General features: G+C 35.5%; 63 protein-coding genes (1 of these 63 cut by a window edge). 35 read left to right on the top strand and 28 right to left on the bottom strand.

The window, feature by feature from the left end:
• Window positions 1-775 precede the first annotated feature (775 nt).
• Complete coding sequence (locus BLV91_RS09125) at window positions 776-6,859, top strand: PKD domain-containing protein (RefSeq protein WP_091432080.1); 6,084 nt, start codon at window positions 776-778, stop codon at window positions 6,857-6,859.
• A gap of 14 nt (window positions 6,860-6,873) precedes the next feature.
• Window positions 6,874-7,899, top strand: coding sequence for a PorP/SprF family type IX secretion system membrane protein (locus BLV91_RS09120; RefSeq protein WP_091432078.1), 1,026 nt, complete (start codon window positions 6,874-6,876; stop codon window positions 7,897-7,899).
• Between the two features lie 368 nt (window positions 7,900-8,267).
• Here the strand turns inward: BLV91_RS09120 and BLV91_RS09115 are convergent, their stop codons facing one another.
• The 5 genes from BLV91_RS09115 to BLV91_RS09095 form a co-directional block, all read right to left on the bottom strand.
• Complete coding sequence (locus BLV91_RS09115) at window positions 8,268-8,747, bottom strand: hypothetical protein (protein WP_091432076.1); 480 nt, start codon at window positions 8,745-8,747, stop codon at window positions 8,268-8,270.
• Window positions 8,748-9,071: 324 nt separating this feature from the next.
• Window positions 9,072-10,505: a TolC family protein gene (locus BLV91_RS09110; protein WP_091432074.1), complete on the bottom strand. Its 1,434-nt coding sequence runs from the start codon at window positions 10,503-10,505 to the stop codon at window positions 9,072-9,074.
• Entirely contained in the window at window positions 10,498-13,662 is a 3,165-nt protein-coding gene (locus BLV91_RS09105; RefSeq protein WP_091432072.1) for an efflux RND transporter permease subunit, read from the bottom strand. Before BLV91_RS09105 ends, BLV91_RS09110 begins: the two co-directional genes overlap by 8 nt.
• Window positions 13,663-13,690: 28 nt before the next feature.
• Window positions 13,691-14,773 carry an efflux RND transporter periplasmic adaptor subunit gene (locus BLV91_RS09100; protein ID WP_091432070.1) on the bottom strand — a complete coding sequence of 361 codons (1,083 nt, stop codon included), beginning with the start codon at window positions 14,771-14,773 and terminating at the stop codon, window positions 13,691-13,693.
• 160 nt (window positions 14,774-14,933) lie between these two features.
• Window positions 14,934-15,329 (bottom strand): hypothetical protein, encoded by a 396-nt coding sequence (locus tag BLV91_RS09095; RefSeq protein ID WP_091432068.1) that lies wholly within the window; start codon window positions 15,327-15,329, stop codon window positions 14,934-14,936.
• Between the two features lie 415 nt (window positions 15,330-15,744).
• Between BLV91_RS09095 and BLV91_RS09090 the strand changes: the two genes are divergently transcribed.
• On the top strand, window positions 15,745-16,344 hold the full coding sequence (locus tag BLV91_RS09090) for a nitroreductase family protein (protein ID WP_217636963.1): 600 nt from the start codon (window positions 15,745-15,747) through the stop codon (window positions 16,342-16,344).
• A gap of 1 nt (window position 16,345) precedes the next feature.
• On the top strand, window positions 16,346-17,410 hold the full coding sequence (locus tag BLV91_RS09085) for an L-dopachrome tautomerase-related protein (protein ID WP_091432062.1): 1,065 nt from the start codon (window positions 16,346-16,348) through the stop codon (window positions 17,408-17,410).
• A 153-nt stretch (window positions 17,411-17,563) separates the two neighbouring features.
• On the opposite strand, the gene BLV91_RS09080 is transcribed toward BLV91_RS09085, so the two are convergent.
• Complete coding sequence (locus BLV91_RS09080; RefSeq protein ID WP_091432060.1) at window positions 17,564-18,331, bottom strand: XRE family transcriptional regulator; 768 nt, start codon at window positions 18,329-18,331, stop codon at window positions 17,564-17,566.
• Window positions 18,332-18,418: 87 nt separating this feature from the next.
• On the opposite strand from BLV91_RS09080, the gene dinB reads away from it, so the two are divergent.
• The 18 genes from dinB to BLV91_RS08990 all read left to right on the top strand — a co-directional run bounded on the left by dinB (window position 18,419) and on the right by BLV91_RS08990 (window position 36,806).
• Window positions 18,419-19,600, top strand: a complete 1,182-nt coding sequence (dinB, locus tag BLV91_RS09075; RefSeq protein WP_091432058.1) for a DNA polymerase IV — start codon at window positions 18,419-18,421, stop codon at window positions 19,598-19,600.
• A gap of 4 nt (window positions 19,601-19,604) precedes the next feature.
• On the top strand, window positions 19,605-22,664 hold the full coding sequence (locus BLV91_RS09070) for a DNA polymerase III subunit alpha (protein WP_091432056.1): 3,060 nt from the start codon (window positions 19,605-19,607) through the stop codon (window positions 22,662-22,664).
• 140 nt (window positions 22,665-22,804) lie between these two features.
• The gene (locus BLV91_RS09065) at window positions 22,805-23,299 is read left to right on the top strand and encodes a rhodanese-like domain-containing protein (RefSeq protein WP_091432054.1); all 495 of its coding nucleotides are present in this window, start codon (window positions 22,805-22,807) and stop codon (window positions 23,297-23,299) included.
• Window positions 23,289-23,891, top strand: coding sequence for a TIGR04282 family arsenosugar biosynthesis glycosyltransferase (locus BLV91_RS09060; RefSeq protein WP_091432052.1), 603 nt, complete (start codon window positions 23,289-23,291; stop codon window positions 23,889-23,891). Before BLV91_RS09065 ends, BLV91_RS09060 begins: the two co-directional genes overlap by 11 nt.
• Window positions 23,892-23,899: 8 nt before the next feature.
• Complete coding sequence (locus tag BLV91_RS09055; protein WP_091432049.1) at window positions 23,900-24,772, top strand: sterol desaturase family protein; 873 nt, start codon at window positions 23,900-23,902, stop codon at window positions 24,770-24,772.
• A 68-nt stretch (window positions 24,773-24,840) separates the two neighbouring features.
• Entirely contained in the window at window positions 24,841-25,599 is a 759-nt protein-coding gene (locus tag BLV91_RS09050; RefSeq protein WP_091432047.1) for a DUF547 domain-containing protein, read from the top strand.
• The gene (locus BLV91_RS09045) at window positions 25,592-26,284 is read left to right on the top strand and encodes a TIGR04283 family arsenosugar biosynthesis glycosyltransferase (RefSeq protein WP_091432045.1); all 693 of its coding nucleotides are present in this window, start codon (window positions 25,592-25,594) and stop codon (window positions 26,282-26,284) included. The genes BLV91_RS09050 and BLV91_RS09045 overlap by 8 nt, the downstream gene beginning before the upstream one ends.
• Before the next feature lie 73 nt (window positions 26,285-26,357).
• Window positions 26,358-27,113 carry a DUF6503 family protein gene (locus tag BLV91_RS09040; RefSeq protein ID WP_091432042.1) on the top strand — a complete coding sequence of 252 codons (756 nt, stop codon included), beginning with the start codon at window positions 26,358-26,360 and terminating at the stop codon, window positions 27,111-27,113.
• Between the two features lie 83 nt (window positions 27,114-27,196).
• The gene (locus tag BLV91_RS09035) at window positions 27,197-28,492 is read left to right on the top strand and encodes an NAD(P)/FAD-dependent oxidoreductase (protein ID WP_091432040.1); all 1,296 of its coding nucleotides are present in this window, start codon (window positions 27,197-27,199) and stop codon (window positions 28,490-28,492) included.
• A 1-nt stretch (window position 28,493) separates the two neighbouring features.
• Window positions 28,494-30,086, top strand: coding sequence for a 4Fe-4S binding protein (locus BLV91_RS09030; protein ID WP_091432037.1), 1,593 nt, complete (start codon window positions 28,494-28,496; stop codon window positions 30,084-30,086).
• 1 nt (window position 30,087) lies between these two features.
• Entirely contained in the window at window positions 30,088-30,489 is a 402-nt protein-coding gene (locus BLV91_RS09025) for a toxin-antitoxin system YwqK family antitoxin (protein ID WP_091432035.1), read from the top strand.
• Entirely contained in the window at window positions 30,486-31,175 is a 690-nt protein-coding gene (locus tag BLV91_RS09020; RefSeq protein ID WP_091432033.1) for a glycosyltransferase family 2 protein, read from the top strand. The genes BLV91_RS09025 and BLV91_RS09020 overlap by 4 nt, the downstream gene beginning before the upstream one ends.
• A 25-nt stretch (window positions 31,176-31,200) precedes the next feature.
• Window positions 31,201-32,682, top strand: a complete 1,482-nt coding sequence (locus BLV91_RS09015; RefSeq protein WP_091432031.1) for a cellulose synthase family protein — start codon at window positions 31,201-31,203, stop codon at window positions 32,680-32,682.
• Complete coding sequence (locus BLV91_RS09010) at window positions 32,682-34,025, top strand: MptA/MptB family glycosyltransferase (RefSeq protein ID WP_091432029.1); 1,344 nt, start codon at window positions 32,682-32,684, stop codon at window positions 34,023-34,025. Before BLV91_RS09015 ends, BLV91_RS09010 begins: the two co-directional genes overlap by 1 nt.
• 28 nt (window positions 34,026-34,053) lie before the next feature.
• On the top strand, window positions 34,054-34,635 hold the full coding sequence (locus BLV91_RS09005; RefSeq protein ID WP_091432026.1) for a sigma-70 family RNA polymerase sigma factor: 582 nt from the start codon (window positions 34,054-34,056) through the stop codon (window positions 34,633-34,635).
• A 22-nt stretch (window positions 34,636-34,657) separates the two neighbouring features.
• Window positions 34,658-34,927, top strand: a complete 270-nt coding sequence (locus BLV91_RS09000; protein ID WP_139262312.1) for a hypothetical protein — start codon at window positions 34,658-34,660, stop codon at window positions 34,925-34,927.
• 122 nt (window positions 34,928-35,049) lie between these two features.
• Entirely contained in the window at window positions 35,050-36,102 is a 1,053-nt protein-coding gene (locus BLV91_RS08995) for a glycoside hydrolase family 113 (RefSeq protein WP_091432023.1), read from the top strand.
• Window positions 36,103-36,116: 14 nt separating this feature from the next.
• Window positions 36,117-36,806 carry a haloacid dehalogenase type II gene (locus BLV91_RS08990; protein ID WP_091432021.1) on the top strand — a complete coding sequence of 230 codons (690 nt, stop codon included), beginning with the start codon at window positions 36,117-36,119 and terminating at the stop codon, window positions 36,804-36,806.
• Window positions 36,807-36,887: 81 nt separating this feature from the next.
• Here the strand turns inward: BLV91_RS08990 and msrB are convergent, their stop codons facing one another.
• The 6 genes from msrB to BLV91_RS08960 form a co-directional block, all read right to left on the bottom strand.
• Entirely contained in the window at window positions 36,888-37,430 is a 543-nt protein-coding gene (gene msrB / locus BLV91_RS08985; RefSeq protein WP_091432018.1) for a peptide-methionine (R)-S-oxide reductase MsrB, read from the bottom strand.
• A gap of 4 nt (window positions 37,431-37,434) precedes the next feature.
• Entirely contained in the window at window positions 37,435-38,073 is a 639-nt protein-coding gene (gene msrA, locus BLV91_RS08980) for a peptide-methionine (S)-S-oxide reductase MsrA (protein ID WP_091432016.1), read from the bottom strand.
• 155 nt (window positions 38,074-38,228) lie between these two features.
• Window positions 38,229-39,191, bottom strand: a complete 963-nt coding sequence (locus BLV91_RS08975; protein WP_091432014.1) for a nucleoside hydrolase — start codon at window positions 39,189-39,191, stop codon at window positions 38,229-38,231.
• A 10-nt stretch (window positions 39,192-39,201) separates the two neighbouring features.
• Window positions 39,202-40,191 (bottom strand): phosphotransferase, encoded by a 990-nt coding sequence (locus BLV91_RS08970; RefSeq protein WP_091432012.1) that lies wholly within the window; start codon window positions 40,189-40,191, stop codon window positions 39,202-39,204.
• Window positions 40,192-40,358: 167 nt separating this feature from the next.
• Window positions 40,359-43,334, bottom strand: a complete 2,976-nt coding sequence (locus BLV91_RS08965) for a TonB-dependent receptor domain-containing protein (RefSeq protein ID WP_091432010.1) — start codon at window positions 43,332-43,334, stop codon at window positions 40,359-40,361.
• Window positions 43,335-43,380: 46 nt separating this feature from the next.
• Window positions 43,381-44,076, bottom strand: a complete 696-nt coding sequence (locus tag BLV91_RS08960; RefSeq protein WP_091432007.1) for a TIGR04282 family arsenosugar biosynthesis glycosyltransferase — start codon at window positions 44,074-44,076, stop codon at window positions 43,381-43,383.
• 430 nt (window positions 44,077-44,506) lie between these two features.
• On the opposite strand from BLV91_RS08960, the gene BLV91_RS08955 reads away from it, so the two are divergent.
• Window positions 44,507-45,670, top strand: a complete 1,164-nt coding sequence (locus tag BLV91_RS08955; protein ID WP_091432005.1) for a hypothetical protein — start codon at window positions 44,507-44,509, stop codon at window positions 45,668-45,670.
• A gap of 163 nt (window positions 45,671-45,833) precedes the next feature.
• Here BLV91_RS08955 and BLV91_RS08950 read toward each other — a convergent pair whose 3' ends face one another.
• The 11 genes from BLV91_RS08950 to BLV91_RS08900 all read right to left on the bottom strand — a co-directional run bounded on the left by BLV91_RS08950 (window position 45,834) and on the right by BLV91_RS08900 (window position 84,355).
• Window positions 45,834-48,389: a hypothetical protein gene (locus tag BLV91_RS08950; protein WP_245709643.1), complete on the bottom strand. Its 2,556-nt coding sequence runs from the start codon at window positions 48,387-48,389 to the stop codon at window positions 45,834-45,836.
• Window positions 48,390-48,488: 99 nt separating this feature from the next.
• Window positions 48,489-49,004, bottom strand: a complete 516-nt coding sequence (locus tag BLV91_RS08945; protein ID WP_091432003.1) for a DUF4402 domain-containing protein — start codon at window positions 49,002-49,004, stop codon at window positions 48,489-48,491.
• A gap of 50 nt (window positions 49,005-49,054) precedes the next feature.
• Complete coding sequence (locus BLV91_RS08940) at window positions 49,055-49,876, bottom strand: fimbrial biogenesis chaperone (protein ID WP_091432001.1); 822 nt, start codon at window positions 49,874-49,876, stop codon at window positions 49,055-49,057.
• Window positions 49,877-49,988: 112 nt separating this feature from the next.
• Entirely contained in the window at window positions 49,989-50,534 is a 546-nt protein-coding gene (locus tag BLV91_RS08935; RefSeq protein WP_245709641.1) for a DUF4402 domain-containing protein, read from the bottom strand.
• 545 nt (window positions 50,535-51,079) lie between these two features.
• A complete protein-coding gene (locus BLV91_RS08930) occupies window positions 51,080-51,637 on the bottom strand; it encodes a DUF4402 domain-containing protein (protein ID WP_091431999.1) in 558 nt (185 codons plus the stop codon).
• Window positions 51,638-52,340: 703 nt separating this feature from the next.
• Window positions 52,341-71,303, bottom strand: coding sequence for an Ig-like domain-containing protein (locus BLV91_RS08925; protein ID WP_091431997.1), 18,963 nt, complete (start codon window positions 71,301-71,303; stop codon window positions 52,341-52,343).
• A gap of 684 nt (window positions 71,304-71,987) precedes the next feature.
• Window positions 71,988-78,848: an ice-binding family protein gene (locus tag BLV91_RS17180; protein ID WP_245709639.1), complete on the bottom strand. Its 6,861-nt coding sequence runs from the start codon at window positions 78,846-78,848 to the stop codon at window positions 71,988-71,990.
• Window positions 78,849-79,348: 500 nt separating this feature from the next.
• Window positions 79,349-79,780 (bottom strand): acyl-CoA thioesterase, encoded by a 432-nt coding sequence (locus BLV91_RS08915; RefSeq protein WP_091431995.1) that lies wholly within the window; start codon window positions 79,778-79,780, stop codon window positions 79,349-79,351.
• Window positions 79,780-80,952, bottom strand: a complete 1,173-nt coding sequence (locus tag BLV91_RS08910; protein WP_091431993.1) for an acyl-CoA dehydrogenase family protein — start codon at window positions 80,950-80,952, stop codon at window positions 79,780-79,782. The genes BLV91_RS08915 and BLV91_RS08910 overlap by 1 nt, the downstream gene beginning before the upstream one ends.
• A gap of 31 nt (window positions 80,953-80,983) precedes the next feature.
• Window positions 80,984-83,134, bottom strand: a complete 2,151-nt coding sequence (locus BLV91_RS08905; RefSeq protein ID WP_091431991.1) for a 3-hydroxyacyl-CoA dehydrogenase NAD-binding domain-containing protein — start codon at window positions 83,132-83,134, stop codon at window positions 80,984-80,986.
• Between the two features lie 21 nt (window positions 83,135-83,155).
• A complete protein-coding gene (locus BLV91_RS08900; protein ID WP_091431989.1) occupies window positions 83,156-84,355 on the bottom strand; it encodes an acetyl-CoA C-acetyltransferase in 1,200 nt (399 codons plus the stop codon).
• Window positions 84,356-84,498: 143 nt separating this feature from the next.
• Between BLV91_RS08900 and BLV91_RS08895 the strand changes: the two genes are divergently transcribed.
• The 6 genes from BLV91_RS08895 to BLV91_RS08870 all read left to right on the top strand — a co-directional run bounded on the left by BLV91_RS08895 (window position 84,499) and on the right by BLV91_RS08870 (window position 90,089).
• Window positions 84,499-85,155: a transglutaminase-like domain-containing protein gene (locus BLV91_RS08895; RefSeq protein ID WP_091431987.1), complete on the top strand. Its 657-nt coding sequence runs from the start codon at window positions 84,499-84,501 to the stop codon at window positions 85,153-85,155.
• Complete coding sequence (locus BLV91_RS08890) at window positions 85,155-85,724, top strand: TetR/AcrR family transcriptional regulator (protein ID WP_091431985.1); 570 nt, start codon at window positions 85,155-85,157, stop codon at window positions 85,722-85,724. The genes BLV91_RS08895 and BLV91_RS08890 overlap by 1 nt, the downstream gene beginning before the upstream one ends.
• A 223-nt stretch (window positions 85,725-85,947) precedes the next feature.
• Window positions 85,948-86,667, top strand: a complete 720-nt coding sequence (locus BLV91_RS08885; protein WP_091431983.1) for a DUF4339 domain-containing protein — start codon at window positions 85,948-85,950, stop codon at window positions 86,665-86,667.
• A gap of 595 nt (window positions 86,668-87,262) precedes the next feature.
• On the top strand, window positions 87,263-88,339 hold the full coding sequence (locus BLV91_RS08880; RefSeq protein WP_091431982.1) for an outer membrane beta-barrel protein: 1,077 nt from the start codon (window positions 87,263-87,265) through the stop codon (window positions 88,337-88,339).
• A gap of 176 nt (window positions 88,340-88,515) precedes the next feature.
• On the top strand, window positions 88,516-88,854 hold the full coding sequence (locus tag BLV91_RS08875; RefSeq protein ID WP_091431980.1) for a P-II family nitrogen regulator: 339 nt from the start codon (window positions 88,516-88,518) through the stop codon (window positions 88,852-88,854).
• A 35-nt stretch (window positions 88,855-88,889) separates the two neighbouring features.
• The gene (locus BLV91_RS08870) at window positions 88,890-90,089 is read left to right on the top strand and encodes an ammonium transporter (protein ID WP_091431978.1); all 1,200 of its coding nucleotides are present in this window, start codon (window positions 88,890-88,892) and stop codon (window positions 90,087-90,089) included.
• Between the two features lie 106 nt (window positions 90,090-90,195).
• On the opposite strand, the gene BLV91_RS08865 is transcribed toward BLV91_RS08870, so the two are convergent.
• Window positions 90,196-90,759 (bottom strand): DNA polymerase ligase N-terminal domain-containing protein, encoded by a 564-nt coding sequence (locus BLV91_RS08865; protein WP_091431974.1) that lies wholly within the window; start codon window positions 90,757-90,759, stop codon window positions 90,196-90,198.
• A 287-nt stretch (window positions 90,760-91,046) separates the two neighbouring features.
• Between BLV91_RS08865 and BLV91_RS08860 the strand changes: the two genes are divergently transcribed.
• The gene (locus BLV91_RS08860; protein ID WP_175513985.1) at window positions 91,047-92,135 is read left to right on the top strand and encodes a DUF3667 domain-containing protein; all 1,089 of its coding nucleotides are present in this window, start codon (window positions 91,047-91,049) and stop codon (window positions 92,133-92,135) included.
• Window positions 92,136-92,227: 92 nt separating this feature from the next.
• Here the strand turns inward: BLV91_RS08860 and BLV91_RS08855 are convergent, their stop codons facing one another.
• On the bottom strand, window positions 92,228-92,584 hold the full coding sequence (locus BLV91_RS08855; protein WP_091431972.1) for a hypothetical protein: 357 nt from the start codon (window positions 92,582-92,584) through the stop codon (window positions 92,228-92,230).
• Between the two features lie 306 nt (window positions 92,585-92,890).
• Here BLV91_RS08855 and BLV91_RS08850 point away from each other — a divergent pair, with 306 nt between their 5' ends.
• The 5 genes from BLV91_RS08850 (at window position 92,891) to arsB (ending at window position 95,861) form a co-directional block, all read left to right on the top strand.
• Window positions 92,891-93,151, top strand: coding sequence for a hypothetical protein (locus BLV91_RS08850; protein ID WP_091431970.1), 261 nt, complete (start codon window positions 92,891-92,893; stop codon window positions 93,149-93,151).
• A 168-nt stretch (window positions 93,152-93,319) separates the two neighbouring features.
• Window positions 93,320-93,652 carry an ArsR/SmtB family transcription factor gene (locus BLV91_RS08845; RefSeq protein WP_091431968.1) on the top strand — a complete coding sequence of 111 codons (333 nt, stop codon included), beginning with the start codon at window positions 93,320-93,322 and terminating at the stop codon, window positions 93,650-93,652.
• An 18-nt stretch (window positions 93,653-93,670) separates the two neighbouring features.
• Window positions 93,671-94,141, top strand: a complete 471-nt coding sequence (locus BLV91_RS08840) for a DUF6428 family protein (RefSeq protein ID WP_091431964.1) — start codon at window positions 93,671-93,673, stop codon at window positions 94,139-94,141.
• 20 nt (window positions 94,142-94,161) lie between these two features.
• Window positions 94,162-94,794: an arsenate-mycothiol transferase ArsC gene (locus tag BLV91_RS08835; RefSeq protein ID WP_091431961.1), complete on the top strand. Its 633-nt coding sequence runs from the start codon at window positions 94,162-94,164 to the stop codon at window positions 94,792-94,794.
• Between the two features lie 2 nt (window positions 94,795-94,796).
• Entirely contained in the window at window positions 94,797-95,861 is a 1,065-nt protein-coding gene (gene arsB, locus BLV91_RS08830) for an ACR3 family arsenite efflux transporter (protein WP_091431959.1), read from the top strand.
• 117 nt (window positions 95,862-95,978) lie between these two features.
• Here arsB and BLV91_RS08825 read toward each other — a convergent pair whose 3' ends face one another.
• From BLV91_RS08825 to BLV91_RS08815, 3 genes are all read right to left on the bottom strand, one after another.
• A complete protein-coding gene (locus tag BLV91_RS08825) occupies window positions 95,979-97,283 on the bottom strand; it encodes a M28 family peptidase (protein ID WP_091431955.1) in 1,305 nt (434 codons plus the stop codon).
• Window positions 97,284-97,740: 457 nt separating this feature from the next.
• Window positions 97,741-98,538: a DUF1853 family protein gene (locus BLV91_RS08820; RefSeq protein ID WP_091431952.1), complete on the bottom strand. Its 798-nt coding sequence runs from the start codon at window positions 98,536-98,538 to the stop codon at window positions 97,741-97,743.
• A 92-nt stretch (window positions 98,539-98,630) separates the two neighbouring features.
• Window positions 98,631-98,931 carry the 3' portion of a helix-turn-helix domain-containing protein gene (locus BLV91_RS08815; RefSeq protein ID WP_091431950.1) on the bottom strand. Its footprint extends 68 nt past the window's final position, so only the last 301 of its 369 coding nucleotides appear in the window; its start codon lies off the right edge, out of view — the gene reads right to left on this strand; its stop codon occupies window positions 98,631-98,633.

Raw genomic sequence — 98,931 nt, 5'->3', positions numbered from 1 at the left:
TGGGAACGATTAAATCATATAACGAAGAGTACGGACTGAATTGAATTTTTTGTTGTTGAACTAACATCTAAAAGCCTTTTGGGTACCATTAAAAATACGAAAAAAGGAGCAAAAAACTATAGTTTTCTACTCCTTTTTATTAACAATTAATTCCTAAAAAGACTTTTTCAGTGCCCTCTGTATTACTATAGATGTTTTTGTTTTAATAATTTATATGCAAAGGCATACAGTTTCGAAGCAATAGAATGGGTGAATTGATAATAGTGTAATTAAGGAAACTCCAATACTCATAATTTTACAAAAAATAATAAAGCGGCATTAAACTTTAATCGTCGAAAGTTCCGTGCAAAACAACAGATTATTAAAGATACACTCCGTTAATACTTTTTTTCATATATTTATAGTCCCTAAATCCTGAAAATTAATACTTTAAACTCATGTAAAACCGAGTAATAGGAATGAATAGCATACGAGAAAAGCAATAAAGACATAATACAATTAACTAAATTGTTCCGCATTGATGCTACCTACAAGTCATTGCCTTTATACCTGCTCTCCAAAGTCATAATACTTAGACGCTCTCTTTTAATACAAACTAGAAGCTATTAATATGTATGCAAGAATATACAAAAATGGGAAGTAGAGTAATTAAGCTATTTTGCGGAAAACCGTAATAAACACCTTCTTTTAAAATGTAAGTTTTGAACATTAATATTTAATATAAAAAAAATACTAGGTAACTTATTTGAATATAATCTAGCAAAAAAAATATTTTATGAAAATCCTTTATAAGATTTTATTTTTATTCATTCTAATAAATAATGGTTTTGCTTTAAGTGCTAAGAACAACAATAGTGAACTTAACATTGAGAAAATAAAAAAGGCAAAAGTCGTCTTTACTACTAACAATCTAGTATTGCCTTCTGCAACAATTTCAGGAACAACAACGGTTTGTCAGAATGCGGCGCAACCACAAATAAAGTTTACAGGTTCAGGGGGAACCGCCCCTTATACTTTTACTTATAATATTAATGGCGGCACTCTATTAACAGTATCCACTGCTGGAACAAACTCATCGGTAACCGTGTCTGCTAATACAACAACAGCTACTACTCTAAATTATAATTTAATTAGTGTTCATGATACCGCAAATCCTACTACTGAACAAGCTAGTTCTGGTAGTGCCATTGTAACTGTGAATTCACCTCTGGTGGTAGATTTTATATTTACCAATGATAACAGCTGTTCAGGAACCATAATTCAATTTTCAGCTAACGTATCTGCTGGTTCATATACTTATTCCTGGGATTTTGGAGACGGCACAATAACCTCAACGCAACAAAACCCTAGCCATTCCTTTGTCTCACTTGGTTGTACAAGTGCAACATTCAATGTTACATTAACCGTCATAGGTGGTGGATGCACAGTAACTAAAACTAAGACAATAACTGTAATTCAAAAGCCTGATATTAGTTTTACGGATATTGATAATCCATTTGACCCCTTTAATAATTGCGGTAATGCATCTTCAAATTCTGTGTATTCGATTACTGTAGGAAATAGTTCCATTTCAACATGTATTTCATCATTTTCTATTAATTGGGGGGATGGGAATTCGGAAAATAATATAGCGTTCCCTATTTCACATACATATCCATCAAATGGAGCTTATTCAATGACAATTACTGCAAATGGAAATAATGGTTGTACGAATTCTAAAACCTATATTGTCAAAAATGTTTCTAATCCCTTAGGTGGACTAAATAGTCCAGGTTCTACACAAAATTTATGTGCTCCAACTTCAAATTTACAATTTTCAATTTCAAATTGGGGAAGCAATTCTCTTGATACAACTTATAAAATTGATTATAGTGACGGTTCGCCAATTGTAGTTTTTACTCAAACTCAATTGAATAGTTCCATTTACTTTAATGCAGCCAATCCGTCAAACTCATCTAATTACCCAATTCCACATATATACACATCAAGTAGTTGTCCTGCATCTAGTTTTGAAGTAAAATTAGATGTAACTAATGCATGCGGTTCCACACCGTTTACATTAGGTAGCATAATCATTCTAACAAAGTCAGAAGCAAATTTCACAGCTCCATCTAGCAGTTGCATTAACAATGCTGTTTTATTTACAAATACAACTATTTCTGGATATGGGCAAAATTGTACTACGGGCTCCATATATTCATGGGATTTTGGAGATGGCTCAGCTATCGTCACAACTTCAATTATTAACCCTCAAAACATTAATCACACCTATTCCAATTTAGGATCATATACTGTTACATTGACAGCTCAAAATGGATGTGGAACTTCGACAAAAACACAGCAAATCTGCATTGAACCAGCCTTAACACCTCAATTCACCCTCAATACTAATTCTGGTTGCTCACCACTTTTAACAACGGCAACAAATACTACTCTAGCAACAAATTCCTGTTCTCCTCCAACCTATGTTTGGAGCGCAACTTACACACCTTCTTATTGCGGTACCAGCATAACAGCGATTCCAAATCAAACGACAACAAATGCTTCTTTTAATTTCACTGAGCCTGGAACTTATACCATTAAACTTACAGCAACAAATTCCTGTTCTCCTCCTCAAGTTGCCACTCAAGTTGTAACGGTAAAAAAACCACCAACAGTTACAATAGATCCAATTGCCAATTTTTGCGGTCCGACAACTATCAACCCCACTGCAACAATAAATAGTTGCTCTGATAGTTCAAGTGGTTTGACCTATGCTTGGAGCTTTCCTGGAGGAACACCATCAACATCAACGTTGGCAGTTCCGGGAGCTATTAGTTATTCCTCGGCAGCAAATTATACCGTATCCCTAATTGTAACCAATGAATGTGGCCCCTCATCAACCGCTACAAAATCCTTTACCATTAATGATGCTCCCACTCTAACAAACACTCCACTTTCACAAACAGTATGCTCAGGTGCTGCTACTGCATTAGTCAACCTTACTGCTAGTTCGTCAGCAGCTACATTTTCATGGACAGCAACAGCAACTGCTGGAATTTCAGGATTTAGCACTTCTGGTACGAATACAATACCTATACAAACGATCTCAACAACAAATACAAATTCAGGAACAGTCACTTACGCCATTACACCCTCATTGGGCACATGTTCTGGTGCGATAAGCAATTATGTAATTAACGTAAATCCAGCTCCAATCATAACAAGTCAGCCGGCTTCAAGTACCATTTGTCAAGGAGGTGTGCCAACTATTTTGTCAGTTTCAATAAGTGGTGCAGCTGGAACTATTATGTATCAGTGGTATTCAAATACGGCTAATAACACGACTAGTGGTGCTACTATAGCGAGCGCAACCAATTCAACATATAGTCCCCCCTCAACAATTACTGGAACGATATATTACTATTGCGTTATTACTTTATCCTCAGGAGGATGTTCAGCGATTACGTCAAATGCTGCAGCGGTAACTGTACTTGCAAATACTACAATAAATTTACAACCTATAGCAACTCAAAATCTATGCGTTGGAGCAACGATTCCCACTCCCCTTTCAATCAATAGTACAGGAACTTCAGGATTCTTATCCTACCAATGGTTTTCAAATACAACTAACTCTAATATTGGCGGATCCGCAATTTCTGGAGCCACAAACTCTACTTATACGATGCCTGTTTTTACGATATCTGGAAATTATTATTACTATGCTGTAGCTTCTTTAAACGGTAATGGCTGTGTGCCAGCAGCAAGTAATGTAGCCGAAGTTGTTGTTTATTCTGATCCAACAATCACAGTGCAACCCATCTCCTCACAAACTATATGCCTAGGCACATCTCCGTCAAATTTAGAAGTTACCGCAACGGGCGGAAATGGTGCATTTAGCTATCAATGGTATAGCAACTTAACTAATTCGAATTCAGGTGGCACAATAGTTCCTGGAGCTACAAGCAGTAGTTATTCTCCAAATGAGAATGTCATTGGCACAAAATATTATTATTGTATAGTTACTCAAAATAGCACTTTAGGCTGCAGCGTTACAAGTGCCACTGCAGCTGTTATTGTAAATTCGGCAGCAATAATAACAAAGCAACCCGATTCAAGTACTTCCTGTTTAGGAGGAAGTCCAAATATTCTATCTGTAGCATATAGCAATGGGGTGGGAACAGCCACCTATCAATGGTATTCTAATACAACTAACTCTTTGACAGGAGGTACAGCAATTTTTGCTGCCACAACTGCTAATTTTACTCCTCCAAATATGGTGGTTGGAACTGTCTATTATTATTGTGTCATCACACTTTCATCGGGTGGATGTTCTAATCTAACATCTGCAATTGCTGAAGTGATAATTAATCCAAATCCAGTGATATCTCCAAAAACGGCCCTCATTTGTAGTGGAAATTCATTTAGCATAGCACCACAAAATTCTGCTGGGGATATTGTACCAAATAGCACTTTGTACAGTTGGACATCCCCCATTAGTTCTCCAGTCGGTGTAATTACGGGTGCAACTTCACAAACAATACCTCAAACCATTATTAGCCAGACTTTAGTAAATCCCACTTCAACTCCTGCTACGGTTACCTACACCGTGACACCTATTTCAGGACTTTGTAGAGGCTCGAATTTCACTATTGTAGTTACTGTAAACCCTTCTATTTCAAATACTGTTACTTTATCTAATAGTAGTTGCTTTGGAGCAAACAATGGTTCCATTCAAACCACTATCACTGGAGGGATACCTTTCAGTACAGGACCATTTTATATCTTAAATTGGACAGGACCAAACGGGTTTACATCGGCAGCAGCAGGTATTTCTAATTTGGCTCCGGGAATGTACGAGCTTTCTATTACAGATGCTGGAGGTTGTCCTATTGTCAAACCTTACGAAATCACAGGGCCTGATGATATTAGTATTACAACTGATGTAAAAAAAGACATTACTTGTTTTAATGCTGCCGATGGTGCAATTGCAATCACGGTCTCTGGAGGAACATTAAACTATTCATATGCATGGACAAAAAATGGAAACCCTTATGCAACCACAAAAGACATCTCAAACTTAGGTCCTGGACTATACGTTGTTTCGGTTTCAGATGCCAAAAATTGCGGTCCAAAAACAAAGACATTCATTATTACTGAACCGCCAATATTAGCTGTAAGCCTGATAAGTCAGACCAACATATTGTGTTTTGGAGAATCTACAGGAGCTATAAATATTTCGGCAGTAGGAGGAACACCCGCAATTTCCGGTTATAACTTTGCCTGGACAGGACCAAGCGGATTTACAAGTTCCAATAAAAATCTAAGTGCTATTATTGCTGGAACTTATGATTTGGTTGTAACTGATAACTCAAATTGTTCCAAAACATTAACAGTTACTTTAAGCCAACCATCCGAAATGGTTATCAACGCAACCGTAACTCCAGTTATATGCTACGGAAATAATGACGCGTCAATTAAATTAGAAGTTACTGGAGGTGTCGCACCGTACACTATTTTATGGAATAATCTCGCTAGTGGCAGCTTTCAAGATAACCTTACACCGGGAGATTATTTGATAGTGGTTACCGATGCCTTAAATTGTACAAAATCCCTGAATGTAAACATCCCTGAAGTTCCTGTTTTCACCATAAATCCAGTAGTAAAAAACATCAATTGTTTCGGTGAAAAAAACGGAAGTATTAATCTAAATCTATTAGGTGGTATCACACCTATCATATTAACTTGGGATGATAGTTCCGTGGCTGGGACTGTACGAAACAATTTAGGATCAGGATCCTATACGGTTAGTATAGTTGACGGTAAACAATGTACAATCAAAAGAACTTTTATCATATTAGAACCTCAGTCACTAGTTCTTTCGGCAAATGTTACCAATGCTTTTGCTTGTGACAATGTCAATAGCGGGTCAATAAAACTCCTTGTCGCTGGCGGTACGGCTCCTTTTAGCTATCAATGGTCCAACGGTGCAACAACGAAAGATTTGACCAATATTCCCACAGGAAATTATTTGGTTACCGTAAAAGACGTCAATGGCTGTTCTGAACAGGCTCAATTTAGCATTAATAGGCCTCCGCCAATCGTGACCGCAGTAGTCACAGAGACTGATTTTGACTGTGAAACCAAATACATTAAGCAAACCTTTAAAGCCCAAGTTTCTGGTGGAGTTCCTCCATACAACCTGGCCTGGTCGAGCGGAACGGTTAGCGGAGCAAATAATGAAATGATGAATACTAGTCAAAACGGGACAGCAATATTATTTGTAACTGATGCCATTGGATGTAAAGCAGATTACTCCTTCAATGTTAAATTACAGTCCATCGGAACAGCTTCTTATGATGCAAGTTCATCTAGCTATTTGACCTATGGAAACTATTCCGTAAATGATCCCATTCAGTTTACCAGTACCGCTACTGGAGATTATGTCAGCGTGGCCTGGGACTTTGGAGACGGAGCCGTTTCTACAGATCTAAACCCAATCCACTCATTTATTTTACCAAAAGATTATGTAGTAACACAAACGGTAACTTATCCATTCGGGTGTGTTTATGTGCAAAAAATTACATTTACTATTGGTAAGGGATATTTATTGGTTGTACCAAATGCTTTTACTCCAAATGATGATAATCTCAACGATACATTCAGACCCGTGACAAAAGCTTTAAAAAATATTCGTCTGGATATCTATGATACGTGGGGTGCTATGTTATATTCAGAGACAGCAGAGATTTTGCGAGGTTGGGATGGTAAAATAAAGGGACAGAATGCGGAAAACGGTAATTACTACTGTAAAGTTAGCGGAGAAACTTTTTATGGAACTGTAGTCAATGTAAACCAACCTTTTGTATTAATAAAATAAGTCCCAAAACGAAAATGAAACTAAAATTTATTATATACATAGTACTGACTTTTATATCTATCGCAGAAATTAAGGCGCAAGACCCTGTTTTTACGCAGTATTTTTTGGTTCCTGAATCACTTAATCCTGCCTTTACTGGAACATTAATAACGGGATATACTGGCCTTATACATCGCTCCCAATGGCCAAATGAAAATAGAAGAATCGATACCGAATATGCTTTCATTAATGGCCCTGTGGGTCCTGAAAGAAATATGGGCTTAGGTCTGACTATTTTAAATCAACGTGAAGTTTTCACCAATTATAATTATGTTCAGGCCAACGGCGTTTACTCCTATAATGTGAATCTAAATTATGATTGGCGACTCAGATTAGGCCTTGAAGCTGGATATGGAAGTAAAAACTTCAATTTTGGAAGCCTTTTATTCGAAGATCAAATCAATACAAATGACGGTTCAATTAATGGAGGTAGTGTAGACCCAAGTTCTTTAAATGCTATTGATAAAATTAATTTTTTGGATATTTCCTCAGGGATACTATTGTATAGTGACAAAGCTTGGTTTGGTGCTTCATTAAAACATTTGAATAAACCAAATATTGCATTTACTTCTAATGCTAAAGTTCCTTTGGAAATGTTTTTAAGCGTTCATTCCGGATATTCATTTAGTTTAGATGAAACCCATTTAAATTTCTTTCCTGATCAAACAAATTTATTGCTTACTGCCAATTATATGCGACAAGCTGAATACAACAGATTGGATTTTGGGACAGCCCTAGAATTCAAACCGTTAATTGTGGGAGTCATTGCAGCAACTAATCCTGAAGGGAAAAGCAATAATAGTCACTTTTTAACGTCTTTAAATCTTTTTGGCTCCATTCAGTTAAATCGTTTTGTATTTGCTTATTCTTATGATATCAACACTTCAAAACTGGGAAATACCCGTGGTGTACATGAACTTTCACTAACTTGGCAAATTGGTCGTGGCTGCTCGAGTTGTGACAATTATTTGGTAAAACAACCCTGGGGCAGAAATTACTAAGGGAGTTTCTTTTGCAAATCCATCATACCGCAATAACCAACAAAGCATAAGAGAAAGGAAAAACAATCTCGTCGCGCTTGTGAATCGACTCTTCTGACAATCGACTGAACGCTTGCAATATGGCTGTTAATTTCTTAATTTTATTGTTTACTAAAATCAACATCAATTTAAAAAAATAAAAAAGTAGCTAAATAAAAAAGGAATCGCAGAGATGCAATTCCTTTTTTATTTTTTTATTCCTAATCCAATCCTATCCTTTTTCCCCGACAGCGATTTTTTTTGCGGAACTAATACTCATAAAAAAAAGCGAAACCTAATAGCTGCAGTATTACAACATAAAAGATTTCGCTTTTCCTTATACAGTCTATTTAATCAACGCAGTCTACCTTTGTCAATTTATATTTTACACGATCAAAATCTATTGGCTCGCCTTTAATAAAATGAGTCGCTCCTAGAGTAGTCATTAACTTCCCGTTGCCTATAATTAGTTCATCCCCTTTCTTAAGAAAAGCCATTGGGTTTTTATAAGTTTTTTTCTCATATCCACCTTGAATAAATGTATAGCTAGCAAATAATGTATCTCCATGGAATTCTCCAGCGATTTCTCCATGCTTTACTGGCATATCAAGCACCATCATCTGCATTTCGCCCGTTATTTTTCCGTTTTTTAAAGTGTTAATTTTTAAGTTAATAGTATCTTTTTCATACAGCGCTTTATAGCATTCAGTGCTTATCGTTTCTTCTGCCTTGGCTTTGGCAGCTTTAGCAACTTTTTCGCTTTGATCTTTTTTACAACTTTCGAGTCCAATGCAAGCCAACAGCAAACAAAAAAGGGTTATTTTTTTCATAATGGTAAGTTTTAGTTAATAATTGTGGCAATGGCCTTTGCTAATTTACGCATAAATAGCGAAATACACACAGTATTATATTTAGCATTTTATTATGGCATCCAAATTATCTAAATAATCGCTTGTCGACAATCAAATCTATTCCCTTTGGCCAAAGCCAAGTTACAATCGTAATTAAATTTTATCATGAAACAAAAGGAATAAAAGCCTGAACCTCATCGTTCTCTTTAATAAATACTTCAAAATTTAAGTCGTCAAAATTTGATAAAAAAAAAAGAGCCAACACTACTTGCTGGCTCTTTCTGTTTATTACTTGATAGAAATTTATTTCCAACCGCCGCCAAGTGCTTTGTATATTTGTACAAAAGCATTCAGTTGGTCTTTTTTGGTTTCAACTAATTCCAGTTTGGCGTCAAGTGCATCACGTTGTGTCATTAAAACTTCAAAATAATCAGCTCTAGCAGATTTAAATAAATCATTAGCCACACTAATTGAAGTGTTCAATGATTTTACTTGTTGTCCTTTAAGCGCATAGCTTTTCTCTAAATTATTAATGTTAGCCAATTGATTAGAAACCTCTAAATAGGCATTCAAAATCGTACGGTCATAGTTATACAACGCTTGTAGCTGTCGTACATTTGCATTTGCAAACTCAGCTTTAATTGCGTTTCTATTAATTAAAGGTGCTGCCACATCTCCCACTAAATTGTACAACAATGACTCAGGAAACTTTGTTAAATAAGACGTTTTGAAAGCTTGTAAACCAAAAGCTGCTGAAATATCAAGTGAAGGATAAAACTCTGCTCTCGCAACTTTCACATCCAGTTTTGCGGCTGTTAAATCCAACTCGGCTTGTTTTATATCTGGTCTATTAGCCAATAATTGAGAAGGTATTCCTGATTGAATGGAAGCCGGTAATAAATTCAAGAAAGCAGCACTATCTCTCGTAATTTTCTCAGGATAACGTCCTAACAAGAAATTAATCGTGTTTTCGGTTTCAACAATTTTTTGGTTTATTTTAAACTCCATACTTTTTGAAGCTAAAACTTCGGCTTGGAATTTTTGCACTGCCAATTCCGTTGCTCTAGAAGCTTCTTTTTGGATTTTCACAATTTCAAGTGCATTTTGCTGTAATTGGATATTTTGCTTCACAATTTCCAATTGGCTATCTAGTGCTAGTAATTCATAATAAGAATCGGCAACTTCAGAAATAAGATTGGTAATCACAAAATTCTTGCCTTCTACTGTAGCTAAATATCTAGTAACAGCTGCTTTCTTAGAATTGCGCAGCTTTTTCCAAATATCAACTTCCCAATTGGCGTAAGCGCCAACATTGAAATCAGTTAACGGATCGGGGAACTCTTTCCCTGGAGTGATCTCAGTAGTTGCATCACCAGCACCTTGGCTTGTATATCTTCCTACTTTTTCTACACCAGTTCCTGCTCTTAAGCCAACAGATGGTAATATGGCTCCTTTTCTAACACGAATATCGTTTTTAGCCATTTCAATTTCTTGCATCGTAATCAACAATTCTTTATTGTTTTGCAAAGCCACTGTAATCAAACTTTTTAGATTGGGATCTTTAAAATAATCGTTCCAATTTAAATTTGAACTGTTTGTGCTATCTGTTGAAGTCCCAAAAGTTACTGGAACCACTTTACTATCTGGCATTTTCAACGCCATAGGCGCCTTGCAGCTTACAACTGCAAGACCCAGACTTAGCATTATACTATATCTATATAACTTCATCTTATTCATTATCATTTAAATATTCAGTGAATGGATTTTCATCTTCGTCTTTAGAAAGCTTGTGTTTTTCTGATATTTTAGCAAAAATCAAATACAATCCTGGAATTAATATAACACCACAAATGGTACCTATAAACATTCCTCCCGCTGCCGCTGTACCTAAAGTTCTATTTCCAATTTTACCTGGGTCTGACGCCAATGAAAGTGGAATCAAACCAGCTATAAAAGCAAAAGAAGTCATTAAAATTGGTCTGAAACGAACCATAGCACCTTCCATTGCGGCATCAATAACGGCAACGCCCTGACTGTGCTTCTGGGCAGCAAACTCTACGATTAATACGGCATTCTTACCTAGTAGACCAATGAGCATTATTAAAGAAACCTGAGCATAGATATTGTTTTCTAAACCAAATAACTTCAAGAATAAAAACGCTCCAAATATACCCGCAGGAAGGGACAATATAACAATCAACGGCAGCACAAAACTTTCGTACTGTGCAGCAAGAACCAAGTACACAAATCCAAGACAAATCATGAAGATATAAATAGCCTCGTTTCCTCTGGCAACCTCATCAGCAGAGATACCTGCCCAGGCAATACCAAACCCTCTGGGAAGTGTTTTAACAGCTACTTCATTTACAACCTGAATTGCGGTACCACTACTATAACCTATTGCTGGCGCACCACTAATCTCGGCAGCATTGTACATATTATGTCTTGTAATCTCTGATAAACCGTACACTTTTTTCATTTTCATAAATGCAGAAAACGGTACCATTTCATCACGATCATTTTTTACATACAATTTCAAAATGTCTTCCGGTAACGCTCTATATTCAGGTGACGCTTGTACAATTACTTTGTATTGACGGTCGTATTTTATAAAGTTGGTTTCATAATTACTACCTACAAGTGTTGACAAGGTATTCATTGCATTCTCGATACTTACCCCTTTTTGTTGTGCAATATCATTATCGATATCCAACATGTATTGCGGGAAACTGGCACTATAAAAGGTAAAAACTGATGTAAGTTCTGGACGTTTTTTCAACTCAGCCACAAACTCTCTACTTACCGTTTCCATCTTTTTATAATCACCCGAACCTGCCTTGTCCAGTAAACGCAACTCAAATCCACCGGCAGCTCCATATCCAGGTACAGCTGGTGGTTGGAAATACTCAATTGTAGCACCCGAAATGTTTTTAGTTTCTTCCTCTAACTGTTTGATGATTTCCTCCACATTTTCATGACGATCTTCCCAACTTTTTAGGTTGATCAAACAAGTTCCTGTGTTGGCTCCTGTCCCTTCGGTCAAAATTTCGTAACCTGCTAAGGCAGAAACTGACTTTACACCATCAATTTTTCCGGCTACTTTTTGCAATTTCTCCGCAATTTGATTGGTTCTTTCTAATGATGAACCTGGAGGCGTTTGAATAATAGCGTAGAACATTCCTTGATCCTCATTTGGAATAAATCCAGAAGGCAGGCTGTTGTTGATGAAAAATATACCCACACAAAAAGCAAGTAAAACAGCTATCGAAACTGATCTTCTATTGATGAACATCGTAAGTACTTTTCTGTAGCCTTCTGATAAATGATCAAATTTTTTATTAAAACCATCTAAAAACCGATTGATTAAATTTTTAGGACGTAGTTTTCCGTGGTTATTTTTCAACATCAAAGCACACAATGCAGGTGTCAATGTCAACGCTACAATTCCCGAAAGGATAATTGCCGTAGCCATTGTGATTGAAAACTGACGATAGAAAATCCCTACTGGACCAGACATAAATGCAACTGGAATAAATACGGCAGCCATTAAAAAGGTAATCGCTATAATTGCTCCACCTATCTCTGACATCGCTTTTTTAGTCGCTTTCCTGGCCGAGAGATGTTCTTCTTCCATCTTAGCGTGAACGGCTTCAATTACCACAATAGCATCATCTACTACAACACCAATTGCTAATACCAAAGCAAATAGCGTAATTAGGTTTATGGTTATCCCAAAAAGTTGCATGAAAGCAAAAGTACCTATCAACGAAACTGGAACTGCAATGGCAGGAATAACCGTTGATCGCCAGTCACCTAAGAAAAGGAAAACTACTAATCCTACCAAGATAAAAGCTTCTACAAGTGTGTGAATTACTTTTTCTATAGAAGCATCTAAGAATTTAGACACATCATAACTGATTTCATAATCCATCCCTTTAGGAAATGACTTTTTTAACTCTTCCAGTTTTGTTTTTACATCAGTAATAACTTGGCTGGCATTACTACCATACGATTGTTTAATAGTAATCGCTGCTGATGGTTTTCCGTCAATACTTGAATAAATATCATACATCGAGCTACCAAACTCTACTTCGGCCACATCTTTCAATCGCAACAACTCTCCGTTTGAACTAGAACGAACTACAATGTTTTCATAACCTTCTTTTGTAGTATAACGCCCTTTGTATTTTAAAACATATTCGAATGCTTGTGATCTTTTTCCTGAACTTTCACCGGTTTTACCTGGAGATGCCTCCAAACTTTGATTACTTAAAGACTCTAAAACCTCATCAGCAGAAATTTTGTACGCTAGCATTCTATCTGGTTTTAACCAAATACGCATTGCGTAATCACGATTTCCTAAGATATCAGCAACCCCTACTCCGTTTACACGCTTTAAATCTGATAGAATATTAATATCAGCATAGTTGTAAAGGAATTTTTGATTGGTATTAGGGTCTGTACTGAATAGATTGACATACAATAACATGTTAGGTTCTTCACGAGTAATTTTTAACCCCTCACGCACCACTAATGGTGGCAATTTATTAATTACTGATGCTACACGGTTTTGCACGTTGATAGCAGCTTGGTTAGGATCAGTACCTAGATTAAAAACTACTTGTACAGAAGCCTCTCCATCATTTCCTGCATCAGAAGTAATGTATTTCATTCCTGGAACCCCATTTAAAGCACGTTCTAATGGAATTACTACCGCCTTTACCATTAATTCACCATTAGCTCCAGGATAATCTGCAGTAATATTTACTTTTGGAGGCGAAATAGCTGGAAATTGTGTCACTGGCAATCCGGTCATAGCCAATATTCCCAGGAAGACAATTACCAGCGATATAACTATCGATAATACAGGTCTTTGTATAAATTTATCAAACATTTTTATATTTTTTTAAAAGTTAAAACAACTATTCAGCTCTCAATTTCAAGCTTGATAATACTTTGCTTGGATTTAAATAGTCGAATTTAATTTTATCATTATCATTCGCTTTTTGAATTCCGTCAAAAACTATTTTGTCATTTGCAGTTAAACCTGAATCAATAACATATAAATCAGGCATCTCTCCTTTAATGTTAATTTCTCTAGATTTAATCACGTTGTTTTTGTCTACAATAAATACGTATTTCTTATCTTGAATTTCATAAGTAGCTTTTTGCGGAATCACTAATGCGTTATGTAAAGGCACCACCATCATAACTGAACCTGTTTCTCCGTTTCGTAGTAATTTTTCAGGATTTGGAAAACGTGCTCTAAAGGCTATATTTCCGGTTTCATTATCAAATTCTCCTTCTATAAGCTCCACTTTACCTTTGTATTTTAATACATCATTATTAGCAAGAAGTAAGTTTACATGATTATCAGCACGGTTTTTAACATCGGTTTCATAATTCAAATATTCTAGTTCCGAAACATTAAAATAGGCAAACATTTCACTATTGTCAGAAAGGCTTGTTAGCAACTCGCCTTCATCAATAAGGCTTCCTAGCTTTTTAGGAATTCTATCAATTGTTCCTGCAAAAGGAGCTCTGATTTCTGTGAAAGACAAATGCAGCTTAGCCAAAGAAACTTCGGCTCTAGCTTGTTGTAATTTGGCCGTAGCAACCGCCTGTTCATTCTTAGAAACAATATTTTTATCGGCTAGAGTTTTTGCATTTTGCAATTCAATTTCAGCTGCTTTTTCCTCGGCTTGCGCTTTTAGTAATTCAGCTTCATACATCTTTGGCATAATTCGAAACAACAGCTGTCCCGCTTTTACATACTGCCCTTCATCGACATAAATGTTTTGTAGAAATCCTTTTTCCTGAGCCCGAATTTCAATATTTCGAACTGATTTAATTTGAGACACATACTGCTTAGTAAACGATGTATCAATAACCACTGGATTTGTAACGGTAAATTTTACTGATTCTTCTTTTTCTTCCTTTTTTGAGTTACAGCTAACAAGGAACATCGCGGCCATTAAGCCCGTAATCATGACATTTTTTTTCATGTTGTAAAATAAAATTTAAGCAATTGATTGAGTGAGATTTAAGTATCTCGTTTGGTAGTAAAAAATAACTATTGCTTAAAATAATGCTATACAAACAGCTAACGTATAAAACGTTATAAGTGTAAAAAGAACAGAATTTAGCAACAGTTTATTGTATTGCTCAAATCCTTAGCACTCTTTGTCTAATATATATAGGAGATGAATAACCGCAAAAAGGCGGGAAAAGTTTTAAACGCTTGAAGTACGTTTTTTCAACAATAAGTCCTGAAAATTCTTGATACCAGATTTTAGGCAGTAAATAACTATTGACGACAATTTTCCTATCGAAGTTATCTTTAATATCATTCCCAAAGTGATAATCTTCTTCTAAATCAGTATCAGCATCTTCAATTAAGTTACTGTCTTGATCTTTATGGAAAAATTTAATTTGGTGATTTTTAGAAAGTGTAGATGTAGCTGTATAACCTATATGGCTATCATGCGATGTAGCATGTAGACTATTTCCTCCGCAAAGCAGAAGAATACATAAATTAATAAAAAACAAAGCTACTCTCATTAGGTGCTCAAAATTATTGAAATATTGAGATAAAAAATAATATTGCAATTCAAAAAAAACTAAAATTTACGAAAACGTTTTCTTAGGTATCGTTGAAAAACAGTGCGAAATTAGGATGAAATTTTAAATAAATTATGAGTTTTAATACTATTTTAAGAATAATTTTTATTGTAGTATTAAAAGCTCTTCTTCGTAAAGTTTTAGTCTTTAAATAGTCCCTTTTTAGAATTGTTTTTCCTCTTAAAATTATTCAAAAACGAATCATTTACTGATTTCCATAATTTTTATAAATCAAAAAGTATTGTTAAATAACGCTGTTTTGATCTCGTATCACTGGGCAATCATTATAACTGTATCCCGTTATCCGTACCTTTGCAATTATTATTATTATTATTATTATACACTATACATAAAAATGGATTTTATAAACGCGATGCATAACCGTTATACTACTAAAAAGTACGACGCAACAAAAAAAATAGACACTAAGAAATTAGAAGAACTTAAAGAGATCTTGTTATTAAGTCCTTCATCTATAAACAGCCAACCTTGGCAATTCTATTTTGTCTCTGATAAAAAAGTAAAAGAACAATTAGCAGCAGCTTCATTATTTAACGCCGAAAAAGTCATTAATTGTGACACCGTAGTTGTTTTTAGCGCTATTGATAATGTTGCTTTATTTGAGCAACAAGTAAAAGAAAACTTACCTGAATCAGCTGTAAACTATTTTAATACGCACTTAAAGCATCTCGCTGATACTGATCTTAAAATATGGTTTGATAAGCAAGTTTATCTTGCTTTAGGCATTTTTTTAGGTGCTTGCGCCCAAATGCAAATTGATGCAACCCCTATGGAGGGAATTGAATCAGATAAATATGAAGCAATTTTAGGATTAGAGGGATACCGCAGCTTAGTTGCTGTAGCCATAGGATATCGAGATGCTGACGACAGTAATCAACCCAGTCAAAAACCAAAATCTAGGTTAGAGAAATCTGCCATAATTAAAACCATTTAAAATGAAAAAAATAGCCTTATTATTACTTTCTATATTAAGCTTAAGCAGCTGCAAGAAGGAAACCGAAAAACCTCAAAATACAGAAGAAAAAACGGAAATAGTACCATCTATTCAAGAAGTTGCCGCCTTTAAAGGACAACAAGTTACAGGAGTTACTATAACGCAAGAAGGACGTGTTTTTGTAAACTTTCCGCGCTGGAGAGAGTGCGTTATCGCTTCAGTAGCAGAAGTGATTGATGGCAAATCAATTGCATATCCCAATACAAAATGGAATGACTGGAAAATAGGTCAAGAGCTACATGATTCTGTTTTTGTAGCTGTACAATCAGTCGTGGCTTTTGAAAATGACCTATATGTTTTAGACACAAGAAATCCGTTATTTAAAGGGGTAGTTGGTGCTCCAAAATTGTTTGTTTTTGATCTAAAAACAAACTTATTAAAAAGAACCTATACTTTTCCTAAAGAGAGCTTTCACAAAGATTCTTACATCAATGATTTGAGAGTGGATAAAGAAAACGGAAGTATTTACCTAACTGATTCTGGTCACGCGGGATTAATCATTCTAAACATCGAAACTGGAAAAGAAAAACGCGTTTTAGACAATCATTTTTCAACAAAATCAGAGGTTGACCATTTGACAATTAACGGAAAAGAATGGAAAAATACAGTTCACTCTGATGGTATTGCATTAAATCCTGTCAATAAAAAGCTGTATTTTCATGCTTTAACGGGATATACTTTGTACGCTATTGATGTTCAAACTTTACTGAAAGGAACAGAAGCTGAAATTGAAAAAGCGGTAGAAAAGGTCGCTAAAACAGCTGCTCCTGACGGAATGATATTTGATGCCAATGGAAACTTATATTATGCGGATTTAGAGCAAAATGCCATTATGAAAATGGATGCTGCAGGAACAATCACTACGCTAGTTAAAGGAGACAAAGTACGTTGGGCAGATACATTTAGCATTTATAATAACGTATTGTATTATACTAATTCTAGAATTAACGAAATCACCGGTCCCATTGATGATATGACTTTTAACTTGAATACAATCAAACTGTAATGCTTACATAAGCTAATTCTAGCAATAAAATTCAACTAAAAACCCAACAATACTAAAATAGTATTGTTGGGTTTTTAGTTTTTATAGGATTTAAAAAATTAGGAGCACTGTGAATACTTGTAAACTTGGTACTTTTGCAGTAACAAGATTAGTTTAAGCAAGCTTCTCCCTTACTTCCCTAACCTCTCTTCTCAATTCCATCAGCACATCTTTCAAACTTTCTGGACTCAAATCATCTGGTCCAAATTCTTCAGTGGCAAAACTGCAGGCGAATTCCCAAATTTCAAGAATTTCCGAGGCCTTAACTTCATACGATTTATAATAGGTATTATCCGAATGGAGCACCAATGCATTTTTTCCGTTTTTGTTCAATCTCTTATAAACAATCCCTTCGTTTTTGGTCAATAATATATATGTCTTGCCATCCATGACATCTCCTAATTTTTCTACATAACGGCCCACAATAAAGAAACCACTTTTATGCGGCGGCATAGAATCACCATCTACGGGAAAAGCCCTGAATTTTCCATTTCGCAACCACGGCAACGAAATGTGCTGTAGGTTTTCGATAAATTCAGGATCGGAATAACCACTAAGATAACCAGCTCTGGCTTTATGGGGAACGATTTCTATAAAACTGTCGCCTTCCCTATCTACGGTAATGGGGAGCAATATTCTGTTATCCTCCAATTTCATCAGATCATCCATGGGTATTTTCCGCACATCGACCGAAAGCAGTAAGTCAATACTGATGTGGTAATAATGGGATATTTTTTTCAGAATTTCATAAGGCGCTTCCGAAGTTCCATCTTCATACTTGACGTACCTCCCTCTTGTTATTGCCAGCGACTCAGCCAGCTTTTCCTGTGAAATTTTCTGTTTGACCCTAAGGTTCCTGATATTATCGGAAAATAAAGACATATTTATTTTGTTACAATTTGGAACAACAAATATACTTAATTTTGTTACAATCCGTGCTAATTTTGTTCTGTATAAAATGAGAAGATTATGGGAAGGGCGATTGTACATATGGATTTGGATACTTTTTTTGTGTCCTGCGAAAGATTGGGGAATTCAAAATTGCAGGGAATTCCTTTGATTATTGGTGGTGGCGACCGTGGTGTGGTTGCGTCTTGTTCGTATGAGGCACGCACTTTTGGGGTACGTTCTGCAATGCCTATTAAGATGGCGCTCCGTCTTTGCCCGCAGGCAAAAGTAATGAAAGGCGATATGGAACTGTATTCCAAATTATCCCATGAGGTGACCGAGGTAATCCAAGTGAACGCTCCAGTTGTGGAAAAAGCCAGCATCGATGAATTCTACCTCGATATTACCGGAATGGATAAGTTTTATGGCAGCTATAAATGGACTGATGAACTGGCGCACTCTGTTACCAGGGAAACTGGTTTGCCTATAAGCTTTGCCTTATCAGTAAATAAAACAGTTTCTAAAATTGCCACCGGCGAAGGGAAACCGCTGGGAAATTTGGAAATACCTGAAAACAAGGTAAAGCAGTTCTTAAATCCGCTGTCTATTCAAAAAATCCCTATGGTGGGTGACGTGACCTTTCAGCTGCTTTCCCGAATTGGCATCCGCACGATTCAGACGCTTTCAGAAATGCCTGCCGAAGTGTTGCAACGCATGATTGGCAAGAACGGCATCGACATTTGGAAGAAAGCAAACGGTATTGATAATAACCCCGTGGAACCCTATACGGAACGGAAATCAATTTCGACTGAACATACCTTTGGGCAGGATACTATCGACATTCAAAAATTGAAATCGATACTTGTGGGTATGGTCGAAAAATTGGCTTTTCAACTGCGATCAGAAGAATGGCTGACCTCAACAGTGGTGATAAAAATTCGCTACGCCAATTTTGATACAGAAACTAAACAATGCAAAGTAGCATATACCTCAGCTGATCATATCCTGACAAAAAACGTCACGGACTTATTTGATAAATTGTACCAACGCCGCATGCGACTCCGCTTAATTGGGATTCGCTTCAGCGGACTCGTCAGAGGCACCTACCAAATAAATATGTTTGAGGACACCGAAGAAATGTTATCGCTATACCAAGCTATGGACAGAATGAAAAGCAGATATGGCTTTGATGCCGTAATGCGTTGTGCCGGTGCAACATTCAAACCCAATAACAAAGTCGAAATTTTGAAACGCAAACCATAACATTATGTACCTCAACTGTCATTCTTTTCACTCCCTGCGCTACGGAACCATTCCGCTGGTCGAGCTCATACAGCAAGCTGCTGTCTGTAATGTTAAGGCAATGGCATTAACGGATATCAATACAGTCACCGGAATTTATGACTTCATAAAGGGCTGCGAAGAAGTCAACATCAAACCAGTCGTGGGAATAGAGTTTCGTTGCAACCATAAATTTCGCTACATCGGCTTGGCAAAAAATGCAAATGGGCTCGCAGAAATGAACCGTTTTCTAACCAAACATAATTTCGAAAATACCCCTTTACCATTAGCCGCTCCCGAGTTTAAGGATGTATGCATTATTTATCTTTTCGAAAATGGGCCAAAGGTTTTGAAAGACCATGAATATGTGGGAATCTGTGCAGAGCAACTTCCAAAATTATTTCTCCCGGAATGGAGGGCACGGCTTGACAAAATGGTGCTACTGCAATCCGTAACCTTCCGGACAAAAAGGGAATTCAATCTGCATAAAATACTGCGTGCCATTGACACCAACGTAATTTTGTCCAGACTCACCACAGATGATTATTGCAAAACTTCTGAAGTGATGATCCCTTTAGAGGAATTGTTGACAAAGTTTGAAGAGTATCCACAAATTGTCAAAAACACCGAAAAACTCATAGAGCAGTGCAATTTTGAATTCGATTTCAAAACACCCAAAAACAAAAAGTACTATTCCGGAAGCCGGGAAAGCGACATGAAACTTCTGACGGATCTTGCCTGGGAAGGATTATCAAAAAAGTACGGAGATGATAATCTGCAAGCAAAAGCAAGAATTGAAAAGGAATTACAGGTCATTGACCAACTCGAATTCAGCGGTTATTTCCTGATTACTTGGGATATAATTCAATATAGCATCAGTCAAGGATTTCTGCATATCGGTCGCGGTAGCGGTGCCAACAGTATTGTCAGTTATTGTCTTGGTATCACAGCCATCTGCCCTATTGAGCTGGATTTATATTTTGAACGCTTCCTAAATGTGAATCGCAAGAGCCCACCCGATTTTGACATTGACTGGTCCTGGAAAGAACGCGACACCATTCTGAGATACATTTTTGACAAATACGGCGCTGAGCATGTCGCTTTTTGCGGAACTAACGTAGAATTTAAATACCGTTCCATATTCCGGGAAGTGGGTAAGGTTTTTGGTTTGCCCAAAGAAGAATTGGATCTGTTGGCTAAAAACCCAATGCAGCTACATGATAAAAACCAGATTGTAAAGCTAGTCCAAGAATACGGGATGCTACTCGAAAAATATCCCAATCAAAGAAGCATGCATTCCTGTGGCATAATAATTTCGGAAGAACCCATCACCAATTATACCCCTTTGGAGATGCCTCCAAAAGGTTTTCCTATTGTGCTATTCGACATGCACATTGCTGAGGACATTGGCTTTGAAAAATTTGATATCCTGAGCCAGCGTGGTATTGGCCATATCGATGACAGTGTGAAGCTGATAGAGAAAAACCGTGGAATCAAAGTCGATATCCGTGATACTACTTTATCAAAAAATGAAGCTAAGGCCAATACTTTTTTAAGCCACGGAAAAACCATTGGATGTTTCTATATCGAAAGTCCAGCCATGCGAGGACTGTTGCGTCGTCTTAAATGCGATAACTACAAAACTCTTGTAGCAGCTTCGTCGATCATTCGCCCGGGTGTCGCCCAATCTGGTATGATGAAAGAATACATCTTCCGCCACAACCATCCGGACCGCTTCGAGTATTTTCATGATGTTTTTAAGGAACAACTTGGCGAAACCTACGGTGTCATGGTTTATCAGGAAGACGTGATTAAGATCGCTTTACATTACGCAGGACTTCCCGCCGCTGATGGAGATATTTTACGTCGCGCCATGAGTGGCAAAGGCCGTTCGAAAGCCGCTTTGCAAAAAGTAAAAGACAATTACTTTGCTTGTTGTGCGCAAAAAGGCCATTCTGTAAAGTTGAGCGAAGAAATATACCGCCAGATAGAATCCTTTGCGGGTTATTCGTTCTGTAAGGCACATTCCGCTTCCTATGCCGTCGAAAGTTACCAAAGTCTTTATCTCAAGGTATATTACCCTATTGAGTTTATGGTCGCCGTCATCAATAACCATGGCGGTTTTTACCGTACCGAAGTCTATGTGCACGAAGCCAGGATGTCCGGGGCGACCATACACAACCCCTGTGTCAATAAAAGTGAATACGAAACTGCATTATACGGCATTGACGTCTATCTTGGATTTATGCAGCTCGAAGGTTTGGAAACCAAAACAACACATTTCATAGTTAGAGAACGAGAGACAAACGGCGAATTCAAATCATTGGAGGATTTCATCAACCGCATTCCGATAGGGATTGAAGGCATACAGATTCTGATTTTCATCGGGGCCTTCCGCTTTAGCGGCAAAACAAAAAACCAGTTGCTGGTTATTGCCCGACTGATTCTGGTCAACTTCAAACCCGAAAATAGAAATGGGATGCTGCTTCAGGAACCAATAAAGGAATATACGTTGCCGGTACTCGAACGCTCCGCTTTTGAAGATGCATTTGACGAAATCGAACTGCTGAGTTTTCCAGTTTCCTGCACCCCATTCGATTTGCTACAGACAAAATACCGCGGACAGGTATTGGCGAAAGACTTATTAAGCCACCATAAAAAGACCGTAAAAATGCTCGCCTATCTTATTTCTAGGAAACACGTGCCTACTAAAATGGGAGCCATGTATTTTGGAACCTGGATTGATCATGAAGGGGAATATTTCGACACTGCACATTTCACGGACAGCCTTAAAAAATATCCCTTTCAGGGTGGCGGATGTTACCTGCTTCTTGGAACCGTTGGAGTCGATTACCATTTCCCCACAGTCACTGTCATCAAAATGGCCAAAATGCCCTTTGTTCCTGACCCGCGGTATTCTAACACAAACGACAGACAATATAAAGTGCACGAACAGATCAAGGAAGACGTGAGCATGACACATCGGGCGCCCTATCCGCAAGAGCATGAAATTAATCTACCGAGGCATAAAATGGGTCAAAAATAATACTTAATTCCACGTTCAAATGATAAAAGAATAGTTATTTCAAAGCTTCCTCAATTGCACATATATAAAATCCATTTTTTTTTGTCAGTAAATAAGTTTTATTACGTCTAACTATTTAAATACCTTTATAAAAAAATAACATGCGCTTTTATTTATTTACTATTGTTTTCTTTTTCTCCCTTATGGTTTCTGCGCAAAGCAGTATTCCACAAGTGTTGAAAAAAATGAACAACCAAAGTGTTCCTTACATCAAAGTCGAGGACTTAAAAAACAAAAATAACCTTGTTTTTCTTGATGCACGTGAACCCAAAGAATTCAACGTAAGCCACATCAAAAGTGCAATTGCTGTTGGTTTTGATCATTTCAAAATACAAAACGTAACCTCTACCGTAAAAGATAAAAATGCAACCATAGTTGTCTATTGTTCCATTGGTGTTCGCAGTGAAAAAATTGGAGAAAAACTATTAAAATCGGGCTATAAAAATGTTTATAATTTATATGGTGGTATTTTCGAATATAAAAATACTGGTGGCAAGGTCGTTAACAACCAAAATAAGCAAACCGATAGCGTCCATGCTTTCAATAAAGAATGGAGTGTTTATCTAACTAAGGGAGTCAAAGTATATGAAAACTAATGCTTTACTTATTTTTATCCGAAATCCTGAATTAGGAAAGGTAAAAACACGATTGGCAAAAACCATTGGTGACGCTGATGCTTTGCAGGTATATAAAGACCTACTCCAGCACACAATGGAACAATCGCAAAATGTAGACTGTGATAAATTTGTTTTTTACGACAGTGCAGTTGTTGAAGCGGACATTTGGAATAAAGATATATATCAAAAAAGAATTCAATCTAAAGGTGACTTAGGAAATAAGATGCAAGCTGCATTTGAGCTTCTTTTCGAAAAGGGATATAAAAACTGCATTATTGTTGGCAGTGATTTATTCGATCTAAAAACAGAGATCATTGAAACTGCTTTTACCGAATTAGAAAAAAACGATGTGGTGCTAGGTCCTGCAGAAGACGGCGGATATTATTTGTTAGGCCTAAAAGAAATGCACAAACTCCTATTTAGAAATAAAGATTGGGGGACTTCCACCGTTTTAGCAGACACACTAAAAGATTTAAATTCACATAAGGTTCATTTATTAGCAACCTTAAATGACATTGACACTTATGAAGATTTAATGAATAGTGATTATAATTATCTTCAAAAAAATTAAAATAAGAAATGGAAAAATACATTGACATCTTCATCAATTCATATAGCGGTTATTTCAATTATCTAAAAAATGAAATACTATACTGGAACTGGAATAATTATTTCTACGGTTTAATTGCGATTTCACTCGTAGTTTGGTTGCTGGAAATATTGTTTCCTTGGCGAAAAAACCAAGCTATTTTTCGAAAGGATTTTTGGCTGGATTTATTTTACTTGTTTTTCAATTTTTTCTTATTGAATCTCATCCTTCTGATAGCATTGTCTAATGTGTCAGAACAACTGATCAATGATTTCTTGTCTCTTTTTGGAGTCCAACTGGCTTCGATTCAGCTTTTCTCTATTTCTGAATTACCAAAACCTCTTGCGCTATTGTTGTTTTTTCTGATAAGCGATTTTTTGCAATGGAACGTTCATCGATTACTGCATATGGTTCCCTTTCTCTGGAAAATTCATAAAACGCACCATAGCGTAAAAGAAATGGGCTTTGCAGCTCATTTTAGATACAACTGGATGGAACCTATCGTGTATAAATCGATACTTTATATCCCTATAATTTTGGTTGGCGGAGTAAACCTAGAAGACGTATTTATAGTACATTTTATTTCGATTGCGATTGGTCATTTGAACCATGCTAATTTAGGATGGGACTATGGTTTCTTAAAATATATTTTTAATAATCCCAAAATGCACATTTGGCATCACAGTAAAGAGCTTCCTAATAAATATGGAGTCAATTTTGGAATTTCGTTAAGCTTATGGGATTATCTATTCAAAACCAATTACATACCATCTGACGGACGTGACATTGAACTGGGTTTTAATGGTGAAAATAAGTTTCCTAAAGATTTTATAGCACAAGAGTTCTATCCTTTAAAAAAATAATACCTCATTATTTGTCAGGAAAGACTCGTACTACCGTCTGTTCATAATATAACTAAATAATACTACTGATGAGAACATTTTTTATAAGCTTACTTCTATTACCGCTTCTTTCTTGTGGAAGGAATACAAGCACTACTGAAATTCCGGATTTAGCCTATCCAACAACTATTTCTGAAACGGCACAAAGCATAGATCACTCTAAGTGGAATGCCTTGCTACAGAAAAATGTCTCAAAAAACGGAAATGTAGATTATAAAGGATTTCAAAAAGACAGCAAGCAACTGCAATCGTATTTAACGTTGTTGGCATCGAACGTCCCTACTAAATCATGGTCAAAAAATGCAGTCCTTGCCTATTGGATTAATACTTACAATGCCTTCACTGTAAAGTTGATACTTGATAATTATCCAGTAAAAAGCATAAAAGACATAAAAGATCCTTGGGGTCAAAAGTTCTTTACTTTGGGAGATAAAAAATACAGCTTAGAAGAAGTGGAACATGAAATTCTTCGTAAAATGAACGAACCTAGAATCCATTTTGCTATCAATTGCGCTTCTTTTTCTTGTCCCAATTTATTAAATGCTGCTTATACTGAAGCTAATTTAGACAAGCAATTAGGAGCTGTCGCTAAAAGCTTCATCAATGACAAAACTAAAAACACTATTACCACAAATAGAGTAGAAATATCAAAAATATTCGATTGGTTTTCTGGTGATTTTAAGAAAAACGGAACTCTGATTGACTTCCTAAATAAGTACAGTACCACTACAATTAATAGCAAAGCAAAAATTAGTTATAAAGACTACAACTGGAGTTTGAATGAATAAGATCTCGATTATAATCCCCATTTACAATGAGGTTGAGACAATCGACACGCTTTTGTGGCATATTGAAAAAAATGCCTCACAATCAATCACTATCGAAATTATAGTTGTTGATGGAGGAAGTACTGACAATTCACAAAAAAAGGTAGCAGAGCACAAAAATGTCATCCAAATTTCAGCTGAAAAAGGAAGAGCAAAACAGTTAAATGCTGGTGCCAAGATTGCCACTGGCGAAGTACTGTATTTTTTACATTGTGACAGTTTCCCGCCTAAGGATTTTGACTTTCTCATTATGGATCAGATTCAAAAAGGGAATAAAGCTGGTTGTTTCCGAATGAAGTTTGATTATCAACATCCTGTTTTAGCAGTCTCCCAATGGTTTACCAGAATAAATCATCTTTCCTGTCGGGGTGGTGATCAGTCTCTATTTGTCACTAAAGCACTATTTAATGAAATAACTGGCTTTAATGAAAACTATATCATTTACGAGGACAACGAGATTATTTCAAGACTGTACAATATAAAACAGTTTGTCGTGATTCCTAAAAATTTGATTACTTCGGCAAGAAGGTATCGCGAAAATGGTGTTTGGCGTTTGCAATATCACTTTGCTGTTATTCATTTAAAGCGAAGCTTAGGTCATTCAGCAGAAAGTATGTTGGATTACTACAAGAAAACAATAAAATAGAAGGTTAAAGCAATTTAGTCGCTGTTCCGAAAAAAAAGAAAATTCAAATAATAAATATTAAAATCAGACCCAGATGAAGAAAGTTGTTGCCACTATCCTGTTATCCGCACTTGTATTTGTAGGATGTAAATCAAATGAAGAAAAAGAAACTTTTACACAAAAGACAGAAAAAGCACATCAAAAAGAAAAGTTTGCTACAAAGCAAGCGATTCAATTTGACTTTAAATTAGAATTTGGAGGTAAAGAAAGAATGGACGCTAAATTCATAGTTCTTACCAATTCAACACAAGGAATTATTGAGTATAAAAACGGTGCTAAAATAATATTTGATAAAGATAAGGTTTACTATTCTGCTAATATTCCAAGCGAAGAAACAGTACGATTTGATGCTTTTACTTGGGAATATTTTTTCCTTTTCCCTTATAAACTTACTGATCCCGGAACGATATGGAATGCGTATGACAACAAAGAAGCCAATCACGAAGAGTACCTAACTGAAAAATTAACATTTAAGTCAGGCACAGGTGAAGCTCCTGATGATTGGTACGTAGTCTATGCTGACAAAAAGACTAATTTAATCGAAAAAGCGGCTTACATCGTTACTATAAAAGGAAATAAAGAAGAAGCGGAGAAAAACCCACATGCCATTCAATATTTAGAATATAAAGATGTCGATGGAATCCCTATTGCTACTAAATGGGTTTTCTGGGAATGGAAAGAAGGCGAAGGACTTACCAATAACATTGGAAACGCAAGCTTAACGAACATTAAGTTTATTACCGTTACTAAAGATACATTCAAAATAGATCCAAGCTTTAAAACAAAATAAAAACAGTCTCTTTTCATTCTAAAGTCATAACTTTATGAATGAGTTTCTATTTCCTACAAACTATTTAACGAATCCCTTTTTCTATGGAACATATCGTCATCATTGGTAACGGAATTTCAGGAGTAACGCTCGCACGTCACATTCGAAAACAATCCGATTCAAAAATTACCATCATCTCTTCAGAAACAGAATTTTTCTTTTCCCGAACGGCTTTGATGTACGTATTTATGGGCCATATGAAATTTGAACATACACAACCTTATGAAAATGATTTTTGGAAAAAAAATAACATCAATCTAATCCATAAGCGTGTAACCGAAGTATTAGCTAAAGAAAAATCTCTTTTATTGGGAGATAATTCAAGTATTTCATTTGATAAATTGGTGATTGCAACGGGTTCCACACCTAATAAATTTGGTTGGCCAGGTCAAGATTTACAGGGAGTAACTGGTTTGTATGACAAACAAGATTTAGAGGCGCTAGAAAAATGGGCTCCTACGACAAAACGTGCCGTCATTGTAGGCGGTGGTCTTATTGGCATTGAATTAGCCGAAATGCTGCGCTCTCGTAATATTCCCGTTACTTTTTTAGTTCGGGAAAAAAGCTTCTGGAGCGGTGTTTTGCCTTTCGGCGAAAGCCAGATGATTAATCGACATATACTGGAGCACCATATTGATCTGCGTCTGGAAACGAATTTAGTCGAAATCCTGTCTGATGAAAATGGACATGTAAAAGCCATTATAACAGATAAAAACGAAACTATAGAATGTGAACTTGTAGGTCTGACCGCAGGTGTTTCGCCAAATGTAAGTTTTCTAAAAAATTCTGGAATTGAGCTAGGTCGAGGAGTGAAAGTAAACCGTTTTCTGGAGACTAATATCAAGGGTATCTATGCCATTGGTGATTGTGCCGAACAGCATGAAGGTATCGATTTACGCCGACCAATCGAAGCAGTATGGTACACTGGTAGAATGATGGGTGAAGCCCTGGCACAAACATTGACAGGAAAACCAACTCAATACAATCCAGGTCATTGGTTCAATTCAGCTAAATTTTTAGATATCGAATACCAGACTTACGGATGGGTTTGGGCGCAAGCTCAAGAAAACGAAAATCATTTTTATTGGGAACATAAGGACGGTAAAAAAGCCATTCGAATTTCATTTCATCAAGAAAGTCGAGTATTTCTAGGTATAAATACTTTTGGAATACGCATGCGTCATGAATTTTTTGACAAGGTACTTACTGATAAAAAAACGGTTGATTATGTTATGCATCATTTGGCAGAAGCCAACTTTGATCCAGAGTTTTTTACCAATCATGACAAAGAAATACAACAGCAGTTTACAAACGAATTCATTGGATTAAAAACAGAATAAAATGAGCAAATCAGCAAAAAATATATCGCTTGCATCGCATCAGGACAATGAGTTAAATACTATTCAAAAACTAGGACTAACGCTTGGTTTTATTGGGCTTTTCATTATGACATTGGCTTTTTTTAATGTCAATTTTCCAAATAAAACAGTGTGGTTTACTATTTCAATTTCCTCCATTTTAATAGGAATTGTAATGTATGCTAGAAGCACTTATTTATCTAGACCAGAAGGAATTAGTAACAACGGACTTTTCCATAAATCACTTACTAACAGAGGGATTCTTGCCTATATGATTGGTATTTTATTAACTTCCTTTTATGTTGTATTATATTGGTTTCCAACTTATTTAGGATTGGGAGAAAACGGAGCTGCCAATTCTGGAATTGTAGGTTTCTTTGATCCTTTCAGCTATTTTTTAAACGGACATGCTGCTAGTGAATGGTTTGTATATGGAACCTTTTATACAGTTGCGATTTTAGGTTTGGGCTACAAATTTATTTTAAAATACAGACACAATAAATATCAATTAGTTCGTACTATTTCTGTAATGTTTTTCCAATTGGGTTTTGCTTTTTTAATTCCTGAAATTCTTTCTAAATTAAATCCTGAACTACCCTATTTTGCAAAGGATTTAAAGAATATGTGGCCCTTAAATTACTATTTCTTTGAAGATTGGCATTTGACTAATATGATTCAAGGTGGGAATCTGGGAATGTTTATGCTGATTTTTGGTGTTGCCATGATATTTATTATTTCTCCAATTCTTACTTACTTCTACGGTAAAAGATGGTACTGCTCTTGGGTATGTGGCTGCGGTGGTCTTGCAGAAACGGCTGGAGATCCTTTTCGACACTTATCAAATTCTACTGAAAAAGTTTGGAAAGTTGAACGTTGGATGATTCACTCTGTTTTAGTGTTTTCATTTATAACTACTATCGCAGTAATTTTTACTTTTTTATCTAATAACCCTGAGTTGAGTTTTATTACAAGAAACCAATTTATATACGGAATCGTGGCTTTTTTAGTCCTTTTTACTGGAACTTTATTCTATTTTAAACGCCAAGATTTAGACGCAGATGCTAAGTACACTATGTTATCTTTAGTTGCCATAATCATTATTGCGATCGCAATTAATTTCTTTTCTGGCAATCAAAACATTCTTTTTGTAGATAGTTACGCATTAAGAAAATGGTATGGTTTTGCTATAGGTGCTGCTTTTAGTGGTGTTGTTGGCGTAGGTTTTTATCCTCTTTTAGGGAACCGTGTTTGGTGCCGTTTTGGTTGTCCAATGGCTGCTATTTTAGGATTGCAACAACGTTTATTTTCAAAATTTAGAATTACTACAAATGGTGGACAATGCATATCTTGCGGAAATTGTACAACGCATTGCGAAATGGGAATAGACGTAAGAAGCTATGCTCAAAAAGGAGAAAATATTGTTCGTTCCTCTTGCGTAGGTTGCGGGATATGTGCTGCTGTATGTCCAAGAGGTGTTTTAAAATTAGAAAATGGTTCTGAAGAAGGAAGAATAAATTCAAATGAAATCCTATTAGGAAATGATGTGAATTTAATGGATTTGCTTAACAATAAATAAAGTGAAACAAGGGTTTTACATATTGCTTTTATTCACTTTTTTCCAAGTATCTGGCCAAAAATTCTATTCTAAGGAGTATTACGATAACGGCAAATTAAAATCAGAAGGTTGGTTAAACCAAAATCAAAGAGTGGACTACTGGTTTTACTATTTCGAAAACGGAAATAAAAAAGAAGAAGGTCATTTTATAAATAACAAGAAATGCAAATGGTGGATTTTTTATAATTCCAATCAGGAAATCACCAAAAAAAGCGAGTTTAAAAACGATTTAATAAATGGTTTTTCGCTGTTTTATCGAAACAGTCAAATTATTAGAGCCGAAAAATATTTTATGGGTAATAAAACAAATGAATGGAATTCATTAGCTGAGTTCAAGAAAGACAATAATATAAACTTCTTATGAGTATAATAAAAGTAATTATTCCCGCTTATAATGAAGAACAAGCCATTGCCAATGTCATTAATGAAATTCCAAATACAGTCAATGAAGTAATTGTTATTAGCAACAATTCAACTGACAACACCATAAAGGCTGCAGAAGGAGCTGGCGCAACAGTACTTTCAGAAAACAGAAAAGGCTATGGTTATGCTTGCTTAAAAGGAATGGAATACATTTCGAAACAAGAAATAAAACCAGATATTATCGTTTTTCTAGACGGTGATTATTCAGACTATCCTGAGGAATTAAACAAAATAATTGCTCCAATACTCAATGACAATATGGACTTTGTCGTTGGTGCTAGAGTCGAGTCTTTGCGTGAAAATCATTCTATGACACCACAGCAGATTTTCGGAAACTGGCTGGCCACTTTCTTGATGGGGCTATTTTTTAATGCAAAATATACTGATCTGGGTCCATTTCGAGCAATTAAGTATGAAAAACTACTAGCTTTGAACATGCAAGACAAAACCTATGGTTGGACTGTGGAAATGCAGTTAAAAGTCTTGAAACAAAACATGAGCTATGTCGAAATACCTGTTCGTTACAAAAATAGAATCGGGGTTTCTAAGGTCTCTGGAACAGTTAAAGGCTCTATCATGGCCGGAATAAAAATAATTGGCTGGATTTTCAAATATACATTTAAATAACAACCTGAAAAGGTTAAACAATAACATGCTACAGCTTTCTTATATTATCGTAATACTATACGCAATCTCCATTTTACTAGTTTTCTTTTATAGTTTAGCGCAATTTAATTTGCTGCTTAACTACCTTAAAAGTAAAAAAACAAAGGATCAGTCGATACAATTTGACTTTTCGAATAATGAGGAAATTCCTTATGTTACTATACAATTACCTATTTATAATGAGAAATATGTGATCGAACGATTATTGACAACAATAGCAAAACTTGAGTATCCCAAGGATAAATTAGAAATACAAGTATTGGATGACAGTACTGACGAAAGTGTAACTGAAACCGCTGCTTTGATTCAGCAAATTGCTGCTACCGGCATCGATATTAAACAAATAAAAAGAACCAACAGATCCGGTTTTAAAGCTGGCGCGCTAAAGGAAGGTTTAGTTCACGCTAAGGGAGAATTTATAGCGATTTTTGACGCTGACTTTGTTCCTCAAAAAGACTGGCTTTATAAAACTATTCCTTATTTTAAGGATCCAAAAATTGGCGTAGTACAAACACGTTGGGGACATTTAAATCGGGATTATTCACTGCTCACAAAGATTCAAGCCTTTGCTTTAGATGCTCATTTTACACTAGAACAAGTAGGCAGGAATTCTAAATCCCACTTTATCAATTTTAACGGTACAGCTGGTGTTTGGAGAAAAGAATGTATTCTTGACGCTGGGAATTGGGAAAGCGATACCCTAACTGAGGATTTGGATTTGAGCTATCGTGCACAATTAAAAAACTGGAAATTTAAATATTTAGAACAAGTAGAAACACCAGCTGAGTTGCCTGCTATCATTAGTGCGGCGCGTTCGCAACAATTTAGATGGAATAAAGGCGGTGCTGAGAATTTCAGTAAAAATGCAATTCGTTTAGTACAATCTAAATCAACTGGTTTTAAAACAAAAGTGCATGGAATTTTGCACCTACTAAACAGCAGCATGTTCCTAGCTATTTTTGTCATGGCAATATTAAGCGTACCCGTTTTATATATTAAAAACAAATACCTTCAGTTTGATGCTATATTTGATGTATTAGTATTCTTTGTTATTAGCTCATTACTGTTTTTTATCAGTTATTGGGTTACTTTTAAAAGCCTTCATGGCGGAGGATATAAAAACTTCTTGAGGTACACTCGAATGTTTCTTACTTTTTACACTATTGTGATGGGCTTTTCCTTTCATAATACAATAGCGGTGCTTGAAGGATTATGGGGCAAAAAAAGTGACTTTATTAGAACTCCAAAATTGAATATTGAAGGGCTAAAAGACAAGTGGAAACAAAATAGTTACCTGTCTAAAAAAATATCTAAAAACATATTTGTCGAAGGAGGCTTAATCCTTTATTTTCTATTTGGTATTTACAGCGCAGTTATATTAAATGATTATAGTATAATTGCTCTTCACTTCATGCTTTTAACAGGCTTTAGCTTTGTTTTCATAAAATCAATTACAGATAATAACTAATGAATTCTTTAGATTCAAATACTGTAAAATCTTATTTATATCTCCTTATAAGTGCCCTATTATATGGCTACATAGGATATGTATTAAATCGCTCAGAATTTATTAATCTAGTGATTGCGTATAGCTTTTTATTTGTTTTATTGTACCAAATTATAAAATTGCAAAAAGACAATATCCCTTTTCTCATAGGCGCTACGATACTTTTTAGGTTAGTATTAATGGTCGTTTCTCCTAATCTATCACAGGATTATTACCGTTTCATTTGGGATGGTCGTTTATTGCTTCAAGGAATAAATCCATACCTATACTTACCTAATGATTTAATACATCAAGCTAATTTTAACTTGGCTAACGCCAAAGAGCTATTCGACGGAATGGGCAGTTTGAGTGCCAGCCATTTTTCGAACTATCCTCCTATAAACCAATTATTTTTTGCAATTGCTGCCTTTTTTAGTGCCAATTCTGTAATTGGAGCAGTCATAGGAATGCGACTAATTATCATAGCTGCCGATCTGGGAACCTTGTATTTTGGAAGCAAATTATTAGCGAAATTAGGAATCGAAAAATATGGCATTTTCTGGTATTTGTTAAATCCATTAGTGATAATTGAACTTACTTCAAACCTTCATTTTGAAGGCGTGATGTTGTTCTTCTTTGTTTGGAGCATGTATTTACTGCATGAAAACAAATGGAAAACGGCAGCTGTGATTTTAGCCTTATCTATTTCAACAAAGTTGCTTCCGTTATTACTATTGCCTTTATTTTTACAAAAGTTAGGATGGAAAAAGGCAATTTTGTTTTACTGTATTGTAATTGGGACTAACATCATTCTTTTCTTGCCGTTTCTTTCTGCTGAACTTATTCAAAATTACAGCGACACCATAGGTTTGTGGTTTACAAATTTTGAGTTTAATGCCAGTATCTATTATATCATACGTGAAGTAGGTTATTGGATTAAAGGCTACAACGTTATTCACACAACTGGTAAAATTACACCTATTTTAATTGTACTTTTTATCGTTTACAAAGCATTCAAAGGTAAGAACAAAACAACACTAGATCTGTTTCAAAATTTTCTAGTGGTATTAACCGTATATCTTTTTACGTCTACAACAGTACATCCTTGGTACGTTATCAATCTAATTTTAATTGGCATTTTTACAAAATACAACTACCCAATCGTTTGGAGTTTAACAGTAATATTAAGCTACGCTGCCTACTCCAATTCAGAGTTTAAAGAAAACTATTGGTTAATAGCAATCGAGTATCTGCTAGTTTTTTCCTATTTAATTTATGAAAACACTAACTTTCTTCGCAACAAAAAAATAGTACATTTGGCATAATTAAAAATAATGAAGCCTGAATATACTTATGGATGTTATAAACGAAAACCCAAAAACGATATTAGAACAATGGGTCAATCAATTTAGCGATGAACTTTATAGTTGGGCATTTTACAAAACCTCTTCAAAAGAGACTGCCGAAGACTTAGTACAAGAAACCTTTTTGTCGGCATTTAATAAAATAGATACTTTTCAAGGGAAAAGCCAACCTAAAACTTGGTTATTTTCTATCCTTAATAACAAAGTAATTGACTATTACCGCAAGAGTGCTAAAACGACTAAACAAACATTTAGTTTGACTGAAAACAGCGGTTTTGAGTTGTCAGAAGGCATGTTTAACGCCTATGGATGCTGGAAAGACAATGAGATCAAAGCAATTTGGGACCAGGATGAAGAGCTATTAGACAATCCCGAATTCAATGATGTGATGCAGGAATGTATGGACGATTTACCTCAAAAATGGAAACTAGCCGTTACATCCAAATATCTATCTGATAAAGACACGACCGAAATTTGTCAGGAACTAGAAATCACATCGTCTAATTACTGGCAGATCGTACATAGATCAAAACTGCTATTGAGAAAATGTTTAGAATTAAAATGGGTTTAGTAACACTTTAACGATAGAGAAAATGCACATAGTAATGAGAATGTTGTTGAGGACTTGTAAAAAATCAACAGAGCTGATAGACAAACAAATGCTTACTCCTTTGACAATAAAGGAAAAAATGCAATTACAGGCACACAAAGCTATGTGTGAAACTTGTAATGCCTATGAAAATCAGTCTAAACTGATGGACAAAATAATTGGTCAATGGTTTGCTCCAAACAAATCAAATGGAAGTATGAAAATGGCCGAAGCAAAGAAGCTGACCATTATTGAGAAATTAAAGAAAGCATAATTAGCGTTTTTTAATGCGTGAATATTAAAAATACCACCGCAATACAATAACTAAATAACTGCAAACTAATACTTTCATATTAGAAATTCAGTTAGCAGATTTTATAGGTTAAGTTTAGAATTATGAAAAAAAAACTACTTGTCCTTTTACTCCTCTTTATCCTAATCATTAGTGGATACGCTTTTTATAGCAATAAAGACACAGATGATATTGCTAAAATACCTATTAAAACCGCTGTTAGAAATTTAGCAATGGAGTACAAAGGGATGAATCTTGTAGCACCTATAAAAGAATTAAAAAATAGTACACTCGAAAGTTTAAAAGAGAATCAGGTCAATGCGATTTCTTTGATTCCGTATGCCTTTGTAAATATTGATGATGCATCAGTGAATTACAATAATGACCGTCAATGGTGGGGCGAAAAAACAGAAGGGATAATTGCCAGCAACAAAATGGCACATGAGTACAAAATGACTGTGATGTTAAAACCACATCTTTGGGTAAACCATGATTTTTATACTGGAAATTTAGATTTTGCTACCGTAAAAGAATGGGAACATTGGGAAGCCGACTATGAAAAATACATTTTAGAATTTGCAAAATTAGCTGAAGAACAAAAAATAGAACTATTTTGTTTCGGAACAGAATTAGGAAATTCTGTTGCAAAACGACCTGAATATTGGAATCAATTAATCCATAAAATTAAAAAAATCTATACCGGAAAATTGACTTACGCGGCGAACTGGGATGACTTTGATAAAGTCCCTTTTTGGGATCAATTGGATTACATTGGTATTGATGGTTATTTTCCCTTATCAAATGCCGAGGACCCTTCGGTAGAAGATCTTAATGCATCATGGAAAAAGCACATCGATAAAATGGATTTAGTTCAAAAAAAATTCAACAAGAAAATCCTCTTTACCGAGTTTGGATACCGTAATTCCAACCATGCCGCTGAAGAACCTTGGACCGAAACAAAAAATGAAATCAATAATTTGGCTCAAGCCAATGCATACGAGTCCTTATTTCAATCTATGACACAAAAAGACTGGTTTGTAGGAGGTTTTGCTTGGAAATGGTATGCTGATGATTACCATAAAAAGTCTAAAAATAATATTGATTACACTCCGCAGGAAAAACCTGCTCTTGAAACCATTAAAAGATGGTACCAATAATTTAAAATTAAAACATGACCATACAAAAAAGTAAACCTGTAATTGTCTTCGACGTAAATGAAACTTTACTTGACATGACTCCTTTAAAAAAATCAGTGAATGCACTGCTAAATGAAGAACAGGGATTCCGAATTTGGTTTGGAATGCTATTGCATTATTCAACAGTATCTAATAGCATCAATGAATACCATAATTTCACCACTATAGCTGCCGCAACACTTGATATGGCTGCGACATCATTACATAAAAAAGTTACTTCAGAGGAAATAAAAGAGACCTTATCAGTTATTAAATCACTGCAAACCTATCCCGATGTAATCAAAGGATTGCAACTTTTAAAGGAAAATGGTTTTCGATTAATTACCTTGACTAACTCACCTGATAGCGCTTTAAAGGAACAATTAAAAAACTCTAATCTAACCGATTATTTTGAGCAAGCATTGAGTATTGATACCATCGAAAAATATAAACCTGCAGCTGAAACCTATTTGTGGGCAGCGAATAAACTAAATGTAAAACCTGAAGAAATGCTAATGATTGCTGCACATGGTTGGGATTTAGCAGGTGCATCACATGCCGGTTTAGCAACTGGATTTATTGCTCGCGAAGGTCAATCGCAATACAGTTTGTCAAGTAAACCTAATTTTGAAACCAGTGATATATTAGCCATGGCAGAGCAATTAGTTGCTGCTTATAAACAATAGTTAAGCATTACAAAACTTAAAAGGGCGTTTGTTTCAAATGAAACAAACGCCCTTTTTTTGAATAAAATAATTAACCAATATTTATTTAGTCTCTTGAAATAACATTGCTGCTGAATTCATACAATAACGCAAACCTGTTGGTCTAGGTCCGTCATCAAAAAGATGTCCAAGATGACCATCACAACGCGCACAAACAATTTCTCCGCGCACCATTCCCAGACTTTTATCTACAACTTCTTTGACTCTATTATTATTTATCGGAGCATAAAAACTTGGCCATCCAGTCCCCGACTCAAACTTTGTTTCAGAGGAGAACAAAGGCAACTTACAGGCAGCACAAAAATAATGTCCTTTTTTATGATTGTCATTAAACTCATTTTGAAAGGGACGCTCTGTTCCTTTTTCTCTCAAAACATAATACTGATTAGCAGTCAATAGCTTTTTCCATTCAGCGTCCGTTTTAATGACTTTCTTCAACGAGGTATCTGTCAATGACAATACTGGTTGTTGCTGCATCGTTGATTTTGCTTCCGTTATTACTTTTTCGCTTTTATTCGCTTGCATACAGGCAATAAAGCTAAACGCGATTACGGGTAATACTAATAGTTGTTTATATAATTTCATGACTTTAAGATTTAGGTTTTAGTTTTCCTTTATATGTTTTTTTAAACTTGTTGTATCGCGGAATTGAAACCCCTTTTACATAAGGTTGATTTGGATTATTCTTTACATAGTCTTGGTGATAGGCTTCAGCTTCATAAAAGTCAGAAACTGCTTTTACCTCTGTCACAATAGGATTAGCAAATACTTTATTGGCGGTAAGCTCCTTGATCTTGTCCTCAATGATTTTTTTCTCTACTGCATTTTTATAAAAGGCAATAGAACGATAGGAAGATCCTTTGTCAGGACCTTGCTGATTAGGCGTTGTAGGATCTTGCGAGGCAAAAAACACATCTACTAATTCTTTAAAGGAGACTACTTTTGGATCATAAAAAACCGCCACTGCTTCGGCATGACCAGTTCTATTTGACCCCACCAATTCGTAACTAGGATTTTTTACATTCCCTCCAGAATATCCAGAAACCGCTTCTTCTACACCTACAACTGCTTCAAATACGTGCTCACTGCACCAGAAACAACCTGATGCAAAAACAGCTACAGCTTTCCCTTTTTTAGGTTCTAAAGATAACTTTTTTGTCTGTGCGTTCGAATTACAACTCAATATTGTAAACAATACTACTACCAAACTTGCTAATTTAATTTTCATCTGTTGTTATTTTAGTTTTTATCAATACTATTGGGTTCTTATATCCATTTTGGCTAATTTAACCGCCAACATGTTTTAAACACTTCATAGTTGAATGTTATAGTAATATACGGTTGATTTCTAGATTTGGTTTTTAAACAATCCCTAAAGTTTTGTTAGTTTTTCACACTTAATGTCTCCAATATCTTTTCTTCAAAACCTTGTAAGGCTCGAATTGCATAATCTACTTTCTTTTTAGTTTTATACTTATACGAAACTTCTAAGAAATTTTTATAGGGAACATTCGGTTGTACTTGAAGTGCATCATTCTTTTTATAATTAACTTTTATAGGAATGTCCTTGTAGTACGTAAAATAATCAGGATGCGTAATTACGCCTAGTGTAGAACAGTCAAACGGAATAAATCCTCTAACACCAAAATACTTTTCGTTCTTATCCATCCAAGGTTGAACTACGTCAAACAGCCACTTATCGGCTTCCTCATTCATATCTAAACTAGCCATATCAATATTCCCAATAAACGTGTACGAACTTGGCTCATAACCTGCAAAAACTAGCGGTATAGAAGAATTCAGAACCACATCCATTGATTTATAATCTAATTCATAGTTGTAATCAAACACATTCAATTTTCCGTTTCCTGGATTAAATGGCAAGCCTGGAGTTCTTGCTGCACAAATAGAAATCTTCTCTATTTGCGGAATAATATCAGGATGATTCTGAATCAAAGTCGCAATATTAGTCATGGGTCCTAAAGCTAAAATCGTAAGCTTATCTTTCTTTAAAGCTTTATATAACGCTCTAGTACCATCATTTTCAACACCTAAATCATCCGCTTTTGGAGAACCTTTATACACTGGAATTGCCGCTCCTTTATTGTGCCATCCCAAAATTTTATTGATAATTGGGTAGCTATAATCAACATAAGTGATCGAGCTAATCCCTACAATCTCTATTTGAGGTTGCTTCAAAGCCATAATCAACGTAATTCCATCATCTACCTCCCGTGGCGTTTTATCAGGCATCCCAATCATAATATCAGTGTCAAACCATACTTTAGTTTGTGCTTGCAATCCTGCCGACAGCAGCAATGCCAATGCGATTATTTTAATTTTCATAGTATTTCGTTTATTTTAAAATCAAATTTTCAGCAAATTTTAATAAGCTTGCTTTAGTTTTTACATCCATTTTTAAAGGCAATTGTGCCAGCCCTATTAACCTACGCATGATTTCAGTACCTATAAACCCATTAAGAATTGTAGTGTTTAATTCGTCAAAAGAATAGTAGTTTTCCTTTACAAATTTTATATCCGATTCCTCTTGCTGCGTCAAATACATATGCGCTAAAAACACAGCTAAATCAAATTCTCGCAAACCATAAAAACAAAATTCCGGATCTATAACTTTAATTCCATCAGCTGTTTTTAACCAGCTCCCGGGATAAAAATCGCCATGTAATAAATACTTCCCTTTCGACAAATACAGTGAACCTAATCGTTCAATTTTTTGCTTTAATTCCGAGTTCTTTTTGTAAGGCAAAGCCAATGCTTGCAACCCTTCTTGAACCGTATCTAAATTAAAACCGTTCTCTTCTCTAAATGGATATTCAAAAATATGCTCATAGTTCAATGTCCTCATTTCTGTGTTTGACAATTCGTCATCGACAACCGTTTTCTGAAAACTTTGGTGCAAACCATTCAAATACCTCACCAACTGCTGTAACTCTCCTTCTTGTAATTTTTGTTGCAAATCATACAAAACGGTATAATCATTTGTCTTCCCTAAATCTTCTAAAGCAATCAAATTATTCACCGCGTCAATACCTAAAAGCATAGGCATTGCACGCTGCACTTCTTCAGAGCTGGCTATCTTTTTATAAAAAGCCCCTTCGGTAAGAACACGAGCTGCTGGTGCTAAAACCTGTGGGTATTTTTCGACATATCCACGAGATTGCTTCACAATAAAAGAGCGGCTTTCCGTCTCGATCCGCAATACACAATTCATATTCCCCTCGCCCGGTTTAGACACGGATACAATAGCTTCGTTAGCTGCCAACCAGTGTTGTTGCTGTAAATAAGTAGCCAATTCTTCTGGCTCATTTGCGTTTAGTATAAACATATTTTAGTTATATTTTATTTGGGCGTTCCCGCCAAAAAAAGGCGGTCGGGCTATCCGTTATTTCCCAATTAATAAAAACTACGGCTAAAAAAGCCTTGTTTTTCTAAATCGGGAGATGTCACTTCTATCCCTAACGCAAATTAAAAACCTCGTGCAACAAAAGCTATTTAGAATAAGTAACGTACCCCAAATTGAAACTGTCTTGGTGGAGAGGCGTTTCGTTGTGTAAACAATCCGCTAGTACTTGATCCGCCTTGAATCTGGTTACTTTGAGTAGCATTATTGCTGTAACCGCTCAGATTCTCTGCGTTAAGCAAATTAAAAATATCGGCACGCAATTCAATTTTATTATTTCCTAAAATAGTAATTTGGTGTTGCACTCCTAAATCAAAAGTGGTGTTCCATGGCAAACGATCATTGTTTCTACTTTCTCCCGGAAAACGATCGCTATTTCCTTGGTAAGCATCCGAAAAACTGGCGCCATCACCATTCAAATCTGTTGTCCCAAAACCAAGGGGAATACGATTTATAGGTTGCCCACTTTGCAACAAACCAGCCAGCGTAACTGTAGTTCCTTTAAAAGGATAATAGCTGTAAATTCCGTTAATATTGTGAGTTCTATCATTTACTGATGGTCCCCATTCATTCGCATAATTATTCCCATCCGAAGGTCTAAAATTAATTCCGTCTGTATCATTTTTACTCGACGACAAGGTATAATTCAAGCGATACGTATAATTATCAGTTCCTTTGGTTTTTTGGTAATTAAAACTCATTGCATAATACCTTGATTTTCCTTCATTTTCACTCATAATAACACTCCTTGCAATTCCAGTTACGGTTTGCCCATTAATAGTTGCGCTTCCGTTAATAATTGGAATTGGTCTTGAAGCATCGGCTTCAGCCTTAGTTCTTATCACAACATTATTGGAGTCAATAGGATATTCGGCCGCAGCATTTAAGTTACGTAATCTAGATAAGTTCTCGCCTTTATTGTGAACCAAATCAACAAAAAACAATCTTTCATCCGTTAACTGCAATTGGTAACCTAAAGCAAACTCATGTGAATACGAATTCTTATACCCATTCGGATTCAAAATACGGCGCTCATTAGAAAATATATTTTCTCGCTGCCCTTGTAATTCAGTTGCCGATGGTCCTTGCAAATAGTTCACGCCAGATACCGAAGCGGCTAAATTACCGTTGTACGTAATTCGATCAATATTAGTATCCGCTGGTAACAAATCCAATCTTTTTAACTCTTCTAATTGTAATTTATAGCTTGACGAAGTAGTGTTTTGCTGCAAAGCATCACTGTACAAAGCATAATTTACCTTATCGTATGAAATTCCGTATCCACCGCGCAAACTACTAGAATTGTCTAATTTATAATTGAAATTAAATCGAGGAGCTAAGTTGTTATAATCCCCTTTATCGCTTCCTCCTTTTGACAAATTATCATAATCGTAACGCAGCCCTAAAACAAGATTCAATCTATTTGTAACCGACCATAAATCCTCAACATAAGCCGAGTAAATATCTTGATTGGTTCCAAAAGATGTTGGACGTAATTCTACATTATAATTTAAAACTGTTGCGTCAAGCGGGATATCATTTACATTCAATGCTCCTCCCACTCCACTATTTTTAATAACATCAATCTGATTTTGATTTAGCTTTACGCGATAATTCCCTACTGGATTTCCACCTCCAAATAATTGATGATCTCCTCTTATAAAATTTAAACCCGCTTTAAAAGTATGATTCTCCGTATAATATTTTATTTTTTGCTGAATTTGAATTGTATTTTCAATCGCGTCAAAAACATAACCCGGGTTTCCAATTACGCCTAAGATTTCATCATTAACACCTAAAACGGTTACTTGAGAACTATTGGGATTGAACGGTTTTGCATAATTCCATCTAAAACGGCTGTATTGCACATTTGTTTCCCCTGAGAAATCTCCAAATTTATAGCTGTTTTTTAATGCCAATAAAATACTATTGCGTTGCTGTGCATTTCCTGCTGATGCAAATGTTGAGCCACCGTCTAAACCACCACCTTGTCTTTCAATATCAATTACACCCACGTTTGCACGCAATGACGAATTGAAATTAGTATTCCAAATCTGGTCAATTTTAGTAGAAAAATAATTGAATGTATTCGTTCCTCTTACTGTTTCAGTGACTCCAAGTTGAGGAACATTTAATAAATTATCTTTAACATCTGTAGTGTGTTCAAAGTTAAAATAGTAAAACGTTTTATCTTTTACTAAAGCGCCACCTATTCCTACACCTGTCTGATAACGGGCAAAACCATTTTTTACTTGGTTTCCTGATAAATCTCTTTGAGCAAAACTAGATTTCCCATCAATTGACGGACCGGGTCTTGTGATAAAGAAAACTTCGCCCGTAGTTTCATTCGATCCAGAACGAGGCGTAATATTGATTATTCCGCTTCCTGTCAAACCATATTCCGCCGAAAAATTATTAGTTAGAACCGTAATATCTTTTACAAATCCAGACGGAATGGCAAATTTTTGTCCACCTAAAAAGCGTTCGTTATTGTCTAAACCATCAATCAAGTAAGAAGTATATCCTGAACTAGCCCCGTTAATGCTTACATTAGGTGCTTCAGCATAAAAACCTGTAGCTTGTGACACATTAGGTAATCGAAATAAAACTCTTGTTATATCGCGACCTTCAACAGGAATTTCTTGGATCTCCGCTGCTTTCATTTCAAACGACACTTCTGCATCCCGACGATTAATTTTTGCAGTAGCGCCTTTGGTAATAACAACTTCATTCAATTCATTTGAATCTTTTGGAGCTAATATTAAAGTCACATTGGCCGCTTGATTCGAACGTACACTGATTAAATCTGATTTTTGAGCCGCATATACAGCTGTACCTTCAAAAATCACTTGATAACCATCTAAGGCAGGAATGCCTCTAAAGATCACTTTCCCTTGGCTATTAGATGTTTGTTGGATACTACTATTACGAGAACTATTAACTAATAGGACTTCTAAATTAGCAATGGCTTGTTGCGTATTGAAATCTATGATTGAGACAGATAAGTCTTCTTGAGCGACAGCAAATGTACTGACACTCAATAACAAAAACAGGAAAAATTGTTTCATTAAAGTATAATTTTGGAGAATAATTTTAAAATAAAGTGCTGAAAAACTACTCCAAAACGGGAGAACCTTTATTAAAATTAAATCCAACAATATCAAAAGAATAACGCTTCTTTAAAACTCGGTTTATGGGATGTTGATACGATACTATAGAGAGTAAACTGTTTTTAAAAGTACTGTGAAATGAAAAACCACTGAGCACATTTTTAAAATCATTTAGCGTATTTAAATCCGCTAATGGTGAAAGTAGTATTGATTCCTCTACAGAAAGTGCTTTCAGTTGCGCCGCTACTTGAGTCGTTTGCCAACTTATATTTGCAAATTCCCCAGCATTAAAAACCGATTTAGAAACTCCTATTAAATAAGTTCCCCCTTTACAGTCGGGACCAAAAACCCACTCCTTCTGTTGTAAACCTATCCTAGCATTTAATAAATGTTCTTTGGTAAGTCCTGGGCTATCATTTCCTACTACGATAACTTTTTCAAATCCTTTTTCAAAAACAGTTGTTATGGCATGGCTTAATTTATCTCCAAAAGAATCACCTACTTGTGTCTTTTCATCTGAAATAAAATAAGGAAGATTTGTTTTATGAATCGTCTGTAAAACTTTTTGATTCATCTTTTGCCACAATAAATCATTCTGCTTTTTTTGATAAGCAATTGGTTTCAAAGCACTTTCTACCTTATTGCTTTGGGCAAAAAGGAGTATTGCAGTTGAGGAAGAATGTTTACAGTCCAAATTCATATATTATATGACGAATAGAAATGCTATTCCTGACGATAGCTGCCGTTTATTTTTAACTATTATATATTCCTTTTAAGAATCAAGACCATTTTATCTTCCAAAAATACACTTTTGATAATAAAAAAACGCATGTAAATACACCCCAATTCTTTCTAAAAAAAGTGATTCTAATTAACGGAATTTAAGGTCTTGAAACATCAGATTTTAACCAATAAAAAAACATAAAACAAGACTAACCGCTAAAACATAGGCTTTTCCGTTTAATTTTGTACCTTTGCAGCATGCAAATAAAAAACATACTACTACACTTAAAAAGTGAATTCACACACATTTCTTCCTTACTAAGTTTCTTGACTAAGAAGCGAATTTCATCTTAAAGAAACGTTTTTCTCTCGTATTCTATTATTTTTTTAATTACAATAAACACTTTATGTTTTCAAAAATTACTTTGATAATTGGCTTAATGCTATTATCAACCGGAGCTATTTATGCCCAAGACAAACCAAAAGTCGAAATAGGTGGAGCTTTACGTTTCAATTACAATCTATCTTCTTGGAAAGAAGGTCAAAAGAAACGCGGAGGTGACTTTGGCTACGATGTATTCCGTGTTAATGCTAAAGCCAAATACAAAGGAATAAAACTGAATGCTGAATATCGTCTTTATTCAGAAGGTTTTGGTGGAGGAATGTTAAAACAAGGTTGGTTAGCCTATGATTTCGATTCTAAAAACGAAATTCAAGTAGGACTTACACAAGTACCTTTTGGTATCACAACTTATAATTCGAATAACTGGTTTTTTAGTTTAAACTACTATGTTGGTTTGGAAGATGATCATGATATGGGAGTTAAGTTTACCCATACAGACAAAAAATGGAGCTATGCCGTAGCGTTTTTCAAAAATGCTGAAGAATTAAACTTTGGTAATAATTCTGATGTATCAAACAGCAGATATTCCTATGATGTAGCTTCGATAGATTTAGATGGTGATGGAATTTTAGATTTACGTAATAAAGAGGTAAATCAAGTTAATGGTCAACTGAATTATGTAATAGGAAATGATAGCATCAATCATAAAATAGGTGGATCAGCTCAATTTGGTGGACTTTACAATTTAGACACTGAGGAAATGGGATCCCATTATGCCGCAGCACTTCATTACCAATTAAAGTACAAACGCTTTGGTGTTAAAGCACAAGTTACAAAGTATAAAAAATCACCAAAAGGTCCCGCAGCAGACAACAAACAAGTAATTGCAATGACTGCTTACGGAGCGCCTTACCTTACTGCAGCAGCAGGACAGACTTATACTTTAGGGGTTTCATATACTGTACCTGTAAAATGGGGACCAGTATCTTCATTACAGTTCTATAATGATTACGGTTATTTAGAAAAAGTAAATTCTGATTTTGAAGACACTATCATGAACGTCACTGGAGTTCTAGTTTCTGCAGGAAACGTATATACTTACTTTGATGCAGCGGCGGGTAAAAACCAACCTTGGTTAGGTGGGCAATGGACAAATGGCCTTGCAGACGCACCTGCAAATGAAAAATGGGAAGTACGTTTCAATATGAATATTGGATACTATTTTTAAAGCCAGATAAATCACTTTCATGAGAAATAAAGGCTTACTTATGAAAGCTATTTAAAACAAAACAGTCTTTAATCCCAAGTGGATTAAAGGCTGTTTTATTTTATGCCACTAAAGTAAATGGGAACCTGATGAATCTAACAAATATCCTTCAACTTTTTCAGAGCTATTCTTTATTTTTCTTCAGTATAAAATCAATTCCATCAACGATATCACCTTCTTCAGATGTCTTTATCGTGAAGTATCTGCAAGCAGGTTCTGCAATAAAATTAAGATTACTCAACTGTTCTGGATCTACACAGGCCCTATATTCCCCCGGTTTAAGCCCCAGTTTGTATATGTACCCATCATATTCTGAAAGTGTTTCTACTACGACTTTATCACTGTTTTTCTCGTATATTTTTATCAATATCCGGCCTATCCCTTTGAGTTCATTTTCTTTTTCCATATAAGCCATCCCACTTATTTCTCCCATGGCAAGAATAGGCACATCAATACGCATGAACTGGTTTGGGTCTACCAAAACTTTGTAAGTATTATGTTTAAAACGCCAGGCGATATTACTTAAATCACTGTCATTAAACTCTAAAACATAGTCGGTAAATGAATTCAGGTTCGGAATACGTACTATGGAATCTTTTTCACTAATAATGGTTTTTGCCCCATTAGCGCGAGCCACACTTAATTTGACCAAATGTTCCTCTTTATCAAAAATACCGTTATGATTTAAATCCAGAAATGGATATAGTACTATGCCACCTTTACCCACAGAAGAATTATTGTTACTATGAATGTAGCCGTTTCCTGCTCCAAAAGCCAAGCTCCCTTGCGCACTTATTGAAGTACCGCTATTGAATTTGCTTTGTGATCCTGAGACAGCTGTTCTTGCAAACGAAAAATCATATTTGCAGCCCAGATTAATATAATAATCATCTGAAATTATATTTTTTTGAAAAGAAGCTGATAAATAACCTTTTGCTATTCTTTTCTCCAACTCTGTGGTATAAGAAATAAACGAAGAGCTACTAGCATTATATCGTACTGACGATCGTATGACATAATTATTCTTAAGCCTGTAACCCAATACTAAGTCGTTTGTAATAAAAGGATCTTTTTCACTGACCCAATTGATTTGTGTTGATGCATTGGTACTAAATTGTTTATAATAGACCGAAAACATCGCAGTGGCATAGTTATAACTAAATGCACTATAAACCAATTGAGAGTAATCCAATCTAAAAAAACCATTTATCTTTTTATAACGTAATGGAATTGACAACTTGGCTTTCCGTTCCTCGTTAGAATTAAATATGGTCACTTTTTGCCCTTCAACATATTTAGCATAATCAAGCTCCAACAATATTTCCTTAGTAATATAGTAATTCAACACCCCCTTAGACCTTACGCCATGCACATACTCCCCGTTTAAGATCAGCCTACTAAAAGGCTGTAGTGTAGCAGTGGCATAAGGAATAAATCCATCACTAGGCAGCGAAGACAGATACTCTATACCACCACCAACAGTTAAAATCCTATTGACACCATAGTTAAATTCTCCTTTACCAAACCGGCTTCCATCACCATCCTGCACTATACCTGCAGATAATCCATATTCAAATTCATTAGTAGCCATTACAGTATAGGGCACATTCATCTCCCGTTCCTCCGTACGTTCCTCGCCAGTAGGACCATAATACTTTAATTTTAAAGTGGTGAACCCGTAAACAATAGGCACATTAAATCTAAAAGCACCCGAAGCATCGGCCGTCGTGAAATCAACCAGAACATTATTTATATACAACTCCACCGTCCAATTGGGTTCCGCAATTTCGTTGATAATATAGCTCCCTTTTGCTTTTCGAACTGTAGTAGGTGAATTTCGAATGCTGGCACCAACTAACGGTGCATTTATAAAGGAAATCAGTGGAACGCTGATTTTACCCACTTGGGCTTGCTTTATAAGGGTTTTATCATTGTCTACCCAGTTCCAACGGTATTGCAATTGGCGGTCATCAAATTTGTATTGACTGAAATAATTCATCGATATGTTAGCTTCTCCATAGAGCAATTCTGTACCTAAACTTAAGCCAAATGCATTATTTGCTGCAGATTTCCAGTTTTGAAATGAGGAAGCAGACCAATCTAGTGTACCGAACTTAAATAAATGATAGTCCCGACTAATGAGGGTATCTACCACAACTTCACCTTTTATATCTGCAATATTTGATCGGATTTTCTCAAGTCGCATCTGTTTTACTACAGGCAACTCAAAATCAGCTTTTAGTTTTATGGTAAGAGATCTGTAATTGAAATCCAATATAATCCCGAACGCTTTTGCAAAAAGTGAGGATTCCATATATAAAATCCCTGATTCCTTTAGTAATTTATCATCGGTTCTAATTGTTCGATCACCTACTTTTATGATGCCTTTTGCAAAATCAATAGAATATGGCTGGTACGCGTTTCCAATAAATCCTTCAACACTAATTCCCTTCACTCCATCAGTACATGGAACTTTTAGGGCTCTGAATAAATCTTCGATATTAATAAACAATAGGTCATTTTCAGTATATAAAACGTCTAAATCAAAACTCCCCACTCCTTCAATAATTACATTAACAGGAAACAAATCATAGGCGACTGGATCTGGATCAATTGATTTCATTTTTATAACAGTACTCCCAAACTTTTCCTCATAAGTACTAAAAGAGCTTACTAGCATAAAAATAAATAAGATTTTAACCACAAAAAATATCGGAATAATCATAATAAACCTACGAAATGCGGAATAACCAACACTAAATTTATTTTTCATCATTTCCTATTCCTGATTAAAGGTAATATTAAAAGTACCGATATAAGTGCCTGGAATTGAATTGCCTGGAATATCAAGTTTACCGCCAACACTTAAATTAGTTGTAAACGCACGATTATTATCTGTGGGAAAAAAAGTACCCGTATTTCCTTTTTCAGTAGTGTCAATTGTTAGCACAAGAGAGCCTCCATTACTACCTGTTAACGTATAAGTACCTGTAAAATCTATTTTTACATTCCTTCCTTGAAGTAGTTTAACTTCAAAAATAGCAGGCTGAGAGTCATTCCCCAATAGTGCAATACTTCCCGTACTACTTCTAATTCCATTATATCCTAACAAGACACTGCCTCCCGCACTACCAGTAAGAACAAAAGATCCAAAGTTAAGATTTTGGATTGCATTAACCTCTATAAATCGTGGCGGTAACGACGGTTGACCATAAGAATAACCTGCACAAAACAGTAGTGCGCTAACGATTAACCTTAGTTTACAGAATGCTGTTTTTGAGTTTATTATTTTCAATATCAATCAATTTTATAAATACTCATTATAAGAAAATTGTCTTGTTTTCACTATTCAATTACCAAATCACTGGTAGCATAGACTACAGATTTACCATCACCATTACTATTGTAAGTCACTTTCAATGTACCCTTTTTTAACAACTTCATTGTCGCAGCATCTAATTGTACTCTTATGCTCCGTTTATCTATGCTAGTGTAAACTCCCACTCCATTAATAGCAGCAATGTCAAACCGTTTGCCTTTTTCAGGGGAAAATTCTACTTTGATATCACCATACAATGAAATATTGCCCGTTCTATTAATGGTAAAACTAAAATTATGTACCTCTTTATCCTGTACATCAAGTTTCAAATCACTTAGCATTGCTGATACGTCAGTTTGGCCTGTTCGGATAATTACGGGAATACTCATCCCAAAAATAGGAATCAGCTGAACACTTAAACTTTTAGCATCTTTGGCTGCAGTTTTATCTCCAAGTGCTGTATAATCTTTTTCGGATCTAAAGAACAAATGCGAACGGTACTCTCCTGACTGCATATCTGCTTTACGTCTATATTGTACCACAATAGTTTGTGCTTCATTTGGCGCTAATGTTACCTGCCTTGGGAAGATACGCAGATACGGATCTGCAAATTGTTGCCCCGATTCAGCTTCAATAATATCTACAAAACTACCATCTTCTTTCATACTTTTCTGAACGAAAGATACTGAATAGGTGGTCGTTTCGCTTCCCATGTTTACCAGATTAAGTATTTCTTTCTGCTTATTGCCTTCAAATACAACCCGGCTGGGTGTAACTAGTAAGTCACCTTGAGCTTCAGCTTTAATAGTGAAAACTATAATGGCGATAAATAACAGCAGCTTTTTCATTATATTCTTTTTTTAATTTGATCGTACTAGGCAAAAATAAACCATTATGCCAATAAAAAAAGGGAAAAGACTATAAGTTATCTTTCCCCTTTTCCCTATATCAAATTAAATACTAGTTATAATCAACACTTACTTTAAAAGTAGCAGCATAAATCCCAGCATTTTGAGATGCTGCAACTGTCAAAGTCCCACCAACTGTAAAACTATCAGTTCCTGTTGCGCTTAATGTACTAGTAACAGCATCTACACTTTCGCCATTAAATCTTGCTTTTAAAGCAGAAATTGTCATCGTATTCGCAGGTACAAGAGTTTCTGCTACTACTATAGTTGTAGGTAAAGTAAGCGCATAAGTTACATTTTTTGTACCCGTTACAGTATATGCTGCATTGGTAGGTGCAGGAGCAACTATTCCAGATGCGACACCACTACTAAAAGTTCGAGAGTTACTATCTGAATTCATCACTACAGTTCCTCCTGCTCCTGCAAGAACGTTTATAGTTCCAAAATGCAAAGGAGAATCTTGAACAAGAGTCATCGGTTTAATTAATTTTGCCCCAGCAGTTGTTGTTGATACTTCTGCACTAGTTTGTGCCATAGCATTATTTGTAAAAAATCCAATTGTAAGGATAGTTGCTAATGTAAGTAGGTTTTTTTTCATGTTTTTTGTTTTAGTAGATTTGGGTAAATCGGTTTTTAAATCTGGTGCAAACATATGATGCAACTACACATCGCTCCTAAAAAAGTCTGTAACTAACCTAAAAAACCGTTAAAGTGCAACTTCTGCTCAATCATTACATTAATTATGAAAATTCGTACGGTATTTCGATGTAATCAGGTAGAAAAAAATGCCTATAAAAAAAAAGAAAATATGACTATAACAGAGTCTCATAAAAGAGAATAACTCAGTCAGTAATTGTATATTAAGCCTTGGACCTATAGAGGACTTCTTATTTTTAATATTTGGAACCAAATATCACTTTCCAATTGAAGTACATTTATTGATTTAGAAGTGTCATAAAAACAGAAAAAAGTAAGTAGTTTGGCCAAACTGAAATATAATAAGATGATCAAAATAAAAATAAGAATACCTAAAAGAGTAATCTACTCACCCACTATAGATAGACTACTTTTAATTCCTATTAAAAGCAAAAAAGCCATCCCAAAGGACAGCCATTATTTAGTTTTGATTATTTTACTATTCAGTCAATTGTAGTCAACAGTTATCGAATAAGTTCCAGAATATATCCCAGCCAGTTGTTCCGACCCTATGTTTAACTTTCCTCCCAATCTAAAACTATCATTTCCACTAGCATTTAGCATCTTGCTAACACTATTACTACCTTCATTAATTGCAACGTCTTGAGCAGCGCCACTAAATCTAATCTTTAGCTCATTAATAGTCATTGACATAGAGCCTGGCTCCCTAACTATAATTGAGGTAGGTAATGTTATCGCATAGCTACTATCATGAGCTCCTGTTACATTAAAAACAGCGTTGGAAGCAGCGCCGCCAACTGAGGATCCAGAAACACCTCCATTAAAATCACGAGATGCATCTGTTGTAGAAAGCACAACTGATCCAGCAACACCTATTTTTTTGTTTGTGCTTCCAAAATTTAATGAATTTTGCTCTGTTAATGTCATTGGAACTATTATCGTTGCACCTGCTGAAGCATTAACAGTTGATAAAGTTTGGGCTTTACTATTCCCTGTAAAACCTATTGTCACAGTAACCATTATAAGAGTTAATAGATTTTTCATGATTCCCCTCTTTAGGTTGATAATTCAGTGGTTTGAATGTTTTTAAATAAATTTACCGTTGCTGTTAATAGCACGAATTATTTTTGAACTTCCATATTCTAAAATTAAACAAAAAAACCGATTAAATACATATAAATCCGATAAACTACATTTTAAAGAATCATTATCATTACTTCCCTCATAATCAACAACTTGTTTTGTACGATAATTCTTAGGTGAGTAAATAGTTGATTTGCTTACTGATGGAAATTAAATATAAATGATGCCTCTGGCCATTGATCTGACTGGAGTACTTTATATATAAGGTACTAAAAAGAAGGTTTTCTAAATGCATGTTAAGGTAAATGACTTATCTAAGGTAGTAGATAAAATCGACAGCAGCAATTTTATATAACAACCTGCAAAAAAGATAATTATAAATTAAAAAATCATTGAAATCGCTGAAGAAGACATTGTAAAATCCCCAAATAATATGCTTATTCGGACCTGTTTTTAAAACATATTTAACGATTACTCCAAACATAACTTGGCTGATAAATATAAAATTAGGGAATCGCTGCTACCAGCAGAAATAAAAAACACCTGCTTCCGATTAATTCGGACGCAAGTGTCAATTTTATATTTTTAAAAGATTATCTTTTACAGTACTAAATCACTGCTTTAAAAATCAATTTAGAAGACAGCAGCTACTAGATTGTTTTTATTATAAATGATTATAAATTACTTTAGTTTTCAATCCACCTTTTTCATTTTTTAGACGAACCACTAACACTTGTGTCGCTATATTTAAGTCTAACTTATGAACAGCAGCACCCTCCAATTCTTTTTGTAATAGTAGCTTACCAGTAATATCAAAAACACTAACTTCAGTCTGAACATCCACCGCTTTTAAGTCTATCGCCATTTGACCTCCACTCATGTAAACGAATGCTGCTAATTCATTTTCAGTTGAAGTTTCAACTTCGCTAAAATGAAGAACGAAACGATTCGCACTATCTTTTATGGTAGCTGTAAAACTATACGAACTTGTTGGATTTACAGAAGTATACGTTTTCAACAGACGATCTTCTAATTGTACAAAATCGAATTCTTTTGAATCATAACTGAATGCAAGATTATAAAACCCATTTTTTCCCGCTTTAAATTCTACCGGAACTGAGTTGTTGTCGGCTGTATCAGTCATATATCGTACTGAGTAATCTTTACGGTTTGAGCTCATATACAAGCTAGGAGCGGTAACTACATGGCTGAAAAGTTTTGATGCCCCTTGCTTACTGTCAGAATATCCAAACTGGATTAGTGCTTCATCAGCACCACTACCATCCTCTGATTGTACAGCGATACGAATCACTCCTTTTTTGACTCCTGAATTTTTAAACCAGTTTCCAGCCCCTGTATGAACACGGACGGTATTATCAAATCCTAAGTTACCTGCAGTTGCGGCTTTTACAAAATAACCTTGCATAGGCGCTAAATACCTACTAATGGAATTGGTTCCCAGTCCTGATGCGGAATTAATAACTCCATAGTTATTCGCTGTAGGATTCCATACCCACATATCATTACCACCTGCAGCACTCACTTCTAATTTAGATCGATCCCAGCCTGAAGCTGCTTGCCAATCGACTGAAGAAGGATACGGATTACCTACAAGACTAAACCCTTTAAGATTATCTAAAATCGGATCAACTGGTGTAGGAGGTGTGGTTATCGTAATTGGATAATTTATAATGCCATTATTCAAATTTCCTTGAAATTCTTTGGTAGGATTTAATGCTTGGACTGAATAAAGATAGCCACGTCCTACAGAAAAGTTACTTCCTGGATGTACCGAGTTCCACCCTATCGGACTAGCATCTTGTTTGTACTTAAAACTGTACGATGGTTCATCCCATAAATATAAATCATATCCTGTTCCTGTAAGTACATTTCCCGTTCCATAACTACCTACAGGTAACCACGAACCACTAATGGCTTGATTAGATACTGGCGAAGAAAGAAAATGCCAGCCCTCGACAGGACCACTTATATAACGCTGTACTGTCGCTGGAACATCATTCGAATTATGCAATAAAGAAGCCGTTCCGCTTGCATCTGATTTCAATATAAGACCTGCTGTTCCAGCATTGTTGCTAATCGTTCCCATTGCAGTAAGTTGATACAACGAAGATACAGACAACTTTTTTCCATTATTAATTACCAATGAATTGGTTACAGCAAAATTAGTATTAAGTAGAACTCCTGAAGCATTGTCTACAATGAGGTTGTATACTTTTTCTCCTAGAAATTGATTAATTGCTATGGTTTGCACTGCGTTTCCAGCATATGTTATTTGAGGCGAATTGGTGAATGCATCTAACTTTCCAGAAGTCAACGTTAAATTGTTTAACAACCTTAGGTTTCCGTTAAGAACTACATTATTCAAATTATTAATATTCAGATTATAAACTGCATCATTTTTAAATACGGCTGTATTTATTGATTGAACAGCCGAGCCCGAAAACTGCATCGTAGAATTTGGGGCTGAAGCGTCTATTGTACCCCCAGCAGAGAAAAACAACCCTCCCTTTAAAGTTAGTTTTTTACCATTAAGAACAATACCATAAGTTGATTGTGAGTTAGTAATATTCAATACTGACTTATCCTCATCTAGTATTAAATCATTTAATGGTATCTCATCAAAAACAATAGATTCGTCTGTTACAGGTATTAAATTCCTAGTCCAATTACCAACTGTAGCCCAATTTTGACTTATTGATCCTTTCCATACATTTACAAATTTTCCTTCGAACTCATCAGCTCCAATATCAGGTTTATTTCCTGTACCTACATAAGCTGGGTTTCCTTGACGAATACTGCCTTTAAAGTCAATTGTAAATCCACTTATGTTTGCACCTCCACTTTCGGCAAAAGTAGCTTTAAGAGGGTTCATTTGTAAATAAGTATCATCTGACCCGTTAATGCTTAAAAACTTTAAATTGGCTATCATGTCTTCAGTTACTGAAAGCTGATCCTTGTTAATCATTCTTACTTTAAATCCAGCTAAAGTTTCCTCTTGGTTAATACCATCAAAGAAAATTAAGTTGTTTGCTGAGGCTGTTCCTCCAAAAAACAAGTTATTGTTCGAATTAGTTGAATAGTTACTTAAATCTGTTGAAGATCTATAGTAGGCAACTGTTTTACCAGAACCTAGAGCTACTGAATTGTTTAAAATAATATTATTTCTCATGTCAAGATTTGCAATAGATGCTGCTGCACTTGAAGAATGATAAATAGCTGACGATCCAAAATCTGTTCCAGTAGAAGTTCCATTAAGGTAAATAGTATTGTAATATAAATTTATGTTAGAATTAGCTCCAGTAGAAATCAAACTTATTCCCCTCAGAGGATTTGCAATATTTGCATTGGCTGTTCTGATGTCACCAATGATATTATTACTAATTGTTGCATTTAAATTTGCAGATGAGCCCGATACTTGAATTCCCTGAACAGTCCCGGTTGACATCACTGAACTCGTAGAAGAAATATCATAAATTTTATTGCGAAAAACATTGATAGACGAGCCCCCTGAAATCCAAATACCGTTAATGGTACCACTCGTATTTGCGTTAGCTGTAATTTTCGAGAGAGTATTTTGATATACATTTATTAAGGTACCTCCAGAAATCAGAATTCCTCTTACTGAGCCCGAAGTCAAATCGTTTCCAGTAAGATTGGTTATTTTATTACTATAAATATTTTGGGTAGCGCCAGAACTAATATTAATTCCTGAAACTATAGTATTACTGGTACCACCAGAGGAGGTCAAGTTATCAATAGTATTAGAAAAAATATTATCATTCCCTAGGCCCGTTGTAATGGCTGTAATAGTTCCATTGCTACTAATACTTTTGATACTATTATTTTTTGTTGCATTGGTATTACTCGTTGTATTTACGTTTATTGCGGTTATTGCAGACGTACCACCTATCCAGTTTTCAAAAACATTATTTTCTATTGTCAATGTTGGCGAACCTACTCCTGCATCGGTTTGAACCCAACCTGCAATGGCGGTAGCGTCCAAAACATTTAGTCTCGAAAAGTTATTTCCACTATGGGTAATGGTTACTCCCGCTGCGGCCGTTGCTGTAGTGGTGCTGGTAAATAATGTTACAGTTCCTCCACCTGCCGATTTACTGAAAAAAGTACTTGCTGCTGTAGCTGTTGCCAAACGATTGTTTTGAATCAATTGTGTTCCATTCTCAGGTATCAAAACATTATTAGAAATAAAGATGATATTCCCCGTTGAATTAATATTTAAATCTGTAAAAGTATTATTGCTAATAGTTTGTTGGTTAGTAGCAGCAGCATTAATAATATAAGTATTTGCTCCAGAGGAAGTAGTTTGATAATTGATCCCTCGAATGTCATTATTTTTGATTGATAAAGCGGCGATACCAGTTGCACTGCTCACATTAATACCTATAAGATTTCTACTATTTGTACCTGTATAACTTATCAGTCCACCACTATTGTTACCTAATTGATTATCCTCTATTGCTAATGAACCAAAAATAGCACCAGTAGAAGAAATTCCTGTAAATATTCCAGAGTCGGTTCTCTTATGGTTTCTTATAATATTCGATTTAATAGCTGCAAATTCACATGCTGCAGTATTCAATATGGCTGTAAAGACACTAGTCGAAGCCGTCCCAGTACCTGTATTTGTACCAGAAACAATACTGTTACTATTAATACTCAAAGTCCCACTTGCTGCTGTATTTAGAATTCCATAATAAACAGAAGCGGCTGTTCCATTAACGGTTGTGTTTTGAATGGTATTACTGTTGATAGAAATGGTTCCAGTAGCGCTATTATTAATTCCATTGAATGTGCAAATTGCTGTTGTAGAAACACCTCCAATATTAATCGAGTTTGCTGTAGTACTACTTCCAATGGTGTTGGAAATAATACTATAATTTCCTGCTACACCAACTGTATAAATTCCATTGAATGTATATCCAATGCTGTCATCGCCTAAAGTAATGATACCACCAATGTTATTATTTCTAATATCAACATCACTAATTGAAGTCGAATAAATTCCAGTAATAACTCCCGCCGTCGTTGAAGACGATAAAATGATAGACGAATTTCCTATGGTACTTCCAATAGTATTTCCTGCAGTTGTTCCAATATTAACACGACCACCCAATACAGATATCCCCGTGAAAAATCCTGGTAATGAACTTGATGCTGAAGTACTAAAATTGATCCCTCCAATACTATTACCCTGAATATTAGTTACTTCATTTACACCTACATTCAATTCAATTGCTCTAAATGTGGAAGCTACGTCCCCATTATACGTTGTGTTATCTGTCGAAGAGGTATTTGCAAAACCAATACTATTATTGTTAATTGTATAATTAACTCCATATGGAGTAACAATATTTATGGCTCTGATATTACTTGCCACAGTGGATGTTCGTGTAGCTGTTTGATATAATTTATTAGCAGTAATACTCCAATCTGAACTATTAGCTGCTAGGAAAATACCATTTGATGAAGTCTCAGAATTAAAATACCCCCTGATATTATTATTGGATATTGTAACTTCACTATTATTAATAGCAATTGAAGTACCAGATGAATAAATTGCATTTGTTGGTAAATTATTAGAAACTGGTGTTATATTGTTATTTGAAATTATATTAAGGTCATTACCAGTTCCTGCTGATGCTCCTGTAGAGAAATGTATTGTACCTGTATTAATTCCGGTACCCATCCCTTCAATATTACAATTGAGAATTTGGTTGTTAGTGGCATCATTAATAAATAAAAATGTTGAAGTACTTGTAGCTGCACTATTATTTCTAAAGGTCAGACTATTATTATTTGTTCCAAATTTCCCATCAATTTTAACTTTATCGGCACCAGTAAAACGAATTAACCCCGTATCAACATTTCCACTAATAACTTTTTGAGCTACTGAAATGGATTGAATCGTTAATGTATAATTACCTACCCCTTCTTCTTTCCATTGGTTTAAAGAACGACTACCATCCTCTGCTAAATCTGAGGTTATATTGACTATCATATTTCCTTTTAATCCCAAACTATTGATGGTAGCAAATAATCCGCCTGCATTGGTTAGAGAAGTAAATCGCTTACCAAGTCCCACATTGTAAGTTCCAGCCAAAGCAGAGGCAGGAATTCCTTCAAATTCATCAGCACCTATATCTGGTGTTTCTCCATTACGCATCTCACCATCAAAATCAACATCGATACCTTCGATATTAGTCCCACCACTCTCAGCCACAGTTTCTATACCGTCAACAAAATGAAGATATGAAGCTAAAGAAGGATCACTGCTATTGATGAATTTTGAAATACCAATTAAATCTGCATAAACTGAATTGCTTTCTCTTGGACTTGCTAATGATTGATAATCTTCAAAAGTTTGAATTAGATTGGTACCATCAGAATAAATTAAATTTGTTGGTGAAGCTGCTCCTGCATGAAATAAATTATTATTAGATGTGGTTGCAAAATTATTCAATGCTGAACTACTTCTACGCAAACCAACTGTCACACCTGTACCTTTACGTTCGGATTGATTAATAATGATGTTGTTTCTCAAATCCAAGACTCCGGTAGTAGCTGTTGCACTGGCGGTATGATTTACTCCCGAAGAACCAAAGTTAGTTCCACTTGAAGCCGTTGCATTCAAGTAAATAGTATTAAAATACACATTGGTAGTTGCTCTTAATCCAGTATTCATAACATTAATACCGTTTACCAGATTGACTCCACTTCCCGCTGTAGCTTTGATATCACCAATAATATTATTGTGGATAGTAGTGGTTTGATCTACAACGGTACTAGAAACCATAATTCCGTTTACAGTACCGGTAATTGCAGAGTTAGCGGATGATATATTGTATATTTTATTTCTGAAAATAAGATTATTCAAACCTCCAGTTACAGCTATTCCACTGACGCTACCCGTGGTAAATCCTCCATTTGACTGAATGTTATATATAGTATTTTGATACACTTGTTTAGAAGTTCCTGTTGTCGAAATAGCAATTCCATTTACAACGGTTGTTGTTATCGCAGCAGAAGACACTAGTGAATGAATTGTATTTGAAAAAATTCTGTCGTTTCCAGCAGCAGTTAGAATACCATATATATTTCCACCTGCGCTAAAAGTATTGATCTGATTTCCAGAAATTTCATTTCCAGTACCCAGTGTATTCACAGAAATACCAGTCATAGATGCTGCCGAAGTTGCAGTTGTATTTTGCCAAGTACTGAAGGTATTGTTTTTAATATTTTTAGTTCCGTATCCTGCATCCGTATTCACCCATCCAGTAATAGTTGCCGCTCCACTTACTGTAATATTCGAAAAGTTATTATTATTGTTGTTGATAGTGCTACCAGCTGCAGATACAGCTGTTGTACTTGTAAAAAGATTAAGTGCTCCAGAACCTGCCGTACTTGATCTAGTAAATCCGGAAACTATATTATTATTATTAACATTCTGTGCACCTCCATTGGGCAGACTCACATTGTTAGAGATTAATGTAATGGCACCCGTTGTATTGACATTCAAGTTCGTGAATTTATTACCACTTATATTCTGTGACTTGGATGCAGATGCATTGATAATATAGGTATGCGCACTTGTACTTAGCGCAGAATGCACAATTCCTCTAATATCATTATTTTGAATGGATTGGGCAGACAAGATAGAACCCCCTGAAACGCTAATTCCAACTAAGGAACCTGATGATGGAATGTCATAAGTTATAAAACCTCCATCCGTATTTCCTAATTGATTATTGTTAATATTGAGGGCAACACTTAAAACTCCTGCACTTGAAATTCCCGTTACATTTCCAGTTGCTGTAGTTCTACTTATATTTCTTATAATATTACTATTGATGTTCACCGTTGGCACAGCAGAGCCATTCAAAATCCCTATAAATGCTCCTGCGCCCACCAATGAAGATGACCTTACTGTATTGTTGTTGATATTGGCTACAGCTACCGTTGCTAAAGTATTCGAAATACCCGTTACGATTCCAGTTCCTGTATTACTAATGGCAATTACATTATTCCCTGTAATATTTAAAACAGAACCGCTAGCCGCACTATTAAGAATTCCTGTTAAAACAGATGCCCCCGTACCGTTTGTTGTTATATTTTGTACCGTATTATTGGTTATTTCCATGGCTCCTGTAGCAAGATTAATGACACCATACAAAGTAGATACAGCACTCGTTGATCCAGCCCCTATAGAAATGGAATTTACTTCGGTAGTGCTTCCAATACTATTTTCAGAAATAGTATAATTTCCAAAAGTACCCGCTGAATAGATTCCTGAGAAAGTATATCCTATATTCCCACTGCTTACCGCATTGATTGATCCTATTTTATTTTTTGCAATAACAACAGTTCCTATTGTCGATGAAGAAATACCTGTTATCACACCTAGAGAAGTACTAGATGAAATACTAATAGAACCAGTTCCTGTAGAGGCTCCAATAGTATTCCCTGTGATACTTCCTATTTTCACATTACCCCCCAATACTGAAATCCCGGAAAATATCCCTGGAAGTGTAGTTGAACCACTTGTAGTTGAAAAGTTAATCCCTGCTATTGTATTTCCATCAATAACTGATGTGCCACCTAAAATACTGGTAGTTATTTCAATCCCTCGATATAAATTTGCAAAAGAACCATTATAAGTTGTAGTTCCAGTTGAATTAGCATTTGCATAACCAATGCTATTGTTTGATATAGTATAGCTAGAGCCAGAAGCGGTCACAATATTTATTGCCCTATGTATTGCACTAGCAGTAGAGGTTCTTGTGGCTGTTTGGTAAAATTTATTACCAGTTATCGTCCATGTTGAACCGTTACTAGCGATAAAAATACCATTTGAAGCAAATCCTGTATTAAAATAATCTTGAATATTATTATTACTTACGATATTGTCACTATTATCTGCAATTACTGAAGTTCCTGCTGAATAAATAGCATTGGTAGGAAGGTTTGACCCCGCTGCTTTTATTGTGTTGTTACTAATAGTATTATTGTCATTACCACTAGTAATTCCTGTTGATAAAAAGATAGTTCCCAAAGCAGTATTAGTTCCAGATCCCTCTATTATACAATTACTAATGGTATTATAACTTGCATCATTTGTTAATTGAATGGTCGTAGCTAAAGTTGAAGTATTCGTATTACTTATAGTCAACGAACTTCCTCCCGTATTCAATCCATTAATTATAACATTTTTGGCACCGTTTAAATTAATGATTGGTCCAGCTACATCACCACTCATTGTAACAGCTAAACCTGCTTTAGGCGAGATAGTCAGTGAATAGTTACTTCCACAGCCATAGCTGATTGCACTTAGCGCTACAGCCCCAGATGCATTTAGGGTTGGATCAATTATAGTTGCAGTAAGATTTCCTGAAAGACCTTTGGCATTAATATCATCAAAAAGTCCTCCTGCTCCAGTAATGCTCGGATAGGTACCAGCTGCACCAATGGTTACGTTTCCACTTAAACCCTGAAGAACAGTGTATCTATTAGTCGTACCAACGGTTGGTAGGTTTGCGGTAGACAACACCACACTCATAGGCAAGGTAGCAAATGCTCCAGCATTCATACTCACATTTGGCGTACTTGCCAAGTCTTGTGCTACTACAAAATACTGGATGACATCTCCAGTGCTAACAGACTCTCCTATAAGGAGAGCATAATTTATGTTGAAATTAAATGGTGAAGTCGAATTAGTTGCTTCTGTAAATTTCCAACCATTTTCACTAGAAGTGTTACCAGTAATAGCATCGATAGAACCTGCTTTCTTATAATAAATTCTTGGTTTTGCAGTAGTAGTATTAATGCCGCTTGCATCGGTTATTGTAACCGATAAACTAGGAGATAAACCACAACTATTATTGGATAATGCAGTATAAGAAATAGTAGGTCCTACTTTGTCATCACGAACAAAATTCCCCTCATCAGCACCAATATCAGGCAAAGTAGCATGTCGTGTGTCACCATCAAAGTCAACGGTAACACCCGGAATATTAGTAGCACTACTTTCAATTTGTGTAGCTATACTTGGATTGATATGCAAATAGGAAGCATCAGCACCAATTGTACTTAAAAAATTAGTGTTTTCAGTTACAGATGCCTGCTCTCTAGGCGAAATGGTTCCTGCAACATTAGTTCCTGCCTTAAAAGCAACAAGCGTCTGAAAACTTCCAGAACCTGTACCGTCATAATATACTAGATTATTGGCACCAGGTGTTCCTGCATAAAATAAATTATTATTAGATGCAGTACTGTAATTATTTAACACCCCTAAAGTTCCCGCACTTCTTCGGAAGGCTACCGATAATCCTGAGCCTTTAAAGGCCGAATTATTTATGATTATATTATTTCGAAGCTCTAAAGTCCCCGTTGTAGCTGTTGCGCTGGCCGTATGATTTATACCTGAGGAGCCAAAAACAGCACCACTTGATGCAGGAGCATTTAGGTAAACAGTATTATAATATACATTGGTCGTTGATCTTAAACCAGTATTTACAACATTAATACCATTGACCAATGTTCCAGTTGCGGCGGAGACTCTGATATCCCCAATACTATTGTTACGTATGGTTGTAACTTGATCAGCTAAAGTACCTGAAACCATAATTCCATTAACTGTACCTGTAATACTAGTAGAGCTTGAAGAAATATTGTAAATTTTATTTCGAAAAATAAGATTATTTAAACCTCCCGTAACGGCTATCCCACTAATTGTTCCTGTTGTAATTCCTGCCCCACTACTTTGTAAATTGTAGATCGTGTTTTGATACACTTGTTTGTAAGATCCACCTGTAATAGCAATTCCATTTAAAACACTTGAAGTACTACCAGGTGATACTACCAAAGTATGAATAATATTCGAAAAGATTCGGTCATTTCCAGTGGCCGCGATAACTCCTGTTGTTATCCCATAAGTAGTCCCTCCAGTAGAAAAATTATTAATTTGATTCCCTGAAATTTCATTTTCAGTACCTATTGTGGCAACGTTAATACCAGTCATAGTTGCTCCAGAAGTTGCAGTTGCATTTTGCCAATTACTAAAAACATTGTTTTTAATATTTTTAGTTCCATATGCTGCATCCGTATTTACCCAACCTGCTATTGTTGAAGCACCTACAAGAGTGATATTCGAAAATATATTATTATTATTGTTAATAGTACTTCCAATTGCTGAAGTGGTGGTTGAACTTGTAAAAAGAGTCAAAGCCCCTGCTGCAGATCTTGCAAAAGCAGTAACTATACTATTACTATTAACATCTTGTGTTCCGCCAGCGAGCAAACTGACGTTATTAGTAATAAAGGTAATTGTACCAGTAGTATTCACATTCAAGTTTGTGAATGTATTACTGCTGATGTTTTGTGATTTTGAAACTGCGCTATTGCTGATATAATTATGGGTATTGCTAGCTGTAACAGAATGTATAATTCCTCTAATATCATTTCGTTGTACTGAAACATCACATGATGCAATTGCTCCTGAAGTATTTATACCTGTTAAAGTACCTCCACTAGCTGCGTTAAAAGTTACTAAGCCACCATCTGAATTTCCCAGTTGGTTGTCATTAATATTTAAGGCTGATGTCACTGCACCAGTACTGGATATAGCAGTAAAAGCACCAGTAACCGCGTTTTTATTAATATCTCGAATTATATTAGAACTGATGTTCACCGTTGCAACTGCCGCCCCATTTAAAATCCCATTGAATGTTCCAGTCCCGGTATGAGTGGATGTTCTAATAGTATTACCCGTAATACTGACAGAAGATGCAATCGCTGCAGTATTTGAAATTCCTGTTATGATTCCTGTTCCTGTATTGTTAATAGCAACAATAGTATTCCCAGTAATATTCAATTGATCTCCACTACCAGCACTATTGAGAATCCCTGTTAAAACTGATGCACCTGTACCATTAGAAGTCACGTTTTGTATGGTGTTGCTACTAATGGTTATAGCACCCGTTGCTAAATTATAAATATTATATAAAGTACATACCGCAGAGGTTGATATCGTACCTATCGATATTGAATTTGAAATACTGTTACTTCCAATAAAATTGTTTGAAATAGTATAAGCTCCCGTTCCAGCTGTATAAATCCCATAAAATAGGTAGCCAATGGCATTTCCACCTGCTGTACTAATTCCACCAATAATATTATTCTGAATATTAACAGCTCCAACAGAAGTGGAATAAATACCTTCAAAAATATTAAGGGTTTTAGTTGCAGTGATAGTAATTGATCCATTTCCTATAGTGGAGCCTATAGTATTACCTGTTATTGTCCCCACATTCACAGATCCAGCCAAGATTGAAATTCCTCCAAAGATTCCTGGTACCGTACTTACTGTTCCAGTATTCGTATTAGTTAAACTAAGCCCTGCAACTGTATTTCCTTGAATACTTGATGCAGTTGCTAGTCCTACTGTCATTTCTATACCAAAATAACGGTTATTCATGTTAGATCCGCAAGTATATTCAGAAGTCCCCGTTTGTGTTGAACTACTGTAGCCAATAATATTATTACTTACATTATACCCTACTCCTAATGCTGTTACAATATTAATTCCTCTGTGAATAGTACCTACAGTAGCAGTTCTGGTCCCTGTTTGAAATAATTTATTCCCGCTAATTGTCCAAGCCGAACTATTAGAGGCTATAAAAATACCATTAGAAGCAGTTGCTGCATTGTAATAATCTTGAATATTATTATTACTGATCGTATTGCCACTATTATCAATATTAACAGATGATCCTGCCGAATAAATGGCATTTGTCGGTAAATTGCTTCCTGCAGGACGAATATTGTTATTAGAAATGATATTATCGTCATTACCTGTTGTTGTTCCTGTTGAAAACACTACTATTCCAGCGGTTGTTCCTACTGCAGAACCCTCAATGTTACAGTTTTTTACACTGTTATTTGTTGCATCATTGATAAATTGAAAAACGGATGCTGCACTACTAGTACTTGGGTTAGCAAAAGTAAAATAGCTTCCACTTCCGTTAAAGCTTCCATCAAAGGTTGTTCTATCAGCACCATTTAAGCGGATAAAACCACTATCAAGTGATAAGCTAATTAATCGTGGACTAGCTGCACTTGGTTTGACCGTTAAAGAGTAGTTTCCTGAACCGGATTCAGTCCATTGATATAGTGGGTTACTACCATCTTCGGTAAGGTCAGAAGTAACATATACCGTAACATCTCCACTTAATCCTAAACTATTAATGGAGGAAAATAAACCACCCGCATTTGTTAATGATTTATAGGTCTGCCCAGATCCTACATAATAAACACCACTCAACGGAGTCGGTTGGACTCCAGTATTAATTTCATCAGCACCCATGTCTGGCGCTATTTCAGTACCTATATAACCATCATTACCCTGACGGATTTGACCATCAAAATCCTTAGTTATTCCATCAATATTTACTGCAGCATTGAACGCCAAGGAAGATTTTGTCCCGTCAAGATGTAAATAATTAGAATTAGAAGCAACTAAAGTCAAGAACTTCCCACCAGTAATTAAATCTGCATATACAGAGTTTGTTTCTCTTGGTGCTACTATATTCTGATAAGCATCTAATGTTTGCGAAGAATTGGTACCATCATAGAAAACTAAATTATTGCTTGATGGTGCAGCTGCATGAAATAAGTTGTTATTGCTCGTAATTGAAAAATTATTAAGAGAGGTTCCTGAACGTCTATAAGCCGCCGTGATTCCGGTCCCTTTTGGAATGGATTGATTGATTATAATATTGTTTCGTAAAGTTAATACTGCCGTTGTTGCTGTAGCATTTACGGTATGATAAACTCCAGATGTACCAAAGTTGGTTCCTGATGAAAGCGCATTCAAATAAATATTATTATAATACACATTCGAAGTCGAATTAGCTCCTGTATTTGTAATGCTAATTCCCCTAATTGCATCAACAGCATTTGCATTAGGCGCCCTTAAATCGCCAATAATATTATTGTCAATTTGAACTTGAATGTTCGCAGTTGAACCAGAAACTAAAATACCATTTACTGTACCTCCAACTATACTTGCTTCTAGGTTGTATATTTTATTTCTTGAAATCTTTTTCAAAGTTCCAGCTGTTACAGTAATACCATTTACTGCAGAAACACCAATTGTACTTAATCCATTAATGTTATTGGAAATAAAATTTTCATTTCCAGAACTCGTTGAAATCCCAGTAATGACACCAGAACTTGTAATCGCTGATATAGTATTTCCTGAAATAGTTCCACTTCCGTTTGCTCCACCACTTACAGTTAATCCCGTAGTAGAACCAGATCCACCAATCCAGTTACTAAAAGTGTTAGCCGTAAACGACTTTACGGTTTGACCTGCATCTGTATGCACCCAACCTGCCATGATAGTGGCTCCAGTTAGTTGTATTTTTGAAAAATCGTTTGCTGTGTGATTTACCTTTACGCCTGCTGCAGTAGTTGTTGCTGTACTTGTGAATAAAGTTACTGTACCACCTGCTCCATTTTTATTAAAAAACACAGCCGGTACAGCTGTCATAGCCGTAGCAATCTTATTCTCTTTGACTTCCTGAACTGCATTAGCAGGAAGCACTACTGAATTAGAGATAAAAGTGACTGCGCCAGTAGTATTCACGTCTAAATCAGTAAAAGTATTGTTACTAATATCTTGCCTCTTGGTAGTAGCAGCATTTATAATGTAAGTATGAGGACTTGAACCTTGAATTGAATGCGTAATTCCTCTGAAATCATTTCTAAGAATTGACAATTCACTTGCAGCTGTTGCAGATGAAACATTAATTCCAATTAGTGCACCAGAACTAGCAGCAGAGAAAGTCACCAAACCGCCATCATCATTCCCGAATTGATTGTCATTAATATTAAGAAATCCCGTCACGCCTCCAGTACTAGAAATTGCGGTTACAGCACCAGTTGTGGCACTTCTAGTAATATTTCTAATTATGTTATCTGTAATATTAGTTGTTGCTACTGCTGAAACATTAGAAATCGCTGTAAAAGAGCCAGATCCCGTTAAAGTCGAAGATCTAATACTATTTTCTGTTAGGTTTAATGTTGCCGCAGATGCTCCAGAAACTGAAATACCTATACTTACTCCCGTTCCTGTATTATCAAAATTAAGAACATTGTTTTTTGTTATATCCAAGGTAGTATTACTACCCGCTGCGCTATTTAAAATCCCACTAAAAAGAGAAGCTGCTGTACCATAAACTGTTCCGTTTTGTACGGTATTTTCATTGATTGTAATATTTCCTGTAGCAGCATTGTTTATTCCATAAAAAGTACAAACTCCCGTTGTTGTAACTCCATTAGTACCTATAGCAATTGAGTTAGCTGTATTTTCGCTACCAATCATATTGGAACTTACTATATAACTACCAGTTCCAGCAGTATAGATTCCGTTAAAAATATAGCCTATTGCAGCTGAACCCGATCCCGTATTAATTGCTCCAATAATATTATTTTGAATAGTTACTGCACTAGTAGATGTTGCGTATATTCCGGTAATGTTGGTCAATGTCGTGGTTGAACCAACTGAAATAGCATTTGTTCCACTCGTTGCCCCAATGGTATTCCCAGTTATAGTACCAATGTCTACAGTTCCTGCTAAAACTGCAATACCACTAAATGCGCCAGGTATTACAATTGCAGTAGATGAAGTTATATTTATACCGCTTATGGTATTATTTTGAACACTAGAATTTGAAGTTGTTCCCACACTCAATTCTATACCTCTGAAAAGATAGGCAAATGCTCCTGTATAGGTACTGATACCGCCACCATTCGAATCTCCGTACCCAATAAAATTATCTGTAACTGAATAATCAACACCAGAGGTTGTTAAAATTGCAATACCACGATGGGTTCCCGCAACTGTAATGGCTCTTGAAGCCGTTTGATAGAAACGATTTCCTACGATGTTCCATGCTGAACTATTAGAAGCAACCAAAAGACCTGCTGAACCATTTGCTCCCGAACTGAAATAATCCTGAATATTGTTATTTAAAATTGATATTCCGCTATTATCGATAGGTACTGATGTACCTCCCGAATAAATGGCATTAGTGGGTAAATTTGTACCAGCTTGCTTTATTGTATTGGTTGAAATAGTATTATCATCATTTCCGATTGCTGTTCCAGTTGAAAAGAAAATGGTAGCTGTTGAAGCTCCAGTTCCGGAACCTTCAATGATACAATTAGTAATAGTATTGCTTGTTGCATCCGCGATAAATCGTATAGTAGAGGCTGTTGCTGCGTTGCTTGTGTTACTGATGATTAATGCATTGCCACCGCTATTTAAACCATCAATAGTTACATTATCTGCCCCGTTTAAGTCTATCAAGTTTCCAGCAATACTTCCACTAATGGAACGTGAAACGCCACCTGTTGGCTTAATTAAAATGTTATCGTACAGAGCTGCTCCCGAACCGCTAGCATTAAGTGCAGCAGTAGTAGTTTCAGAAGTGTTTCCAACGAGATTAATGACTATTTCTCCTTTATGTGTACCAGAATTGATGGCTGTAAATGCATCCTTAAGGGTTGGATAACATGTAGAAGCTGTTCCCTGGCTTGCTACAACTTCAATATTTCCACTGTTTAAAGATGCTAAGACAGCTGTTCTTGAACTTGAGACACAACCATTCTGTATAGCCTCAGCAAAATAATAAGTATTCGATGAAAGATACGGAGTTGTAAAGCTTGTTCCTGTTCCTAAAATAGTACCACCGGAAGCATTAGCATACCAATTTACAGTTCCTGCAGTAGTTGTTGCTCCTAAGATTACGGCACCTGTTCCACATCTAGAACCTGGAATCCCAGTTACAGTAGGTAAAGTACTTACGTTTAAGATCGCTGAACTCTCAACAGGACAAATTGTTGCTTCATTAGTAAATCCCACTTTATATCTGTATCCATTCATTGCTGTTGTCACATTAGCTAAACCTAATGAAACTAAGGTTCCACTTGCAACTTTGCCATTTGCTCCAGATATATTATTATAAACACCCCCTCCATCAGTACTTACTTTCCACTGAAAACTAATATCTGTACTTGCAGTTGTAGCTGGATTTGTTGTTAAAATTGTCGCTATTGCAGCGGCAGTAAAAGTCACTGTAGTGCCTACACAAACCCCTTGATTTGTTGGAGCTGTAGTGATTGCAAGCGTTAGCCCTTGAAGATAAGTTGGCCCTGACGTTATTACAGCAGGTGCAGAGTAGCTTGCCGAGGCAACCAAACCGTTGCTTTTTACCGTAGGAGTTCCTAAACCATATACACCATTATCTCCTCCATCAGCATTTGAATTAGCGTAAGCTTCGTTCGCATCGCTACAACCATCACCATCACTATCTAAATCTAAACTTGAAGCAATTCCATCGTTATCAACATCACATTTTTTTTCGATTATACCGGTTATTTCTGTTGCTGAAAGAACTTTTGGATAATGAAGAATATCATCCATCAATCCCTTGTAATAATATGAATTACTATTTCCAAAAGCATCTCCACCACTCGCAGCACCAAAATTATGATCGCTTGAATGCGCAGCTAAATCTCCAAATCCAGTTGCAAGATTATTCGAAGGTACTCCATCTAAGTACATTGTGAAACCCCCATTATTATAGGTTAATGCGACGTGATGCCAACGGTTATCACTCGGAAAAATAAAACTGGAGGTACTGTATTGAACATTACTTTCTCTAATGGCATTTTCTAAAACGGTACCATTTAATCGAATGGCAACACCATTTACAGATCCCCCCTCGTCCAACAAGTTTTGAATACCCGTTAATGTTCCTGGTTTTACCCAAAAAGCATAAGAAAAATAGCCTTTTGCATCATTTAGATAATTTCCATCACTATACTGTAAATAATCAGAAGTTCCATTAAAGGAAGCAGAAGCTACCCCAATTTTGCTATCTGTCGAATATGATAATGAACCAGCCTGAAGATTGTGATTATTTCCTGAAACATCATTGGTGTTATTATCAAAAGTCCAATAACCATCATATCCTGCTACTGGAAGACAACTCATTTCGACGGCATCTAAAATTCCGTCATTGTCATCGTCTAAATCGTAACGATCATTAACTCCATCTCCTTCAGTATCAATACCATTAGTAACTGTAACATTTATAGCCCCATTTTGAGGACAACCAGCACTCAATTTTTCTGTTAACGAATAGGTATAATTTGTAGTTGCTGTAGGGTTTACTGTAATTGATGCTGTTGCTGCTCCTGTACTCCACAGAATGTTAGGAAGTAAAGGTGCGTCGTTATGGTAAATAGGACTTCCGTTTAGTGCTCCACTTTCAGCAGAAGGACTATCTGCAATATCCAGAACCGAACTATTAAAGTTGATATATACATCTAGGTCGGCATCAATAACCGGACTCGATAACCAATGGTCTTTTTCAATACTAATTTCAGCTCCAGTTAAAGATCTATTCCATAATTTAAAATCGTCAATATAACCGTTGAAATATTTATTATTTGAAGTTGTATTATCGTGAAAGACAATGTTACTTGTAGTACTTCCGATTTGAACCGAACCCGAATGCGCTGCTAAGCCATCATCAGCTTTACTACCTTCGTTATACTGCCCAATATTTACTCCATTTAAATAGCCTTTAAAATGAAACCCATCTGTGGCATTTTTATCGAAAACAAATGATATATTATACCACTGACCAACATTTATAGGTGCATTTGGCGCATTCCACGCAGTATTGCCTTCCCACGCTAAAACATATACTTTACCACCTTCAATATACATCGACAACCCATTTGTACCGCCTCCTTCATTATACAATACTTGTCGAGTAGTAACATCATTTGCCTTAAACCACAAAGAAACTGTTCTATAATCCGTTATTCCTAAGTTAATTAAATTAGAATTAGAAATCCCCACATAATCAGTGGAGCCATTAAAAAGCATTGATTTATTTACAAAATCGAGGTTAAGCGCAGTAGCATCTCCACTAAAAATAGTGCTATTAGACGTAGGTGTAAACAGCGATTTCTGGTCAATATAAATTTTTCTTGTTGCAGTTCCTTGAGAAACACCGCTATTAAAACCTTCAACCGTAATTTGTCCTCTATTACCACTACCCCAAGTAACATTAATTGATGATCCCGTTCCACTAGATGGAGTTCCCCCAGTTATCGTCCATTGATAAGTAGTAAAAGAATTAGAAAGACTATAACTAACAACTTGACCCTGGCAAGCAATATTTTGAGTCCCATTAATAACTGGCTGAGCTATTGTTGTGTTAAATGAAAATAAGGCAAAAAGAAAGAAAAAAAATTTTGTTTCTACAACCGTTTTTTTCAAAATTTGATCTTTGAACAAATTCGTAACATTTAATCCAGAAATTCCGTTATTCACCTTAAAAAACGAAGTATCAGTGTTTTTCGATACTATTGAATTATTTTTTCTAAGTCCTTTTAAAGTATTAGAAATAGAGCAAACAGACAACTTTATTAAAAGCATAAGTTTTGTAGGTATTGTGAATAACGAATTAAAAGTTTCTATTTTTAAGAAATAGGGTAAAATTCTTTTCATAGTTTAAAGTATTTGAGCTCCGTTTTAATAGAGGTAAGTACAATCCCATTATTGATTTTAATAAAATACAAATCATAACATACTGCAAACGAACTACTAACACATTTAACCACTAAATAACGGCTAAAATATTTTTCATTATTTCAAAAAATTTAGGCAAATATATAAATAAAAGCCTTTGACACTGAGCATTATATTAAGAATTAACTTAGGAATTGTAATATGTTTAATTATACTTTTTTACCCCATCTAAACGTTTTTTGAATTTTTCATTGCACTGTTTCAAAAGGACATAAGAAATGTTAGCCAATCATAATTATGTCTTTGATTTTGCACTTCGTTGCCATCCAATACATCGACCTAAATACATCAAATTAGTTGCTTTATTAATAATGATTTAGTTTCGCATAAACTCTTTGAGTAAAATTCCAATTATTCCAACTCTGTTTTCCTATGCATTACTTCTAATTCTGCTTCTTTGTGGCAGAACAAATTCCAAAAAATTACTAGCGCAACCCTCTTTTTTTCGAAACTCTAATAAATTTGGATAAAAAAATTAAAAACGGGAACTCGATGTATAAAAAAACCAATGATGGAAGATTCACTGGTTGTTATTTTCTTTTAATTCTGCCTATTTTCAGGATAGCAAGGCAATAAATCCATCTCCCTGTTGATTAAAAACCGTTATTTTAGAAGGTCGTAAAAAACTTTAGTATTCAATGTCCCTTTTTCATTTTTAAGACGCACCAACAAGATTTGAGTAGCTGAATTGACATTTAATTTATGAACGACAGATCCCTTCAATTTTTTTCGAAAAATTAACCTGCCTGCAATCCCAAATACTGTGACTTCGGTCTCAACAACTACTGCTTTTAAGTCAATAACAAGACGTTTTCCATCCATGTAAACTAGCGCAGCTAATTCTTTTTCTACTACAGTTTTGATGTCAGCTTCTGTAAAATGGAGAATGAAACGATTAACATCATCTGCTTTAGATGATTCAAATTCATAAGAAGTTAATGGTTTAACAGAAGTATAAGTTTTCAACAGACGATCCTCTACTTGTACAAAGTCAAATTCTTTTGAATCAAAATCGAATTTCAGATTATAAAACCCGTCCTTTCCAGCTTTAAATTCCAATGCTACTGAAGGGTTTTCAGATGTATTAGTCAGATAACGCACAGAGTAGTCCTTATTGCTAGATTTCATATATAAACTTGGAGCAGTACCAACGTGACTAAACAGTTTTGAAGTCCCTTGAATACTATCAGAATAACCAAACTGAATTAGGGCCTCATCGCCGCCATTGCCATCCTGAGATTGGATAGCAATACGAATCAAACCATTTTTGATTCTTGAAGTTTTAAACCAATTTCCAGCACCAGTATGAACACGTGTACTGTTATCAAATGCAAAGTAACCATCATTGGCTGCTTTCACAAAATAACCTTGCATAGGCGCTAAAAATCTGGTAATCGAATTGCTTCCTACTCCTGATGCGGAATTGAAAACGCCATAGTTATTCGCAGTAGGATTCCAAACCCACATATCAGTACCACCAGCACTATCTTCTAATAAAGTTCGATCCCAACCCGAAGCTGCCTGCCAATCTACCGAAGAAGGATACGGATTACCTACTAGGTTGAATCCTCTAAGCTCAACTAGTGCTGGATCTAATGTCGCAGTACTCGTAATTGGATAATTTACTGATCCATTATTTAAATTCCCCAAAAACTCTTTTGTAGGATTAGTTTCTTGTACCGAATAAAGATAGCCTCGACCAACAGTAAAATTAACTTCAGGATGTACTGAATTCCAACCTATGGAACTAGCGTCTTGTTTGTATTTAAAACTGAAGGATGGTTCATCCCATAAATACAAGTCATATCCTGTTCCTGTAGCAGGATCACCCGTTCCATAACTACCTACAGGCAACCACGAACCACTAATGGCTTGATTAGATACTGGCGAAGAAAGAAAATGCCAGCCTTCTACAGGACCGCTAATATAACGCTGTACAGTAGCAGGTACATTATTCGAATTATGTAATAAAGAGGCGGTTCCAGTTGCATCTGATTTCAACACAAGCCCAGAGGCACCAGCATTATTGCTAATGGTTTCCATTGCCGTAAGCTGATATAAAGGGGAAACTGAAACTATTTTATTTGCGTTGATTAATAGAGTGTTCGTAATGCTAAAATTAGTATTTAGCTTAACTCCTACTGTATTATCTACTGTAAGATCATATACTTTTTCTCCTAGAAATTGATTGCTCTCAATAGTTTGTACGTCACTTCCAGCATATGATATTAAAGGAGCATTTGTAAATGCATCCAATAATCCTGTTGTAGTAGTTAACTTATTTAACAATCGAAGGTTTCCGTTAAGTACTACATTATTCGAATTATTAATATTCAGATTATAAACTTCATTGTTTTTAAACTCACTGCTGTTAATTGTTTGAACTGTCGATCCAGAAAATTGAATTGTAGAATTTACCGCAGAAGCATATATTGTAGCCCCATTAGAGAATAAGAAATCTCCTTTTAATGTAAGTTTATTACCATTAAGAACAACTCCATATAGAGATTGTGCATTAGTAATATTAGTTACTGAACGGTCTTGATACATGAAGCAATGATTCACAGGAGCCTCATCAAAAATAATATTATCATCGGCCGCAGGAACAATATTTCGTGTCCAGTTTCCTGGTATATTCCAAATAGTGTTAATAGTTCCCTTCCATTTGTTTATAGGTTCATTAAAGCATAGTGTATTGTTATAGATTACACCAGTACTAAAACCTATAGCCCCAGCAGTAGATAGCATTCTTCCTTCAAGATTTCCATTAGCCCCCATTGTATTGGCACCACCGTGAGCAATAAGTGTCCCTTTCATATAACTAAATGCACCCATTGAAATGGCACCTTCCGCTATCCAAAAAACATTACAACGACGTACTCCATTTGTTAAAATCACCTTAGATTGTGCAGCAGTCGCAAATGCACCAGTAAATCTTAAAATGAATAATGCATCTGGGTCACCTTGGCCATCTAAGGTAAGTGTTCCTGCTAAAGATCCCGCTCCGCCAATAGAATAAACTCCTGCCGTTAATGTCTCTCCACCCCCAAATGCAGGAGTGTGAGTTGTATTTGTTGACGGAGTATCAATAAGCTGTGTATAAGCCGCTTGCAAATCTATTTTAGCTTGAGCCGTTACGGCATCAACATTATAAAAAGATCCTTCAATTGTTGAACTTTCAAATCCGCTTATAGCTCCACTATCTGAACCAATGTCACCAACTATACCTGAAGGTCCATTATTTGCAACAGCACCAGCACTTGTAAAGAGTACAAAATTGGCAACTGTCCCTAAGATGTTATTATTACAGCTATTATCGCATTTAATAGGAATAGCTATGGGTCCTTCTGGTACCGATAGTGCTCCAGGACCAAAATTTATTGCCCCACTTGAAGAAAGCATTCTTCCTTCGAGATTACTACCTGTAGGAACGGTAATAGCACCTGGGTATGCAATAAGAGTTCCCTTTAAATCACTTGAAGCACCAGCCGAAATTGCACCTTGAGCTATCCAAAAAACGTTGCAAGCACGAGCGCCGTTAGCTAAAATAATTTTAGAATTTGCCGCTACTGTAAAAGCTCCTTCGAATTTAATAATAAATATAGCATTAGCATTTCCTTGACCGTCTAATGTTATTGGCCCTGTTAAGGAACCTGCACCTGCAATCGCATATACACCAGCTGTTAGAGTTTCGCCTCCAAAAGCTGCGGCATGAGTTGTATTTGTTACAAATACATCACTAAGATGAATATAAACTCTAAGTAGATCAATTTTAGCTTGAGCGGTTGTAGCATCAGCATTGTAAATTGTACCTGCTGTTGTAGGTGCTCCAAAACCTGTAATAACGCCATTATTTGAACCTATATCACCACTCACTGTTGACGTTCCTGAATTCGTAACTGCACCAGCAACCGTATAGGCAGCAAAGTTGGTAAGAATTCCCAAATCAAGTAACGGACCACTAACTTCAATAGTAACACTTGCAACTACTTTATTTCTAGACACGGCCGTGCAAACACCGTTAGTTGCCTCAGCATAATAACTGGTGGTAGACGAAATAGCTGGTGTATTAAAAGTTTCTCCTGATCCCAGAGATACACCTCCGCTAGCTGTAGCATACCAATTAATATCACCAACAGAAGCGGTGGCACCCAAAGTTACCGTTCCGGTTCCAGTTCTTGAACCAGCTGTCGTGCCAGTAATTGTAGCTATTGCGTTAACTGTTACAATTATAGTATTGGAATTAGCCGAAGTACAAACTTCACTTGTTACAACAGCACGATAATACATTGTCGCAGTAAGTATCCCCATTTGAGATCCCGTTAAAGTCGATGCGGTCGCGCTTGCAATATTAGTAAAAGTAGTGTTATCGGAAGACGATTGCCATTGGATAGTACCAGTTTGACCTGATAAAGTGATATTTGTTGGAGTACTTCCGCTGCAAATATTCTGGTTGGCGGATGCTGTACCGCCAACGCTTGCAGCATTAACTGTTACTGCCAAGGTTTGAGCTGAACTCGTTCCACAGGTGTTGGCTGCAGTCACAGTAATGTTTCCGTTTTGACTGACACTTCCTGTTGTTACAGTAATAGACGTTGTGTTTTGACCAGCAGTTATCGCCCATCCTGTTGGTACCGTCCAAGTATAAGTTGACGCGTTATTTACGTTGGAGATGCTATAACTCTCACCTGCTAATGATGGACATTGTGTTGCTGTTCCTGTGATTGTTCCGGGTGTTACTGGTGCTGCTGGACTAACTGTTACTGCCAAGGATTGAGCTGAACTCGTTCCGCAAGAGTTGCCTGCTGTTACGGTGATGTTTCCATTTTGACCCGCACTTCCTGTTGTCACTGTAATAGATGTTGTTCCTGATCCTGCTGTAATTGACCATCCAGTGGGTACGGTCCAATTATAAGTTGAGGCGTTCGCTACTGCTGAAATACTATAAGTCTGACTCGCTAATGCTGGACATTGTGTTGCTGTTCCGGTTATTGCCCCTGGTTCAGAGGGTATAGGGTTTATTGTGGCAGTAACTTTTGTACGTGTACTTTCGCATCCCCCTGCATTAAGAATTGAAACCCAATAAATGGCCGTTTCCACAAGCACCTCGGTTGTGTAGCTGTTATCAGAATTGTCAGGACTTGTTTTCAACAATGTACCTCCAACAGTTGCGTTATACCAGCGGTATTTTTCTCCGGAGACAGCTCCGGCAGCAGACAAGGAAGCAGTAGATCCTATACAAATTGCTGAGGCTGTGGTTGTCGGTGTAACCTGAACTATATTCAACGTATAATCCTCTACTTCACCATCAAAACCTTTATCACAAGAATTCGAACCAACTTGCCATTTTGCTGAAACTCGCATACGGGTTTTACCAATGGCTGCACCACAGGGAATAGTTATACTTTTAGGACTTCCATCGGTTGACCCGTTGGGTACGTTAGTTGCACTACCAAGGTCAAACGTTTCATTAGCATCTTCAAAATCTCCATCCTGATTCCAATCTATCCATGCCTTTCCGAATACAGTATAGTCTCCATCTGTATTTATGTTAACCACCAAGGGATAAGAACTACCAGGTTTAACATCCGTTATTTGGGAAGTATAATCACTATAACTGGATGGTTTCGCACTAGTGTTACTTATCGTATTAAAGTTAATTGATGTTATACTAGTACTATATTCCATATTTCCATTTGAATCGCATAGGTCCATTGAACTTCCATTAACTGTGACTTCGGCTGTCCCTCCTCCTCCCGAATTAGTTATATCTCCAGTATATGCAACACCTGTTACTGTTGGTAGAAACTGAACGTAAATTATTGTTTCAGAAAGATTTGCAGTTGAAAACGGAACGATTAACGAAGAGCTAAAACCTGAACTGGGAGATAATGACACTTGAAAATTACTGGGAGCTGTTACAGTTATATTTCCTGGATAACTACTTAAGTATTGCCCCGATAAAGTATAGTTATTTGTCGAAGAAGTACTTCCACTTGGAACATAGCCAAAGTCAAGTGTAGACGGAGTTACATTTAGCGGAGAATTGATTGTTGCAAGAACGGCAGTTCTGGTTGCAGATGTACACCCATTATTTGTCACATCAACATAATAAGTTGTGGTTGTTGAAATACTAGGAGTAATAAAACTTGTACCCGTTCCCAATGAGGTTCCTCCAGTTGAAGCAGCGTACCAGTTCAGGGTGCCTGCAGAAGCTTTAGCATTAAGAGTTAATGTCCCTGCACCATTTCTTGATCTAGGAGTAGTTCTAATAATATATGGGCATATCGACAACCCTATAAAGTCAATTATTTGTATTTCATGAACCAATGTATTTCCACTTCTGTGGGACCAGTGAGCTGCTTCATTTAGTGAATTAAAATAATAATTCCTCCACCCTCTACCATAAGCAGTACCCGTTCCACTTGTATACGAACTTCCCAAAATAAGAGATTGTCCCAAATCCGTCAAGCCAGCCGTAGAGATATCTATAATCGATTCATTTGCTAAGCTTTGAGTGTCTGAAAATCGAGTCACATTCATACTAGAATTTACTAGTACATGTACGAAATGTCGCTCTGAGGAGCCATCGTGATTAGCATTAAAATTCCAATTTACTTTAGTGGTTCCATTAGGAGTATATATAGGATAGTTATCAGCAATGGCTTCATTAGCACCGCTATTACTGTCACCTTTATAGGTATGCCAAATGAACGCATTGCTATAGGAGCCTACGTCAAATATACTTCCCCCTGTTCCTGTGGCCGAGCTGTTCAGAGTAATTGTTCCTGAATCACTTCCGCCAGTTCCAGAGTCTCCATGACCTACAGACCAATTACTACCTGTAAACTCTACAACTTCAACTCTGGCACTTACAGTATTGGTAGCTCCACCCCTATGGTAATTCAGTGTATTCGTTCCGGAGCAATACAACATAAGACTATTGGCTGCCCCTCCATTTTGGGTATCGGTTGTTTGAACAGAATAAAAAGGAATACATTTATTTATATTGGCTGGTGTTGCACTCATTGCCAGCGACTGAACGGCTGTTCCAGCGACCGGAGTAACAGCAGCTCTGTGTCTTACAATAATTTCATTGGGGCCTCCAACGGAGCCAATATATTCAACAATCATTATATTGACCCTCGTTGTAATTGCAGCACCGGCACCTCTAGAAAACACAATGGTATTTGCATTAGAAAAATAAACAGAACAAGACATTCCACGAGCTTCAATAGTAGAGCTTGATCCAAATGGACCAGCCCCATTACGTCTATTGTTACTTACTATAATAAATGCTTTTTTAAGATCATTAACACCAGTAAAATTAGTAGGAGCCGTTATTGTTAGCCCAGAACCAGGAACATCAAATTGTAAATGTTGTATTTTAAAGTCTGGAGTTTGTGAATAAGAATAACTTGTTACTAAATAAGTTAGTATAAAGAATAGTAATTTTTTTACCATAAGGATCGGAGCTTTATTGCATCGCGTTCTAGAGAATAACGAATTAAAAGGTTTTGCTTTAATAAATAAAGTAAGTTATTTTCATAGTTGAAGGTACTTCAACTCCGTTTTTATAAATGTTTAACATGATAAAATCAATTGATTATCTCAAATAAATACTATAAAACTCTGACTAACAACTACTAACAGAATAGACTCTTAAATAAGATTAAAAATAATTTTCATTATTTAAGAAAGTTTCAACAAATATATAAATAAAAGCCCTTTATACAGGGCTTTATAGCAATAATCGGCTTCTCTAACCTCAAACGATAATTAATTGTGTATAATCCAATTTCGCTTTATAGCGTTAAAAAAGACTTAATTAAAATTGCAACTTTAATTGTTTGTTAACTAAGTAAAGTACCTTCCCTTTTGCACAAAAAAAAGCCATCCCAATTAATTTAAAAATACAACAGCACTTATAAACGGAAATGACTTTAGTACATAATAATTAAAGATCATAAGCCTTCCAGCTTATTTATTTCGAGAATTAGCTCTTCTGGCACAGGAATTTTCTTTTGGGTTTTATAATCAAAAGGGATTACTTCCTGTGTTTTTATGGCTACCAGCTTTCCCGTATTCTCGCTGTAATAAAAGGATTTTAGTACTAATCTGTCATCCTTAATTTCTTCCATTTTAGTGCCAATGTGAATCGTATCTGGATATACAACTGGAACAATATACTTAACCGACTGAAAACCTAAAATGGGAGCAAATTTAATTTGTTTTTGTTCGGGTGAAAATACCCCTAGAGCAGTAAAATATTCGATCCGCGCCGTTTCACCCCATTTGACATAAATCACATTATTTACATGCTGCATCGCATCCATATCTCCCCATTGCACTTTAATGGTCGAAATCACCTTATATTCTTTTAATAGTTCTTCCATTATTTTAAAATGTCTTTAAATAATCCACGTGCTATTAGTATTTTCATGATTTCATTGGTTCCCGCATAAATACGCGCCACACGATTATCAGCATACATTCTGGCAATTGGATAATCCCACATATAGCCGTAACCGCCAAATAGTTGCAAGCATTGATCGACTACATTTCCGCACATATCAGTTGCCGAGTATTTAATCATTGAAGCACTTTCAGATGTTAGTTTATGATCTACTAATAATTCGATGCAGCGATCTAGAAAAGTCTGATGTATTTGCATTTGCGTGCTGCACTCTGCCAATTTAAACTGTGTATTTTGAAATCCGGCAATAGGCGTATTAAAAGCGGTACGTTGCGTCGTGTATTCAACAGTACTTTCAATGGCACCCTCTGCAGTTGCTACTGCAAAAATACCAACCGTTAATCGTTCTCGAGCCAACTCCTTCATCATGATTTTAAACCCCATTTTTTCGTCACCAAGTCGGTTTTCCTTCGGCACTTTTACATTATCAAAAAACAACTCACAAGTATCCTGAGACTTCATTCCTATTTTTTTAAATGGAATCCCCTTGGTAAACCCTTCAATTGAAGATTCCATAATAAGCAAGGTAACTCCTTCCTCTTCAGTATTTGGATTGGTTTTTACCGCTACAATTGCCATGTCACACATAAATCCATTGGTGATAAAGGTTTTCTGTCCATTTACTAAATAATGATCCCCTTTATCAACTGCAGTTGTACGAAGTGCTTTCAAATCACTTCCGCAATTAGGTTCGGTCATTCCTATCGCAGTAATTATATCGCCTTTGGCCATTAATGGCAAGTATTTTTGTTTTTGTGCCTCGGTTCCGTAATTCAATAAATAAGGAGCAACAATATCAGAATGCAAAGAAAATCCAGGACCACTTATTCCCTTTTTTGCAAACTCTTCAATTAACAAAGCATTAAATGTAAAATCTAATCCTCCCCCACCGTATGCTTCAGGCATATCGATACACAATAGTCCTAATTCTCCAGCACGTTTCCATATTTCTCGACTTACCATACCGTTTTTCTCCCATTCATCTACTTGATCCAAAACTTCATTTGCAATGAACTCTTGAATCATGGCTTGCATCATCTTATGTTCTTCTGATGCATAAATTTTTCGTTCTAATAATATGTTCTGTAGCATGTTGTTTTATTTTTTTATAGTTTGTAGTCTTTCAATTATTATAGAAAACGCGACCAGTTCCTGCTTTTTCGATTCGTTTCTTTAAGCTATCAGGTAAAGCAAATCGCTCTCCGTACTTAAGTGCTAATTTTTCACTGTATACAGCAAATTCCTCTGCTCCCACATAATCAATGTACGACATTACTCCTCCTGTATGAATGGGAAAACCCAATCCTAAAATAGAGCCTACATCCGCGTCTTTAGGTTCCCTAATTACGCCCGAATCTAAACATTTATACGAATCGATAACCATTGCAAATAACAATCGTTTACCAACTTCTTCTTCTTCAAAATCAGCTTGGGGAGGATAAATTTTAGTCCATTCTTTCCAAATTGATTTTTTCTCGTTTTTGGGATAATCATAAAATCCTTTCCCTTCTTTTTTACCAGTTCTTCCATGAACTTCGATAATTGTTGCTAAAGTATTCTTCAATTGAATTTCGTGAGCCGTTAAATTTGGGTCTTCACTCATAATATCCAACATTAGTTTCAAGTTAACCTCATCCGAAACTGCTAATGGTCCCACTGGCATCCCTATTTTTTTAGCCACATTTTCTATTACAGCTGGCGGAACACCTTCTGTAAGCATGGCTATTCCCTCATTGATATATTTCCCGAATACTCTGGATGTAAAAAATCCGCGACCATCATTTACTATTATAGGCACTTTTCTAATCGCAATTACATAATCTATGGCTGCCGCCAAAGTTTTATCGCTGGTTTCTTTACCTACAATAACCTCCACCAAAGGCATTTTTTCTACTGGTGAAAAGAAATGCAATCCAATAAATTTATCAGGTTTAGAAGAGGCTTCCGCTAGTTTTGATATTGGAATTGTTGATGTATTTGAAGCATAAATTACATCCTCTTGAATTACTTTTTCTGTTTCTTTTGTAACTGAATTTTTGAGTTTTTCATTTTCAAAAACAGCTTCAATAACTAAATCACAAATGGCTAAATCGGAATCGGAATCTGAAGGTTGAATTTTTTGAAGCAAGGCCTCTATTTTATCCCTGGTCGTCAATCCGTTTTCCAGCTTTTTCTGTTCTTGCGCTTTTACATAGTCTTTCCCGTTTTCCGCTTTTTCTAAACTCACATCTTTTAGAACAACCTCTAATCCAGCCTTAGCATTTACATAAGCTATTCCTGCTCCCATCATTCCTGCTCCTATAACACCAATTTTTTTGAAAATGACAGTATCATAGCCTTTGGGTTTCGACTTTCCTTTAGCCGCATCGTTAATATAAAGAAAGGAAGCTCGAATTATATTTTTAGTTTCTTTACTAAATAAAGTATCTACAAAATACCTCGCTTCAACTTCTAATGCTTTATTAATATGGCAAGCTGCGCCGTAATAAATAGCACTCAGTACATTTTTAATATGTGGTAAATTCCCGTGTGTTGTTTTATAAGCCATGGCATTAGCAACACTAAAAAACTCACTTACACCTGAAACCTGCCCTACACCCAATGGAGTTCCAGGAACTTTAAATCTTTTATTATCCCAAGGTTGCTCGCATGTTCCTTTGGTTAAAATCCAATTTTTTGCCAACGCAATAATATCGTCTTCTGGACTACAAACTGCATCTACAAGTCCATCTTTTAAGGCTTGTTCTGCCGTTAATTTTTTAGATTGTGTAATGTATTGAATAGTTTTTTGTGAACCCAGCATTCTTAAAAAACGTTGTGTACCTCCCGCCCCTGGGAACAGACCTACAGAACATTCTACCAATCCTATCTGACTTTTGGGATGATTACTCATAATCCTATGATGGCATGCCAAAGCGACTTCACAACCTCCTCCAAGTGCTAAACCATTTATCGCTGCTACGACAGGTTTGCCACAAGTTTCGATTTTCCTTAAATGAGTATTAGTCTGCATCAGCATCTCAAAACATTCCTCTTTGGATTTATCATAATTCAAAAACCATTTCAAATCGCCACCAGCAATAAAGTCTTTTTTGGCGGAAGCAATAACAATACCTTTTACAGCGTCATCTTCTATAGCTTGATTTATAGTCGAAAAGAATTCAGCCATAGCAACCTCATTCATGATATTTACCGGAGAATCTGCCACATCCCAAGTTAAGATTGCAATACCGTCTTTATCAATACTATATTTTATATGTTTAATATTATTCATAATCTAAAAGATAATCAATTTTTAAATACGTTCAATAATTGTTGCTATTCCCATTCCGCCTCCAACACATAAAGTAGCCAGCGCCGTACTCTTATTCTGACGTTCCAGTTCGTCCAAAGCCGTTCCTAAAATCATACAACCTGTAGCTCCTAACGGATGTCCCATGGCAATCGCCCCTCCATTAACATTCACTTTTGAATGATCAATATTAAAATGATCCATCAATCGCATGGGTACAACAGCAAACGCTTCATTAACTTCAAAAAGATCAATATCAGTTACATTCATCTTAGTATTGCGTAACGCTTTTTTGGTTGCTGGAATTGGTCCTTCTAACATAATCAATGGTTCGCTACCAATTACAGCTCCCATTTTTATTCTTGCACGAGGTTTTAACCCTAATTTCTCTCCTATTTCTTTAGAACCAATCAGCATTAACGATGCACCATCTACAATTCCCGATGCATTTCCTGCATGATGCACATGATTAATTTTTTCTACATCTAAATATTTATCTATAGCGGTTTGATCAAATAACATTTCTCCCATTTTCTCGAAAGCTGGAGATAAACCAGCTAAGATTTCGAGTGTGGTATTGCCTCGAATATATTCATCCTTCGCTAAATGAACTAAACCATTAATATCTTTTACAGGAATTAACGATTTATCAAAAAAACCATTCTTTTGCGCCATTGCAGCCCTTTTTTGAGAAGCTAATGCAAAATGATCAACATCATTTCTAGAATAGCCATACTTAGTAGCAATAAGATCAGCAGAGATTCCTTGAGGAACAAATTTCCCAAAAGCAGCTTCGGGTTCCATTACCCAGGCAGAGCCATCAATTCCCATAGGAACCCGGGACATCGACTCTACGCCACCGGCTATAATCAAATTAGACCATCCCGACTTTATCATGGCTGCCGCTTGATTGACGGCTTCTAACCCTGATGCGCAATACCTATTTAAAGTAACAGCGGATAAGTGATCTCCGTAATTCGAACATTGCGCAGCCACTTTGGCTATATTCCCTCCTTGCTCACCAGTTTGAGTCACACAACCTAGAATTAAATCCTCGACTAAGCTTGTATCTAAATTGTTTCTTTCCTTTAAAGCAACAAGCAAAGTCGTTAGCAATTGTACTGGGCTAAGCAGCGCTAAAGAGCCTGTATTTTTTCCTATGCCCCTAGGAGTTCTAACTGAATCATAAATATATGCGTCCATTTTTTTTATTTAAAGTTACCAAATGGTAACATTAAATAAAAAATGTGACCATACGGTAACAAATATAGTTTTATTTATTTAATTTTGAAAAATTAAAATCTTACTATTGCAAATGACCATTAAGGTTACTTTTTTAATTCTATATGAAACAATACACCGAAGAAACATTTCATTTCGATCTGTCAAATGAAAAAATACAAAATGCAGTTACTTTTCTAAATAGCGAAGGACCGTTAACGGAAAAAGAGTTTGCCGTAAAGGCCTATCTATATGTACGTGATAACTGGCCATATTATCCCTATCGATTTAGTTTAATCAATGAGGATTGGCGGGCTTCGGAATTAATAGCACACAAAAGAGGCCACTGCATAGACAAAGTAGTGATTTTGATAGCAATCCTGAGAGCGGTCCATATTCCGGCAAGATTGGGACTCGCAAAAGTTAAAAACCACATCGCAGTGGATCAAATTGTAGAAAAGTTTGGCTCCGATGTATTGGTTCCCCACGGATATATAGAAATGTATCTTGACTCCAAATGGATTAAAGCAACTCCAGCTTTCAATAAAGAGCTATGCGAACTTCTAAATGTTCATCCTCTTGAATTTGACGGAGAAACCGACTCGGTATTTCAAGAATTTGATAAAAACGGTAATCAAGAATTTATGCAATATCTTCAAGATTACGGGACTTTTAACGAAGTACCCTTACCTTTTATGTTTCAATTGATGAAAGAGCATTACCCAAAAATAAATGAATCAGGTATTACCTTAGGAGGCGTTTTAAATCTATCCAATTTATAATGAAAAAAGACAGAGCCGCAACAGAGGACAAAATTTACAAAGCCTTTCTAGACATCCTCAAGGAAAAAGGACCACAAGGTGTTGGAATTAATGCGATTGCTAAAGAGGCAGGCGTGTCAAAGGCACTTATCTATCGTTATTTTGGCGGAATGAAAGGTTTGCTATTGACTTTTGCCCAAAAAGGAGATTTTTTTAAATCTCTTTTGGCTATTGATGAGAAAAAAGACAATCTTGAAAATTTAAAAAGTTTCATCAAAGAAGGGACTAAAGAACTTCGTGAAAATGTGTTGACACAGGAAATTCTACGCTGGCAACTAATCGAAAATAATGAGGATACGAAAAGTCTTTTTAAATATTTCAACGCACAAGTAGGAAAAACATTTGCAATAGAAGAAAAAGATAAAACACTTAATGCTGCTTTTCAGCTACAGTTAGGCGGATATGTTTATTTTACCTTACTATCAAAATTTAATAAAACCTTTATCGCCACTGATTTGACATCCGAAACTACTTGGGAAAATTTTGATGAAGCTATAGCAAAAACAATAGAAATGTTTAGCAAACCATAATGCGATAATACACCTTAATTATGTCAGGATCTTATTGTCCATACATCTTAGTGTTCGCTACATTTTATTATAAGAAAAAGAATAGAATTTATCGAGCAGAAAAGTTCACTATTTTAATCTGACAGTAGCCAGCATTTAGGAAAATTATAAAAATGAACTGAATTCTTTTGTACTTTTGAAAATTCAAAACAAGTTAAGATATAACAACTACTCCCTACTATAAATGAAAATCTATTACCTACACGACGGAAATGAAAATAAAGGTCCTTTTACCTTTGAAGAGTTAAAGTCTAAGAACATAACTAGAACAACTCCCGTTTGGTGTGCAGGCATGGAAGACTGGAAGACAGCTGCGGAAGTAGATGATTTAAAAAGTCTTTTAGCAACAGTTCCTCCGCCCATAAAACCTTTCATGACATTTCCTTCCAATGAAGAAGTGCAAAAAAAAATTAAGAATCATAATATCTTGGGGTTAAGCAGAAGCAACTTCTTTTTGGCTTCTGGAGTATTGGTTTTAGTTATTGTACTACTCATCACCAATAATTTGCAAGAAAACAGAAAAAATAGCTTCGAGCAAAAAAATAATCAGACCGAGAAAAACAACGAGCAGTACCAACTCCAGCAAAAAGAAATTCAGGAGCAAAAGAAACGTATTGCTGAGCAAGAGAGTCTAGAATTAGAGAGGGCAGCAAAAGAGGAAAAACAAAACATAACTAATAGGATATTAGAAATTAAAAATTCACTTTCTGTTAATTACTCAAAGTTAAAGAACGCAAAAATTGAATTAAATAACGCTGCCGATTTTCAATTCTTAAGAACGCCAGAACAAAGAATGGAAGATATCGATTTAGCACAAAACAACATCTCATATTTAAAAAATGAAATTGCAACATTAGAACAAGAGATTAATCTCCTTTATTTAAAATTGGAAAAAATTCGTTGATCGAATTATCTTTCTTTCATTCGAAAAAAAACGTTGAAGCTTTCTATAGCGAAATCCTCAACTTATAGATTTTCGTTTTTAAAGTAAATCATAAATTTTTAAGAGCTAAACCATCACCTCCAAGTGATGTTTTTTTTTATGACTTTTTTTAACAACAGATAATTCTAGAAAAACACAAAAGCACACCTTTTCTTCAACCAACAGCAAATCAACAAAAGCAGATTCTCATGATTTTTAATACAAAAACAACACACAGCCCCTACTAAAATACGTGTAAAATTACAACTTAGTACAAATAAAAATGTTACACCCCATAAATAAATAGGGGGTATGCTCAAAAATACCATTACGAATATTGTGTTTTTTATTAATAGAAATTATTATATCCATATTATAATTCTATATTTTTTGTTTATTAATAATTCCGCATCTTTTTCAGCAAAAAGTCAAATTATATTTATTTTTCTTAAATAAAAGTTAATAAATTCGCCACAATAAACAACAAAACATGTTTTAAATGCAAGAATAGCCAAGGAGATTTTGTTTATCACCCTAAATCATTCTTTTCTAAAAATCTACTAACAAAACACTAAAAATGAACGAGCACAACAACAAACTAACAACAGAAACCAATCAATTAACTAAAACTAAATTAAACATGAAAAAAGTAATATTAACTTTAGCATTAGCGCTAACAGCCACTGCGGTATTTGCACAAGACACTCCACTAGAAATTTCAGGTTCAGGTGATCTTTATTATAAATATGACTTTTCTAAAACAGCAAACATCCCAACAAGTTTTGCTTCTGACCAAAATTCTGTCTCTTTAGGAATGATTGATATTGCATTGAAAAAAACTACAGGAAAAACTTCTTTTGTAGGTGAAATTTCTTTCGGACCTAGAGGCCAATTTCAATCCATTTTAAATTCAGACGGAACTTACGATGAATTAGGAGCTAACTCATTCCACATTCAAAACTTGTATGCTACTTATGCAGCTACTGAAAAATTAAGTTTCACAGCTGGTTTTATGGGAACATTTATAGGTTATGAAGTAATTTCTCCATTAGCCAATTTTCATTATTCAACTTCTTACTTATTTACCAATGGGCCATTTCAAAATGCAGGTATAAAAGCAAATTATGCTATCTCTGATAAAGTTGGTTTAATGGTAGGTGCATTTAACGATGCCTGGAATTCATACACTGCAGATGCATTTAAAGGTCTGAATGCCGTAGGAGCTCAATTGTCTTTAACTCCAACTGAAAACATAAGCGCTTATATCAACTTTATGGATGGTTCAGTAAGTGGTACTATTATCGACTTAACAGCTACATTCCAACTAACTGATAAATTTTTATTAGGACTAAATGCTGCTGACTATTCAAATGAAGGTGATGTAGGTTATTCAGGTGTTGCCGTTTACCCATCATATACTGTAAACGACCACTTTGGTTTAGGTTTACGTGCTGAGTATTTTGATTACAAAGCAGGTTCTGGAGATAATTCAGTTACTGCATTAACATTCTCTGCTAATTTAAAATCCGGAGGTTTAACTTTTATTCCTGAGTTTAGATTAGATAATGGTTCTGAGGAAAATTTTATTAAGTCAAATGGAGCTCCAACTAAATCTGCTTCACAAATGTCCTTAGCATTAGTTTACGGTTTCTAATCCAACATAAATATAAGGGGCTGTTTTCGAAGTCAGTCCGCTCATTATTATCCAGTTTTAAATGGATTATTACCCCTTTGGTTTCTCTAAATAAACCAAATCTTATTTAAGCCTTAAAAATTAGAGGAGAGTACATTCTATTCTCCTGAAATCAAGTAAAAAAAAACAATTTTATTATGAAAAAAATCGAAGCTGTTATTCGCAAATCAAAATTTGATGATGTTAAAAAAGCATTACATCAAATCGAAGTGAATTTCTTTAGCTACTGGGATGTTACCGGAGTAGGAAATGAAAAAGAAGGTCATGTGTACAGAGGAATAACTTATAGTACAACAGACATTCAAAGAAGATATATATCTGTAGTAGTTACAGATCCCTTTTTAGAAAAAACTATTGACGCCATTTTGGAGTCTGCTTATACTGGAATGGTAGGAGACGGTAAAATATTTGTTTCTGACATACAAGAAACTTACAGAATCAGAACTAAAGAAAAGGGAACGGACGCTGTTAGCTAATTCACTTTTAAAACTAATAAATAAAAAAATATATTATGGATACGAATGCTGTATTAGACTTAATGTGGGTGGTAATCTGCGGAATTTTAGTGTTTTTCATGCAAGCTGGGTTCACACTTGTGGAAACTGGTTTTGCAAGAGCAAAAAACAGTGGAAATATAATAATGAAGAATTTGATGGACTTTTGTATCGGTACTGTCGGGTTTTGGGCTATTGGGTACACCATCATGTATGGTGATTCTATTGGATCTTTTATAGGGAATCCAAGCTTGTTTTTTGATAGTGTCAAAGACATGCACAGTTTGTTTTTTCAAACTGTATTTGCCGCAACTGCCGCAACAATTGTATCAGGTGCAATCGCTGAAAGAACAAAATTCTCAACATACCTTATCTTCTCTTTGATGATGACTGTGTTTATCTACCCAATTTCAGGACACTGGGTTTGGCAAGGTGACGGTTGGTTAACTGACTTAGGTTTTATTGACTTTGCTGGATCAACAGTTGTGCACTCTGTAGGAGGATGGGCTTCATTAGTAGCAGCAATCATGGTTGGACCAAGAATAGGAAAATATACTGACGGAAAATCAAATGCGATCCCAGGTCACAATCTTATGTTAGGAGCACTAGGGGTTTTCATCCTTTGGTTGGGTTGGTTTGGATTTAATGCTGGTTCTCAATTAGCAATTTCAGGAGATAATGCTACTGCAGTTGCAGGTATCATTATAACGACAAATATTGCTGCTGCAACAGGAGCTTTGGCTGCTATGTTTGTAACTTGGGCAGTATATGGAAAACCAGATATTTCAATGACTTTAAATGGAGTATTAGCAGGTCTAGTAGGAGTAACTGCAGGTTGTGCAGCAGTTAGCCCGTTTGGAGCCGCTTTTATTGGACTTATTTGCGGTACAGTAGTTGTCTTTGCCATTGAGTTTATTGATAAAAAATTAAAGGTAGATGATCCAGTTGGAGCAGTTTCTGTACATGGAGTATGTGGTGCTTTAGGTACCTTATTAGTTGGTGTATTTGCAACTGATGGTGGTTTACTTTATGGTGGAGGTTTCAATTTACTAGGAGTTCAAGCAATTGGAGTATTTGCAATTGGAGCTTGGGCAATCACTACCTCTTTCATCGTATTGTTTATCTTAAAGAAAACTATGGGATTGAGAGTAACCAAAGAAGAAGAAATAGATGGTTTAGATATTCATGAGCACGGTACAAACGTGTACAATAATTAATTATACCCAATTTTCAACAAGTTAGTTTTTTGGACTAAAACCTGTAACATATTATTTGTTGCGGGTTTTGGTTTTTATAAGAATTAATAGTTTTACTATTTTTTCATTAAACCATATCTTCTAAAGTTTGATTTGAAATCACCGATCTATCTTGTTGCAAAATATCATCAGCTATTGCAAATTCGTCCTTTTTTTTAATCAGCAGCCAGGCATTTTCCTGTTTTCCTTTTAATTTAACCAATGTGAATTCTCCTTTCAATTTTTTTCCCTTTAGAACAAAAGCCAAATGCCCTTTTGTCAAACCTTCATTGAACGTTTTTTCGATGTTTTCAGTATTCTCAGTCAAAGTATAACTACCACTATCCCAAACAATCACTTTTCCCGCACCATAATTTCCCTCAGGAATAATGCCTTCAAAATCCTTATAAGAATACGGATGATCCTCAACCATTATCGCCAGTCTCTTATCAATGGGATTCATAGACGGTCCCTTTGGTATGGCCCAACTTTTTAAGACTCCTTCCATTTCCAGACGGAAATCATAATGCAAATGTGATGCAGCATGTTTTTGAACTACAAAAATCAATTCTCTTCTAGGTTCTACAATTTCAGCTTTAGGCTCATTAGTCGAACTAAAATTACGCTTTTGGATATATTTATTCAATGACATGGCACTTATGGTTATTGTTGAAACCTATATAAAAGTTACGATTTTTATTTTATGCAGCATGTCGGTATTTATTTTTTATCTATTTACCTATTCCTTAAATTCTAATCATTTTATTTATCGAATTAAAAACTACAACTAAAGGCTTAATCTTGATACCATCTTAAACTAATATTAGTTAGTACTATATCGTTTTAATAGTTAATTAAAGAATAAATATCAATAAAAAGTCATAAAAATCGGTTGAAATTGTAATAAATTTACAACCCTGAATTGATTCAAAATAATACATGTCAAAAGATAAATTACGTATAGATAAAAACTGCCTAAACTGTGATCATGTTGTAGAGGAACTGTACTGCCCTAACTGCGGACAAGAAAACACTCCAAGCCGTCAAACTTTCCATCATCTATTCATTCATTTTTTTGAAGACTTAACGCATTACGACAACTCGTTTTGGAGAACAATAGTTTACTTATTCTTCAAACCCGCCGCTTTGACTAAAGCCTACATGGATGGAAAGCGAATGTCATTCTTAGCACCAGTCAGGTTGTATATATTTATCAGTTTTGTGACGTTCTTGACGATTTCACTTTTTCCAACCGAAACGGTAAACACAAAAGTAATTTTAAAGGATACGAAAAATAATAAAGAGTTAATAATACCAACCATCGACTCTTTGCATATTGAGGAAAAAAGTGTCAATGGCTTAACTAAGGTGGGGATTCTTTCCCAAAAAAATAATGACACCATAATTAAAATACTACAACAGACCACCGAAATTGACCACGGAAAATCCAACAATAAAGAAGTAGCTGATTTTGGATACAAATCCGTAACAGAGCTAGATTCAATCCAAAAACATGGCGATAACGAAATAAAAGTAAGTAAGACAGAATATTGGTTTCTAAAGAAATGGCTCGCAGTAAAAGAAGAAAATTCAAATGAGCAAATTGTTGAAAAATTCATGTATGCTTTTACGAGTAACATACCAAAGGTTCTATTTTTATACATGCCCTTTTTTGCATTAACGCTTTGGTTATTTCATGACAAGAAAAAATGGTATTATTTTGATCACGGAATTTTTACATTACATTATTTTTCCTTTTTACTTTTGCTAATTTTAACTCTTTTTCTGACTGAGAAAGTGATGCTCCTATTTGCCACCACTCCAGTTACGGATTGGATTCGTTTTAGTATAAAATCAGTTGGAATATTCTGGATGATTTACTATTTTTTCCCTGCGCATCGTCGTTACTACCAGCATGACTTTTTAACATCATTGTACAAAAGCAGCTTGATAATTTTAATTAATCTTGTTGTACTCTTTATTCTGGTGGTCCTATTTGCGCTGTATACTTTTAACGAGATTCATTAGAGGTTAAAACTATTTAAGTTTTCACCAATACTTATTGCACTGCCATTTTGAACAAAAATGGCAGTACTTTCAATAACTTCTACTTACAGGTTTTAACCATTATCCTCTTCTAAGTCATTGTGGTTATCTCCACCAATACTATAATGGTTATTTTCTTCATCTTCACTCCCTATCTCTTCTTGTGCATCATCTAATTCAGATCCAGGAATATCTAAATCTCCACCAGACATATCGTCCTCAAAGTTCTTTTCATTCAATTCACTACGATTATTAATTTCCACAGGGATCTTTTTTTTAGTGATATCGGCAGGATTTATATCTCCCTCTTTTTTTAATTTGTTGTAAATATCTTCTGTTGGGGGATACAATAGAGAGTCTGGCAACTTATTTTTGTCATCTAACTCTTTTTTTTGGCCTTTAGTGTTTGATTTAATATCTTTCTTTTTCATCTTGCTTATATTTTCAAATTGTTAGTTTTCAACACACTAAGTTAATCATTTCTAAATAGAAACAAAAAAAATACTACCCTTAAAATAATTGAACTCCTTCCTTTAATAAATTCATTTTTTACTGAAGCCTTTTTTCAACGATAATAAACAACCGCAATAATTTCTACCTCAAATTAAGTTTGATGAGGCTGTAAAAAAAAGTACTCCTTTTTGACTATTGAATCTGATAAATCCTTAAATTTAAACTGCTGAAAAACCTACTAAATTTCAGCAAAACAAATAGCAATAATTTTAAAAAATTAAAATATGGGAATATTAGAAAAAAACGTAATTCCGGGAAACCATGGAAAAACATTTGGAACAAATGCCAAGGAAGATGCTGATCTTTCACAAATTAAAAACAGTATCTCTGAAATTGACGGAATAGTAGACGTTATATTAAACACCAGTATTTTTCCAAGGGAATTTACCGTTCACACAAGTAAAATGGTGGCTATCGATGAAATCGAAAACAAAGTAAAAAAAGTGGGATTTCATGCCATACCTAAAGCAACATTCACCTTATAATATTTTTCTGGATTTACATCAAAAAATTAATGCCAAATCAATTTCCTTAAATTATTCCAATTGAATCAAGTGCCATTTTGATTCAGTTGGGATTTTTGTAAAAAAAAAGCAATCAATATTTTTTTTACGTTTATTTATATCGTAATATTGCAATATAAATATATAGCGATGGGAATTACTAAAACAGAACATTTCACTGAGGCGCAAAACGAGTTGGCGGTCTTAGCAAAAGCAATAGGACATCCGGCCCGTATTGCCATAATACAACACCTAATCAAGGTAAACAGTTGCGTATGCGGCGATATCGTAAACGAGCTTCCCCTTGCCCAGCCCACAGTTTCCCAACATTTGAAAGAATTAAAAAATGCTGGACTTATAAAAGGAAACTTTGAAGGAAATGCAATCTGCTATTGTCTTAACGAAGAAGGTTTCGAGAAAATAAAAGATTTTTTCGAAAATATCAATAGCTATTTAGAAAACAAAAAAAATCAATGTTGTTAATTATAAAGATTTAAAATCATGAAACTATCAGAAATTAAAAAACAGTTGAGTACACTAGAAAATGTAACATTTGTATTACCAAACGGAACTTATGTACCAGAACATTTTCATGTCACAGAAGTAGGTTTAATCACTAAGAATTTTATTGACTGTGGTGGAAAAGTAAGAGAAGAAATCGTTGTAAACTTCCAGTTATGGGATGCCAATGATTTTGAACACCGCTTGAAACCAAAAAAATTATTGGATATTATTGAACTATCTGAAAAAGTGTTAGGCATTAAAGATCATGAAATAGAAGTCGAATACCAATCAGATACGATCGGGAAATACGATTTAGGTTTTAACGGAAAAGATTTTACTTTGGTAAACAAACTTACTGCATGTCTAGCGGAAGATCAATGTGGAATTCCTAAAGATAAACAAAAAGTAAAAATATCTGAAATACCAAGTCAAAATAACAGCTGTACTCCTGGTGGAGGTTGTTGCTAATCTAAAATTCACTACCGAAAATGATGCCATCAAAAACCAAGATTTTCCCTGCAATCGAGAAGGAAATACTTTCTTTTCATCCAGAAAATATTTCGCAAGAGCGCAGAGCTATTTTGCAACCGTTGATAGATTTTATCCAAATAAAAACAAGCAATCAAGAAGAAATCAGACTCAACTTTATTTGCACGCACAATTCAAGGAGAAGTCATTTGTCCCAAGTATGGGCACAAACAGCGGCGTCTTATTTTAATTTCAGCAATGTATTTTGCTACTCCGGAGGTACTGAGGCTACTGCTATGTTCCCAATGGCCGCACAAACACTTGCTAAATCTGGATTTAAAGTAAAAACCCTGTCTGAAGGAAAGAATCCTGTTTACAGTATTAAATATACGGATAACGAACATCCTATTATTGGTTTCTCTAAAACCTATGATGATGATTTTAATCCACAAGCTGAATTTGCAGCAATTTTAACTTGTTCTAGTGCTGATAGCGGCTGCCCCTTTATTGCTGGTGCCGAAAAAAGAATTCCAATTACTTTTGAAGATCCAAAGGCTTTTGATAATACGACACAACAAGAAGAAAAATATCACGAAAGAAGCATGCAAATTGCTACTGAGCTCTTTTATGTATTCTCACAAATTAAAAAATAAATATGTCGGCAAATAATTGTGCTCCAGTAGCAGAAAGAAAAAAATTAGGCTTCTTAGATAGTTACTTAACCCTTTGGATTTTCCTTGCCATGGCATTAGGAGTAGCCATCGGGTATTTTATCCCTTCTAGTAGCGGTTTCATTAATTCCTTTTCAAACGGAACAACAAATATTCCGTTAGCAATTGGGCTAATCCTGATGATGTATCCACCACTTGCCAAAGTGAAATACGAACAAATGGGCCAAGTCTTTAGAAACACAAAAGTATTAGGCGCTTCTCTTTTCCTAAATTGGATTGTTGGCCCTATTCTAATGTTTGTTTTGGCTTTAACTTTCTTAAACGGTTATCCGGAATACATGATAGGAGTAATACTTATTGGTCTTGCCCGTTGTATTGCCATGGTTGTAGTATGGAATGATCTTGCCGATGGTGACAGAGAATATGCCGCAGGATTGATTGCTTTAAACAGTATTTTCCAAGTATTGCTTTACAGCGTTTATGCCTACATTTTTATAACGATTCTCCCACCCTATTTTGGTTACACTGGCTTCGAAGTTAACATTAGCATTGCACAAATTGCTGAAAGTGTAGGTATCTATTTAGGAATTCCTTTTGCCTTAGGAATCATAAGCCGTTATGCTCTTATTAGTTTAAAAGGAGAAGATTGGTTCCAAAATAAATATGTTCCCTTTATTTCTCCAATTACCCTAATCGCTTTATTATTTACAATCGTAATTATGTTTAGCCTAAAAGGAGAAATGATTGTGCAAATCCCAATGGATGTCGTTCGTATTGCAATTCCACTTGTAATTTACTTTACAATCATGTTTGTCATTAGTTTTTTTACAGGAAAATATTTTGGTGCTGATTATTCAAAAAGTACCGCTATTGCTTTTACGGCAACGGGAAACAATTTTGAATTAGCAATTGCAGTTGCCATTGGTGTTTTCGGAATCAACAGCGGGCAGGCATTTGCAGGAGTAATTGGTCCACTAGTAGAAGTTCCCGCTTTAATTGCATTGGTAAACGTCGCTTTTTGGTTTAGAAAAAAATACTACTCCAATTAGAAAATAGTGGGGTTCAAATCAGTCAATCCAAATTTTACAATAAAAAAAAAAGCCCAAAATCTATCAGTAGATTTTGGGCTTTTACTAGTTATCAATTTAAACAAATAGTTGTTTTATCTATTTCAACTTCGCAGTATCCACTCTCGTTGGCGTGTCTTTTCCGCTGATGATTGTAGACGAACTAATCGCGATGGCTTTAATGATTTCGGTCATGTTATTCATATCTAAAGTTCCTATTTCATCACTTGCTTTATGGTAATTGGGTTCGTTATCCATTTTAGAAGTCGAAATTGTATGTGCAGGAACTCCAAGTCTTGCCAATGTAGCATTGTCAGATCTATAGAATAATTGTTGGTCCGTGTACGGATCCGGGTAGAACTTAAATTTTGATCCTTCTAGGTTTTTCTGTAGAATTTCACCCATACTTGATTTCTCAAAACCAGTAATATAAGCCGAGTTTTTTCCCCATTTCGATTCCGTTCCTATCATTTCAAGATTGAACATCGCCATAACTTGCGCTGGATCTAATTGTTTCGAAAAATATTTAGAACCATATCCGCCCAATTCTTCGGCTACAAAAGCGGTGAAGATGATAGAACGCTCGTTATTATTTAATTTCTTGAAATAGTCCGCAAGTATCATTACAGCCGTTGTTCCCGCTGCATCATCATTAGCACCATTATAAATCGAATCAGTAGCGTCGTGTTGTTCCCCTTCTGCCGGAGAACCTACGCCAAGATGATCGTAATGTCCCGAAAATATTACATATTCATTAGGTTTACTTTTTCCTTTCAAAACCCCAACCACATTATTTAATTTTTGAGTCGTAATCGCATTCGTCGCTTCAATAGAGAAATGCGTCGCCTCCGTTGGACCAAAAACAAACACGACAGTATTCTTTCCTGGAGTCGCTGCCATTTGGGGCATGTGTTGCATATTAGGGATTACTTTCCTAAACGAATCATCCACAAGAACAAGTAGGTTTTTATCGCTTTGGTAGTACTCATAAAACTTAGGTCCAAAAGAATCTCCAGCCCTAATATTCACCACGGCAACAGGACTGTTCTCCGTAAAAGAAACCTGAGGCTGGTATGAGAACGAAATCATTGATCCTGCATCAATAGCCTTACCGTCAATTGTTACCTCCAGACTTTTTCTTTTGGCTTCTGTCATCGCAAATTCCTGCTTGTAATCCTTCGCACCATTAAAGGTTTGTAAGCCTGCTTTCTTGAATTGTGACTCAATATATCCCGAAGCTTTATCAATTCCTGGCGTAAAGGCTCTACGCCCTTGCATATCATCTGCCGCAAGTACCGTCTCTACTTCAGTTACTTTTTTGACACTAATAATTTTATCGATGGACTGTGCCTGCACCATTAAACCGGAACAAAGCACAAGACCACTTAATACAATTCTTTTCATATATATAATTTTAGATATTAATAGCTTCTACAGTAAGAGTGTACTATTGGAAATGTGTTACAGTAAATTTAAAAAAATTACCATCAGTAGAATAATTAATTAGATCAACAACGCTGTCATTCTCCCAATTTACACTCTGATTATTAGTTTACAGGCAAAATCGATGACTTTTTTTCTTTTGGAGCAGAACGATCTTCGTTTTCAAAAACGTCTCCTCCTGCTGTACGCTATATTCCCTCTTAATAAAAACTACGGCTAAAAAAGCCTTGTTTTTCTAAATCGGGAGATGCCACTGCCATCAGGGCTATGAATCGCGAATGATTTTCATAATAGCATTTACATAAAAGGTCATTACGAGCACAGATACAATCACGCTAATAAAGTATTGTGAAAAAGCTCTTTGATGAAATCCCTAGTTACCATTCAGGAACCACTTTGTAAACGCTAGGTTTTGAAGCTACCACCACACAATAAAAAAAGAAATATAAGTTCCCTTGTATTTTTGCCAGCACAATGGCGCCTGTTTTTCTTTTATACTTGTAGCAATTTGATCTTCTATTTCTTTATAAGGTTTCCAAATTCCATTTTCAGAAGCTTCCATTCCCCACTCTTTTTTTGAAGGTAAATAATAGGATTTTTCAGGATTATCAAGGCTAAGAAAGGTTTCTAAATCTAAATAATACCCTTTAATGGCTTTCTCATAAACGGGAGATAATTTGGTTTTAAATTCATAGGGCACAAATAAGGAAACTAATAAGCAAAGTGCTTGAGAAACAGTATCAATATCGATAGTATTAAATTCTGATGCTGTGCAACTATGGTACAATAAAGGGAATTGTTTCCTTTTTAACTTGTCTAATTTCTCGCTTAAAGAATCGTTTCTATTGGGACCAATCCAATTGTTTATAGGGTCTATAGAAATACTAGGATCAAACAGGTAGAATTTATAGGCTAATTCCAAGTGAATTATCTTTTTATCAACTCTATTTTCAATGATAAAGTCAATTTCACCTATGGTTTTCTGATCTTCAATTATCTGAAAATGTTCACATAGCACCTTGTAATTGACAGAGGATTTAATCAGTTCAGAAACAATTTTTTCTGCCAAATGCCCCAACCTTATATTGGTTGGTAATTGAAATTCCAAATCATTTTGAATACTTAGTTCTGATAAATGAAAAGATGGCAAACCGGTAACTGATGCGTCTAAACTATTCCCTTTTACTATTGACGCTATCCTAGATTTAGTATTCATTTTTAATCAAATCAAATTTTTAATCGAATTCCTTTTTTGTTAAGTGATAGAACTGTGTTTTGAGAAATCTCTAGCAAACTTGATTGTATTTTTTATTTAGTCAATTGATAATTATTCACTAATACAGATGCCGAAATATTTAAAACTCTTTCAAGTTCTCTTATCATATCAACTGTTAGCCTTTTTTTCTTATTTAATACTTCCGAGACGCTGCTTTTTCCTCCAATAATCCCAATTAAATCTTTTTGCTTTATATTCATTTCTTCCATTCTGATTTTAATCGCTTCAATGGGATCTGGAGCTTCGATAGGGAAATATTGATTCTCGTAATTATCAATTAACATTGTCAAAATTTCTGCTTCATCACCTTCTTTTGAATTAGGAGCTGCATCA

Source organism: Flavobacterium degerlachei (genome assembly GCF_900106645.1).
In the GTDB taxonomy this organism is placed as follows: domain Bacteria; phylum Bacteroidota; class Bacteroidia; order Flavobacteriales; family Flavobacteriaceae; genus Flavobacterium; species Flavobacterium degerlachei.
The sequence above is the reverse complement of the archived record's forward strand: the minus strand, read 5'-3'. Positions and strand labels throughout refer to the sequence as shown.

Excerpts from the sequence above, each read along its gene's own strand:
- BLV91_RS09125 (WP_091432080.1), top strand. The coding sequence starts at position 776 with ATGAAAATCCTTTATAAGATTTTATTTTTATTCATTCTAATAAATAAT.
- BLV91_RS09120 (WP_091432078.1), top strand. The coding sequence starts at position 6,874 with ATGAAACTAAAATTTATTATATACATAGTACTGACTTTTATATCTATC.
- BLV91_RS09115 (WP_091432076.1), bottom strand. The coding sequence starts at position 8,747 with ATGAAAAAAATAACCCTTTTTTGTTTGCTGTTGGCTTGCATTGGACTC.
- BLV91_RS09110 (WP_091432074.1), bottom strand. The coding sequence starts at position 10,505 with ATGAATAAGATGAAGTTATATAGATATAGTATAATGCTAAGTCTGGGT.
- BLV91_RS09105 (WP_091432072.1), bottom strand. The coding sequence starts at position 13,662 with ATGTTTGATAAATTTATACAAAGACCTGTATTATCGATAGTTATATCG.
- BLV91_RS09100 (WP_091432070.1), bottom strand. The coding sequence starts at position 14,773 with ATGAAAAAAAATGTCATGATTACGGGCTTAATGGCCGCGATGTTCCTT.
- BLV91_RS09095 (WP_091432068.1), bottom strand. The coding sequence starts at position 15,329 with ATGAGAGTAGCTTTGTTTTTTATTAATTTATGTATTCTTCTGCTTTGC.
- BLV91_RS09090 (WP_217636963.1), top strand. The coding sequence starts at position 15,745 with ATGGATTTTATAAACGCGATGCATAACCGTTATACTACTAAAAAGTAC.
- BLV91_RS09085 (WP_091432062.1), top strand. The coding sequence starts at position 16,346 with ATGAAAAAAATAGCCTTATTATTACTTTCTATATTAAGCTTAAGCAGC.
- BLV91_RS09080 (WP_091432060.1), bottom strand. The coding sequence starts at position 18,331 with ATGTCTTTATTTTCCGATAATATCAGGAACCTTAGGGTCAAACAGAAA.
- dinB (WP_091432058.1), top strand. The coding sequence starts at position 18,419 with ATGGGAAGGGCGATTGTACATATGGATTTGGATACTTTTTTTGTGTCC.
- BLV91_RS09070 (WP_091432056.1), top strand. The coding sequence starts at position 19,605 with ATGTACCTCAACTGTCATTCTTTTCACTCCCTGCGCTACGGAACCATT.
- BLV91_RS09065 (WP_091432054.1), top strand. The coding sequence starts at position 22,805 with ATGCGCTTTTATTTATTTACTATTGTTTTCTTTTTCTCCCTTATGGTT.
- BLV91_RS09060 (WP_091432052.1), top strand. The coding sequence starts at position 23,289 with ATGAAAACTAATGCTTTACTTATTTTTATCCGAAATCCTGAATTAGGA.
- BLV91_RS09055 (WP_091432049.1), top strand. The coding sequence starts at position 23,900 with ATGGAAAAATACATTGACATCTTCATCAATTCATATAGCGGTTATTTC.
- BLV91_RS09050 (WP_091432047.1), top strand. The coding sequence starts at position 24,841 with ATGAGAACATTTTTTATAAGCTTACTTCTATTACCGCTTCTTTCTTGT.
- BLV91_RS09045 (WP_091432045.1), top strand. The coding sequence starts at position 25,592 with ATGAATAAGATCTCGATTATAATCCCCATTTACAATGAGGTTGAGACA.
- BLV91_RS09040 (WP_091432042.1), top strand. The coding sequence starts at position 26,358 with ATGAAGAAAGTTGTTGCCACTATCCTGTTATCCGCACTTGTATTTGTA.
- BLV91_RS09035 (WP_091432040.1), top strand. The coding sequence starts at position 27,197 with ATGGAACATATCGTCATCATTGGTAACGGAATTTCAGGAGTAACGCTC.
- BLV91_RS09030 (WP_091432037.1), top strand. The coding sequence starts at position 28,494 with ATGAGCAAATCAGCAAAAAATATATCGCTTGCATCGCATCAGGACAAT.
- BLV91_RS09020 (WP_091432033.1), top strand. The coding sequence starts at position 30,486 with ATGAGTATAATAAAAGTAATTATTCCCGCTTATAATGAAGAACAAGCC.
- BLV91_RS09015 (WP_091432031.1), top strand. The coding sequence starts at position 31,201 with ATGCTACAGCTTTCTTATATTATCGTAATACTATACGCAATCTCCATT.
- BLV91_RS09010 (WP_091432029.1), top strand. The coding sequence starts at position 32,682 with ATGAATTCTTTAGATTCAAATACTGTAAAATCTTATTTATATCTCCTT.
- BLV91_RS09005 (WP_091432026.1), top strand. The coding sequence starts at position 34,054 with ATGGATGTTATAAACGAAAACCCAAAAACGATATTAGAACAATGGGTC.
- BLV91_RS09000 (WP_139262312.1), top strand. The coding sequence starts at position 34,658 with ATGCACATAGTAATGAGAATGTTGTTGAGGACTTGTAAAAAATCAACA.
- BLV91_RS08995 (WP_091432023.1), top strand. The coding sequence starts at position 35,050 with ATGAAAAAAAAACTACTTGTCCTTTTACTCCTCTTTATCCTAATCATT.
- BLV91_RS08990 (WP_091432021.1), top strand. The coding sequence starts at position 36,117 with ATGACCATACAAAAAAGTAAACCTGTAATTGTCTTCGACGTAAATGAA.
- msrB (WP_091432018.1), bottom strand. The coding sequence starts at position 37,430 with ATGAAATTATATAAACAACTATTAGTATTACCCGTAATCGCGTTTAGC.
- msrA (WP_091432016.1), bottom strand. The coding sequence starts at position 38,073 with ATGAAAATTAAATTAGCAAGTTTGGTAGTAGTATTGTTTACAATATTG.
- BLV91_RS08975 (WP_091432014.1), bottom strand. The coding sequence starts at position 39,191 with ATGAAAATTAAAATAATCGCATTGGCATTGCTGCTGTCGGCAGGATTG.
- BLV91_RS08970 (WP_091432012.1), bottom strand. The coding sequence starts at position 40,191 with ATGTTTATACTAAACGCAAATGAGCCAGAAGAATTGGCTACTTATTTA.
- BLV91_RS08965 (WP_091432010.1), bottom strand. The coding sequence starts at position 43,334 with ATGAAACAATTTTTCCTGTTTTTGTTATTGAGTGTCAGTACATTTGCT.
- BLV91_RS08960 (WP_091432007.1), bottom strand. The coding sequence starts at position 44,076 with ATGAATTTGGACTGTAAACATTCTTCCTCAACTGCAATACTCCTTTTT.
- BLV91_RS08955 (WP_091432005.1), top strand. The coding sequence starts at position 44,507 with ATGTTTTCAAAAATTACTTTGATAATTGGCTTAATGCTATTATCAACC.
- BLV91_RS08950 (WP_245709643.1), bottom strand. The coding sequence starts at position 48,389 with ATGCTAGTAAGCTCTTTTAGTACTTATGAGGAAAAGTTTGGGAGTACT.
- BLV91_RS08940 (WP_091432001.1), bottom strand. The coding sequence starts at position 49,876 with ATGAAAAAGCTGCTGTTATTTATCGCCATTATAGTTTTCACTATTAAA.
- BLV91_RS08935 (WP_245709641.1), bottom strand. The coding sequence starts at position 50,534 with ATGAAAAAAAACCTACTTACATTAGCAACTATCCTTACAATTGGATTT.
- BLV91_RS08930 (WP_091431999.1), bottom strand. The coding sequence starts at position 51,637 with ATGAAAAATCTATTAACTCTTATAATGGTTACTGTGACAATAGGTTTT.
- BLV91_RS08925 (WP_091431997.1), bottom strand. The coding sequence starts at position 71,303 with ATGAAAAGAATTTTACCCTATTTCTTAAAAATAGAAACTTTTAATTCG.
- BLV91_RS17180 (WP_245709639.1), bottom strand. The coding sequence starts at position 78,848 with ATGGTAAAAAAATTACTATTCTTTATACTAACTTATTTAGTAACAAGT.
- BLV91_RS08915 (WP_091431995.1), bottom strand. The coding sequence starts at position 79,780 with ATGGAAGAACTATTAAAAGAATATAAGGTGATTTCGACCATTAAAGTG.
- BLV91_RS08910 (WP_091431993.1), bottom strand. The coding sequence starts at position 80,952 with ATGCTACAGAACATATTATTAGAACGAAAAATTTATGCATCAGAAGAA.
- BLV91_RS08905 (WP_091431991.1), bottom strand. The coding sequence starts at position 83,134 with ATGAATAATATTAAACATATAAAATATAGTATTGATAAAGACGGTATT.
- BLV91_RS08900 (WP_091431989.1), bottom strand. The coding sequence starts at position 84,355 with ATGGACGCATATATTTATGATTCAGTTAGAACTCCTAGGGGCATAGGA.
- BLV91_RS08895 (WP_091431987.1), top strand. The coding sequence starts at position 84,499 with ATGAAACAATACACCGAAGAAACATTTCATTTCGATCTGTCAAATGAA.
- BLV91_RS08890 (WP_091431985.1), top strand. The coding sequence starts at position 85,155 with ATGAAAAAAGACAGAGCCGCAACAGAGGACAAAATTTACAAAGCCTTT.
- BLV91_RS08885 (WP_091431983.1), top strand. The coding sequence starts at position 85,948 with ATGAAAATCTATTACCTACACGACGGAAATGAAAATAAAGGTCCTTTT.
- BLV91_RS08880 (WP_091431982.1), top strand. The coding sequence starts at position 87,263 with ATGAACGAGCACAACAACAAACTAACAACAGAAACCAATCAATTAACT.
- BLV91_RS08875 (WP_091431980.1), top strand. The coding sequence starts at position 88,516 with ATGAAAAAAATCGAAGCTGTTATTCGCAAATCAAAATTTGATGATGTT.
- BLV91_RS08870 (WP_091431978.1), top strand. The coding sequence starts at position 88,890 with ATGGATACGAATGCTGTATTAGACTTAATGTGGGTGGTAATCTGCGGA.
- BLV91_RS08865 (WP_091431974.1), bottom strand. The coding sequence starts at position 90,759 with ATGTCATTGAATAAATATATCCAAAAGCGTAATTTTAGTTCGACTAAT.
- BLV91_RS08860 (WP_175513985.1), top strand. The coding sequence starts at position 91,047 with ATGTCAAAAGATAAATTACGTATAGATAAAAACTGCCTAAACTGTGAT.
- BLV91_RS08855 (WP_091431972.1), bottom strand. The coding sequence starts at position 92,584 with ATGAAAAAGAAAGATATTAAATCAAACACTAAAGGCCAAAAAAAAGAG.
- BLV91_RS08850 (WP_091431970.1), top strand. The coding sequence starts at position 92,891 with ATGGGAATATTAGAAAAAAACGTAATTCCGGGAAACCATGGAAAAACA.
- BLV91_RS08845 (WP_091431968.1), top strand. The coding sequence starts at position 93,320 with ATGGGAATTACTAAAACAGAACATTTCACTGAGGCGCAAAACGAGTTG.
- BLV91_RS08840 (WP_091431964.1), top strand. The coding sequence starts at position 93,671 with ATGAAACTATCAGAAATTAAAAAACAGTTGAGTACACTAGAAAATGTA.
- BLV91_RS08835 (WP_091431961.1), top strand. The coding sequence starts at position 94,162 with ATGATGCCATCAAAAACCAAGATTTTCCCTGCAATCGAGAAGGAAATA.
- arsB (WP_091431959.1), top strand. The coding sequence starts at position 94,797 with ATGTCGGCAAATAATTGTGCTCCAGTAGCAGAAAGAAAAAAATTAGGC.
- BLV91_RS08825 (WP_091431955.1), bottom strand. The coding sequence starts at position 97,283 with ATGAAAAGAATTGTATTAAGTGGTCTTGTGCTTTGTTCCGGTTTAATG.
- BLV91_RS08820 (WP_091431952.1), bottom strand. The coding sequence starts at position 98,538 with ATGAATACTAAATCTAGGATAGCGTCAATAGTAAAAGGGAATAGTTTA.